Source organism: Slackia heliotrinireducens DSM 20476, assembly GCF_000023885.1.
Classification (GTDB): Bacteria; Actinomycetota; Coriobacteriia; order Coriobacteriales; family Eggerthellaceae; genus Slackia; species Slackia heliotrinireducens.
In genome coordinates, this window is record NC_013165.1 from 1,499,109 (window position 1) to 1,614,451 (window position 115,343).

Consider the following 115,343-nt stretch of genomic DNA (forward strand, 5'->3'; position numbering starts at 1 on the left):
ACCTGAGGAAGGTATTTTCAGAACGAATGAAAACCGCTCGTGGAGAGCGGTCTCTCTATAGCGTTGCGAAGGCAACGGGAATTTCTTATTCGGCACTGTGGCTGTACGAGAAAGGGGAGACCCTTCCGTCCACAATGTCCATACTGGCTGTGGCCGACGAGCTTGACGTAAGCGTCGACTGGCTGCTGGGCCGTTGTGAGAAGCGCAAGCGCCGTTAAGCGTGGAATCATCCTGCAAACAGAATAGGCGAATCAACCGAAACATCGCAGCAGTGCGGTCGGTCGGATACCGGTGTGCGCCGGAACACTTTAGATGAGCAGCAGCGAAACCGCCGGAATGGTGCCCATGGAGGCGACGGTGGTGATGAACGTGCCTTGCGTCATGGTTTTGAGGTCTCCACCGTAATCGATGCACATCATGGTGCCGCTGGAGGCGGCGGGCATCGCCACGCACATGGTGATGACGCCCAGCAGCAGCTGGTTGCTAATGAAGTGGCCGAGGCCGAAATACACCGCCACAGGAACCAGAATCAGGCGTACGGCCGAACCGATGTAGGGGCTCACGTTGGTCAGCATCTGCTTGACAGGAAGCTTCGCCAAAGACGAACCGATGACGAGCATAGCGCCCGGAGTGGTCATTTGGCCGATGAGCGATGTGGTGCTGCCGAAGAACCCGCTGTCGGTCACGTGCAGAAGCACCAGGGCCAATGCCACGTAGCAGCTGATCATGCAGGGGCAGATCAGAGCTTTCGCCATTTGCTTGAGCTGTGCTTTCAGCATGCTGTCGGAGCCGTCGCCGCCGTCGCGGGCGCACAGCATCATGACGCCTGCAGACCAGGTGAAGATGGTGGAGGGGATGTTCAGCACCGCGCCGTAGAGCACCCCTTGCGCGCCGAAGATGGCGTGCAGCACGGGAAACCCGATGAAGCCGACGTTGCCGAAGGTCATGAGGTACTCCAGCGTGCCGCGCCTGCGGGCGTCGGTGCGGATGAGGTGCCCCACGATAAGCGCAATGCCGATGATCATGAGGTATGCCACCGTGGACCAGCCCAGGATCTGCAGCAACGTATTTGTGGAGGGCAGGCTGTCGCTGGTAAGCACCGAGGCCACGATAAGGGCCGGCATGCAGATGTTGATGACCACTGCGGAGAGCTTCTTATCGAAACCGTCGTCCATCATCCCACGTTTGCGGGCGAAAAACCCCAGGCCGATGACTACAAACAGAATGGCCATCTGGTTGGCGGCGCTTACGAAAATGCTCACAGCTCATACTCCTTCGGTGCGTGTTCGGTACATTGGCAAGGTACGTCTGCGGCTGCGGAGGTTCAACGGACTTCACAAAACCCCGTGCAGCAACCTCTGAACGTTTGTCATAGGTTGTGCTAGGATGTATGAACGCTTTGCATACATCCTGATTGAGGCTCTATGAACTTGCAACATCTTGTGTATTTCCGCAAACTTGCCGAATACGAGCATTACTCGCAGGCAGCCGACGAGCTGTTCGTGCGCCAATCGACCATATCCCATGCCGTGAAGAGCTTGGAAGACGAGCTGGGCTGCAAACTGCTGGAGCACGAAGGCCGCAACGTGCGCCTGACCGAGGAAGGACGCATATTCCAGCAGGCGGTAGAGGAAGCCTTGGGTGCGCTGGAGCGTGCGAAGGCCGAGCTCAAGGGCCGGCAGGGGCATCTTTCGGGATTGGTGAAGGTGGGCTGCATCGACACGGCTCGGTCGTCGTTTCTGCCCGACGCCATGCTGCGTTTCCAGAAGCTGCACGGGCCGTATGTGGAATTCCAGGTCATGCAGGGATCCACCCGCGATCTGCTGGCTGGGCTTAAAGATCGTCGGTTCGACATCGCCATCTGCTCGAATGTCGATGATTCCTCCCTTGAAAGCGAGCATCTGTACTACGAGAAGCTGGTGGCCATCATGTCCAAGCGGCATGTGCTTGCTGGCCACGACTGCGTTACGCTATCGGACCTGATGGGGCGCCCGCTAGTCACTTACCGTGCGGGCACGCACCCTGGAAGCGCGGTGGATGCATGGCTTGAATCCGAGGCGCAGGCAGAAGGCATCACGGTTGGGGAGGCCTTAGAGCGCATGGACATGATTCGCAACTACGAGGACGAGGTCATGCTTGGCGCGCTGGTTCAGAAAGACGCCCTGGTGGGGCTTTCGCTTCTCACATCCAGCCTAGCTCCGTTTCCGGACATTGCGAAGGTGCCGCTGCGCGGGAACGTCGCCGAACGCGGCTTCGATGTGGCGGCCCACGCCCGCAAAGACGACCGCCTTGAGCCTGCAGCGCGGGCGTTCTTCGAGTTTCTGCGGGACGTGCCGGCCCCTCGGTCCGATTCTGATTAGATGCCCAAGAACTCCTTGAGCGCAGGCAGGTCGCGGTAGGCCTGCTTGTAGCCTTCCTGATAGTTCGCTTCCAGCTTCGCCATGTCCGAATCGCCGGATTCGCAGGCCTGGTTTTCCGCGTAGAACACGAACGCGGACCCTTCCGCTTCCAGCTGTTCAATCTGGTCGCAGAAAGCGTTGTAGCGCTCCTTACGGGTGTTCAGGGCCTCGCAAACCTTGGGGTATTTGTGCAGTGCGGCGTTGATCAGCTTGCCCGAGAACCCGGGGTCGGTTTTACGGTAGCTCTTCGGGCGGCTGCGCACGATGACGAACCGTTTGAAGCCGTCGTCGATGGCGCGCGGCAGAATGAATCCTGCACCGATGCCAAGGCCGCCGTCGTAATACCAGTTGCCGTCGATTTGGGGAGAAGGCATGGCCACAGGCAACGTGGATGATGCCCGCACGCGCACCATGATGTCGTTCAGGCTGCGCATGTCGTCTTTGGTCCAATACACGGTTTCTCCGGTATCGCGGTTGAACGACTGGATGGTGGCATGTGCCGGATTGTCGAGAAACGCCTGCAGGTTGAAGGGGAGTGGGCCGTCCGATTTGCCCATGCATTGGTAGATGTTGTAGGCGTCGAAGTAGCCCTTGCCGGTAAGGAAGCTTCCGAACCCGCAGAAACCGGGAAACGAAGCGATGTCGACAAACGATGCCTTCACGCGGTTCTTATCACGGGTAAGGTAGTTCACGGTGTTGCTGGCGCCGGCGGACAGACCGTACACGTCGTTGATGTAGATTTCGTTTTCGAGCAGCATGTTCACGAAGCCGGCCGAGTAGCTGCAACGCATGCCGCCGCCTTCGAAAACAAGCGCAGTGTCGAAGATGTTGCTTTCCATAGGGCTCCTTGTATGGTTTGACTTTTTTATTGTAGCGGTTGATAGTCCAGTTCGGGCGCGCGAACTGGGTGTCAACGAAACGTTGCCTTCGGACGACGGGGGGAGCGGAGGATGGTTTGCGTGTATTCGTGAAGAAAAAGAAAAGCCCGATCCGCTTGAACGACCGGGCAATGCAATCATGGTGCCCCTGGGGGGAATCGAACCCACAACCATCAGATTAGAAGTCTGGTGCTCTATCCATTGAGCTACAGGGGCAGTGCGTCGGATATTATACCAGCAAGCTTGAGCTGTGCAGAGAATTCGCACGTAATGCGCAGGAGGTGCTTTGCGAAGGTGCAGGGATGCATCATGCTAAAGTCGTGTGCATCATTTGGATTTGGAAAAAATTCTGCGGCACCCCTTGCGAAGTAGGTGAAACATCCGTATAGTAACGCTTCGCGTCAAACGGTGGGTGTGGCCTAGTTGGCTAAGGCGCCAGATTGTGGCTCTGGAGATCGGGGGTTCGAGTCCCCTCACCCACCCCAGACTTTTTTTGAAAAAAGTTCTTGCTTTTTGGCCGACAGGGTATATAATAGCTGAGCGCTTTTCGAAAGACGCACTTTGACATATCTTTGAACGGATCGTTAGCTTAGTTGGTAGAGCAGGGGACTCTTAATCCCAAGGTCCGGGGTTCGAGTCCCCGACGATCCACCATCGAACTTCCGCCCCTTTCTCAAGGGGCTTTTTGTTATATCCGGACATAATTGAAACGGACATCAGATGAAACGCATAATCGGGCCTGTTCTGGCAGGAATCCTGTTGCTCGTATCGGTTGCGTGCGTTGCGGATCGAACCTCCAACGTGCAAACCGAGCCTTCTGCGGCTGTCAACGAGCGCTGGCTGTACGGCATTACCGTGGATGACAGCTGGTATGACGACGTCAGTACGGATGACATCGTTGCCGCAATAGAAGACATGCCAGTGAAGCCCACTGTGCGACTGGTCATGTCTACAGAGCTATCCGCTGAGGATTATGAACCGCTCTTCGCACAGATTCACGAAGTCGCCTACATCATGGCCTGTCCGGTCGATTCTTCGGAAATGAATTCCTACAAAGACGAGCAGGCGTATCTGGAACGGTTCCAAGAAGCGTACGAGGTGCTTGGGCCGTATGTCGATCTGTGGGAAATCGGCAACGAGATAAACGGTGTTGAGTGGATCGGGCAGGAGCCGGCGTTGATCGTATCCAAGGTCGAAGTCGTTAACGACTGGCTTCGTTCCCGTGATGCGAAAACGGCGTTGACCATGTACTACGCGCGTCCTGACGACCAGGATATGTTCGAATGGATGGAGGAGAACCTTCCTGAAGCGCTCTGTGAAAACGTGGATTATGCGCTGATCAGCTACTACGAGGACGACAACGAGGGATACATCCCTGATTGGAGTGGGGTATTCAACTCCTTTGAGGATGCGTTCCCTGATGCATCGGTAGGGTTCGGCGAGTGCGGAAACGTAGCCGAGGATGCCACTGAGGAGAGCAAGCTTCGCATGGCAGGCTTCTATTACGGCCTAAAGGCTCCGTCGCAACGCTATATCGGCGGATGCTTTTGGTGGAACTGGGTGCAGGACTGCATTCCGCATGAGGACAACGCCGTGTATGACGGCATCAATCAGTTGATGGAAACGCACGCGGCTTGATGACCCGTTGGTGTTATCGGATGTTTGCTACATGGCCGGCAACGTGACCGAGAAGGTGGTGCCTTCGGCCTCGGAGCTTGTGGCCTCTATGGTGCCGCCGTGCTCCTCGGCGATCGAGCGGGCGATGGCCAGACCCAATCCGAAGCTGCTGTCCTCGTGGGTGCGTGCCTTGTCGGCACGGTAGAACCGGTCGAAGATATGTGCCAGGTCTTCAGGGTGGATGGGGTTTCCGGTGTTATGGACGTCGAGCCTGATCTGATGGGACGTGCGGAACAGCTTCACGTCGATGGAGCCGCCTGTGCCTGCGTACTTGCAGGCGTTCTCGATAAGCGTGGCCACCAGCTTGTCCAGCATCTTCACGTTGCCGTTCACATGGATGCCCTCTTCCACCTGGGTGTCCAGATACACCCCGTTCTCGTAGGCGACCGAGTCGAACTGCATCGATATGCCGTCGACCAGCGTGCTGAAATCCACGTCGGAATGCTCGGGCCGGGATGCGGATTCCACCTGCGCAAGCGTGAGCATGTCGCTTACCAGATCCTGCATGCGTTCAGCCTCCACCTGGGTGGATTCTATCCATTGGCTTTCTTGCGCGATGGAACGCTCCGGGTGCTTCAGCAGGATGGATGCGTTCGCCAGAATCACCGTCAGCGGCGTTTTGAGCTCGTGCGACGCGTCGGCCACGAACTGCTTCTGAGCGGTCCAGGCTTCCTCCACGGGACGCAGCGCCCAGCGGGAGAGGAAGATGCTCAGCACGAAGAACAGCGCCAGAACGCCGACGCCCGCGAAGACCAGCGCCAAGGCCAGTGACTTCCAGTTGCTGACGGAGCTTTCGTCGGCAAAAGCGACGTAAATGCACGAATCGGTGGTGCGCTTCAGGTAGTACAGCCCGGCGTCGCTCAGGTATCCTTTGCCGTCGGCGGCGTCCAAGATGTCTGGGCTCACGGATGCGAGGACCTCGTCGGAAATCAGCGCCGTGGCAAGGCCCGGTTGGGAACTCAGGGAGCCGTCTTCTGCCTGCAGGTACACGGCAACGGGAATGAGCTGTTCGCGTCCTGCACCGCCGCCGATCTGCGGTCCTGCCATCTGGCCGTCCGGTACTTCGTCCATGTTCCCATCGGCAAAAGGCGCCTGCGTGTCGTCCGACCGCGGGCCTGCCATGCCGTCTTTTCCACCCACGGCGCGGTCATCGGAAACCGCGTGTTCAAGCGCCATGTCCAAGCTGTTCATCTCGTTCTGGTAACTGTATGCGGCGATTCCAGCGAACGTGACGATGACCACGGCGGAAACCATGGCCATGGTGTAGGCGACGAATTTCGTGCGGAGATTCTTAAGCATTTGACGCTCCATCGACGTTGAGCTTGTAACCTACGCGGCGCACGGTGTCGATGGACACGGAAGAACCCAAAAACTTCAGCTTCTTGCGCAAAAATGAAATGTACGCCTCGACGTTGTTGTCGTCGGCGGTGGACTCCACGCCCCAGACCTTGGAGATGAGCTGCTCTTTCGAGATGATCTGGCCTGCGTTGGACATGAGGATGTTCGCGATCTCGTACTCCTTGAAGCTGAGGTTGATGGTCTTCTGACCGCTGGAAAGGTCGTGGCTCTCAAGGTTGAGCGACAGGTCGCCAGCTTCCAGCTTCTCGAAAACGACCTGGCCCTGCCTGCGGGTGAGCGCGCGAAGGTGCGCCAGCAGCTCCGCGGGGGAGAAGGGCTTGGTCATGTAGTCGTCGGCTCCGGAATCCAGTCCGGTTATCTTGTCGGGAATGGCATCGCGCGCCGTCAGCAGCAGCACGGGCGTATCCAAGTTCGCGCGACGTAGGGACGCCACTACCTCGAAGCCGTTCATCTTCGGCAGCATGACATCTAAAATGACCACGTCGTAAATGCCTGCCACGGCGTAGTCGTAGCCGGACTGGCCGTTGTGGACCATGTCGACCAGGTAGCCGTTGTCTTCCAGAATATGCTTCAGAGCCGACGCCAGCCGCACATCGTCCTCAACTATCAAGACCTGCATCCGTCCATACCTTTCTCGCGTTGTGCATGGTCCCATTGTACCCGCAAGACTTAAATGAACCTGAAAGAAGTCGTGCTTCGTTTGCGGCGTCCGCCGTTGAGAATCGGCAACGGTGTCGTTTTGGGCCGAGGCGTCTGCTGTTCGGGTCGGCAACAACATCGCTTCGGGCTTTAAGGTTTGTTTAAGGAACGGGACCTAGCATGTTGACTGTCATAAACGACGGCCGCAGGGGCGGTCGGGAAGGGGGAATCACCCATGAGCAAAGACGTTTTCCAACGAAAAGAAGTCAAATACCTGCTTACACTCGAGCAATACGAAACCATACGTCAGGGTTTGGTCGGGCACATGCAGCCGGACATGTACGGGCGATCGCTCATCCAGAGCGTGTATCTGGACACGCCGGACCGCTCCATCGCCGTGCGGTACGACGGCAAGCAGGTCTATAAAGAGAAGCTGCGCGTGCGCCGTTACGTCCCGGCCAACAGCAACGTGGTGCCGGCTGCGGATTGCGACGCCGTGTTCGTGGAACTCAAGAAGAAATTCAAGGGCATCACCTACAAGCGCAGGGTCCATGTGAACGAAGGCGTCGCCGGCGCGCTCATGCTGGCCGACAAGAGTTACCTGGATGCCCTGGATGCCTTCATGCCTGCGCGTTCCGTTTTGGGCGAACCTGCCCGCACGGCCAAGTCGGTCCAGATAGCTTCGGAGCTTGTCGCCACTCGCGACCGCTACGAAGGACTATGCCCGTCCATGTTGATCAACGCCGTTCGCGTGGCTTGGGAGCCGGTCGGGGCGTCTGATGCGAATATTCATTCCGAAGAAACGGCGGGCATCGGAGACGTGCGCATCACGTTCGACGAATCGATCGAATACGCCGACCTGCAGCACATCTCCCGCGAAGCGGCCGCGCAGGACTTCGGCTCCTGCTTCGAGGCGCCTTCCCATAGGCTGCTTGAGGACGGCCTGGTCCTGATGGAGGTCAAGGTGCTCGGAGCCTACCCCATGTGGCTGAGCGAGCTTTTGAGCTCTGCCAAGGCCGTCAAATCCTCGTATACGAAGTACGGAAACGCCGTGAGGGCGCACCTCAGCGGCACCGAGGCTGCAGCATAACCCAAGGAGATCCACCATGCTTGACTATGTATTCACTTCGATTCTCGGTTCCACCGAGTCCGCAGCCGCTGGCGTGACGTCCGGCGACTACTTCCTGTGCACCATCGCGTCCATCCTGCTGGGCCTGATCGTCGCCGTGGTCTACATGTACCGCAACAGCTACTCGAAGAGCTTCGTCGTGACCATCGCGCTTCTGCCGGTCATCGTGCAGATGGTGATCATGCTGGTCAACGGCAACATCGGCGCGGGCGTGGCGGTCATGGGCGTGTTCAATCTGGTACGTTTCCGTTCCATCCCCGGCAGCGCCAAGGACATCGCCAGCGTGTTTCTGTCCATGGCAATAGGCCTGGCGACGGGCATGGGTTTCCTAAGCCTGGCCATCGTGTTCACCATCATCGTGTCGATACTGAACATCGTGTTCTCCCGCACGTCCTTCGGCAAGAAACCGATGCCGCCCAAGGTGCTCTCCATCACGGTTCCTGAGGACCTGGAATTCGAAGGCATGTTCGACGAGGTGTTCACGCGCTACACCGAGGAGAACGAGCTTACCAGCGTGCAGACCTCCAACATGGGCGCGCTCTACCAGCTGAAATACAACATCCAGATGAAGGAAGGCGAAAGCGAGAAGGCCATGATCGACGAGCTGCGCTGCCTGAACGGCAACCTGAAGATCTCCTGCGGCCTGGCACCCATCGCCAAGGAGGTGCTGTAAAGCATGAGTGCGCCGGAGCGTTTCAGCGGAAGCACTTTGGCGAAGCACCTGAGCCTGGAGGTTGCGAAGGTCGGCTGCGTGCTTGTGGCGGTGCTTACGGCCATGGTGTTCAATTGATGCGGTTCTGATCGTAGGCGTGCAGGTCCGGTTCGATGCGGAGGGGCAAAGGCCCCGATGGATCGGCCGGACTTGTTGCATTCCTGTAGCTTTCGAGACGAATGCAAATATTCGTGCGAAGTGCAAAACCGCGGGTATAATACCGAAACTATGACATTGGAAGAGGTAAAAGAAGCATTCAAGGCGGCGTGGCCCATCATGGTGGGCTATATCGTGTTGGGCCTGCCCTGCGGCATACTGTGCGCCGCAGCGGGCATGGACGTCTGGATGGTTGCGCTCATGGGTGCACTGTTCTATTCCGGCGCAGGTCAATATATGATTCCGAACATGTGGATGGCCGGCAACCCGATAAGCGCCATCGTGCTTTCGGTCACGTTGGTGAACACGCGTCAGATGCTGTACGGCGCATCGCTGTCGCAGTTCTGCGGGACGGCCGGCAAATTCCTCACCTTCAATTTCGGGGCGTCGGTCACCGACGAGAGCTTCGGCGTGAACCTGGCCCGTTTCATGAACGGCAACTGGACGGTGCGCAAGGCTCTGCTGGTCAACATCATGTCGCAGTCCATGTGGTTCTCTTCAAATGTGGTCGGGTGCATCGTCGGCACGGCGATCTCCGTTCCTGCGGCTTTGGCCTCGTTCGCCATGACGTCTCTGTTCATCTGTCTGCTGTGCATGCAGAAGCTGAGCGTGGAAAACGGCGTGGCTGTCGTCGGATCCATCTTGGGCGTGATCGTGTGCAAGCTCGCAGGGCTTTCGGGTCCGGCCATTCTGATCGGCGCGCTTGTGGGCGTGTTCTCGGCGCTGGCGTTTTCGCTGCGTCGCACGGCAAAAGGAAAACCAAGCGGCGCCACCGACATCAAGGTGGTGAGCTGACATGTCTGTGCAGGCCTTCTTCCTCATTTTCGGGCTATGTTCCATCACCATGCTCATCAGCCGCGTGGCGCCTATGTTCTTGCTGAAAGGCAAGGAGCTTCCCGACACCTTCGTCACGGCGCTCGGCTTCATTCCGCCTGCAGCATTTGCGGCTCTTGTCACGAACGACCTCTTTAAACCCGAGCTGTTCAGCCAAGACGTGTCAACGTGGCTCTTCCCGATGATCGCTGCGGCCATCGTCGTGGTGGTGGGTGTCAAGACCAAATCCATGGCCTGGTGTATCGTCGCGGGCGTCGGCACGTTCGCCGCGCTCATCTACGTGCCGGGTTTGGTGTTCTAAATACGGTACAGGTACGTTGGTGTTGCACGGCTTTCCGTGTTCGTGCTGTGTCCTTTGGCGGATTTCGCCTGCATGCAATACATGAGAACCGTATAATCTCTGACTGCATATATGCTTGCCATTATGCACGTTGACACTCGGTATATGCATGAACTATCCATCCTTTAAACCGGTACGGGAGACCGGAAAGGAGCAGCCATGGCAAACCAGGCACTAGCGAATCAATCATCGAGTCAGGTCATGCGGCAAGAGCGCGAATCGCTCTCGCGCGCGATGCTTGCCGCCACCACCAGGGGGAATGCGGCTCCCGCCGCACTGGTGCTGGAAGACGGAACGGCTTTCGTCGGCACCTCTTGCGGAGCAGCTGGCGAAGCCACCGGTGAGATCTGCTTCAACACTTCTCTCGAGGGCTATCTCGAAGTCATTACCGACCCGTCCTATGCGGGCCAAATCGTCACGATGACGTATCCCCAGATCGGCAATTATGGCGTCAACCTTGACGACACGCAGTCGGCCAAGCCCGCCCTTCGCGGCCTAGTGGTCAACAACATGTGCCGCACGCCTTCCAACTGGCGTTCGGCCCAGTCGCTGCCGGACTTTTTGGTGGAGCACAATATCGTGGCCATCGAAGGCATCGACACCCGCGCGTTGGTACGCCACATTCGCGACCACGGCGCCCAGAAGGCCATCATCAGCGCCACAGGCACGGTGGACTTGGACGATCTTGCCGCCAAGGTGGCCGCATCGCCTTCCATCGTGGGCATCAACCTGGCTGAAACGGTGAGCTGCGATGCTCCGTACGCCTTCAACGAGCTGCCAGAAAGCCATGCCTTCGCAGTGGCTGCGCCCCTTAAGCCCCGTCATCGCATCGTCGCCTACGACTGCGGCGTCAAGCGTTCCATCCTGCAGGGCCTGGTCCGCGCAGGCTGCGACGTGCAGGTGGTTCCTTGGAACACGTCTGCCGAAGAGGTGCTGGCCCAGAACCCCGACGGGGTGTTTTTGAGCAACGGTCCTGGTGACCCCGATGCGGTGGAGGAGACCTTCACCCAGGTGGAGAAGCTGCTGGGCAAGGTGCCTGTGTTCGGCATCTGCCTTGGCCATCAGATGATCAGCCTGGCATGCGGCGCTCAGATCGAGAAGCTGAAGTTCGGCCATCGCGGCGGCAACCAGCCGGTCATGAATCTGATCAGCGGCCGCGTGGAGATCACCGCTCAGAACCACGGATTCGGCCTGGTATATCCCAGCTTGGGCGAGCTGATTCCCGAGGAATCCGGCGGCTTCAGCGAGCCCGTTGACGACCTGCGATTCTGGGTGCGCAACGGCGTGGCCCCCGTGGTGCGCAACCCGCGCTTCGGACGCATTCGCCTGACCCATGTCAATCTCAACGACGGCACCTGCGAGGGCATCCAGCTTCTCGACGTGCCGGCGTTTTCCGTACAGTACCATCCCGAGGCAAGTCCTGGCCCCACCGACGCCCACTACCTGTTCACGGCGTTCGTGCGGCTGATGGATGGCGACCCTGATTATCTCGACATCGACGTGTCCAAGGACCGTCTGGCCGGATGGGTCTTCGGTGCAGAGAAGGAGGCCGCCAATGCCTAAGCGTACCGACATCAAGCGAATCCTCGTTATCGGGTCCGGCCCCATCGTCATCGGCCAGGCCTGCGAATTCGATTATTCCGGCACCCAGGCCTGCAAGGTGCTGCAGGAGGAAGGCTACGAGGTCGTCCTGGTCAATTCCAATCCGGCAACCATCATGACCGACCCGCAGCTGGCCGACCGCACATACGTCGAGCCCATTACGCCTGAGTTCGTGGAGAAGATCATCGCCAAGGAACGCCCCGACGCGCTGCTGCCCACCATCGGCGGCCAGACTGGCCTGAACACCGCAGTTGAGCTGGCCAAATCCGGCGTGCTTGACAAGTACGGCGTGGAGATGATCGGCTGCGACCTGGATGCCATCGAGCGCGGCGAGGACCGCAAGCTCTTCGCCGAGGCCATGGAGGAGATAGGTCTGGAATGTGCCCGCAGCGGATACGCCTACAGCGTGGAAGACGCCGTGGAGCTTTCGAAGTCCATCGGGTTCCCGTTGGTCTTGCGCCCTTCGTTCACGCTTGGCGGCGCAGGCGGCGGCATCGCCTACGACGAGAAGCAGCTGCGTGAAATCGTGGCGCAGGGCCTCGAGCTTTCGCCGGCCAACGAGGTGCTGGTGGAGGAGAGCATCATCGGTTGGAAAGAGTACGAGATGGAGGTCATGCGCGACCGTGCCGGCAACGGCATCATCGTATGCTCCATCGAGAATTTCGACGCCATGGGCGTGCATACCGGCGACTCCATCACGGTGGCCCCGGCGCAGACCCTTTCCGACGTTGAATACCAGCGCATGCGCGTGGCCTCGCTGGCCATTCTGGAGAAGGTGGGCGTCGAGACCGGCGGGTCCAACGTCCAGTTCGCGCTGAACCCCGACAACGGACGCTTGATCGTCATCGAGATGAACCCACGCGTGTCCCGCTCTTCGGCGCTGGCGTCGAAGGCGACCGGCTTCCCGATCGCCAAAGCCGCGGCGCGTCTGGCCGTGGGCTACACGCTCGACGAGATCATCAACGACATCACGCTGGCAACCCCTGCATGCTTCGAGCCTTCCATCGACTACTGCGTAGTCAAGGTGCCGCGCTTCGCCTTCGAGAAGTTCAAGGGCACCGACACCACGCTGTCCACCCGCATGAAGGCCGTAGGCGAGATCATGGCCATCGGCCGCACCTTCGAGGAATCCTTCGGCAAGGCCATGCGTTCGCTTGAGAACGGACGCGCCGGCCTGGGCGCCGACGGCAAGGACTCCTTCGATGAGGAGCATTTCGACGAGTACGTAGCTCGTCCGACCGAGGACCGCATCTTCTACATGGCCGAGGCGCTGCGCCGTGGCTGGACCGTCGAGCAGCTGCATGAGGCAACCGGCATCGACGAGTGGTTCCTCTGGCGCATGAAAGACATCATCGCGGTCGAACAGGCCCTGAAGGGGCACAGGCTGGAGGAAATCGACGCCAAAGCCATGCGCGTGGCCAAGCAGTACGGCCTGTCCGACGCGCAGATCGGCTATCTGACCAGCAGCGAAGAGAAGGTCGTGCGCGCGTACCGCAAGGGCTTGGGCGTCATTCCCACGTTCAAGACCGTGGACACCTGCGCCGCAGAGTTCGCCAGCAAAACCGAATACCATTACAAGACCTACGAGGATCCGTACCGCGCCGCCGGCTCCGACGGCTGGTACGAGGCTCCCGCGGAAATCGCCCATACCGACAAGCCCAAGGCCATGATCTTGGGCGCGGGTCCCAACCGCATCGGCCAGGGCATCGAGTTCGACTACTGCTGCGTGCATGCTGCCTACGCGCTGCATGACGCCGGATTCGAGACCATTATGGTCAACTGCAACCCCGAAACCGTGTCCACCGACTACGACACCTCCGACCGTCTGTATTTCGAGCCTCTGACCTACGAAGACGTGATGGACATTGTGGACGTGGAGCGTCCTGACGGCGTGGTGGTCACCCTGGGCGGCCAGACTCCGCTTAAGCTGGCCCGTGCGCTTGCCGATTCCGGCGTGCCCATCATGGGTACCCAGCCCGAAGCCATCGACCTGGCGGAAGATCGCGAACGCTTCTCGGCGATCCTCGACGAGCTGAAGATCATCTACCCGGCCGCCGGCATGGCCACAAGTTACGAGGAGGCCCTCAAGGTGGCGAGCCGCATCGGCTTCCCGCTGCTGGTGCGCCCGAGCTATGTTTTGGGCGGTCGCGGCATGTTCATCTCCTACAACCCGCAGACGCTGGAGACCTATATGGCCGAGGCCATGCGTGTGTCGCCCGACCATCCGGTGTATCTGGACCATTACCTCGAAGGCGGCTACGAATGCGACGTGGACGCGCTGTGCGACGGCGAAGACGTCTACATCGGCGGCGTGCTCGAGCACATCGAGGAGGCCGGCATCCACTCCGGCGACTCGGCCACCTGCATCCCGCCGTTCAGCTTCTCGGATCGCATCGTCAACCAGCTGCGCTCCATCACGCGTCAGCTGGCGTTGCGTCTGGGGGTCAAGGGCCTGATCAACGTGCAGTACGCCATCAAGAACGACACCATCTACGTCATCGAGGCCAATCCGCGCGCCAGCCGTACGGTTCCGTTCATTTCGAAATCAACCGGCGTGCAGCTGGCCAAGTGCGCCTCGCTCATCATGGCGGGTGCGAAGATCGCCGACCTGCATCTGCCGGCCGACGACCGCGAACTGGACTATTTCTGCATCAAGGAAGCCGTCATGCCGTGGGGCCGTTTCCCCGGCGCCGACGTGGTGCTCGGGCCCGAGATGAAATCCACGGGCGAGGTCATGGGCATCGCTACGTCGTATCCGGAGGCGTACGCAAAATCGCAGCTGGCCATCAGCTACGAGCTGCCTAAGTCTGGCAAGGTGTTCATCTCGGTGTGCGACCGCGACAAGCGCCACATCCTGCCCATCGCGCGCGCCATCGACCACATGGGATTCGAGATCGTGTCGACCGAAGGCACGGCCAAGGCTCTGCGGGGCGGCAACGTGCACTGCACAACCGTGGCAAAAATCTCAGAACCGTCGCCCAACATCGGCGATCTGATCGCGAACAACGAGATCGTGCTCATGATCAACACGCCATACGGCTCCGAGACCCGCTCCGACGGCTACTACCTGCGCACGCAGGCCATCAAGCACGGCGTCACGTGCGTGACGGCACTGTCTGCAGCAGGTGCACTCCTGGCGGCTTTGGAGACCCTGGTCGACAGCAGCGAGAGTCTTGATGTGCGGGCGCTGCAGGATCTGAACCAGTTCGACATTCCGGTGCCGAAGCTGGGTTAGCGGCCGACGCGACCGACAAATTATGATTTGATAACCGCCCGCGTGCAGAGCGCGGGCGGTTTGGTGTATTGTGGGAGCAATGCATCCGCAGGTTAGGAGTCCATATGTCCAGAAACATCCTTTTCGCCGTATCGGGCGGCATTGCCGCATACAAGGCTTGCGACGCGGTGTCCAAGCTGCGTCAGGCGGGTTGCGAAGTCAGAGTGATCATGACCAAGCATGCCGCCGAGCTGGTGGCTCCTGCGACATTCGAGGCCCTGACCGGCAACAAAGTGTACACCGATACCTTCGACTTCAGCGACGATGCGTCCATCAAGCATATCGTGTTCGCTCAGCAGGCTGATGTGTTCGTGGCGGCTCCTGCAACGGCGAACCTGATTGCAAAGTTCGCGCACGGCATTGCGGACGACATGGTCACATCGACGTATTTGGCGGCAACCTGTCCGGCTGTGGTGTGCCCGTCCATGCACGCCAACATGTATGCCAACACGGCGACGCAGGAGAATCTGAAGACGCTTGAGCGTCGCGGCGTGATGCTTGTGGGACCTACTGAAGGTCGACTTGCATCGGGCGATATGGGACGTGGACCCCTGGCGCCAGTGAACGAGATTATAGACGCCGTGCTCAAACAGCTTGAAGCAGTCGAATAAATCGTGATTTGATACTGAATACGGATTGAGGCCTACACGCCGCGCCTTGGGCACAGGTCGTGGATGGGGCATGTCAGGCATTTGGGATTTCGGGCGCTGCAGAACTCCCGTCCGAAGTGCACCCATTGGTGGTTGATGTAAAGCCAGTCTGTCTGCGGGTAAACCTTGAGCAGCTTGGCTTCAACCTTGTCGGGCGTGTCGTCGTTTCGCGTGGCGAAGCCCAAACGGTGGGCGATGCGGAACACGTGGGTGTCCACGGCGATGCCTTGAGCGTTGCGGAACGCTTGGCACATGACCACGTTGGCTGTCTTTCGGCCAACGCCGGGAAGGCTCTGCAGGCCCTCCATGGATTCGGGGATTTCTCCGCCGTAGTCGGCGACGACCTTCTGGGCGCAGGCGATGAGGTTTTTCGCCTTAGAATGAAAGAACCCCAAAGGATGGATTATGTCTTCCACATCCTGGAGTTTTGCGGCGGCCAGGTCGGCCGGGGTGGGGTACTTCGCGAACAGCGCAGGCGTCACCTTGTTGACGGCAGCGTCGGTGCATTGGGCGCTTAAGATGACGGCAACGGTCAACGAGAAGGGGTCTGCGTGGTCAAGCGAGCACTCGCCTTCGCCGTAGATGGCGAACAGGCGCTCTTCGATGGCTGCCGCTCTGGCCCGCATGTTCGTCAGATTCTCTCGTGCCATCGTTCCCCCTAGGTGGTTCGGTTCGGAGTGTGTCAATAGGGACGTTTCATTCTGACACATTTTTGTGTCAACAGGGACGCATCGCAAAATAACGGGACAAAGGGGACTGTCCCCTTTGTCCCAAACGGTGCTAGATGCGGGCGTCGTGGGCCGCTTGCAGCGCCTCGTAGACCTCGGAGGCGGTGGACATGGCCATGACGCGGTCTGCCAGCTCTTTGGCGTCTTCCACAGTCCAGCCGAAGATCTCCTTGCGGGTTGCAAGGACGCTCGTGGCGGACACGGAGAATTCGCCCAGGCCGAAAGCGATCCACAGCGGGATGAGCAGAGGATCGGCCGCTGCCTCGCCGCACATGCCGACCATGATGCCTGCGGCGTTGCCGCATTCGATGATGTTGCGGATGCTGCGCAGCACGGCAGGGTTATAGGTGTTGTACAGGTACCGCACGCGGTCATTGCCGCGGTCGGCCGCCATGGTGTAGCCGGTCAGGTCGTTGGTGCCGATGCTGAAGAAGTCGGCCTCGGCGGCCAGAAGGTCTGCCACCAGGGCGGCTGCGGGGGTTTCCATCATCACACCCACTTGGATGTCGGGGTTGTACTCCACGCCTTCGCGGTCGAACTCTTCCATATAACGCTTGACCAGGGCTTTCACCTGACGGATTTCGTCGACGCAGGTGACCAGGGGAACCATGATGCGGATGTCGCCGAAAGCGCTTGCGCGCAAAAGCGCCCGCAGCTGGGTGCGGTAGACATCCTCGCGTGCCAGGCAGTAGCGGATGGCGCGGAAGCCCATGAACGGGTTGTCTTCCTTCTCCATCCCCAGGCACGGCACGTCCTTGTCGCCGCCGATGTCGAGCGTGCGGATGATGACCGGCTTGCCCTTCATGATGAGGGCGGTCTTCTTGTACGCGTCGAACTGCTGGTCTTCGGTGGGAACCGTAGGGGAGTCCATGAACAGGAATTCCGTACGGAACAGACCGATGCCCTCGGCGTCTTTGTCGTTGGCCTGGTTGGCGTCGTCCGGCTTGCCGATGTTGGCGAAAAGCTCCTTGTGCACGCCGTCGGCGGTCACCGTTGCGCAGCCGATGAACTTCTTGAGCTCGCCCTGCTGAACGATAAAGGCATGGCGGGCCTCTTCGGCCTGGGTCAGTGTGGCCTCGTCGGGTTCGGCGATGACGCTGCCCAGCGTGCCGTTCACGATGACCTGGGTGCCGTCGGCAAGCTTGCTGCAGACGCCAGGGATACTCAGGATGGCGGGAATCTCCATGGCGCGGGCCAGAATGGCGGAGTGGCTGGTCATGCCGCCGACCTCGGTGATGACGCCGGCGATGCCGCCCGGTTTGACGCCGGCGGTCATAGAGGGCGTCAGGTCGTGGGTGACCACCACGGTGTCGGCCGGAAGCTTCGACAGGTCGACTTCGCGCTTGTTCAGCAGCTTGGCAAGGATGCCCGTCTTGATGTCGCGTACGTCGGTGGCGCGCTGCATGAGCAGCTCGTCGCCGCTGCCTTCGAAGATGCTGGCGAACATGTCGCAGACCTGGGACAGGGCGTCCTCGGCGCAGGTGCCGCCGTCGATGGCTGCGGTCATCTGGCCGGTCATGCCGGGGTCGGAGATCATGAGGATGTGTCCGGTCAGGATCTCGGCTTCTTTCTCGCCGACGGTTTCCTTCATGGCCTCGGCTTCTGCCTGGGTCTTTTCGATATAGGCGTCGACGGCTGCCTGGAAGCGGGCCTTTTCAGCCTCGGTGTCGGTCACCGTGTGCGAGACGTATTCGAGGGTGGGTTCCTCGACGATCATGACGCGGCCGATGCCGATGCCGGCGGACGCGCCGACGCCGGTCAGTGTCTCCATGGCGTCATCTCCTTTCATGTGTGGCGATGCGGGGATGTGTCAGTAGGGACGTTTCCAACTGACACAAAAATGTGTCAAAAGGAAACGTCCCTACTGACACATCCCGTTACAAAAAGGAGCGCGCATCGAGGGACGCGCGCTCCAGGCTGATCGGTGGCTTACAGGTCGCCCAGGCCGGATTCGATCGCCTCGGCGGCGCAGGCCAGGGCCTCGGCCTCGTCGGGGCCGTCGGCGACGATGTCGATGGTGTCGCCGCACTTGATGCAGGCGGCCATGATGCCCATCAGGCTCTTGGCGTCGGTCTCAACGCCGTTCTTGACCAACTTGACGGAGCTTTCGAACTTGGCCAGGTTGCCGGCGAAGATGCCTGCGGGACGCATGTGGAATCCCTGGGGGTTGATCAGCGTTACCGTTTTAGAAACCATGTCAGTGTCCTTTCACTCTGTGAACGGTTTACCTATAGCAGCTTACGCATTGCGTACGGTTATGCGACCTTCTTCTTCAGGACGCGCAGCATGAGGGCGCCGACCACGGCGCCGATGGCCAGGGCCACCAGGTACATGGGCCAGTTGCCGACGACGGCGAATACGAAGATGCCGCCATGGGGAGCCATGAGCGTGCAGCCGAAGGCCATGGAGATGGCGCCTGCGACGGCGGAGCCTACGACGCATGCGGGGATGACGCGCAGCGGGTCGGCTGCGGCGTAGGGGATGGCGCCTTCGGTGATGAAGGAAAGGCCCATGATGTAGTTGACAGGAGCGCTCTTAAGCTCGGTCTCGGTCCAGCGATCCTTGAAGAAGGTGCAGGCCAGAGCGATAGCCAGCGGCGGAACCATGCCGCCGATCATGACGGCTGCCATCATGTCGTAGTTGCCGGATTCGATGGCTGCCAGGCCGAACAGGTAAGCCGCCTTGTTGATGGGGCCGCCCATGTCGATGGCCATCATGCCGCCCAGCAGGATGCCGAGCAGAATCTTGGCGCTGCCGAGGCTGGTCAGGAATGAGCTGATGCCGGCGTTGATGGCGATCATGATGGGGTTGACGGCGCACATGAAGATGCCGATGAAGGCGAGGCCGACCAGAGGATAGATGAGCATGGGCTTCATGCCGTCAAGCGCCTGCGGGATGTTCTCACACACCTTCTCGAACCAGAGCATGAAGTAGCCGCCCGCGAAGCCGGCGAGCAGGGCGCCCAAGAAGCCTGCGGAAACGGCCTGGCCGGCGGGGTCTGCGAAGGTGCAGCCCGCAGCTGCCATGGAGCCGCCGACGAAGCCGACCAGAAGGCCGGGGCGGTCGGCGATGGAGCGGCCGATGTAGCCTGCGAGGATGGGCAGCATGAAACCGAAGCTGACGCCGCCGATGCCCTTGAACCAGGCTGCGACCGGCGTGTTGCTGCCGAAGTTGCCGTCCTGAGGAGCGCCCAGCAGGGTGTCGATCAAAAACGCCAGGGCGATGAAGATACCGCCTGCGACGACGAAGGGCAGCATGTGGGAGACGCCCTCCATCAGGTGTTTGTAGATCTGGCGGCCGATGCTTTCGCCTTCGGCGGAATCGGCTGCGGAATCAACGGCACCGGTATGGTGGTACAGAGGAGCCGACCCGTCAAGGGCGCGGTTGATGAGCTCCTTAGGCTTGTTGATGCCGTCGGCAACCTTGGTGATCACGACTGGTTTGCCGTCGAAGCGGGCCATTTCGACGTTCTTGTCGGCAGCCACGATGATGCCTTCGGCAGCGGCGATCTCATCGGCCGTCAGGATGTTCTTCGCACCGCCGGAGCCGTTGGTCTCGACTTTGATGGGCACACCCATCTTTTCGGCCTCCTGTGCCAAGGCTTCGGCCGCCATGTAGGTATGCGCGATGCCGGTGGGGCAGGCGGTAACCGCCAGGACGCGGTAGCCTTCGGGCTCAGCAGTTGCAACGGCTGCAGCAGCAGGAGCGGTGGCTTCAGCTGCAGGCTCGGGCTCGCCGAACTTCTCGATTTCCTTGGCATCGATGATCTGCAGGAACTCGGCAGGCGTGGAGGCGCCCAGAAGCTTGCTGCGGAAGTCCATATCCATGAGCATGGTCATCAGGCGTGAGAGGACCTCCAAGTGAACGTCGCCATCGGAGGGGGCGGCGATCATGAACAGGAGGTTCGACGGCTTTCCGTCGGGCGCCTCGTAGTCGACGCCGTCGGGCACGGTCATCGCGGCAAGCGCAGGCTGCGCCACAGCATCGGTCTTGGCGTGGGGGATTGCCATGCCCTCGCCGATGGCGGTGGTACCGCCGGCCTCGCGTGCGAGGATTGCCTTGCGGTATTCCTCCACGTCGTTGAGGTTTCCTGCCTTTTCATGCAGGGCGATCAACTGCTCGATAGCATCAGGCTTATCGGCCGCGGTCGCGCCGATTTTAATGCTACCTTCTTTCAGCAGGTCGACAATTCTCATCCTAGTTCCTTTCTCCGAATGAGATGCAACTGATATTACCCACGGCCTTGGGGCCGTTAGTTCCTAAAGACGTGCAAGCAGTTCGTCTACCAGGTCCTTTTCGGCAAGTCCGGCGGAAAACGCCGTTGCCGATCCGCAGGCCTGGGCCAGCTTGAAAGCGTGCTCGTAGCGCTCGTAGCCGGAAAGCCCCGCCTCGACGGCCTGCTGGTAGCCGCCGACGAAACCTGCGACCATGGAGTCGCCTGCGCCGACGGAGTTCACGAGCTTGCCTTTGATGAGGGGCGCCTGGTGAAGGTTGCCGAACTCGTCCAACAGCACCGAGCCCTTCGATCCTAAGGAAACGATGACGTTGACAGCACCTTTTTCCTGAAGCATGCGGGCTCCTTCGACAATCTGGTCGAAGGTGGGGTCTTCCACATCCAGGATTTCGGCGATCTCCTCGTCGTTGGGCTTGACCAGGAAGGGGCCGGCAGAAAGCGCGCAGTCGAGCACGGGGCCGGTCACGTCAACCACGGTGCGAACACCCTTGGCAGCCTGAGCGGCGACGATGCTCGCGTATGCATCAACGGGGACGGACTTGTGGGCTGCGCCTGACAAAACGACGATGTCGCCTTCACGAGTCTGTTCCAGCGTTTCATTCAAGGCAGAAAGAGAGGCAGCGTCGATGTTGGGCCCCGATGCGTTGATAGCGGTTTCCTCACCAGCGGCATACACGTCATCGGCATCGGCGATTTCGACCATCTTCACATTGATGCGGGTCTGACCTTCGGGAAGCATGACGAAATCGTGGTCGACGCCCATGGATTCGATGCCCGTGAGCAGCGCCTGTCCAGTAGGGCCGGCGGCGAAACCGAGGGCTTTGTTCGGGATGCCGATGTTGTTCAGGACAACCGAAACGTTCACGCCCTTTCCGCCGTAGTAGATGTCCTGCTGAACGCAACGGTTGACGATGCCGTGCTTGACGTTGGAAACGCGCACGACGCAATCGAGCGCCGGATTGAACGTGACCGTATAAATCATACGAAACCAGGCTTCCTGATTGAAGTAACCAACGAGTTCATCATACCTGATAGTGTCTTTCTGATGTATGCGAATGGCAAAATTACGAATGTTGATGGGAAAATTACGGTCAATCGTGTTGTACTGCGGCGCGGCCCGGCCGGCGCGTACAATGGACTTCGGGCCAGGCCCTTATATATGTGTTATGCAGCACCGCGTATTCGTTCGGATATGCGGCGCTTGTTCATGTTCGGAAGGTGTTTCGCATGTTGATCGATGCGTTGTCCCGCGTGCTCGTCAAAAGTGACGCGTTGGAGGAAGTTTGGGCGAAACTGGGTGCCGGACAGGACGCAGCCCTGGGCGTTGCGGCATCTGCCAGGCCTTTCATAACGGCTGCGGTGTATGCGGCGAACCCTCGCACGATGTTCGTCGTCGTGCCGGGCTCCGAAGGTGCCGAAGCGTACGCGCGAACCCTGTCTGCCTACCTGGGCGAGGAGCGCGTAGCCCTGTTCCCGGCCCGCAAGGACTTTCCCTTCGCGCCGAAGAAGGCCGACCTGCGCGACATCGGCATGCGTGCGAAGGCGGCCTGGTCGCTGCAGGACGGTCGTCCCGTTGTTGTGGTGGCGAGCGCATCTGCCCTGGTGAGGATGCTTCCGCCCGCAGACGCGCGCACGTTCGCCCCGGTCGTGTGTCGCGCCCAGGCCGAGGCGGTCGATGCGGCCACGGGCGAGGTGCTCTCGTTCGAAGACATGCAGAATGCCTTAGTGGCCAGGGGATATGAGAACACGGGAGAGTTGGACGGGCCCGGCACCTTCTGCATCCGCGGCGGCATCATCGATGTGTTCCCGGGCACGGGGGTCTATCCTGTGCGGCTTGACTACTTCGGAGACGAGATCGACGAGATCCGCCGTGTGGTTCCGTCGACCGGGCAGAGCATCTCCTCGTTGGACAAGTTCGAGATCTTCCCCGTCCGTGAGTACGCCCTTTCGAAAACAACTTTGAACCGCGCCATGAAGCCGCTGGGCAAGCGCGCCGAAACCGACCCGGTGTGGCGCGACCTGTACGACAAAGCGTCGACCGGCAACGATTTCGAAGGCGCAGACGCATTGCTGCCCCTCCTGTACGACAAGACGCAAACGCTGGGGGCATACGTGCGCAAAGGCGCCTTAACGGTGCTCGACGAGCCCCGCAGCCTGATCGACGACGCGAACCACGCCTTCGAAGACGCCTCGCAGCGCTCGCAAGGCAGCCACATTTCCGTTGACGGCCTCTACGTTTCGGGCTCTGACCTGGATTTCGGCCGAAACGAACGGCTCACCCTGGCGTCCATCATGCGGGTGGGCGGCATGATGGACGCTGAGCTGCCCGTCAAGCGCACCGATGTGGCAGGCGATGCGGAACGCCTGGTGGGACGCCTGCGCGGCTTCGTCAACCAGGATTACACCACGGTGTTCAGCGTGCCCGATTTCAGGGCGCGACAGGACATGAAGCTTTTGCTGGTGGATGCCGGCATCCCGATTGTGGAGGTGCTGGACGTCACAGGCCAGACGCCCGAGAAGCTCAAACGGGGCGTGGTCAACATAGTGGATGTGGACGTGCCTTTGGGCATGGTGATCCCCAAGGCGAAGCTGGCCATCGTTTCCGTACATGACCTGCAGGGACGCGCTTCAAGCGTAAGCCGAAGACGCCACATCGACATAACCGAGATTACGTTCCCGTACAAGCCAGGCGACTATGTGGTGCATGCCGCCCACGGCATCGCCTACTTCAGGGGGCTCGTCAAGCAGGACTTGGGCGGCGTGACCCGCGATTACCTTCAGCTGGAATACGCCGAAGGCGACAAGCTCTTCGTTCCGGTGGAACAGCTTGACCGCGTGACGCGCTATGTGGGTCCGGAAGGAAACGACCCGCGTTTGACCAGGCTCAACACATCCGACTGGTCACGTGCGCTCACCAAGGCGCGCAAGGCCACCAAGAAACTTGCCTTCGACTTGGTGGACGTATACGCCCGCCGCGCCAGCGTGCAAGGATTCCGCTATTCGCCTGACACGCCCTGGCAGAAGGAGATGGAGGAATCCTTCCCGTACCAGGAGACGCCATCCAGCTGGCGGCCATCGCCGAGATCAAGGCCGACATGCAGTCGTCGAAGCCGATGGACCGCCTGATCTGCGGCGACGTGGGATTCGGCAAAACCGAGGTGGCCCTACGCGCGGCGTTCAAGGCGGTTCAGGACCATAAGCAGGTCATGGTGCTGTGCCCGACCACCATTCTGGCACAGCAGCACTACACCACGTTCAAGGACCGCTTCGACCCCTTCGGCGTGCGCGTCGACGTGCTGTCGCGCTTCCGTACCAACCAGCAGCAGAAGGCAACGCTTGAAGATTTCGAAAAAGGCGAGGTCAACGTGCTTGTCGGCACACACCGGCTTTTGTCGCGGGACGTGAACCCCCACGATCTGGGGCTGGTGATCATCGACGAGGAGCAGCGTTTCGGTGTGGGGCACAAGGAGCAGCTGAAGAACCTTCGCGAGCAGATCGACGTGCTCACCATGTCGGCTACGCCCATCCCGCGCACCATGCAGATGAGCCTTTCTGGCGTTCGCGACATGAGCCTGATCATGACGCCGCCGGACGAGCGACGCCCCGTCGAGGTGCACGTGGGCGAATGGGACGTGGACGTGGTGTCCGACGCCATCCGCCGCGAGCTGCAGCGCGGTGGCCAGGTGTATTACGTATCGAATCGTGTGCGGACCATCGATGACGCCGTCGAACGCGTCGGGGCGGCCGCTGCCGAAGCGCGCGTCGGCGTTGCCCACGGCAAGATGAGCAAAGACGAGCTCGAACGGGTTATGGAGGATTTCGCGGCGGGCGACATCGACGTGCTGGTGGCGACCACCATCATCGAAAGCGGCATCGACAACCCGCATACGAACACGCTGATCATCGAGGATTCGCAGAGGCTGGGCCTGGCGCAGATGTACCAGCTCAAAGGGCGTGTCGGCCGCAGCTCCGTGCAGGCCTACGCCTACTTTATGTTCCCGAGCACCATTCCGCTGACCGACGAGGCGCAGGCGCGTCTGGAAGCCATCAACGAACACCGCGACCTGGGAAGCGGCATGCAAGTTGCCCTGCGCGACCTGGAGATACGCGGCGCCGGAAGCCTTCTGGGCGCCGAGCAGCACGGCAACATGAGCGCCGTGGGCTTCGACCTGTTCGCTCAGATGCTGGCCACTGCAGTCGCGTCTGCACGCGAAGGGTCCGACGTGAAGGACGCGCTGCCGCCGGCTCTTTCGGACATCACCGTTAACCTGCCTGCCAGCACGTTCATTCCCGAAGACTACGTGCCTGACACCGACGAACGCGTGCTGGTGTACCGCCGTGCCGCCAGTGCCGATTCCATTTCGGCAGTGGACGACATTGAACGGGCCCTTGCAGAAAACCATGGGGAAGAGCCCGTGGAGTGCGTGAACTTCTTCGCGAAGGCGCGCCTGCGTGCGTGGGCAAACGAGCACAACGTGAAAACCATCAGCGTGGTGGGCGGCAAACTGACCATGGAACCCATCGGACTGACGGACGCCGACATGAAACCGCTGCGGCGTTACGGCGGACGTTATTCGAAAACGGCTCGCAAGCTGCAGCTTCCCATCAAATACTTCGACGCCTCGGGCAAAGGCGACCTGGTGGCATCCGTCTGGTCGTTCGTGCAGACGATGGGGAAGTAGGCACTCGGGCTGAAACGGAACTAACGAGAGGTGGTCGTCCGCAAGGACTGCTCTTCGGATTCGGCAAGGTCGATGAGCTCCTGACGGCTGTGCACGCCGCATTTTCCGTAGATGCGGCGCAGGTGTGTGTCCACCGTGCTTTTGGCCAGATAAAGCTCCTGGGCGATGCGCTCGTTGGTATGTCCGCGCAGCGCCAGGACGAATACTTCGGATTCGCGAGCGGAAAGCCCCGAGCGCTCGATGATGCGCCTGCGGGCCTCGTCGGCATAATCCAGGTCGTCCACGACTACGGCCATCTCGCCGAAGCTGCGGTCCGTGAACAGGAAGAGGTATGCGATCAGGGCGAACAGCCCCGCCGTCGCCATGGCCACATAGGGCGTGATGGCGGTGCCGTTTTGCGTGTTGAACATGTTGCCGATGACGATGCCCGCCAGCTCGCCGCCGAACACCGCCATGAAGCAGCGGGCGATAAGCACCGGGGCGTCGAGCCCCGATACGGTGGCGGTTGCTAGAAACAGCGCGACGAAGCAGGAGCAGAGCCCGAGGAAGCCGGCGAGCACCAGGGTGTCGCCCGGCACGCCGCTTTGGGTCATGACCGGTTGGAACAGGAAACCCGTCATGATGACGAGCAGCGCGATGCGGTACATGCCGCCGAAGGCGTCGCGTTCGGCGGGTTTGTCCGACCAGATGCTCTGGAGCACGGCCCAGCAGAACAGAAGCAGAATCACAGCCGTCGCAGCGAACAGGGGAGCCGCAGGTCCGTCAGGGTTCGCGCGGAAGGTTTCCATCAGGCCTGCGGACACGCCGTAGAAAAATATGCCCGCTCCGATGCGGGTGCTCATCGTGGCGCTGAAATCCTCACGCTCCTGCATGTCGGTGGGTACTGCAGCACTGCGAGCGGGAACCATCAACACGAAGCTGACCAGCGGCAATGCGATGGGGACAAAGCGGGCGACGCCTTCGGGCAGGCACAGCGTCCCAAAGCATAGGGCTGCAGCCACGCCTGTGGCCAGAAACACCTCGTCTGCCGCAAGGCGGGGCGATGCCGAAGCCAACCTGGACGCCCAGCCGGTCAATCCAACGGCCAGCCCAACGCCAATCACGGCATCGGTGGCAAGAAGCAACGGCGTATTGTTGGAAAAGAGGACGGTGGCCGCGTAGGCGACCGCCATGACGATGCCCGCAACCGCATTCGCCGTCACATCGGTCGAAACGGAACGAAGCTTTCGGTTCTCGACGAAGACGATAAGCGCCAGGCATGCCCCCAAAAGCATGGCAAGCATATCTGCACGTTCGATTCCGATAGTGCCCACAGGAAGGATGACGTTGCTGCCCATGTAGAAGACGTCGTACATGAACGCAAGCAGGCACGCGAACCCGACAGCATTGCGCCACGAAAGCTGGTCGGTATGGGTCTCGGTCTGCGGCATGGGTTCCTTCTCCTCGTGTATAACGCCGTACATGATACCAATATTAGATGCAGCGCTTGTGGGGAAATCCGTTGGAAGATAGGGCAGTGCCGACACCTTGAAAAAGAAACCGATCATGAAAAAAGGGAGACGGCACCGGTCCGTCTCCCTCGTCGTACATATATATGTTGGTTTACGCTTCGACCTTTTCGGTGGCTTCGGCAGTCTCTTCGGCAGCTTCTTCGGCCTGAGGAGCCTCGATCTTCTTGGCGGCCTTCTTCTTGCGAGGCTTTGCGGTTTTCTGTTCTTCCTCTTCCTTCGCGGCCTCTTCTTCGGCTTCCTTCATCTCAGAGTCCATACCCTGTCGAAGGTTGCGCACCGTCTTGCCGAGCGCTGCGCCCAGCTTCGGGAGCTGCTTCGGTCCGAAGATCAGAAGCGCCACAGCCAGGATGATGAGAAGTTCGGGAAGACCCAATCCGCCGATTTTCATGTTCGTACCCCCAATGGATGTCGATTTGTTTGCGGTCTTGCACTTGCGATGGGTGCATCCTACGGTTTTCGAGGCGTGGCGCATATCGTGCAAACCCATGAAATCGAGCCGAATCGGCCGAAATCTTCGTCATGCATATTGAGTATATGTATTACGAACTTGGGTTATGCGATTTGCCAACTTAAACCCCAAACCGCCGTCATCTTTTAGGAGCCGTGTCTCCAAGACGTTTTGAACCTTAGCGAAATCCAGAAACGATTGCAAAATTGATATTCAAATGAGTTCATAATCGGCAATTTGTAATCAAGATAATTAAATCCATATCAGCGAATTTAATTTGGCCGCTGTATTTCGACCGTTCACGATTAACTGGACCCCAAAAAGCTCGAAGTGACTATGCTTTAGGTGTCTTAAAACCAACAAGAAAGGATGTGGTTCCAATGGCATACTTCGATTTCTCCGGTAAGGTCGTTGCCGTCACTGGCGCTTCTTCGGGTCTGGGCAAGCAGATGGCCGAAGGCTATGCACAGCAGGGCGCAAACCTGGTTCTCCTCGCTCGCCGCGTCGAGCGCCTCGAGGCCAGCGCTGCTGAGTGGTCCGAGAAGTACGGCATCGAGGTTCTTCCTTGCGCATGCGACGTTACCGACGAGGCTTCCATCCAGGCTGCCATCGATGCTGCCGACGCCAAGTTCGGCCACATTGAGGTTCTCGTAAACTCCGCCGGCGGCGAGAAGGGCACTGGCACCAAGATCGTCGACTTCCAGCGCAGCGACTGGGACTTCACTATGAACCTGGACCTGACCTCCATCTTCAGCATGTGCAAGATGGTCGGTGGCTACATGCAGAAGAACATCGAGGCTGGCAAGCAGACCTATGGCCGCATCATCAACATCGCTTCCATCTATGGTCTGGTTGGCAACACTGCACTGCCCACATGCGCTTATCACGCATCCAAGGGCGCTGTCGTGAACTTCACCCGTGCTGCCGCCGCTGAGTTCGCTCCCACCGGCATCACCGTGAACGCCATCTGCCCCGGCTACTTCTACACCGAGCTGACCACCGAGACCCTGGACACCGAGTACTTCCAGAACTTCGCCAAGTCCACCGTTCCCATGCAGCGCTACGGCCAGGCCGGCGAGCTCTGCGCAGCCGCCCTGTTCCTGGGTGCCGAAGAGGCCTCCTACGTCACCGGCCAGATGCTCGCCGTTGACGGCGGCTACACCTGCGTGTAGTTCCTGCTTGCGCAGACTGAGGGTATCCTCAAGTCCTGCATTCTGACAGAGGTTGGAAACCTGCCGCCCCCGGCGTTCCGGGGGCGGTTTTTTGCGCAAACGTTATTCCGAATACAGGGGGAAGCGTGTAGGATGTTCTCGGATGAAGGTGCTGTACGGCAAGAGGTGCAATTATGGAATATACCATAGATGAACTGCGACAATACTATGCATCCATGCCTCAGGAGTTTGGGTTCGCCAGCATGTGCAAGATGACGCTTCCTCAAAATGTAGAAGGAATGCGAGTCATCGACATCGGATGCCGACGCGGCAAAGGCGTGCAGAAGTTCGCGTCGCGCATCGGTTCTGACGGTTTCGTACTGGGAGTCGAGCCGAACGACGCCTTCGTGCGCGAAGCTGTGGATCGCATCCGCGAAGCGGGGGCGGAATCCGACAAGCCGCTCGCGCCGACCGAAATCCGACAGGGCTTTTTCGAAATGCTCGGCCTGAGCCCGGGAGAAGAGCACACGTTCGATTTGGTCTATGCCAACAGCAGCTTGAACCTCTGCAAGAATATGCCCGAAGCCGTGCGTCAAATGGCGTTGGCTGCCAGGCCTGGCGCAACCTTGTTGTTAGAAACGGTGCTTGCGACGGGGGAGCGGGATGTTGCCGTTCTTGGTGCCGCACGAAAGATGGGAAATGCCGTGCAATCGGCCCCCTCGAAGGACGAGTTCTTGGGTTGGCTGTCCGACGCGGGGTTTATCGATGTGCAGCGCACTGTCGTGCAGAAGCTGACGCCCGACGCTGCCTACAAGCAGGACACGAAGGTTCCATGCGTCGACTCGGTCGAGTGCGTGGAATTCGAAGAGACGATCGTCACGGCAAGGGTTCCCCGCTGAGCCTGGCTGAGGCAAGTTCGGCGTCGACCGTGGCATATCTGCCGCGAGCGGTTGAATAATGTTACTGATTAGGTACCAATTGTTACCTAATTGCCGTTGACCGATGTAGTATCTCGTCCAATCGCATATACACCATGGGGTATACGTCTGTTTGGTACAGTGCAGCAGGCGATTATTATCGCCATTTTGTTTAGAAGGGGACCGAAAGAGAGCAAACATGCTGTTAACCGTAACGCTTATGCTCCTGCCGTGCATTGCCGCCCTGGTGATGCTGGCAGCACGGACGGATTCAGCCCGCGATGTGCTTTTACCATCGCATTCGCGGCGGCAATCGCCATTCTGTCCATCGTGTTTGCGGCCATGTTCATGGGCTCACAGCCCACTGTGTTCATGCTGCCGCCCGAGTACACGCCGTGGCTCAGCCGGATCAATCTGATCTTAGACCTGACGGTATCGGCGTTCATCGTGTGCTACGCGTTGAAGTACCGCCGCACGATCACGTTCGCGCTGATCGCCATCCAGATCGTGCTTACGACCTGGCTGGAGTTCACCATGCGTGGCGGCGAGCATTTCACAAGCCAGATGTACATCGATTCCTTCACGGTCATCATGGTGCTGATCATCGGCATCGTGGGTTCGGGCATCATCGTATACGCCCTGGGCTACATGAAGGATTGGCAGGCCCATCATGAGGACCAGAAGGATCGCCGTCCGTGGTTCTTCGCCATCATGTTCGCCTTCCTGTCCGCCATGTACAACATCGTGATCAGCGACGACTTCGGCTGGATCTACACCGCCTGGGAAATCACCACGCTGTGCTCGTTCCTGTTGATCGGCTTCGCCAAGACTGAAGAGGCCCTCAACAACGCGTTCCTGCAGATCAAGCTGAACATGATCGGCGGCATCGCCTTCCAGGTGGGCATCGCGTTCCTCAGCTTGAACGGCCTGCCTATGCTTTTCAGCGAGTTCATCGCCTACGGCTCCGCCGGCAACGCCATCGTCGCTTTCCCGGTCGCCTGCCTGGCGCTGGCCGGTATGACGAAGGCCGCGCAGATGCCCTTCCATTCGTGGCTGCTCGGAGCCATGGTGGCACCTACGCCTACCAGTGCGCTTCTGCACTCCTCCACGATGGTCAAGGCCGGCACGTTCCTGCTGCTGCGTCTGGCTCCGCTGTTCGTCGTGTGCCCCACTGCATCTTATATGACCATCTTCGTCGGCGGCTTCACATTCCTGATGGCATCGCTTATGGCCATCTCACAGACCAACGCCAAACGCGTCCTGGCTTACTCGACCATCGCCAACCTCGGCCTGATCACGGCTTGCGCCGGCGTCGGTACGCCTGAGGCCGTGTGGGCGGGCGTCTTCCTGGTCATCTTCCACGCTGTGGCCAAGTCGCTGCTGTTCCTCTGCGTCGGCACCGCCGAGCACCACATCGGCTCTCGCGACATCGAGGACATGGACGAGCTGTTCAACCGCATGCCGCGGCTGGCCCGCCTCATGATGCTCGGCATCATGGGCATGTTCGTGGCCCCCTTCGGCATGCTCATTTCCAAGTGGGCGACGCTGCAGTCCTTCGCATCTACCGGGCAGGTCGTGCTCATTGCGCTTCTGGCATTCGGTTCTGCTGCAACTTTCCTCTTCTGGGCCAAGTGGCTGGGTAAGCTCTCCGGCATCGCAGCGCATGCTGAGAACATCGAGCTCGACGTTCATAAGAGCGAATGGGCTGCTCAAGGCCTCATGGCCGCCTTGGTCGCCCTCTGCTGCGTCTGCATGCCGCTGCTTTCCACCTACCTTGTCGAGCCGTTCCTGGTCAACACCTACGGCACCTTCGGAAACACCATCGGCATGGACAACATGCTGCTGATGGGCCTGATCGTCGCCCTTTTGGTGGTCGTCCTTTTCGGCACGCTGGGCAAGAAGCCCGTCAAGCAGACGAGCATCTACCTGGCAGGCATCTCCGTCGACAACGAGGCTCGCACGTTCAAGGGTTCGCTTGGCAATGTCCGCACGGCAACGGGCCGCAATTGGTACCTTGCCGACATCTTCGGCGAGGCCAAGCTCGACTATCCTTCCGTCGTGCTTCCCATCGTCGCCATCGCCATCGGCATCTGCGCCTCGTTCCACTTCGCGATGACCAGCCCGACCACCGTGGTGTCGCTGGTCCTGTATGCAACCGTCGGAACGACTGGCAATACGCTGCTGCGCATTCTCATCGGCACCTTGGCGTTCGCAATCCTGGCTCCTGTTATCGGCTGCCTGCTTGCCGGCATCGACCGTAAGCTCACAGCGAAGATGCAGGGTCGTGTCGGTCCTCCGCTGCTGCAGCCTTATTATGACGTGCAGAAGCTGATTGCCAAGGACGACGTCCATGTGAACTCCGTCGAGGGAACCTACGTCACCGCAGCACTCATCTTCGCTGTGCTGGCAGGCGGCATCTTCTACGGCGGCGGAAACTTCCTGCTGTGCGTGTTCCTGGTCACCCTGTCCGGCCTTATGTTCATCCTGGCAGCCTACTCCACGCGTTCGCCCTACGCCGAAGTCGGCGCCGACCGCGAGGCTCTGCAGGTCATGTCCTATGAGCCCATGCTCATGTTCTTGGCCGTTGGTCTGTTCCTGACGCTGGGCACCTTCGACGCCTCCGGCGTGTTCCTCTACGATGCTCCGCCCATCGTGGCCCTGTGGCCCATCTTCATCGGCTTGATGTTCATTCTGACCATCAAGCTGCGCAAGTCGCCGTTCGACCTGTCCTATTCGCACCATGCGCATCAGGAGCTGGTCAAAGGCATCACCACCGAGATGAGCGGCAAGACCCTGGCGAAGATCGAGGTCATGCACTGGTGCGAGAGCGTCCTGTTCCTGGGCTGGGTCGGCATGTTCTTCGTGTGCCATAACCCGCTGTCGTTGGTACTGGCTGTCGTGGTCGCCTTCCTGGCGTTCTTCCTCGAGATCTTCATCGACAACAACTTCGCCCGTGTGAAGTGGCAGTCGATGCTCAAGTGGGCCTGGATCATCTCCGGCGTGCTGGGCATTGCCAATATCGCGGCACTGGTCATCTTCAACGTCCTTTAGGAGTCCGGCATGAGCAGCATTTCTAAATCACCCTGGGTCTTGCACTACGACGCCAGCAGCTGCAACGGCTGCGACATCGAGGTGCTGGCGGCCCTGTCGCCCGTCTACGACGCCGAGCGTTTCGGCGTGATCAATACGGGCAACCCCAAGCACGCTGACATTTTCGTCATCACGGGATCTGTCAACGAACGCAACATCGACGTCGTGAAGGAGCTCTACGAGCAGATGGTCGAACCCAAGGTCGTCGTGGCCTGCGGTTCATGCGCCTGCTCCGGCGGCATCTTCCACGACTGCTATAACGTCCTGGGCGGCGTGGACAACGCCATCCCCGTGGATGTGTACGTACCCGGCTGCGCTGTGCGCCCTGAATCCATTATCGATGGTGTCGTCGAAGCGATCGGCATCCTCGAGGAGAAGGCGGCGGCCTTGAAGAACAAGAAGGGGGAGTAGCCGTGGCATTGCAGACCACATTCGAAACCATCGCGATCGACGAGCTGCTCGATGTGGCCGCCCAGAAGAAGGCGGACGGCTACCGTTTCGTGCAGGTGCTCTGCCATTTCGTCGATCCCGGCATCGATGTCGTGTATTCGTTCATGAGCAGGGAAGGCGTCCTTGAGAACTACACCATCAAGGATTACGACCGAGAGACACAGACCATCCCGTCCATCACGGGCAAGTATCTGGCCGCGTTCCCCTTCGAGAACGAGGCCCACGACCTGTACGGCGTCAAGATCACCGACATTGCCATCGATTTTGCGGGCAAATTCTACGACGTCGCCATGGACACGCCTATGACGGTCATTACGCCCGAACAGAAGGCCGCCCGTGACAAGCGCCGCGCCGCTGCCGCAGCGAAGGCGGCCAAAGAAGCTGCGCCGGCCGAAAAGCCCAAGCAGCCCGCTGCCGAGGCCAAGCCTGAGGCGAAGCCCGCACCGGCGCCAGCCAAGGCACAGCCTGCAAAAGACGTTGAATTGGAAGCGAAGATCGCCGCCATGCCGCCTGAGAAGGCAGCGAAGTTCCGTGCCGCCATGGAAGCCAAGGCTGCACGCGACGCGGCTCAGAAGGGAGGTGAGTAGCCGTGGGTAAAGCGACTGTCATCCCGTTCGGCCCCCAGCACCCCGTGCTGCCCGAGCCTCTGCATCTCGACCTGGTTGTTCAGGACGAGAAAGTTATCGAAGTCATCCCGCAGATCGGATTCATCCATCGCGGACTCGAGAAGCTCGTTGAGAAGAAAGACATCCACCAGTTCATCTACGTTGCAGAACGCATCTGCGGCATCTGCAGCTTCGGCCACAGCCTCGGTTACGCCGAAACCGTAGAGAAGCTGATGGGGGTCGAGGTGCCGCGCCGCGCCGAGTATCTGCGTGTCATCCTGCACGAGCTGTCCCGTATCCATTCGCATCTGTTGTGGCTGGGCCTTGCCGCCGATGCCTTCGGGTTCGAGGCTTTGTTTATGCACTCCTGGCGAATCCGCGAACGTGTGCTGGACATCTTCGAAGCCACCACGGGCGGCCGCGTCATCCTGTCCGCCGTGCAGATCGGCGGTGTGATCCGCGACATCGACGATGAGGAGCTCAAGCAGATTTCCGCCACGCTGGACGGCATGAGGAGCGAATATGCCGAGCTCATGGCCACGTTCCTTAACGACACTTCGGTGCGCAGCCGTCTTGTCAACGTGGGTCGTCTGACCCAGACTCAGGCCGAAGACCTGTGCATGGTCGGCCCCTTCGCCCGCGCATCCAACGTGAAATTCGACTGCCGCATGCTGGGCAACGGTGCCTACGGCGAGCTTGAGAACTTCCAGCCCATTCTGGACGACGAAGGCGACTGCTACGCCCGCGTTCGCGTGCGCTGCAAGGAAGTTATCCAGTCCATCGATATCATCCAGGAGCTAATCGCTAAGATTCCGCACGACGGCATCGGCGAACGCAGCAAGCTGACGCCTCCCGACGGTGCTCAGGCCGCAAACGTGCTCGAGCAGCCCCGCGGCGAATGCTACTACTACGCCCGCGGCAACGGCTCCAAGAACCTGGAACGCATGCGCATGCGCACGCCCACCAGCCAGAACCTCGCCGGCCTCGTGGCCGCCTGTGAAGGTGCCGAGCTGGCCGACGTGCCGAACATTCTTCTGACCATCGACCCCTGCATCAGCTGCACGGAAAGGTAGGTTCTTGTGGGAAGTTTCAAACTCGGCAAGATGACCATGCGGTCGTTGTTCGGAACGCCGGAAACTGTTCTGTATCCTGTCGTTGAGCCTAAGCGCCATGCGAACACCCGCGGTCACATTGAAAACCATGCCCCGCAGGACTGCATCCTGTGCGGCATCTGCATGAAGAAATGCCCGGCGAACGCCATCGTCGTCAGCAAGCCTGAACGCACTTGGACTATCGACCCGTTCCGCTGCATCAGATGCAACGAATGCGCCATCGCATGTCCGAAGCAATGCTTGAGCATGCATATGGAAAAATCGGACGCTTCCAAGGAACATGCGGCAACTGTCGTGGAGATTCCCGAATCCGAGAAGGATCGTGAGAAGCGGCTGGCCGCCGAAGCGCGCAAGGCTGAGGCCGCCAAGGCTGCACCGGCCACTGCTCCTGCTGCATCTGCTGACGAAAGCGTTCAGCTGTCGCCCGAGATGGAGGCGAAGATTGCTGCAATGCCGCCTGAGAAGGCAGCCAAGTTCCGTGCAGCCTGCATCGCCAAAGCCAAAAAGGAACAGGCCGCCGCGGCGCCTGCTGCCGCATCGGACGAGGTCGAAGTGGTGTTCCCCGAGCATGTGGCCGCTAAGCTGGCCAACATGTCCCCTGAGAAGGTGGAGAAGTTCCGCGCAGCTTGGATCGCAAAGAAGATGGGTGGGGGAGCCGGTGCAGAGCCTGCCTCCAAGCCGGAACCTGCTGCGGACAAGCCGGCTGCAGCGCCTGTTCAGAAGGTTGCGGTGCCGGAGCTGCCAGCCGAACCGAAGGAGCTGCGCGTGCCGCGCGACCTTGAGGAGAAGCTGAAGCTCCTCGATCCGGAGAAAGCGGAGAAGTTCCGCTCGGCCTGGTTGGCGAAAGCAAAGAGGGACGCCGGTTTGTAATAGGAATGTATATTCTTTCAATACGGTAATATTCTAAAGCCGTGGGTGTGGCAAACGGAAAACTTGCTAGAATGGTTTAACGCAAGTGATGTTTTGGCCCCCCACGGCTTTTCAATAGAAAGTAATGTATGTCGGCAGCAGCTAAATCAGAAGTAACAACGAAGATATTCACGATACCGAACCTTATATCGTTCGCCCGGCTATGTCTGGTGCCCGTTTTCGCCGTGCTCTTGCTCGACGGCCACAACGGGTTGGCTTGCCTTGTGTTCGCCATCGCCGCATCCAGCGACTTCATCGATGGCTATCTGGCCCGCTCCACCGGCAACGTTTCCAAGCTCGGGCAGTTTCTTGATCCGCTTGTTGACAGGGCGCTGCTCATCACGGGTGTCGTCTGCCTGCTTGTCGTAGGAAGGCTTCCCTTATGGGTCATCCTCGTCGTGATTGCCCGCGATATCTATCTGGTTGCTTCCGCTGCGCACCTCATGTACCACTACAACGAACGTATCGCCGTCATACTGCCAGGTAAAGTCGCAACAACATTGCTCTATATCGGCTTCGCGGGACTGTTGCTCAACATGCCTCAGGGTACGTGGCTCCACGTGACGGACTTCTCCTGGCTGCCTGGATTCAACGGCGTCGCCTGCTCTTGGGGCATTTGGTTCGTCTATGCGGGTCTGATTCTCTCGCTTATCGTGACCATCATCTATATCCGCAAAGGCTGGGCTGCCCGTTGCCGTCATTATGACGAAAACGGTGTTCGCATCGACGAGCGCACCTACACGTTGCGCGACGCCCTCAAGGGAGCGGTCGATGAGCCTGCCAACGACGTCGGCGCAGAAGCCTAAGCGCATACGTCTGCCGATTGCATGACTGAGCCGCCGGTTTCGGCGGCTCTTTTCTTTGCGGGTCTGCAAAAAGTTCAAGGTAATGTGACGCACATCTGATTGTATCTGCACGTTGCATGGTATGTGCGAAAATACGCGTTATGATATCGGCATACTTTGTGCAATCGCAGATTAACCGAGGAAGGAACCCTGACATGTACTATCAGGAAGACATCGAGTGCATGCCTCGTGAGGAGCTTGAGAAGCTGCAGTTGGAACGGCTCAAGCAATCCCTCGTGCATGCCTATGAGAAGATTCCGTTCTACAAGGAGCGTTTCGACGCCGCAGGAGCCGACCCCTATGCTGTCAAGTCACTGACCGATCTTGCCAAATTCCCCTTCACGGTAAAGCAGGACATCCGTGACAACTATCCGTTCGGCATGTTCGCAGCTGATAAAAAGGACCTCAAGCGCATCCACGCATCTTCCGGCACCACCGGCATGGCTACCGTCATTGGCAGCACCGAGCAGGACCTGAAGAACTGGGGCGACTGTTTCGCCCGTGGCATCGCCATGGTGGGCGGCAGCGAAGAGTCCACCATCCAGATTTCCTACGGTTACGGTCTGTTCTCCGGCGGACTGGGCGCCCATCTGGGCGGCGAGGCCATGGGCTGCGCCATCGTACCTGCATCCACCGGCAACACCAAGCGCCAGGTCCAGCTCATGAAGGATTTCGAAGTCGACATTCTGGCCTGCACGCCTTCCTACGCGCTGCGCATCGCTGACGAAGCGATAGCCGAAGGACTCGACCCGCGTACCGATTTGAAGGTGTCCGGTGCAATCCTGGGTGCCGAGCCTGTGTCGCCCGGCATGCGCGAGGAAATCCAGGAGAAGCTCGGCGTGAAATACTGCGACGTGTACGGCTTGTCCGAGGTCATGGGTCCAGGTGTTGCCATGGAATGCGGCCACGGCCACGGCATGCATATCGCCGAGGACCACTTCTTGGTTGAAATCGTCGACCCCGAAACCATGGAGCCGCTGCCGGTGGGCGAATGGGGCGAGCTCGTCATCACAACGCTCACCCGCGAATGCTGCCCCATGATTCGCTACCGCACCCGCGACCTGACGCGGCTCATTCCCGAGCCCTGCACCTGCGGACGCACCCATCATAAACTCGACCGTCTGAAGGGCCGCACCGACGACATGCTCATCATCCGCGGCGTGAACGTGTTCCCGTCCCAGATCGAGCAGGTTATCACGCAGTTCCCCGACGTGGCTACGCACTACCAGATCGTGCTCACCACCAAAGACGGCTTGGACAACTGCGAGGTCCAGATCGAGACTGTGGACGATTTCCCGTTCGATGAGATCCGCAAACTCGAGAAGCTCCGCAACGACCTGATGGCCGAGTTCAAGAGCAACCTGCAGATTAAGGTGAACGTACGCATCGTGGAGCCGAACACCATCGCACGCAGCGAAGGCAAGGCCAAACGAATCATCGACAAACGAGAGGGGTTGGCATAATGATCGAGCAGCTTTCCGTTTTCCTGGTAAACGACAAGGGTCGGCTGGCCCATCTGACCCGCCGCCTTGCGAAGAACAACATCAACCTGCATGCGCTGTTCATCGCGGATACGTCCGAATTCGGAGTGGTCCGCATCTTCTGCGATACCCCCCGCAAGGCAGCCGACGTGCTGAATGCGGCTGGATACCGGGCCCGCGTGAACTCCGTCGTAGCCGTCAAGGTGCCGGACGAGCCCGGCGGATTGGCGAAACTTCTGGAATTCTTGGATGCCAACGATTTCAACATCGAATACGGGTATTGTGTATCACATAGCCAAGGAAGCGCCATGGACGTGCTGAAAATCGACGACGATTCCGTCGAGGACAAGCTCGTCGAGGCGGGGTTCGAAGTCTACGAGGCAAAGGACGTGTACACGCTCGATGACTGATCGCACGAACGCGACATACTCCAACTCTGAATCCTTCGCGCTGCTCGCACCCTCTGTGCGGGCAGCCGTTGTGTTAGCTGCGGCATGCGCTGCTGCGATTTTCGCATGCCTGTTCGCATCGTCTTCGCCTGCCTACGCGTCGGTCGAAGATGATGACATCATCATGGGCCAGACCGTTGAGGCCAGGGGGGTTTCTGCAAAGTACTGCCCGGACATCTCCTCGGAATGCGCCATCGTGGTGGGGGACGACGGAACGGTGTATTACGAGCGCAACGCTGACCAGCAGCATCAGATTGCTTCCATCACCAAGATCATGACGGCTATCGTGGCCCTTGAGAATGCAGACCTGAATACCGAAGTCACCGTCAGCAAGGCATCGGCCACGGTGGGCGAGTCTTCCGCAAACCTTAAAGAGGGCGATACCATGGATCTCAGGACCGCGCTCATGTGCCTGCTCATCCCATCGGGAAACGACGCCGGCATCGCAATCGCGGAAACCGTGGGGACCATCATGGACCCGTCGGCATCCGACCCGCAGGCGGTGTTCGTAAGCGCCATGAACGCGAAGGCCGAAGAACTCGGCTGCACGAACACGCACTTCACGAACCCTCACGGCCTGGACGCCGACAAGTGGGGCTCTGACATGCATTCTTCGGCCCGAGACGTGGTCACCATGGCGCGCTACGCCATGTCCTACGACACCTTCGCCGAGATTGTGCAGATGGGCGATACCACGGTTACCGTTACTGGCAAGGATAACAAGGCGCGGGACAACTGGCTTGATGCCACCGACGATCTGTTGGAGGAATACGAAGGCATGAGGGGCGTGAAGACGGGCTCCAGCGTGCTGGCGGACTTCTGCTTCTCGGGCTGCGTCACCCGGGGCGACGAGACCTTCTACACCGTGGTTCTGGGAAACGCCACGAGCGACGAGCGCTTCGGCGATACGATCACCCTTATGGACTGGGCGTTCGGCAGCACGGTCCATACCGACTTCATCAATTCCGACTTCGTAATCTCCGAAGAGGATCCACGTCCGTACGTAGCGGACGTCACGCTGCTTGACTGGCCAAACCGCACCGTGAAGGCCACCGTCGACGACGAGGGCGAAGTGTTCGATCTGTTCTTGCCGGAAGGCGACATCGAGCAGGTCGTGTCCTACGTGCGCATCATGGGCGATGTGGAAAAGGGCGACATCGTGGGCCGTTTGGAGTTCCATCGCAACGGCCAGACGCTCAAGGTGGTGCAATTGATTGCCGCAGAGGATGTTGCCGCACCAACCTTCACGGAATCACAGTACAATAACTTCGATCGATTCAGGCGCATGATGGAAGGTGCTGAAACCCCTGCTCCGTCCGCATGCTATAACAAGGCCATTCCCGCCTAGCGACAACGCTCGGCGTTTTGTAGAGAGGAACGACATGACTGAGAAATGCCCTGTTTGCAACACCGTTCTGGACCCTGGTGCGACCGCTTGCCCCATCTGCGGGTTCAAGCTGCTGGGACGCACCCAGGCCTTCACTCCCATCGCCATGCAGCCCAACGACGTCACGGCCAATGCCGGCCTGCTCAACGAGGCTACGCTGCGCATCGTCAAGGGTGCCCAGGTGGGCAGCATCTTCCATCTGTCCGCAGACACCATCACCATGGGCCGCAACCCGCATTGCGACATCTTCCTGAACGATATGACCGTGTCCCGCAACCATGCCGTGTTCGAGCGTCGCGGTTCGGGCTACGCAATTATCGACCAGGGTTCGTTCAACGGCCTGTGGATCAACCATGAGAACGTGCACGAGGCCGTGCTGCGCGACGGCGACCTAATCGAGGTCGGCGCCTTCATCCTGCTCTATCAGACCAATCCGGGTCATTAACAAGCATCCTACACAAGGGGGACTTATATGGAACTGCTATCGGGCAACGAGGCCATAGCGCGTGGTGCGTGGGAAGCCGGCGCCACCATCGGCGTGGCGTACCCCGGCACCCCCTCCACCGAAACGATGGAGAACTTCGGCAAGTACGAGGACGTATACGCCGAATGGTGCACTAATGAGAAAGTGGCCGTCGAAGTGGGCATGGGTGCATCCATGGCCGGGCGTCGCGTGCTGTCGACCATGAAGCACGTTGGCGTGAACGTGGCGGCAGACCCGCTGTTCACGGCGGCTTACACGGGCATCGGCGGCGGCTTCGTCATTCTGGCGGCCGACGACCCGGGCATGCATTCGTCCCAGAACGAGCAGGATTCCCGCTACTACGCCATGGCGGCCCATATCCCCATGCTCGACCCTGCGGATTCCTCCGAGGCCCTGAAGTTCACCCGCGACGCCTACGAGCTGTCCGAGCGCTTCGACACGCCGGTCATGATCCGATCCAACGTGCGCGTGTCCCACACAAGGTGCCTGGTAGAAGTGGGGGAGAAGGTTCCCTTCGAGCCCAAGCCCTATAAGAAGGACGCCTCCAAGTACGTCATGATGCCGCTGTACGCCAAGGTGCGCCGCGTCGTGCTGGAACAGCGCGTTGCAGACATGAAGGCTTTTGTCGAGGAATGCGAATACAACAAGGTTGTCGAAGGCGCCGACAACGAGATCGGCGTCATCTGCGCCGGCTCCACCTACCAACATGTGATCGAGGCGCTGCCTGAAGCCAACGTGCTCAAGATCGGGGTAAGCTGGCCGCTGCCCGAGAAGAAGATCCGCGATTTCGCGGCATCCGTGAAGGACGTTTACGTGATCGAGGAGGGCTCCGAGTACCTGTCCAATCAGGTGAAGGCCCTGGGCGTCACGCTGTCCGAAACCGTGCGTCCGCTCAAGCCTGAAGGAGAGTTGACACCTGGCCTGATCAGCTACGCCTTCGGCAAGGATATCCCGAGCCACATCGAGTCCCCGGAAGACCTGCCGCCCCGGCCGCCTGCGCTGTGCCCTGGTTGCCCGCATCGCCCGGTGTTTCGCGAACTGCATCGCATCCACGCCATCGTGACCGGCGACATCGGATGCTATACGCTGGGCGCCTTGGCTCCGCTTGAGGGCATCGACAGCGTGCTTGACATGGGCGCTTCCGTGTCCATGGCGCATGGCGTCGAACTGGCGCTTCAGGACAAGGCCCATAACCCCGTAGTCGCGGTCATCGGCGACTCCACCTTCGCCCATTCCGGCGCATCGTCGCTGCTGAACACCGTATACAACTGCGGCACGGGCACGGTGTGCATTCTGGACAACCGCACGACCGCCATGACCGGCCGCCAGGGCAATCCCGTCAACGGCGTTACGCTGCAGGGCCGCCCCAGCCGCGAACTGGACCTGCCCGCATTCGTGCGTTCCATGGGCGTGGACGATGTACGCGTCGTTGACCCGCAGGACTTGGAAGCCGTCAAGCGCGAGCTGGGCGACGCCACCAAGAACGACCACCTGACGGTCATCATCTTCAAATCGCCCTGCGTCCTTCTGGAGCGCAAGCAGCGTGAGAAGTACTGGATCAACGCCAACTGCCGCGGCTGCGGCATCTGCACCACGCTGGGCTGCCCGGCCATTTCCCGTGACTCAGAGTCGCGCCTGGCCAGCATCGACCCATCGCTGTGCTGCGGCTGCTCGCAGTGCAGCCAGCTGTGCCCGTTCGACGCCATCGTGCATGAAGGGAAGTAACCATGGCCGATACGAAAACCATTCTCATCTGCGGTGTCGGCGGCCAGGGCGCCCTGCTTGCAGCCGACCTGCTCGCTCGTGCCACCGCAGCATCCGGACAGCAGGTCAAGGTGTCCGAAATCCACGGCATGGCTCAACGAGGCGGATCCGTGACCACTGTGGTCCGCATCGGCGACGAGGTCAAATCCATGGTGGCCGACACGGGAGCCGTGGACTACCTGATCTCCTTCGAAACCATCGAGGCTTTGCGCAACATCTCCTTCCTGCGCGAAGGCGGCACGCTCATCGTGGCTGATGAGACCATCAAATCGCTTCCTGTGGCAATCGGCAAGGCCAAGATGCCCGCACGCGTCCACGAGCAGCTCAACGACGCCGGCGCCCTGCTGGTGGATGCTGAAGAGCTTGCCTTCAAGGCGGGAAGCACCAAGGCTGTCAACGTGGTGCTGCTGGGCGTGCTTTCGTACTTCCTACCGTATGAGGTCGACACCTGGAACGAGGTCATCGCAAAACGCGTGCCCCCGAAGTTCAAGGACATCAACTTGGCGGCCTTCGCTGCTGGTCGCGCCTTCGCCGAAGAGCATGTAAAGGCATAGCACCGTGCCCGTCGAAACGCATACCGCTTTAGAAAACGCCCCTGTGAAGGGGCGTTTCGCTCCGTCGCCTACGGGTCGCATGCACGCCGGCAACATCTACGCTGCCCTGTGCGCCTGGCTGGTCGCGAAATCGCAAGGCGGATCCATCGTGCTGCGCATCGAGGATCTGGACAGGGAACGCTCCAAGCATGAATACATCGATGCGGTGCAGCGCGATTTTGAATTCCTAGGGCTGACCTGGGACGAAGGGCCGTATTTCCAGAGCGGGCGCGACGAGGCGTACCAGCAGGCCTTCGACACGCTTGTTGAGAAAGGCCTGGTCTACCCATGCTACTGCACCAGGGCCGATTTGCATGCCGCATCGGCTCCGCACAGGGGAGAGAAGCTGATCTATGCCGGCACCTGCCGAAACCTGACGGCCGCACAGCGTGCGCAACGGGAGCTTTCCCGAAAACCTGCCCAGCGCCTCATCGTGCCCGACGAGGTGTACGCATTGGACGATCTGGTCCAAGGGCATTACGAACAGAACCTGGCGCACGACTGCGGAGACTTCCTCATCCGCAGGTCGGACGGCGCCTTCGCCTATCAGCTGGCCGTTGTGGTCGACGACGCCGCCCAAGGCGTGAACTCCGTGGTTCGTGGGATGGACCTGCTGTGCTCGACGCCCCAGCAGATCTACCTGCAGCGGATTCTGGGGCTTTCTGAGGCCCAGTATGCCCATGTGCCGCTCCTTGTAGCAGAAAGGAACCGTCGCCTGTCCAAGCGTGACCATGACGCGTCAATCGACTGCTTGCTCGAGCGTTTCAAGAGTCCGGAAGCTATCGTTGGGCATATCGCGGGCATTACAGGGCTTGCGCCCAACTGCGATCCCGCCACGCCGGAACAGCTTCTGGAGACGTTCACGATCGGCCGGCTCTCAACCTGCTTCGACGATCTTGTCCAAATCCAGTGGCGCTAGAGGTTCGCTCTAATACCCCAATGTGCGGTCGACCAGGCGGGCGAGCGGCCTGCCAGAAGCGTAGTTCTTCAGGTCCTCGCAGAACAGGCGCACGCACTCGTCACGGGTCCATGCCATGGTCATGTTGCCTGAAACATGGGGCGTGATCAGGATGTTCTTAGCGTCCCACAGCGGATGGTCTGCCGGCAGGGGCTCAGGCGACATCACGTCCAGCGCAGCGCCTGCCAGATGCCCACTTTCGAGGGCCTCGATGAGCGCCGGCTGGTCTACGGCCGTTCCGCGGCCCACGTTGATCACAAGCGCGCCTTCGGGAAGCAGCGCGATGCGGTCCTTCGTCAGGACGCCCTGCGTTTCCGGGGTGCCCGGCAGCGCCATGACCAGGACGTCTAGGCGGGGGAGCACTTCGTCCAGCTGGGCGATAGGGAAGACCTGGTCGAAGGGTTCGCGGGGCGCACCTGTTCGGCTGATGCCGATGACGGGCCTGGCGCCCAGGCTCAAGACCTTGCGGGCGTATTCCGAACCGATGTTGCCGGCTCCCAGAACGCCTATCTGGACTTCACGAATCGACCTGATAGGAAGCTGGTTTTCCCAACGGCGTTCAGCGGTGATCCGAGCGTATTCGGGCATGCGGCGCAGCAGCATGAGGGTGGTCATGACCAAGTGTTCGCCGATGGTTTCGTCATAGGCTCCAGAGGAGCAGCTGAGCAGGCATTCCTGCGTAGGGAACCACTCGGGGTGCGCGCAGTAGGGATCAACACCCGCAAACGAGCAGCAATACCATTTCAGGCGATCCGTTGCGGCCTGCAGCGCCTCGGGCGAGTGCGCGAAGAGGATCTCCGCCTCGGCTATGCGGGATTTCGCACCTTCTACCTGGTCGTTCACGTAGAATCGGGCGTCGAATCCGAGCTTGGACGCGACTTCTTGGATCTGACGCTTCTGTTGGTCGTTCAGCCATTCGATGCACACGCAGATGATACGTTCCATGCTCTCCACCTTCCTTTAGAGGACGAAGTTGACGGCGCAGGGGAGCGCCAGCATTAGGGCGTAGTACACGTTCAAAGTGATGTTCACGCTGAGAATCTGCGGCATGGCGCCGTCGCGGGATGCGGGAACCATGGGATTGCGCCACAGTGCCCGCAGCTGCGGGTATGCAGTAAGCAGCATAAACGGTACCAGGATGAGGGATGCGGCCAGATCGCCCGGAACCTCAAAACCGTTGTACAAGGCCGCGCGCAACACGGATAGAAGGCAGATTGCGGCGATCCAGATGACGATGAGTGCGTGGTACATCTTAAGCGCGCGGTCGTGCCCTAAAAGCACAGGCAGCGTCTTGCGGCCGGCTTCGATGTCCTTGTCGATGTCGCAGGTGTTGTTGGTCATCATGATGAGGCCGATGCCGATGATGAGCGGCAAAGCGTACAGCAACACCATCCAATCGAAGCTTTTCGTTAAGGAATAGTAGCTGGCCAGACAGATAAGGGCGCCCATGACAAAGCCGCTGACGAGCTCGCCGATAGGAAGATAGGAGATGGGCGTTTTTCCGCCGGAGTACAGAAACACGATGGCGGCTCCGATAAGGGCGATGCCCAGCGGGATGAACCCTGCGTGGTAGATGACATAGATGCCCAGCAGAAACGCCGTGACCAGCAAGCCTACAGCGAAGGCCAGCACGCTTTTCAGATTCAGGTTGTTATACACAAGCACCGCATCGGTCACGTCGTCGGATGAGTTCTCGACCGTATCGACCCCTTTGACATAGTCGAAGTAATCGTTCAGAACGTTCACACAGGATTGCATGAGCACGCTGATCGCTAACAGCACCAGTGTCATGCTAAGGGAAACGGGAACCGTGCCGGAATAGCAAACGCCAACGCCACATGCCACATAATTAGGGCCTGAACAGGCAAGACACACTGCCGCTAAGACAGGGAGGATGGATGCGGGCCAGGTATGCGGAGCTACTTCCTGCCACATCAGCTTTGGTGTGAATGCGTCGTACGCCTGTTCGCTATCCATCAAATCACGATTTGACATCTGCATGCTCCTAGAATCGAACGTTTCGGTTTTTAGATTGTACCACAGACATGCATCAACATGACCACTTCACATATGCGTGGCACAATTGCATACTGCTGCGGATGAACCGTGGCAAGAAGGGAAGTGTACGTATGGGATTGAATGTGCTGGCGGTCGCTATCGGCGGCGGCATCGGTGCTACGTTGCGATATTTGGTCAGCTATTGGTTCGGTATTGCAGGCATCACAAGCAATTTTCCATGGTCGACATTCGTGGTGAACGCGGTGGGATGCTTTGCTATAGGGTTCATGTCGGTCGTGTTCGATGGGCCTATGGGAAAGAACCTGGGCACCTGGAGGATTTTCGCCATCACCGGGATGACGGGCGGATTCACAACGCTTTCCACGTTCGGGCTCGAAACCATCAATCTGTTCGAGCGCGGTGCCTTCGGGTACGCCGTCATCAACTTCGTCGCTAACATCGGCATCTGTTTCGTCGGCATCCTCATCGGCCGAGCCGTGGGCCGCATGGTGTTCCATGCGGTTTAATGCAACCGAGCCTCTTTTGATCGACCAGTTTCGATCTTGTGGCTTTTGTAGGGGATATTCCGCCTCTGTCTGCCTTCGGATGAGAACAATGCAACTTTACATAAGATATATTATCAGCTTCATGTGTAAAATATAGGGGGAGCAGCCGATTGATGTATCCCGAAGTCTTTTGTCAACTTCTGTTCCCGGCCAGTTACAACCGGATCTGAAGCCGCCGGTTTACACCGCTATGGAGTTACGTTCGTTAGGATTGCTCGTCGCTTGCCGCTTGCGTTTTATTTCGTTTAAGCCGCTCTTCTGGTCGGTTCGCTGGAAACCGACCTCCAAATGATTCGTCTTTGGTTTTCGAGTAGCTTAGTCATCAATTGATGCTCCGGCAATCGTTTTCAGGCTTCCATTATAGTATCCTAAGCTGCCTATAAGCCTCTGACCTGCGCTTTTATATAGCGACGCTCTGAGAGCCGTTATAAGGCCCCGTTTTAGTTTCAGACGACTAAGTACTCGTGGAAAATGAGGTTTTTACCTTCGGAATTATCGCTAGCCGTCGAGATTGCAAGATTCAAAGGGTTCGGATGCATTTGTCGGAACCGAACCGCAGACGTTGGCCAATATTTGGATGCATGCATCTGGAAAACAGCTTTCAAGTCGCCATGAATCTCGACTCAGCAAAATTAGAAGCGACCGAAACTGCCGAACGGCCTATAGCAAGTTGCCTTGGTCGTCCGGCAGGCGTTCGATTCTAAATGTCTGAAAGCGTGCAAGCCCTGATTCTTGTTTTCTTTAACACAAAGAGCTGGCAGGATTTGTTCGATGCTGTATGCTAGCTTCAAAATGCAAATACGAACAAATATACGACCGTATTTAACTAGTGGACAAATGTTCGTATTCAGTACAAAAACACGAACATAAGCCTAGCAGCAACGCACGCCGTTCGGTACGGGCTTTTCGGGCATGGCTAGGACCGGCATGATGCCGTCCTCGTATCCGATGTCGTACAGCAGCCCCTCGGAATATTCGCCTGCCATCTTCTTTTTGGCCAGGTTCACGACGAACAGCGCTTGGCAGCCTTCGATTTCTTGCGGGTTCTCGCGTTCTTCACGCATGCCGCTTAGAATCTGCCGTTTGAAGTCGCCGAAGTCTACGGTCAGCTTGACCAACTTGTCGGACTTCGCAACGTTCTCGACCTTTTCGATCAACCCCACGCGGATATCGATCTTATCAAGGTCCTCAAAGCTGATGGTTTCCTTCACAGGTGCGCTCATGCGGCTCTCCTCTCTCGCTTGCTCTAACGATAGTTCGAGTATAGCAGCATCTTTCATTTATAACTGATAGCTGCTATGATAAATGCGAACATATTTTCGTACGAAAGATTATAATTGGATACACACGAACAAATATCCGTATTCGGTTTTGAAGGTGAATGGAACGGCCCTGCCATCCTTCTGGTTGACCTGGACGCCTTTTTCGCATCGGTCGAACAGTTGGACCATCCTGCATGGCGTGGCAAACCGGTCATCGTCGGAGGCAATGCGGACAAGCACGGCGTGGTGTCCACGGCCAGTTACGAGGCCCGCGTGTACGGTGTGCACAGCGCCATGCCCGCATCGCAGGCGCGCAGCCTGTGCCCTCATGCCATCTGGACGCCCGGACATTTCGACCGTTATCGTGAAATGTCCCGTAAGGTTATGGCGATCATCCACGACGAGAGCCCTCACGTGCAGCAAGTCAGTATCGACGAGGCTTTTGTGGACGTGTCGCCGACGCGCGTAAACCGTGAAAGCCCGGTAAGCATCGCGCAACGCATCCAGTCTCGGGTGGCGAAGCTCGGCATCACGTGCTCAATCGGCGTCGGGACCAGCAAGACCATTGCCAAAATCGCCTCAGACATGGACAAGCCGCGGGGGCTTACGGTGGTATTCCCCGGTCGTGAGCTCGACTTCCTCTCCCCTCTTCCCGTTCGCGCCATGTCTGGCGTGGGATCGCGGGCCGAAGAGTTGCTGAAGGCCCACGGCGTGGAGACCTTGGGGCAGATGGCAAAAGCCCCTGAATCGCTGCTGCATTCAATCTACGGCAAGAATGCGGACATGATGCGCAACCGATGCCTGGGGCTTGACGCAACCGCGGTTGCACAGGACGACACCGTGAAATCCGTGTCCAGCGAAACCACCATGGCTGACGACCTTGTCACCTTCGACGACATTTCAGCAGTGGCGGGTTCGATGGCGGCCAAGACCTGCCGGCGCCTGCGTGCCAAGGGGCTGAAGGGCACAACGTTGGCTCTGAAAATCCGCTTTTCGGACCGATCCACCCGAAGCGTGCAGCAGCAGCTGGAAGAGCCCTCAGACAATGAGCATGAGCTTATCCCGCTGCTCGACGCCATGATCGGGCACCTATGGAAGCCTGGCATGAAAGTTCGTCTTATCGGGGTCGCGGTCACCGGTTTCGACGCCGATGACCTGGTGCAGGATTCCTTGTTCGACGCATCCGAGTACGACGATGCGCCTCCGGAGCCACCTTCGCGCCATGTCATGTCCAAGGAGCAAGGCGAGCACCTCGCGTCGGCGACCGACCTGGTCAAGAACCGGTTCGGTGAAGGCGCCCTGGTGTTCGGCCGCGATTTGAAGATGCGTTCCAATACCACCGGCACAGCAGCTAAGAACCCCGAGGATTACCGGTAGCCGCACTCTAGAAGATGTCGATGCAGCTCGTGTCGTCGAACACGCACGGGCTCAACTGCGTCATGCCGCCACGGCATTGCTGGCGCACGAACTCCATGATGTGCGGCATGGCGTTGTCGAAAAGGTCTATGCCTTCCTGAATGGTGTTTCGGATAATATCGCGGTTCCTGAAGACCGTCTTCGTCCAAGTCAACTCTCCAGTGCGCATGACGGGCATAATGTCGGCGAAATCACCTTCGCACTCGGGAACGAAGTCGTTTGGCTGGAACAGGAAATGGCGGATAGAGTCGTGGATAAAGCCGATGTCGGGAAGCATGAATGCAGGGCTGACCAGCACGTCTACGGTGTGCTTTTGCAAGTGCAGGCTTACCGCAAGGCATCCGTAGTCGCGGCGGACGTACAGGATGGCAGAAGAGCGCCCCGTAGGAATCCATTCGGTGTCGGGCATGTCCCAGGCGAAATCTTCGCTGGCTTCAATAACAGCTTTGTCGACGATCATGGCGGTTCCTTTCAGCTAGTAGAGGCGGTCGTCCCACGGGTCGCACCCGCAGGCGACCGCTGCGATTGTGGCGACGGTGGTCGAGGCTTCGACGATGAGCGCTTTGCAGAAGTCGTCGAAGTGTCCCAGGTTATCCGAGGTGAATTCCTCCAGGTAGACGGGACGCGAGCTCACGAAATACACCGTGTCGTCGATAAGCTTGTATTCCCCGAGGATCTTCATCTGGTTGGTGTGGCGAAGGAATTTTTCCGCGTTTTCTCGGGCGAACCCGCAGGGCACCGTGAAGTGCGTGTTCACATAGAATTCGAGCGCATTGTCCCAGCCGCTGTAGGACATGGTCAGCCGGGTGTTGATCATGCAATCCGGTCCTTCGCCGACGGCGATCGCTCCCAGATGCGTGCCCGAGGTGGAGAACCTGTTCCAATCAGTCATCGTCCATGTCAGCTCGATGGAATCTTCGAACAGATGCATCACTTCCGGAGGCACGTTGCGGGCTACGACGGTTTCCACATCGTCATCGTCGAACGGATCCGGCAGGTATTCGCGCCCGTTCCGGGTTGGCGTACCGGCTTTTACGGACGCGTGTTCCAGGTCCGCCCGATCTTTCTCATCAGGTTCCCTCTCGGGTGTTCCCGGCTTAGGTCCAGCCTGGTCAGGTTCGTTTTCCTGCATCAGGTGATCCGGTGCGACAATCGTGGGCCTGACGTCTTCGGTCTTGTTGAACAACGACATAATCCTTCCTTTCCGCCGCAGGACACGTGGCCCTGCGGCTGTCGATTACCTCCCGCTTACGAGCTCAATCAGCTCTTCATGGTTCGGCATGCTTGCTGCGCCTGCCGAAATGACGCTTTCGCCCAGGTCGTGCTTCTTGTGCTGCAAGCCCAGGATGCGGTCCTCGATGGTGTTTTCCGCAATGATCTGGTAGACGAACACGCTGCTGTCCTGACCCAGGCGCCAGAGGCGCGAATAGGCTTGGGTCTGCGCGGCTTCATGCCAGAACGGGTCAGCGATGATCGCCGTCGAGGCTCCGGTCATGTTCAATCCCACGCCGCCTGCGCGCATGGATACCAGCAGCACCGGCGTCTCATCCTTGTTGAAAGCGTCCACGATGCCCACGCGGTCCGAAGCCGGCGTGTCGCCGATGATCCAGTCGTGTGCGATGCCGTTCCGGTTGAGGCGTTTCGAGATAGATTCCAGAAACGACACCCATTGGGAGAATATGACGGTCTTGCTGCCCACTTCGCGGGCCTGTTCGACAAGGTTGACGATGGCATCCAGTTTGCCTGACCCGCCGTCGTAATCTTCGTACACCAATCCGGGGTCGCAGCATACCTGGCGTAGGCGCGTGATTTCTGCAAGCAGCTGGATGTCCTCCATGTCGCGTTCGGCCAGTTTGCTCTGCAGGCGCTGCTCGCGCGCGTGGTACAGGCGGCTCTGCTCGACAGTCATGGGCGCGTAGTGCACCGATTCGACCAGCTCGGGCAAATCCGTTAGCACCTCGCGGGTCAAACGGCGCAGGATGAATGGCTCCACCAGGGCTTTCAGCTTGGAGGTCGCTTCTTCGTTCCCGCGGACGATCGGCGTCTCGTAGCGGCTGCGGAACTGCTCGTAGTTGCGGGCCAGCATGCCTGGGATGCAGAAATCCATGATGGAGTAGAGCTCGCTTAACCGGTTCTCAACGGGCGTGCCGGTGATGGCGATGCGCCCCTCCCCTTTTAGACGTTTGCATGCGCGGGCGGACTTGGTTGCCGGGTTCTTGATACGGTTCGCTTCATCAAGCGCGATGATGTCGAATTCGGACCTATCGTAGAGCTCGATATCACGCCACAGTGCATCGTAGCTGGTCACAAGCACGTCGTGCTCGACAGCGTGAGCGATGTCGAGGGCGCGTTTAGCGCGGGGGCCCACGGCCGCCACCACGTCCATGTCTGGCGCGAAGCGTTCGAACTCTGCCAACCAGTTCTGCACCAACGAGCTCGGGCACACCACCATGCAGGGACGGCTGCGGTTCTTCGTGTTTCGGCGATACACCATGACGACGATGGTCTGGGCGGTCTTGCCGAGGCCCATCTGGTCGGCCAGAATCGCGCCACCGAACCCGTTCTCCATTCGTGAGTTGAGCCAGGCGAAACCTTCCTGCTGATATGGGCGCAGCGTGCCGGTAAACGCGATCGGCACCTGGTATTCCGCCTCCTGAACATCCGTTATGCGCGCGAGGTATTCGCCTACGCTGTCGTCGACCTGGGTAGCATATCCCCGGTCGTGTTCGCCGGGTTTCGGCAGAAGCAGAGCCTTGTATCCGGGGAGCTTGGCTTGGCCATCCATCAGGTCATTGTCATCAAGGCCCAGGTCATCGGCTATTTCGTAGACCTGTTGCAACGATTCATCGTCTAGCCTCACGATGCGGCCGTTGGACAGGCGATGGAACTTCTTCTTCAAGCGGTAGGCGTGCAGGATGCGGTTGATGTCCTCGTCAGGCACCTCGTCGCCCGTGATACGCACATTGAGCAGGCCGGATTCGACCGAAACGCCCACCTGCAGTTGCATAGGCGTTGGCTGGCTGATGCGTTTGAACAGATCGGTCACGAACACTTCCCCGAGCCTGGAAAAGTCCTTCACGCCTTCGGTCACGAATTCCATGAGTTGATCGAGCTCCGTGCATTGCTTCAGGAAGAACTCCTCGCCGTCGCAGTGCTCGAAGTCGTGATGGTTAAGAAGCGCATAGGCCTGTTCTTCATGGTCGCGATCCGGACCTGCAGAAACGGCATCGAGCAGTCCGCGTTTCCTTCCGCCTGAAAGCACGCGGGCGTCGCACCAGATTCTACCGCTGCGGTTAGCGTCGAAGTAGAATTGCATGACATGCCCCGGATTTCCATCCATGTGCTCAAGCGCCCAAGCGGCGGATGGCGACGGCAGATGGCGCACGTCCCGTACCCAGTCCATGGACTGGAACGATTGCCCCTCTTCGGGAACGGTGACGGACAGCGTGCTGTTCCCGAACGGCGATTTGCTGTCGGGGATGCTGATGCGTACCGGTTTAAGCAGGGGGATGCCGTGTGCCCTGTTTGAGATGAGCATCTCGACCATATGAGGCAACGTGTGCGACAAGGTGTTGTTGTGCCCCTCGAACTCTTCAGGCTTCGCAACGAACCGCAACGCCAGCGCAACGCCGTAGCTCGACACGTTCTCGGATTTGAATTGGACGTTGTTCACTACCTGAAGCTCTTGCAGAAGGTCGCCCGTCACGGTGTTGAACTTGACCGCGACAAACGACGGCGTCGCCGCGCTGGCGTTAGGTGCCGTCGCGACAGTGGCCGCGATTACGGTGCACAGCCCCTTGTATCCGCAGGACAAGTTTGTAAACAGGGTGAACTTCGTCCTTGAGAGTGCCGACGCTTCGGCGTAGGTCAGCTTGGAAACCTGTTTGCGGATGCGCGACTCGTCAAGCATGATGGATCCTTTCGTGAACGCCCCGAGGGGCTTCTCTTGCGGAACCATCATCCGCTACGCGCAATTCACGAATTGCGCAATGCGCCGCCATTCTGCACGACGAAAATTTCAAGGTTCTGACTTGGGCTGTTAGGCGTACATCAGATTCAGTTCGAAACAAGGTAAGGTTTTGGCCCTGTTTGGAAGCAAGTTTTACATACGATTCGGCAAGGTTTGACGTGTACGCTGGCACCATGTGTATCTTTATTGGACAGACCGCTATGGATTACTACCGAGCTCATCGCTACGGCGGACTCGGTCAGCCCCTTTTTGCCCGCGATGCTAGGCAAGCCGTCGCGTCGAGCAACGCCCATTCCAACATCCTGGATGTCCTAAGTGTAGACCTGCGCAAATATGACATTCTTTGGCCACCTGAGGTTCCGACGGTGCTCGTAACAGACCCGAAGGCAACCCGCAATACCAGCAAGGTGAGCTATCGGCTGTACTCAGAAGCGATTACTGCCGGGATGATCATCGAACTGGAACGCAATGTGTACATTCCATCTGTGGAATTCCATTTCCTACTATCTGCTAGATACCTGCCACTATGCCAACTGGTCGAGCTGGGCTATGAGCTTTGCGGCTGCTACTCTTTGGGTCCGTACGAGAATCCGTTTGCAGACAGGCCCGATCCGCTCACTACACCCTTAAAGTTGCAACATTTTATAGAAAACCATAAGGGCGTAAAAGGTTCTAGAACAGCCATGCAGGCGGTAAGTAGAATCGCTAGCGGAAGCTGGTCGCCAATGGAATCGAAGCTTGCGACTTGCATGGCAATGTCCTCCAGGCAAGGTGGATATGAATACGGGTTGCCTAGGTGTAATCATGAAATTCAGCTTTCATCTGCGGAGACTCCTTTGGATGGCAGACATTCTTTCTATATCGACCTCTTGTTTGTGCATAGGGACAGCCATCAAAAGCTCCATCGGGGTGCACTTGAATACGATGGTAGCCAACATCGATCTGAGCAGGCCAGAGGCAGGGATCGCGCAAAAACCCATGTGCTGGAAGCGCGAGGAATCGACATCATGCATCTTGCGTTTGAGGATATCAATACGTTCAACAAGTTCGACCATCAGATGAAGACGTTTGGAAGAATGATAAAAGTTAAGCGAAACCTGCCCTCGCTGGATGTAATCCAAGCGCGACAGAGAGTTTACAACACTCTGTTCTCGAAGGCAGGCATGGCAAATCCAGGCGGCTACCAAATTGCTGAGGTCGATGAGGAAGGATAAGCGCCTTTTTTGCATCTACTGACCCTCTGAAAGCATTTTGGAGTTGATTATTGACCCTTGAAGGGCCCAAAGCACAACAGTTCAACCCAAAACGACCTTCCAAAGGCGCCTCGGATGCAAAAAAGGCGCTTATCCTACCTCAAGCATGATTTAGATTTGGTAATGAGTCGTTCGAGCCTAGTCCAAACCATGGTCGCGGAGCCAGGCTTTGGCGATGCCGAAGCCGATGCGGCCCGAGGCCTCGTCGTCGCGGGCGGATTCCCGGATCCATTCAATGCCTTTGGCCTGGTTGCGGTCAACGCCGTCACCCTCGTACAGCATGACGCCGAATGCGTTCTGAGCCAGGATATTGCCCTGTTTAGCCGCTTGGCTGAACAACACGGCAACCCTTTGCGGGTCGCGAGGCAGGCCGCCCAACCCGTCACGAATGCAAAGCCCCAGGTAATACATTGCCGACGTGTTGCGCTTTGCCTCCTGCTGCATGAATATGGGCACAGCCTTGTCATACATGCCGCAGTTAAAATAATCCAGCGCATCGATGAACTCGTGGTCTTCCTCGGTGTCGAACTGTGGGTAAGCAACAGTTTCGGCATCAGTGTCGCTGCGGACGTAGCTCAACAATGCGTCTGTGAAGAGCCTGTACTCATAATCATCCTTGTTGAGCGGCAGCATCGATTCGAGCGCATCAGGCAACACCCGTACTTTGGGGTCTACGGCAAGCCCGGCATCCACAGCACGCGAGATGCGTGCGTCCATGGATACGAGAGAATCGGACACTGCGGCCTGCAAATCGGAATCCGATGCAACCTCGCCGAAAGATTCGAGAAGTTCCTGACGTACCTTGCCATATAGGCGTGAAACGAAATCCTCGTCGTGGTACAGGCTGCCAAGCGGTGAGTAATCGTCAGCATAACCTGGGCATATGCCATTAGCGAGCATGGCGTAGAGCGTGGCGCACATGCTGTAGGTATCTGCTTTCAGGCCGCTTGAGGGCATCTGCGTATCGACATCGGCGAACATCTGCTCCGGGGCCGCAAAACCGAAAGTGCCCACCGACTCGGAGTTGACGCGCTCATCCTTGCACAGCCCGAAGTCCAGCAGACGCGCCTGCCCGTCGGCGTTGATGACGATGTTGTCGGGCTTGATGTCGCGATGCGGTATTTGCGTACGGGAGTTGCAGGCGTTCGAGCCGAACCTGACGATCGGTTTGATGTAGGCTAGCGCCTGCTCGCAGGTCAGTGCAGAGCATGCATCTGGATCGCTCAGAAGCGCACCCAGATTGGTTCCCTCGATGAGCTCCATGACCACCGCAGAGTGGAGGTCCAGGTCAACAGCCTTATGAAGGGCCAGACCATAGGCGTAGGGACGTGGAACCGTCAGGTCGTTCTCGTGCAGGCGGAGCGCCTGCCACTCGGTTTCGGCATCGTCCTTATTGGCGTACATCTTGAGAGCGTACCTGCGCCCGTCCAGACTGACGGACAGCACCTGCGCCTGGCCGCCCTTGCCCAGCTCGGCATCGAGAACGAATCCAAGCCGGCCGTCGAGCAGGGAAAACTCGTCGCCCGACATTCTATCGACGAAGAACACGATATCAGGTTCACTGGTGGGTGATTTCGGCTGCGGTGTTTGGGTCGGACGCATGTCAGTCCTCTATTTCGCCGCGTCGATCAAAGCGCTTACGTGGCGCTTGTCCTGCTCGCGGATGACAGTCTCAGCATCCAGGCAATATGCGAAACGTAGCAGGGCGCTTTCAGAATACGGTCCGAATTCGGCGCCCAGATAGCCGCAAACAATCTCGTCGCCGGGTTCCAGGCGCTCGACTGGCGACGCCTGTACATATGCGTCGTCGCCCCTGATGAACGTACCGTTGCTGGAATCCAAATCGTAGACGTACCAACGGCCGCCGTCGCACAGCACCATGGCGTGGATACCGGAAGCTCCGCCGTTCGCATCAGAAAGCTGGAGCACCTTGGTACGTCGATTCTCGGTCAGGTGGCTGAATTTGAGCTTCTTGACCTTCGCCTTGTAGTCGTCGGCCTTTCCGTTTCGCCCGATGAATACCACATCGGCATCGGAGAAGGTTCCCATGACGCCGTGCAACCCAGGGGCCCCGTCGAACATCTGGATCAAGGCAATGCTCTTGGCGTCGGCAGGCAGGACGTCGCTTTCCGAAGAGCCGATAACATTTGCATCGGTGACCTGGTAGTTCGGCGGCAGCGCGGCTTTAGACGACGGGCCGTAGATGACAGCTGAAACCATCCGCTCGATAAGCACGTCGAATACGCTTCCCAAAGAAGGCTTTCCGCCACGCACGGGCGACGGTATCTCTACCATATTGTTTGCGTCCATGTCGCGCAGCAACGCCTCGATGCCGTTGGCAAAGGCGTCGATTTCGAATTCTCGGTACCGCTCGGCGCGGAAGCCCAGCCGCATGGCAGGCAGGATTTCGTCTTCCAACGTTTCCTTCAGGTTGTAGATCCCCTCGAGCGAATCCTTCAGGTACATGAAGCGACAGGCCAGATCGTCCTGGTCCGCGTCCAGGCTCTCTACTGCGATGCCTGCGAGGCGCGCCACAGTCGCATGTGGGTCGCGCAGCATGACAGACGCATTGCGCAGGGCGGTCGCGGACTTCCCCACCCCGCCGGCGCCCAGCCAGCATTCCTCAAAGGCTTTGGGCTTGTCGGCAGCCTTCCAGATGTTGGAAAGTCGCGATTTGGATTCGAAACGGTCAGTGTTGTTGAATATGGCTGTGGCCAGCAGTTTTGCTGACAGCTTATAGTCGTGGTACGGGTTGTATTCCTCATAGTCGCCGCTGCTCGACATGCCCGAAAGGCCGGCGAAGCGTCCGTAGCCGGTAGAGATCTTGCCCAGAGTTTCGCAGAAGGCCTGCAGGCCTGAGTAACATATTTCGATTTCAGGGTTCATGCTTTTAACGGACATCGTGCGCCTCCCTTTCGTTTTCTGAAATTGTATCAGACGGCGCACGTGAAACCTGGCTCGACGGCTAGGCGACATGTGCTCCAATCAACACCTGAAACGCCTGGTTTGCACGAATGAAGCGCTTGCGGGGGTCGGGGTCTATGCAGCATGCAAGCCAACGGCCCAGTCGGGTGTCGGGAAGCAAGTTGGGGCTCAGACGGCGTCCGTATCGCGCGGCTACCAGCCCCAGTGCCAGCATGTACAGGTCGGCCTGCTCCAGGCTCAGCGCGGCGTTGGGGCTGTAGCCGTTGCGGAGCAGCCCCGGGTTGTACGGACCGCCCGTGGTACAGCTGATACCCAGATCGATTATCTTCAAACCTGTTGGCGTGAGCATGATGTTTCCGGGATGCAGGTCGCGATGGGCCAGCCCGCATCCGTGGAGCACCGACAGCGCGAGGGTGGCGTGCTTGGCGTATTCCAGGGTCTTGCGCTCGCCCAGATGGCGGGTGGATTCGATGACGCTCTTGAGGGAATGGCCCTCAAGCAGCTCCATAGCCATGCAGAGGTTACCGTTGAGCTGCGGATACTTCTCGGAGAATATGCGCTTGCAGGAATAGACCTCGGGAAAGTACGCGCTGCCGGAAACGGTCTGCAGGGCTCGGTACTCGTGCATGAGTCCGCGCTCGTCCGAACCGCTCGAACCGCCGTCCACCTTGAGGGCGACGGTCCGGCGCAGCTCGGAGTCGTAGGCGCGGTAGAGCCTGGCGTATCCGCCGACGGCGAAGGGGGTCGGGCTTTCCAGGGTCAGCATGGCCGTCTCCTAATACGAGGTGACGATTTCCATCAGGAAGTTCGCCGCCATGCCCGCGAGGTCCAGAACCAAGCCGCCGATCAGGGCGAAGAACTCCCCTGCGTAGCTTAGGAACGAGGGTTCGACGGCGTACACGACGAACAGGAAGAACAGTGCGGCGAAGACGCCTGCCTTGGCCAGGTCCTTGGAGAACATGGTGAACAGGTACAGCGCCAATACGCCGACGATGACGGCTTCCATAATCAACACCTCCAGGTCGGTTTCCAACAGAACTGCTACATCGTTCCAGTTCAGGGCGAAATGCAAGGCCACCGAAGCGAGCATGACCGCGATGACCATCTTGACCGCCAGGGATATGCTATGCGAAGCGGGCTCCATGCATTTCGCAATCTGCGTCCGCACGCCCTCGCGCATGCCGTCGATCGCCTTGCGGGCATCGCGCCTGGTTCGCTGCAGCGCCTGGGAGCGCTTCTCACGGGCGGCCTTGCGTTCCTGGTCAAGCTTGAGCCTTGCGGCTTCGCGCTGCTCGCTACGCTCCTGAATCCGTTCCTCCACGGTGTGCCACTTGGTGCGGATGGCTTCGGCGAACTGCCCGGTGGCATCAGTCAAGCGTTCGCCGTCCAAAGGGTTTGCGATGGCCTTGCCTTTGCGGCTGCGCTTCGACCCGCAGTTCGGACAGGCCGCAAGCATGTTCGAGTGCTCGAATCCGCAGTTCGAGCAGCACGTGAACTTGGCGTTCAACAGCTCGTTGAGAGCATCGCGCAGCTCGGTCGGCGAAGGCATGGGCCCGCTCCGCGCGAATGCGCGCTCGAAACATTCGGCCAGGTGCGGCCCGTATGTGTTGACCGGAAGCGCACCCGGGATGCGTTTGTAGGCGAAGTCGCGGTTCAGGGTGTGTTCGATGCGGGCGTCTACGGGATCCACGTCGGACTCGCGACACTCGAAAGGATGCTCGCCCAAAAACAGCAGCTGGAACACGGCCACTGCAAGCAAAAACCAGTCGCTCTGGGGCGTGAGCACCACGGCCCCTTCGCTTCGTCCGAGCATCTCAGGCGACTTCTCACGGGATTCGGTGGCTGGGTAGACCACGTGGGCAATTCGGTCCTTGACCTGGAAGGAGTCTGCGTCGAGCATCCACATCTGACGCTCTTCCGGATCGAAGACCACGTTTGCCAGCGACAGGTCGCCCACCACAAGATCGGCGTCGTGAGCCGCAATGACGCTCTCGCACAGCATGCGTGCGAGCATGACGCGGAAGCTGGGCGAGACCTGGTCGGAGTGGCTCAGTCGGTTCAGGGACACGCCTTTCACACGCCGCATCAAGTAGCCTGCCCATGCGCCTTGAGAATCGTAGACGTTGCCCTTCGGCAACACCAACATGGAGACGTGCCCGTCGGCCAAGAAACTGTGGTCGATAAGCCACTGGACCTTGCGGCGGCGGCCTTCGCTCCGAAACATCGGGTCGACGATCTTGCAGACGCAGGACGGCTGGCCGTCGACTTCGAACACGAAGCCGCGACCACCGTTGTCCATGCAGGTCAGAGCCAGGTTCTTACCGTCTTCTGAGAAGTAGGCGGGCATGATGCGCTCCTTGCGGGTCGGTTAGATTGACTGAAACAGATTGCGGATACGGGTCAGCGGGCTTTTACGATTGCGGCAGATGCGGCGCGCCACGGCAGGGTTCACCTTGGCGTAGACGGCCTGCTCGTAGAAAGGCCACTCGTTGCGGACATCCACCGAGTCGCTCCAGACCAGAACCACCGTACGGTCGTCGTCCACTAGGTCGAAGAGCCCCGGCAGCGGATCGGGCCCGGGTTCGGGCATGGACGGTTCAGCTCCTTCGATGGGTATGGAACGAGCTTTGCTGCGGGCCGCATACGTTTCGGTGTAGCGTTTCGCGTAGGGACGGTTCGCCGCATGGGTTTCGCCCGGAGCTGCCGGTAGTTGCATGGACCCAGCCTGGAGTTTCGCCGGGTCGTACGCCTGCAGTGCGACAGGATCCGAAGGCTTCACCAGGGCCGGCGCCTTGAAAATGTCGTCCATGCGCGCGTCCACCTGTGATTGGGTCCACCCCACCGGGTAGGACAGCAGGTTCTCCCCTTCGAAGCTCACTTCCTGGGTGCCGTGCTCCTGGTTGTACGAGGCTATGCAGTCGCCGATGCCGTCGGTTGCCACGTAAAACGACTGCACAAGTTCGATGTGCCCGAAACGCCAATGATCGCAGTCGAGCACCATGAAGGTCTGGTTGGCGTTATCGCCTTTCTGCGGCTGTTCAACCATGAAACACTCTCCCGCCTGGTTGACGGCGAATCCCCCGTCGCCAACGTAGCCGTAGAACAAATCGCCCGTCTTGACGTTGTAGGCGGCCACCATGAGCGTGGTACCCAAATCGCCCAGGTTCCAGCCGTGGTCCAGCTTCGCCTTCTGCAACGCGTTGAACGCGGCTCCGAAGCCAGCTTGAACGGCGGGCATCGCAGTGTAGAGAAACGCCTCCCTGTCGCATACGATGGTCGAGCATGCCGCAGCGTACGCGGCGCTGCAGGCAATCTCGGCCGCCTGCTCGCCCAGGGCCTCGCCGCCCATGCCGTCAGCCACCGCCAGGACCACTACATCGTTCGAGCAAACCATCTTGACGCGGTCCTGGTTCGGAAGGCCCTCGGCCCTATGGGAAAGGCCGGTTTCGGACATCTTGTAATACAGCATGAACGTGCCTTTCTCTAATGGGGCTAGGCGATGATCTGCCATACGCTCTGATCCACGCCAAGGGCGCCGATTTCGGCGAGGGCGGCCTCGTTGCCCTTGTACTCGACGTTGGGGTTGGAACCCACGTTGCTGGAACGCTTGGCGATCAGGTCGGAAATAAAGCGCCAGCAATCCACGTCGTCATAGGTCTCGCCCACGTGCTTGATGGCGTGCATGACCTCGTAGGATTTTCCGTTCGCCTTGCTCACCTTGGTGGTCTTGGGACCAAGCGCCCGCAGCAGGTCGTCGTCCACGTTGCCGAAGCCGATGACGAACATGTTGGTCTTAGACGTTCCGACGCGGTGCAGGATCTCCTGCTTCAAACTTTCGGACAGGTCTTCCTGATAGCCTTGTGCGTCGGTGTTCTGGGCATCCGTTGCGATGATCTCCAGGCTGGAGGCGCGCATGAGGTGCTTCGCGTCCTGATCGGCCTTCAGGCGGTCGATGGCGGCGAAATCGCTACGGACCACGCCTTCAAGGTCGGTGCAGCCGCTGGTGTCGATGTGGCCGAAGCCGGCGGCCTTGATGCGTTTAGCCTCTTCCAGATCGCAGAAGGGGATGATCTCGCGCTGTCCTCCGTTGAACAGGACCACGCGGATGTTGTAATGGTACCCCTTGTCAAGCGACGCCTTGGTCAGCTCCTGGAAGATGGCGTCCAGGCCCTTGTCGGCGAAATAACGCACGCCTTCGGGCGGGACCGATGCGCTCATGTCGATGGCGATGTTGACGTTGACCTCCTTGGCAACGCGGGTGTTGCCGGCCGCATAGCGGCGATACGGCTGCTCGTAGCAGGTGGCAGACGCTTGGATTGCAGTGTTCGGAACAGCCAGGTTCGCAAGCACCTGCGTGTTGCCGCTCACGTTGTCCCAACCGGCGTTTCCACCAGCCAGAAGCTCGGTAGGACCACCTGCGGGCACCATGCCGTAGGATTGGTCGTCGCCGCCGAGTCGGTGCCAGATTTTGTTTCCGAAAATGCCCATTGTTCCTCCGATCGCTTGTCGACCCCTTCGGGCCGTTTCTGACAGCCCGAATTGTGCCGTGCGGGGCATATGCGGATTGCGCAATGCCGATTGAGACGTTTTCGGCAGGCGCTTTTGGAGAAGGCGCCCTCTGCATCAACGGTTCGGAAAACGATGCTGCTCAGCGCTGTGGCGCGGCCGTGAGTCGAAGGGTATTGTGTAAAATATGGTGCATTGCATCCGCCGACGTTAGGACCGCGCCATGATGGATAAATCGCTCTTCTCGCTGCCCGGCATCATGCCGGTTATGGGAATGCTCGTGGTGTTTGCGCTGGTGCTTTCCGCAAGCATCATCGGCGAGGCGGTTTCGCTATCCGCAGCCATAACCACCATGTGGCAAGGCGGCTCTCTCGCACATGCGCTGCCGCATATCGCGTTGTTCTTCGGGTGTTTCGCGCTGCAGGCGCTCGTGCATCACCTGCAAGACGGCATGCTCGACAGGTTCGCCAACAAACAGGTTGAGTGCCTGCGCGGTGAGCTTCTGGCAGGCCTGTTCCGCACGCGCGGGCAGATGGTGCGTGATAACGGGACGGCTGCTGTGACTTGGTCGGTGCTTGAAGGCGCCTCGCAGACGGAAAACTACCTGCGCATCATACTGCCCAAGCTCGTTGGCGTGGTAGTAATTCCCTTTGTGCTTCTGATCTGCTCGTTCGTGCTTGACCTTACGTCGGGCATCATCCTTCTGGTCATGTACCCGGTCATCATCTTCTATATGGTCATGCTGGGCAAAGTCGCGAAGGCCAGGGCCGAAAACCAGTACGCTAAATACACGCGCATGTCGAACCATTTCGTGGACACGCTGCGCGGCATGGACACCCTTCGGGCTTTCGGACGCGGTCGCCAAAACGGCGAGCAGATCTATCAGACCAGCGAGGATTTCAGGGTAGCGACCATCGACACATTGAAGGTGGCCACGCTTTCAAGCGCCGTGCTTGACCTGATAGCAACGCTTGGTGTGGCAGGGGTTGCCATCATGCTGGCATTTCACCTGGTAGACGGTTCCATCGGACTGTTCGCAGCGCTTGCAGTGCTGGTGCTTTCTCCCGAATACTTCAAACCCATCCGCCAGTTCGGCAGCGACTACCATGCGTCTTTGGACGGTAAGAACGCTTTGGCTGCCATCGTGGGGATGATCGATGCGGCAAAGGAAACAGTGCCGGCCCGCGAACATGCTGTAGCGCCATGGTCGCCGTATAGCATGCTGGAGCTTGACGAGGTCTCCTACACCTACCCAGGTGCTGATACACCTGCTTTAAAGGATGTGTACCTGTCTATCGAAGGTTGCCAGAAGGTGGGCGTCGTCGGCGTAAGCGGCTCCGGAAAGTCCACTCTGGCAAGTCTGCTTGCGGGTTTTGCATCGCCCGACGGAGGAACAATCACCATCGACGGCGCCACGTTCGACGCCGACGAGGGCGGACTCGGGTTTTCCGATTGGCAGAATCAAGTGGCCTACATTCCCCAAGACCCATACGTGTTCGGCGTGAGCCTGCGCGACAACATCAGGTTTTACGCGCCGGAATCCACCGATGAGCAGGTCATGCGAGCCGTTGAACTTGTCGGCCTGGATGAGCTTCTCGCGCAGCTTCCCGAAGGGCTGGACACGGTGATCGGTGAAGGCGGTCGCGCCTTGTCGGGCGGCCAGGCGCAGCGCATCGCATTGGCCCGCGTGCTTCTGGACGACTCACGGCGCATCCTCATATTCGACGAGCCCACGGCACATCTGGACATCGAAACGGAGCTGGAGCTTAAATCCCGCATGCTGCCGCTGATGGAAGGCAGGTTGGTGATATTCGCCACGCACCGACTGCACTGGCTGGCAGACATGGATTGGATCATCGTCATGGAAGATGGCGATGTGGCAGAGCAGGGCGATTATCGCGAGCTCCTGGCCGAGCGGGGCGCGCTTTGGCGCTTGGTCGAGAACATGAACGGGGGTGCACGATGAGCCGTAGCGAAGACAGGTGGGTTCGCCCCTACTTCAGCAAGTATCGCAAGCCGTTGGTAGCAGCGCTGTTCCTGGGTGTTGTTACGTATGTGGCCGCGACCATGCTCATGTTCGAATCGGGGTACGCCATTAGCGCCACCGGCGAGCGGCCCGAAGGCGGCGTGCTGACCGTATTCATCCCTATCGTCATCGTACAGGTGTGCGCGTTAGGCAAACCCGTCACGCATTATTTCGAGCGGCTCTTCAGCCACGATTGGGTATTCCGCATGACAAGCGACATGCGCCGGCGCCTGTACGATGTGATCGAGCGGAACGCCGTCCGCATGCGCGGCACGCACCGCACCGGTGATTACCTGGGATACATCGCCGAAGACATCGGGCACGTGCAGAACCTGTACCTGCGCACCATCTTCCCCACGGTTATCGCGTGGCTGGTGTATGCGCTGTTGATTGCCGCGCTGGGGCTTTTCGATATTCGGTTCGCGCTTGCCATGGCGTTGATACTTGCAGCCACCTGCGTGCTTCTGCCTTTAGCATCGATGCTGGTCAACCGGGCCCGCATAGAGCGCCGCAAGAGTTTGCGCAGCAGCCTGTATGGGGATCTGGCAGACAACGTGCTGGGCGCAACCGACTGGGTGTTCTCGGGCCGGTCCGGAGAATGCCAAGGGCGCACGCAGGCGGCTGCAGCTCAGGAACGCGCCGTGCAAGCGTCGCTCAACCGGTACGAGCGAGGCAACAACCTGGTGCTTTCGATTGTGTTCGCCATCGGCGTATGTGTGGTGCTGGTGTGGGCAGGCGGAGGCCTGGGCTACGACCCAGGCATCGAAGCGAACTACATCGCGGCGTTCGCGCTGGGGTTCTTCCCGCTCATCGACGCCTTCACTCCCCTCTCTCCCGCGTTGACTCAGGTCAACATCTACCGCGACACGATCGACAGGCTGAACGCGCTGCCGCCAGAGGAGCTTAGGCGGGACTGCGGCAAGACACCCGCTTCGGCAGATATGCACGTCGACGGCGTGGGTTTTTCCTACCCTGGTACCGAGCGTCTTGTCCTAAATCAGGTGAGCCTACATATACCCGCAGGTCAGAAGGTGGCAATCCTCGGTCGAAGCGGTTCGGGCAAATCCACGCTGGCATCGCTCATACGTGGAGAATATGCTCCCGATACGGGAAGCGTTTGCATCGGCGGCGTTCCCACGTTCGAATTAAGCGATGCTCTGACACAATACATCGGCGTGATCCAGCAGAATCCTTATCTGTTCAATAAAACGTTGCGCGACAACCTTAAGCTGGGTAACCCCGAAGCCACCGATGAGCAGGTGCTTGACGCATTGGAACGCGTACACCTAGGCGGGCTGGTGGCTGGACTGCCTGACGGCCTGGATACCATGGTTGACGAAGCCGGCAAACGATTCTCAGGAGGTGAGCGGCATCGTATCGCCATCGCGCGAATCCTTCTGGCAAACACGCCCGTCGTGCTGCTGGATGAGCCGACAGTGGGCCTTGACCCCATAACCGAGCAAGCCTTGCTGGAGACGCTGTTCGAGACCTGTGCGGACCGCACGCTCATCATGATCACGCACCATCTGCAAGGCGCCGACATGTTCGACCGCATCGTGTTCATCGAGGATGGTGCCTTGGCGATGGACGGCTCCCCCGCCCACCTTGCCGCCACCGAGGAACGCTATCGCAACCTCCTCGCTTTCGACCGCGGCCTCTAAGGCGATGTGTCAGTAGGGACGTATTGTTTTGACACATTTTTGTGTCAGTGGGGACAGTTTGGGGCGACGAGGGGCTGTCCACTATTGCCCATGTATCAGCGTGCCAGTCTGTACGTTTCAAATTGAGGCATTCCTGCATCATTGCGGACGGATCTGCTACTGGATAAATGGCTACGCCCGCTGCCCCCTGTCTCAATCTGTCCCTTCTGACACAAAAATGCAAAAATGTGTCAGAAGGAAACGTCCCTAGTGACACACACGCCCCCGACTCATTGGGTTAGTGGCGGATGGCATCGAGGATACGGCGTTTGGCGTCGGCGTAGGCATAGGTCAGCTCGAACTCGTCGAGGGGCAGGTCGCCGCGGTCGATGGTTATTTCGTCGGCGATGCGTGACGGGGTCCCATGGGAAGGGCTTCCTGAAAGCACGTACACGCGGCTTGAAAGGCATACGGCCTCATCCACATCGTGGGTGATGATTAAAGCCGAAAGACCCAAGTCCTTCACTATCCCTAAGAACCATTCGCGCATGTCCATACGCGTCATGGCGTCAAGCGCGCTGAACGGTTCGTCCAAAAGGATGCAGTCGTTGCCCATAAGATGGGTTCGCAGAAGCGCCGCCCTCTGCCGCATGCCGCCCGAAAGCTGATGAGGCCACTTCATCTGGGTTCCCGCCAGCCCGAACCGCTCGAACAACGGCTCGGCAGCAGCCCGCGCCTCTCGTTTCGAAACCCCTTTAAGAACCAAAGGCAAGGCGACGTTGTCTATGACGCGCCGCTGTTCAAGCAGAAGGTCTTTTTGCAGCATGTAGCTCACGCGCCCCGGCTTTCCCGTGACGTCACAGCCATGCACCAGCACCCGTCCCGAAACAGGCTTCGTCAAGCCCGCCAAAGCATGCAGAATGGTTGTTTTTCCGCAGCCGGACTTGCCGACAAGGCAGCACACCTCCCCTGGAAGCACGTGCAGTGAAACTTCCTCAGTCACCACGACGTCCTCCCAGGCAAGGGTGAGTCTATCCGCCGTCAAAACGGATTCAGGCTGAATCAAGGTTTTGTCCAGATTCCGATCAGGCATGGTCCAGACAACCGCTATGCAAGGTAGTCGTTGGTGTAGCCGGCGTCTACTGCGAGCTCGGTTGCAACCAGCTTCTCGTCGTTGAGCCACTGGTAGTAGGCAGCCCAGCGATCCGCATCGAATTCGCCCCAACGCTCGGCATCGCTGATATACTGCCCTGCCAAATACTCCTGGCTTTCGGCAACAAGCTCAGGATCGAGCTCGGGCACGGCCTCGACAAGAATGTCGGCAGCAGCCTGCGGGTCGCTGACCGCGAACTCGTAGCCTTTGGCCGTGGCGCGCAGGAATGCCTTCACCACATCGGGGTTCGCAGCCATGAACTCGTCGTTGACAGCGATGACCGGCGTGTAGAAGTCCAGCGCGGAGTCGAATTCGATAAACGGGAAGTAGTTGTATTCGAAGTCCTGGATCTTGGCATTCTGGACGGCCCAACCCTCGTACACCCACACGGTGTCGAAAGCTTTGGTGCGCAGGCCGGCAACGTCGTCGTCAACGGCGTAGGGAACCATTTCGACCTTGCTGAAATCGCCGCCGTCAGCTTCCACCACGTCGCGGATGGTGGCCTGCTCAACATCCAGGTTCCAGGTGGCGTAGGTATGGCCTTCCATCTTCTTGGGGCTGGTGATGTTGTCTTCGGCGCGGGACATAATGCCGCTGGTGTTGTGCTGCACCACGGCAGCCACAGCCGTGTAGGGCATCGGCGTTTCGCTGGCAAGGTAGTTCGCCATGGTGTCTTGGTAGGTTACGCCGAACTGCGCGCCACCCGATCCGATAAGCGCATCGGCGCCGTCCTCGGGCGGCATGACGATGGTCACGGCCAAGCCTTCCTCCTCGTAGTAACCGTTGGCAATGGCCACGTACACGCCGGTATGGTTGGTATTGGGGGTGTAGTCGAGCACGAAGGAAATTTCCGTAAGGCCGTCCGTGTTTGCGGGGGCGCCATCTCCACCCTGCTGGGCGCATCCGACTGAAAGCCCTGCTGCGGCGATAACCGATGCAGCACCTGCAACCTTCATGAACGATCGACGGGACAAGCCAGCAAGAGATGCGGGATTGATAGACATGTTTATTTCCTTTCCTGAGGCTTCCAAGGCATGCAAACCTTTTGAAGCAGGTCGATGAGCTTCATAAGAACCAGCGACAGCGCGCTGATCACGATGATGACCGCGAACATGCGGTCATAGGAGAACGATTTGCGGACGCGCGTCATATAGACGCCCAAGCCCGCGTTTCCGCCGAGCCATTCGGCGATGACTGCGCCGACGATGGCATAGGTGGCGCTGATTTTCAGGCCCGCGAAGAACTGGTCGCTGGCAGCTGGGATCTTCGCATACAGGAAGATCTGCCAGCGCGAAGCGTTCATCGTGCGCATCAGGTCCACCACGTCGGGATCCACCGATTTGAATCCCGACACCAGCGAAACGGTGATCGGGAAGAAAGTGGTCACGATGATGAGCACGATCTTCGGAAGCAAACCGTAGCCGAGCCACAAAACCAGCAGAGGTGCGATCGCGATGGTCGGCACCGTTTGGGAGATGGTTACGACGGGCTCAAGCGCCAGGTACAGCGTTTCGAAACGGTCCATGGCCACGGCAACGATGAATCCCAGAAGCACGCCGAGAGCCAAGCCCACAGCGGCCTCCAACAGCGTGGTCGCCGCATGGTGCGCCAGCAGTTGCCAGTCGTTTGCGAGGGACGCCACAACCTGCGTAGGCGTAGGCAGAAGGAAATTCGGGATGAACCCGAAATCCACAGACCCTTGCCACACCAACAGGATGAGCGCAAGCGTAGCCAATGGAACGGCAATTCGCTTCATGCCGCTTCGGCCTTGCCTGTTCTGTATGTTCTTCAGCCCGGCCACGTTATGCGATGTTGCGAACTGAGAATTCGGAATCCGTCGGATGGTACTTGCCTATCTTGTCATCCGTAGACATGACACGTCCGCCCGGGCGCCAGCTGATCTTCACATAGCTCGCGCTCTCTTTGCACCCAGCGGCGGCACCCGCTTCCAAACAAGTCTTCAGCAGCGCCATGCAGCTGTCGAAGTCGCCCTCCACGGTGGTTTCGAACGGGCCGACGTAATAGTCAAGTCCGCTGGCGTCGATGGCGGCTATCACCTCGTCAACCACTCGACAGGTTTCGGCATCGCTCGTCGAATCCATAGGCAGATATTGGAGGGCAATGGCACATTCCATGGTGCACCCCTTTCTGGCCTTTCGGCCGTCCACGGGGCCCGATGAAAAAGGCCCCGCGCCAAAGCAGGGCCTTGATTGCGAAAACGCACTCCCTACGCTGGCATTATCCAGACAGGTTCAGCGGGTCGAAGGCCGTCGCGCCTTCCTCTCAGCCGAGCGATCGTCTCAGCTCCCCGTTAAGGTGATGCAACTATAGCACAGCACGCCTTGATGCGCATCGTTACGAGAGGCAGTAAACGGGCAGTATTGTCCCGTGTGCGGCAAATCGTATGGAGGCAGGAAGGATGCGTTGCTGTACGGTTACGCGCGGGACAATGGGGACGGAGCCTTTTGTCCAGTTACATTTCCCCGCGTGCGGCAATTCGCGTAAGAGTCGGAATATGAGTTGCTGTACGGTTGCGCGGATACCGTCAAGGGGGCGTTGCATAAATACCAGCCCATGCCGATTCAGAAAGAAAGCAAGCGGAGATCGGCAAATGCCTATTTATAAGATTGTGGGAAACGTTAGTTTCAGTTATTCTTATGCATGTTTAATCATGTTCGAGGAGCAAGCAACGTCCGCCGCATTCTGGATTCCGGCGCAGCTTGCTTAAGGGGGCCGACGTCATGTTCATTCCGGAAAACCGCATCGACTATCTGATCGCCGAAGACGTGCCGTATCTTGACCTGACCAGCGAAGTTCTGGGCGTGGCAGACCAGCCGGGCACCATGGAGTATTTCACGCGCGAAGCATGCGTGCTTGCTGGCGTCGATGTGGTCAGGTGCATGGCGCATGCCCTGAACTGCCAGGTGACGGACTCGCGTTGCAACGGCGAGCAGTTAGCCGAAGGCGACACCATCATGACGGTCGAGGGCACAGCGGCAGATTTGCATCAACTGTGGAAGGTGGGGCTGAACATGTTCGATCACCTGTCCGCTGTTGCCACGAAAACACGAACGATGGTCGATGCCGCACACGGAGAAAACCCTGGATGCGAAATCCTGGTCACCCGCAAAAGCATGCCCGGCGTCAAGGACCTGTTGCTGGATGCTGTCCGCATCGGCGGCGCCTTCCCCCACCGGCTCGGCCTTTCCGAAACCGTGCTGGTGTTCGAACACCACCTCACGTTCATGGGCGGATTCGATGCATTCCTTGAGAAGCTTCCGGAAATCCGCAGCCGTTGCATCGAGAAGAAGCTCTTCGTGGAGGCGGATGCGGAGCATGCGCGAATTCTGGCCAAGGCGGGCGTTGACGGCGTGCAGCTGGACAAGCTCCCTGCGGCGGAAATGGCCGAATTGGTGAAGGAGCTTCGCTCGATAGACCCGCATCTCACAATAATCGCCGCCGGCGGCATCAACCCGTCGAACGCTGCGGAGTATGCAGCTACAGGCGTCGACGGCTTGGCCACCACAGCCCCGTTCACGGCGAAGCCCATCGATATGAGCATCCGTATGAGCCAGCGGTAGCGCATAGCACCCGCACCCTCAATCAACACGACAAAGAAGGCTTCGCAGTTTTGTAACAACGTATAATCTGATACCATGCAATTTGACGTTGCAACCAGCCCTGCCACGGATCTTTCGGTCTCCCGAAACGAACAGGAGCAGCCATGTATTACACGGTATCCGATTTCTCAAACGCATTCGAAAGCAACCTGACACTCATCGCCGGCAGCGGCGGCATGGCCCGAACCGTACGGGAGGTTGGCATTCTTGATTACGAGCTCATGCCGGGCATAAAGACCACCTATCAGCGAGTGAATTTCTACGAGAACCAGCTGGTTCTGACAACGTTCCTGTACGCGAAGGACAACCCGTACCTCATTCTGGACGCAATAAAATACCTGGTGGCGCAGGGTACAAGCGGATTGGTCATCAAGAACGTGCTGCATCTTGCAATTCCTGAAGCCGCCATTCGGTACGCTAACGCCCGCAACTTTCCGGTGTTCACGACCCACGGCGAGCTCATGTTCGACAACGTGATAATGGATGTCGGCAATGCTGTAAAGCGCATGGGAACGACGGCTTTCGTGCAGCAGCAGATCGATGCGCTGCTGCAAGCGCAAGAAGAATCCGAGCAGAAGCATCTGACGTTGCAGCTCAACCCGTCGTTGCGTGGCGAAGTGGCAGCGTTGTACTCCCCTGCCGAAGACGAACTTATCGCCGATCAGTTCGCACGCTACCAGTCACGTTTCGAGCGTAGCAAGCTTTTCGGTCCAGGATCTTCGCTCCTGTGCTACCGCAACGGCCTGCTTCTGATTGTGTCCCGCGACGAAGAAGGGCCTCTGGACATCGACCGCTCACATGCCATGCTGCGGGCCGACATCCTGAACCTTGAAGAAAGCACGATCGTCGGCATAAGCTCGATTCACTTCGGCCCTGCCGAAACAGCCGCTGCCATCACAGAAGCGCTGCAGTGCGCCTGCATCGCGCGGTTGCGAGAGGTGCCGGAAGTGCGTTATGACTCGCTGGGACCCTTGCAGGCACTGTTGCCCCACGCTCAATCGCCGCAGATGAATCGCTATGCCGAACGGATTCTCAATCCTATCCGCGAGTTCGATGCGGAAAACAACGGCCAGATCATGGTAACCTTGCAGTCTTATTGCGATCACGGGCAGAACATCGCCCAGGCAGCCGAGGCGCTCGGGCAGCACCCCAACACCATTCGCTACCGTCTGGAGAAGGTATATGCAGAAACGGGGCTCTCGTACAAGAACCCTGCTGACATGCAACAGCTCGCCTTGGCGTGCAATATCGAATTCTGTAGGCGTGTCGGCCAAGAGGTCGGCTAACCTGAACGTCGTCATTAGAGCGCCACGACCGAGCCCAAGCCAAGTTCGACTGCGTGATCGTACACCAGTTTGCACGAAGCCAGGTCTTGAACGGCAATGCCGCTCGTATCGAACAGAGTGATTTGGTCGTCTGCGGTCCTGCCAGGCACCTGGCCGACGATGACCTGCCCGAGTTCGCCCGCTATGTCGTCAGGACTGATTGCGCCTTCTTTCACGGGGATTTCCAGCTCGCCGGAGGCCATCGACTGCTCACGGTCGTCCACGAACAGCTTCGCCGCCGCCTGCAAGGCGCTTTCGGTCTCCTGCTTACCTTCCATGTCGGCGCCGACCGTGGAAATGTGCGTGCCCGGCTTCACCCATTCGGCCTTAAGGAACGGGTTATAGGAGGGAGTCGCTGTAATGATGGCGTCTGCTTCGGCGCAGGCAGATTCGCCATCGGCGACGGCCACGATGTCGAAGTCGCGATCAATCCCCGCGTCGGTCAGAACCGCATGCACCGTTTCTTCCGCTAGCGTCAAGCGGGCAACAGGAGCTTCCGATTTCGAAGGGTTCCAGAGCAGCACCCGGCTCACGCTGGGGCACGCAGCCAACGTTGCTGCGACGCAGTACGCGCTCATGTGTCCCGTACCTGCCATGAGCAGGCTTTTCGGATTCTTGCGCGCAAGATGCTTGATGCCCAGGGCAGCTGCGGCCCCCGTCCGAAGCGCGGTAATGGCGCTTGCGTTCAGCAGAGCAAGTGGCTCGCCCGTAATGTCGCTGCAGATTAAGGTGGTACCGAAGATCTCAGGCAGGCCGTTGGAGGGGTTCTTGCTGAACCATGCCGTGAGTTTCAGTCCGAACAGCCCGCTTCCTGCCAGTTCGCCGCTGCGGATGTCCATATCGGCGACACCGGGCTCGAACTGGGCATACACCATCGGCCATGCCTTGCCGGTGCCGTTCGCCTTTTGTGCGTAAGCGTCCTCGACGGCCTTCAGCGCGTCGGTAACGGTGAAGACCTTTGCGATGTCCTCTGCAGAAAGAATGCGGATCTCAGACATTGTTTTTCCTCTCTCGTCTCCTCTATGGGGAAGTCATCTGACGTTTTAAAGGTACCCTCTAAAACAAATCATTTCGAGCAGAGGTCCTTGAACGCAATTACAAATACGTGCTGCGCAGATAATATAGAACTCCAACGCGGTTACGAATGGCTATTCCAAGCGGCTACCATGTAAAATCCCACGGCTTCGTACGTTGCCCTTTTTTCCGAAGGTTACTGATAACCATGATTCCACAACAAAGAAGCCGCCCCGAAGGACGGCTCTCGAATTCAGATGGCGGGATGTACGAGACTTGAACTCGCGACCTCCGACGTGACAGGCCGGCGCTCTAACCAACTGAGCTAACACCCCGTGTTTTGCAGCCCGTTTAGAATACCAGTTCTCGACAAGTCAGGCAAGAAGAAATTCGGTTCCTCTAAATCTTGACAAGTCCCGGACTACTCTGCAGGTAGCGCCTCTGCCCCAAGCGATTGAAGCTTGGTCCGCACTTCTTTAAGTTCATCCAAACGCCGACGCATGTCATCCACCGTATAGGCGTAATCGCACGACCAAATGATATGACTCCTGAGCTTGGCATCATCGGTGTCCGAGGCAAGACTCTGCCCCTGAACATCAGCATCGATGGCCTGGGTGCGCGCCAGGTGATTCCCAACCTCATCAATACCCCAATCGATGTAATCGACAATGGTCTGCATTTCCAAATGCCCCATCAGCATAAGCTTCATGAAGTAGGTGTTGATGGCGCTGTGCGTCCATTCAAGTTTGAAGCGCTCTGTGAGCCACTCGTTGAGGGTCTTAAGCCCGCTTTCGGTGATCGTGTAGCACTTCATGCTGGGCTTGTTCTCCTGAGGTATCAGCTCGCTGACCAGGTATCCCTTCTCCTTCAAACGTTTAAGCGTAGGGTAAATCTGGCTGTTGTGAACCGTGAAGATGAAACCGACGGAGTTGTTCACCACTGTTTTGAGGCGATATCCTGATACATGCGGATTCATACGTATAAGTCCAAGCATAACGTAGTCAAGCTGCATATCATCCGCCCCTCGAGCCAGTTGGCAATCTCAGTGTATGTACCGATGTTTATCTCTTTTAGTATACACCACTGTATATCCCGTCGTTTATATTCCGCATCATATCCGCATGGCATCACGCTGAATCGCATCGCCTACTCAGGCGTTCAACCATGCTGATGTCAGCTCGTGTTTCTCAGGAAATTCTCAGCAAAACAATGCATTCTGTATTTGTTCGAAACCACCTCTACGAGAAAGGACATGTCATGACAGGAAATGCGAAGCGCGTTGCGTGCATGGTGGCAATCGTCTCTGCTGTGCTTGCCCTAGGAATCGGCGGCGTATCGTACGCACTTGATTCCCCTGCTGCAAAGCAGGCACCTCCGAAAGAGGCACACGGACCTTTGGTAATCACCGTTGGGGAACTGGCATATGCCGAATACCAGGATGCACTGCAAGAAGCGGAAGAGGACCGTATCGAAGCTGACTTGGCAATGCGAATGAACGCACCGGACAAGTATGAAGAAGCTGCAGAGGCTGAGCAATCGGCCCGCGAAGCCGAAGCTGCTCGCCAGTTCTATGAGAAGTACAAGGACGATAAGACGCCCGTAACCGTCTATCGCGACAACGACGATGGCGATGCCGATGACGTTTGGGACTACGACATGGAAGGCCCATGGGACGATGTGTTCGACATCGATGACCAATCCGTTGGCACCGCAAATGCACCGTCCGCATATTCCCAGAACAACGGGGGTGCCACATGGTACGATAACGATGGTTGGGACGACGACGATTGGGACGATGACGACGATTATGACGACCTGGACGACGACGATGACGACGACTGGGATGATGAGTACGACGACTAACTAGGTCGGATTAATGGTTGGGACGCCGGCTGATGGCCGGCGTCCGCGTTATGGAGAGGCGTCAGCCATGCGAGTATTGATTGTTGAAGACGATCCGAACATCGCCGAATACCTACGCAAAAGCCTGGAGTCGGAAGGCTTTACGACCGATGTGGCGTATGACGGTCCGACCGGCTTCGACATGGCACTCGCAAACCCCTACGACGCCATAACACTCGACATTATCCTTCCTGGTAAAAACGGGTATACGGTGTGCAAAGAGCTTCGCGATTCCGGTGTCACCACCCCGATCCTCATGCTAACGGCCAAAGACGGTGAATACGACGAGGCCGATGCCTTCGATACGGGTGCAGACGACTTCCTTCGCAAACCGTTTTCCCTGGTCGTATTGCTTGCACGGCTGCGGGCGCTGGTCCGTCGCGGCGGCGTAGCCAAAGGATCGGTTCTTAAGGCTTCCGACTTAATGCTAGATACACGCACGAAACGCGTCACCAGAGCAGGAAGGGAAATCGAGCTTACGCCACGCGAATTCGCTTTGCTTGAGCTGCTTTTGATGAACGCCGGCAACGCCCTACCCAAACAACTGCTGCTCGAACGCGTATGGGGCTACGCCATACTTGCAGATGAGAACGTAGTCGAGGTATACATCAGCTACCTCCGCAGGAAGGTGGACGCGCCCTTCGACAAGAAGCTCATCCGAACCGTGCGCGGCGTAGGCTATTGCATAGACAAGGACCCGGAATGAATACACCGACACCTAAGAGCATACGCGGCAAGATGACGCTGTTTTCAGCCGTCGCGACCTTTGTCGCCATGGTGCTTGTTGTGGCGTTCATGGGTGTGGCCATGCGCCTGATTCTTGAAGACGCGCTGTCCGACGCACTGCATCAGCGTATGGATCAGGCCGCTGTCTTCGTCGAACAAGGCAACTACACGCAGGCCGTGGATTCGTTCGGTGTAGAGATCGTCCAGTTGCTGGATGCCGACGGACGCGTGGTCGCCGAATCCGACAACGCCCGGGGCATGCGCCCGATCGGCGACTCATATTCCTTCGACGCAGATGGCGAAACGAGGGTTTCGCAACTGCACTTGCAGCTTGGCGAAGCCATCGAGGACAACGCCGACGACATTGATGACGACGAGGATGACGAAGACACCGCATCCAAGTCTGCGGCCTCGAACGGAACGTTGCAATCGGAACCGGATGATGACGCCGACGAAGATTCGGTTGAAACATACAGTTACGACGACAGCAGCTCGGATGCTGATGACGATGCGTACTCGAAAAGCGCCTCGTACGAAGATGACTCGGCCGATTACGACGTCGATTACGACACGGACGACGATCAGGACTACGATACAGACTACGACGAGGACAGCGGCATCGACAGCTCCAGAGCAACGTTTTTCGATCGCCTGCTCAAGCAGGCCAATCGCGTCAACGTGCTTCCCATCGGCATCGCGTGGGCCGACACGCCGAGCCAGAGCGAAACCCAACAGTCAGGACACACGATCGAGGCTTCGAGTGTGCTGGGCGACAACGGGCCGTACCTTATCGTACGCGAGGCGGTCAGCGGACCCGACGGCCCCATGACGCTCATAGCGGTCACCTCCCTCGCATCCGCCTTCGAATTGGCCAAGCGCATGACCGTCATCCTTACCCTGGTCATGTTCGCGCTGCTCGTATCTGTCGTAGGAATCGCGTGGGCCATCACGGGCTGGACCCTTCGACCTGTCGAACACATGAGGTCCGAGGCTGCAACCATTACGGCCGAAAGCCTGGACAGGCGCATCGACGCGCCTGACGGCGACAAGGACCTGTCGAGGCTTGCCGAGACGCTCAACCACATGCTCGCGCGAATCCAGCGATCGGTTGACGAGCAGAAACGCTTCGTGTCGGACGCATCCCATGAGCTCAAGAGTCCTATTGCGGCAACATCTATCATCCTGGATTCCATGTCGACGCACCCGGAAAACGTCGATGTACCCAAGGCGATTGCGGATCTGAAGAACGAAAACGTACGCATGTCTTCCATCGTTGGCGACATGCTCACGCTTACACGACATGACGAAGGCAGGCTTGCCTGCCGCCCGGAGCCGGTTGATTTGATGGACATGCTGATAGAAGAGGTCATGGCCAGCAAATCGCACACTTCCGTCAACTTCGACATCAGCGGTATCCAGCCGGTCGTTTGCAAGGTCGACCCCGATTTGCTTTCCCATGCGGTACGGAATCTTCTCGAAAACGCAGTCCGCTATGCAGAATCGACGGTGAAGGTCTCCTGCTCGCAAGATGGCGAAGGCGCCGTTTCGATCAGGGTCAGCGACGACGGATGCGGCATCCCCCCTGAAGACAGGGAACGCGTTTTCGGAAGGTTCGTATGCCTGGGCGAAAACCGTGCAGATTCGAAGGGCGGAACAGGGCTGGGCCTGGCTGTGGTGAAGAGCATAGTCGAATCACATGGGGGCACGGTTGCGTTCGTCGAGCCCGAGCTTTCGGGCGCCACAGCCGAGATTCGACTCCCGCTTGGTGCATAAAGACCCATTCCTCCGCTTGGGTTTAGTCGTTATCGACGGTTTCGCATTGCTATAATGGCACGATGCTCGATCGGCTGGTGACATTCCTGAGAAACGAAGCGGTGCTCTGCATCGCCTTTATATGCGCATGTATTTCCATGGCGCTCACAGGAGACGTCGAGGCCGCCCCTTCCTATATAGACTGGCGGGTCATTATTCTGCTGTTCTGCCTGATGGCGGCTGTGGCCGGCCTACGTGAAAGCGGCGTTTTAGCAAGAATCGCACAGACGCTCGTCTCGGGCAGACGGACGAAGCGGGTCGTGTGCTTGGCCTTGGTCATGCTCCCCTTCGTCACGTCTATGCTCATCACCAACGATGTTGCATTGCTCACGTTCGTGCCCATTGCGATTCTCGCCCTTGAGACCGCCGGTTGGCAAGACGGCTTGGTGCGCGTGATCGTCCTGCAGGCAATCGCAGCTAACCTTGGCGGCATGGTCACGCCTGTGGGAAACCCTCAGAACCTGTTCATCTTCACGACATACGATCTTACGCTGGCTGACTTCTTCATGACGCTTGCTCCCTTCGGAGCCTTGGCCTTCGTTCTGATAGCAGCCGCATGCCTGGCATTCGGCCCTACGAAGGCCGATGTCGAACTCGCCGTCGACAAACACTCCGTCCAATACCGCAGATTCGCGCTGCATGCGTGCCTGTTCGCGATAAGCCTGCTGGCGGTTTTCCACGTGTTCGACCATTTGGTCCTACTGACTGCGGTCGTAGCGGCGCTCTTTCTGTTCGACAGGAGAATATTCCTCGAGGTCGACTACGCGTTGCTCGTCACGTTCGTGTGCTTCTTCGTGTTCTCGGGCAACATGGCGCACATGCCTGCCATGCAGGAGTTCCTGGGCGGGCTTATGGGAAACCACCCCATGCTGACCAGCCTGTTCGCGAGCCAAATCATCAGCAACGTCCCATCAGCCGTACTGCTGGCAGGGTTCACCCAGAACTGGCACTCGCTTCTGATAGGCGTCGACCTGGGCGGACTGGGCACCCCGATAGCATCTCTCGCGAGCCTCATCGCCTTCCGCTGCTACACGCACACTCGCGATGCGGACATTCTCCGGTTCATGCGCGAATTCAGCATCGCAAACGTATTCGTTCTGGCGTGCATGGTGCTGCTCTACACGGTCTTGTTTGTGACTTTCTAAAATCGACCACACATACACGACCGGCCGGAACCTTTGAACCTGCTTCCATATCGTGTCTTAAACGCGAAAACGGCAGGTATGCGCTTAGTCGAGAATCGCACGCTACCCGATGATCAGACCTTCGCGGCCCTTAGATGGAACCCGATTGAGCTGCCAATCGGTGTAGTCATTCAGTCCCTCTTGCAGCTCCTGCAGCAAAGTGTCCTTGTCCTGGGGAAGCATGCCGTCGACCCCCACCGGGTTCGAAATATGCAGCCCGAAGAACCGACAGTCCTCAACATCAAGCCTTTTCAGGAACTCCATCTCCTCGGTGACGTAATCCCGCAGAGTGCACTCTTTGAACTGGCCCTTTTCAATCATCTCTTCGAGCTCGGTATGAGGATCGACATGGAGCGGCGATACGAACACGAGCGTAGGCTTGGCTTCGTTGACGATTTCCGCGTTAGCAATGGCCTGATCGACACAGCGGTCGGGTCCTGCAGCTGCCAGGATGATGTTCAGATTGAAAGGCATCCCCGCTTCATTCAGCCAAGCGAATGCCTGGCGAGCCTGCGCCAACGTATAGCCTTTGTTCATGAACGCCAAGGTCTCGTCGCTTCCCGATTCCAACCCAACGTTGAAGTCCGCGTATCCCAAATCCTTCAGTTTCCGCAGCTCATCAACGCTTTTCGTGAGTATGTTGTTGACGGAAGCATATCCGCCGATTGTTTCCACCCTCGGCAGGTACTTGTGGATGAGCTCGGCGATCTTCACCAACTGCTCGAAGGGCAGGCAGAATGCATCGCCGTTCACCAAGAACACCCTCGTGTATAACCTCGGACGTGCCGCAACCTCTGCCAGGTCGGCCTCGATTTCCTCGATGGGAGAAACCTCGAACGGCACGTCGCGGTACATGCTGCAGAACGTGCAGCGGTTATGCGAACAGCCCGTGGTCACCTGCAGCAGCAAGGAATACGCCTCGTACGGAGGCCTGAACGTCGTACCTGTGTAATGCATGGCAACTCCCCTTCGATTGCTTCTGGTATACCCGTCCATCATAGCAGCACGCATCGACGCATCCTGTCGCAAGCCGCAACACGACTCGCGCAAACCATAAGGCATGCACCGAATGCGCCAATATAAGAAAGGGCGCCACTAGGCGCCCTTCCGTGATTGCGGCCGGCAAGCGGAGGGTGCGCCGGCATTCAGCAATCGCTGCGGTTACAAGCTGGCGAGATATTCTCCAGCGTTCTTCATGGCCAGACGGCCGGAGTTGATGGCCCAGGATGCCTGGCTGCCAGGTGCGGTGGCCACGTCATAGGAGTCGCCGTAGAGGCTGCCGGTGTCGCATCCGCCGACGTAGAGACCCTTGATGGGCATATGCTCGTTGTCGATGGCTTCCAGCTTCTCGTTGATCTCCAGGCCGCCCACGGTGGTGTAGTAGCCGTCGGCAACTTCAAGAATCCAGAACGGGCCCTCGTCAATCGGGGTCAGATACTCGGCTGCCTTGCCGAAGATCGGGTCCTCACCCGCTTCGCAGAAGCCGTTGTACTCGTCAACGGTGGCCTTCAGGGCAGCGGGATCCAGACCGACGGATTCGGCCAGTTCCTCAACGGTGTCGGCAACATGCACCGAGCCGAGGGATTCAAGCTGGCTGCGAGCCTCGTCCATGGGAACGCCCGGGGTGCCGAAGGTGAAGACGGTACCGTACGGTCCGTTGGCCTCCCAAGCGGCCAGGTCCTGCTCACGGAAGATGACGTAGGTCAGCTCCTGGTCACGGCAGGCGATGCCGCCCGCGGCGAAGTTGCCGATCCACAGATCCTCGGCGATGAAACGCTTGGCGTTCTGGTTGACCCACAGGGTGGGCTGGACGGATGCGGAATAGGCATCGGTGGCCCACTGAGCGCCGATGGCGGCAGGTCCGCACCACATGACGGTGCCGTAGCCCTCGGACAGGGCGACGCCTGCGTCAACGCCCATCTTGATGCCGTCGCCGTCGCGGCCGGGAGCGCCCAGGGACACCAGGTTCTTGTTCACCGTGTACGGCGAAACGGCATGCAGGAACTCCATGTTGCTGGAATAGCCGCCGGAAGCAAGCATGACGACCGGGGCGTTGACCTGGATGACCTTGCCGTCGGAGTCGGCAGCGATAACGCCGGTCACAGCGCCGTTGTCCACCAGGATCTTCTTAGCGCCGGTGTTCAGCAGAATATTGGCGTTGGTGGCTTCGGTGGCAACACGCAGGCTATCCGTGAAGTATGCGCCGGGGCTGGAGGCGTTCTCGTCATAGTAGTAGACATGCCAAGCCAAGTTTCCACCGTAATCGACGACTGCGCGGAACGTGCAGTCGTGCTCTTCCAGCCAGTCGATGGTCTCGGCGGTCTGGTTGAAGAAGTTGTAGTACAGCTCCGTCGAGGGGATGTAGTGGTGATAGTTCACGCAACGGCGGACGGCCTCGCCCACGGTGCCGTGTTCGCCGGCTTCTTCCTGCCAGTGAGAACCGACGCCGAACATGCCTTCTGTAGCGGAGAATGCGCCGCCCAGAGCTCCTGCCTTCTCAAGCAGGACAACATTGAGGCCCTGCTCGGTGGCCTGGATGGTTGCGGCCATGCCGGTGCCGCCTCCGCCGATGACGCAGACGTCGCAATCGATGGTCTCGGTGGGCTCGCCCACCACTTCGAGCGCCCAGACGGAATCGTCGACGGCCGTGGGGTTCGTCGCAGTGCTTCCCTCAGCAGCAGCGGTTTCTTCGCTGGCGGCCGGCGTACCGGACGAGCAGCCGAGCATCGAGACGGCGGCGGCACCTGCTGCGGCCACGCTCGCACCGGTAAGGAAGTTACGACGGGTGATTCCAGATTTGATCATGATTGACCCTCCCATTCTGGTTTTCAGCGGGCCCTCCTGCCCGCCTGCCGCCATTGTGGCAACCGAAATGAAGTTAGACAAGGTGTACTTCTTCAACAATGAGTTCCAGCTTTCATCCAATAGTTGATGGAATTGTGGAGAGAAATTGTATAGGATATATTGATGGGCCATGACAGTTCTAAGCATTCGGAAACGTGAAGGCAATTCAGTTCAATCCGTCATTGAGCAGGAGGGGCAAAATGAACGGCGAACAATTGCGCTACTTTGCATTGGCGTATCGGTTGGAGAGCTTTTCGGCCGCCGCGAAACGTATCCCCATGTCACCCCAGGGGTTGACGAAGGCCGTTCGATCTTTGGAGACGGAGCTCGGCGTTCCTTTGTTCCTAACGGCCGCAAGCGGCAAGCTTGAGCCCACTCCTTACGCCGCAGAGCTCATGGATTTCGTGAACGACTACCGTATACGGTTCGCGCAGCTCACCAATTCCTTTGAAGCCATCCGCAAGCACGAAAGCCACGAAGTGAACGTAGGCATAGGCTTGGGGATCTTAGGCTATCTTGGGCCCGGGTTCATCAAGCGGTTCAACGAGCAACACCCGGAAATCACCCTGCGGTATGAAGAGCTGAACGACAAGGCTTGCGACGAGGGTTTGAAACGGGGCAAATACGACCTGGCGCTGTGCGTGACCCCTTTCGACCCGGATTTCCTCTGCGAGCAGCTCTACTGCACGAACATGTGCTTCTGGGTCAGCAAGAGCAATCCGCTTTCGGAAAGAGACGTTCTGACCATCAAGGATTTCGACGGCGAAGGCGTAGCGTTGCCCGGTCAGGACTTCAAATGCTTCGAGTACCTGCAATCCCGCGCCGTCGATGCCGGCGTCGAGTTCTCTGAGGTGTTCGCATCTGCAGAGATCTTCCGGCTGTTCGAGTATGCCCGCATGGGCAAGGGGCTGGGCTTCAGCGCACAGCACCTCGTGGATATGCCTCTGTTCAAGGAAGACGAGAGCGTCGTCGGCATTCCGCTTGAAGGAGCCACCTGGGGGTTCGGCATTGCGTGCCAGCCTACGAACAGCTTAAACGACGATGCGCAGGCATTTTTCGATTACTGCGTCGAGAACGTTCCCAAACGCGGCCAGGAGTAGGCCTGATCTAGCAATACCGAACCGCTGCGTCCGGCTTGCAGGGCAGCGTTCGCGCTAGACGGTTCTTCAAAACGTCGGTACCGACAGGATGAATCGAATCGGTGCTGACGACTGCGGAGGCCACTTCGCACCCCTCGAATACCAGTGCAAAGCCGTACAGGTCGCCGCCTATTTCGAGCTCGAGGTCCGCTTCGCCTGACTGGTAGTCCGCGAAAACCCATGCTGGATCGCGCAGTTCCTGGGCCCGCGAATGAATCGATTCGGTCATGGCCGCTTGTTCCGCATTGGCATGCGAACTGCACACGAAGGCCTCGAGAACCCGCTCTGTGGTCAGTCCGGGAGCCGCCTGCGCAAGGTTGGAAACCCGTGAGCGGACAGACCGAATGCCGTGTTTGGCAAGCTTCATGGGCGAAGGGCGGAGAGCCTGCTCGAGCACTGCCAAATCGACATCTACCATGATTGTGCCGTGTTGGATGAGCCGGCCGTCGAAACGTTCCGCAAGGCCACCAACCTTCACGCCCCCGACCACGATATCGTTTCTCCCGCTTATCGACGCGAACACGCCAAGCGTCGCCAAGGAATCGATTGCCCACCCGGCAGCGCCGTCGGCTTTCGGTTCGTCGCAAACGACCGAGTAGTTCAGATTCCCTCCGTCCTGATACACGGCTCCGCCGCCGCTCAAACGCCGCGCCAAAGCGATGCCTTGCGATTCGAGAAACACAAGGTCGACTTCCTGATACGGGTTCTGGTTGCGGCCGATCACGACGCACGGGTCGTTCACCCAAAGGAATGCCGATTCCCCGTCGAGCCGTAATAGGGATTCCTCGAACGCAAGGTTCTCGAAGATGTCGTGGCTTTCGGAAACGAACAGACGCATGCTACTCGTGCAGCGCCCCGAAAGTCAGGTCGCACGCCGCCTCGTAGATGGCCTCCGACGTGGTCGGATGTGCGAATACTGCTTCGCGAACCTGCTCGCCGGAAAGACCTGCCGATATTGCAAGCCCGATGTATCCGATGAGGGCGGATGCATGTCCTCCGACGATAGTGGCGCCTTTCAAGACGTCGTCCGCGTCGCTCACCAACGCCACATAGCCCTGACCTGAGTTTTCGGCGAGCGCCTTGCCGTTGTGCGCGAATGAGAACGTCCCAACCCTGTAGCGGGATGGGTCTTTCCTGGCATCGTCGGCAGAAAGCCCTACGGCAGCTACTTCGGGGTCGGTGTAGGCAACGCTGGGTATGATTTCAGGGCGGAACGAGACCGAATTGCCCAGGATGTCATCAACCGCGATGCGTCCTTGGTATGACGCGGCGTGAGCAAGCATAGCAAGCCCGTTCACATCGCCGATGGCATACACATGAGCGACGTTCGTCCTCATGCGCCCATCCACCAGGATGGCACCGGTCGAAGCGTCCAGCTCCACATCGGTGTTCTGGATTCGCATGTCATCGGTGTTGGGCACCCGCCCGCCAGCCAAAAGCACGTAGCCGTTGTCCACAAAGTGCAATTCGCCGTCGACCTCGTACACGGTGCGGACGCTTCCGTTCTGCATCATGCTGAAGCACTTCACATCGGCATTCGGTATGATGCGGATCCCTCGGTTTTCTGCGGCGCGTGTTATTTCTGCCGAAGCTTCCTGATCGAACATGTGCAGAATGCGGGGGCGTCGTGCCAGGACGGTCACATCCACCCCAAGGTTCGCGTACAGGAAGGCAAACTCCATACCGGTTACCCCGCCACCCACTATGACAACAGATTCGGGAAGCTCTTTACAGTCCAGAGCCTCGTCGGTGGTATGGACCTTGGGCAAGTCGGTGCCTGGCAGCGAAACCGGGCGAATGCACGAACCCGTAGCGACGATGCAGTCGTCAAAAGTGAGTTTCAGCACGTCGCAGCCGCATTCGACGGAAACTTCGCCGTTGCCTTCGAACCGCGCTGTGCCGTTGATCACGCGAATGCGGTTTTCGTCCATGAGGTACTCGATGCCGCCTACCAGCTCATCCACAACGCTGCTCTTGCGGTCGATGATGGCTTCCATGTTGGGCCGCACATGCCCCGAAACTTCGATGCCCCATTCGTCCGCACGAAGGACCCTGCTGTACAGGTCCGCAGATGATATAAGCGTCTTCGTGGGAATGCATCCCCTGTTCAGGCAGGTTCCGCCAAGCTTGTCCTGCTCGACAAGCGTCACGTGCTTCCCCATTTTCGAAGCATACAGGGCCGCAACGTATCCGCCGGTGCCGCCGCCGATGATCAGCAGCTCAGCATGGTCGTCGTCCGCTTCTTTCCGATGTTCTTCCGGCGCCGTTTCAGAAGAGGGCGCCAGCGTCTGGGCAACGGACTCGGCTTCATCAAGATGTGCCAACACATCTCCTGCGGCAACTTCATCACCTTCGCACACCAGCACCCGCGAAACCACGCCATCGGCGGGAGCCTTTATAGGCACGGCTCGCTTGCTCGTCTCAACGTTGAAGAGCTCCTGCCCTTCTGCAACGGCGTCTCCCGTTTTCACCAGGACGCTCGCAACGATGTTAGGTTTGTTCCCTGGCAACGCCGGCATGGTAATGGCGATCATGAAATACCTCGATCCGCATAGCACGAAGCAGCAAACTGCATTGGTTTCGCGACTGCCTATAGATAAAGCCGCATGGCGTAAGGGAAATGCCATGCGGCCCTGCAACTATGATTCAGAATGAGTGGTTAAGCCACCGTGTTGGAATAGGTGACCTTGACGCCCTCGGCAAAGGTGCAGCACAGCGGGCAGGTCTCCTCCATGAACTTGGTGAACTCGTCGCACTTTTCCTGGGGCTCGGAGGTCTTGTAGTTCACGTTGAAGCGAATGGCCTGGAAGCCCTTAGGCACGTCGGCGATGCCCATGAAGCCGTCGGGGTCCACGTCGCCTTCGAGGTCGATGCTGAAGGATTCGTAGGTGAAGCCCTTGGCCTGGGCGAAGGATGCGGCGACAATTCCGAGGCAGGCGCCGGTTGCGCACAGGGCGCCTTCCAGCGGATTCATGCCTTCATTCATACCGCCGGCTTCCTGGGGCTCGTCAAGAATGAATTTGAAGCCGCGAGACTCGCACTGCATCTGGACGCCTTTGCCGGTGGGCTGTACGTTCGCCTTCATGGTAGTAAGCATGTGATCCTCCAGTCGTTGAGGGGTTGAATTGCCGGCCGCATGCCGCACGACACGACGATGCCGTACTGAATCCAAAGCCGGCCCTATGAATTCCAGTATACAGAACTGCAGGCTTAAACTGAACGCGATTAGTTAAATATTGACTCTGAGTTGGATTTTCTTCTGTACCGAATACGGGTCATGCATTAGCAATCATAATGTGCATTGTATTTCCTGATAGATAAGCTATTCTTCAGGATCGAACATCTCAACTTCCAAGTCATCCATACGCTTGTATTCAGCATGCAGCATGCCCGCCAAAAACGCCGAACGCTTCTTGGCGGTCTTCGTGCCGGAACCCGCATCGATAAGCGTCACCGGGATGTTTCGACTTTTGCAGAAGTCACCGAATTCACGGATCTGCCAGTTCTCGCGGCCGGTGGAATTGCGGTTGTACCGCCCGTCGGAAAGAAGGTAGACGGAAAGGTCCTCATCACGCATGCGCTCCAGCAGGTTGCCCGCTATGCCGAGGGCGTCCACCATCGGCGTGGACCCGCCGCCCTTAAGCTCGTCGATGCGCTCCGCAGCCAGCTCCGCCGACGTGGTGAACGGAAGCACGAGCCTGGCCTTGCCGCCGCCGTAACTGATGATGGCGACGCGCACGCGTTTCGAATACGCGCTTTCCAGAAGCGAGATGACGCACCCCTTCACCTTCGCGAACCTGTCATCCGCAACCATAGATCCGCTGCTGTCGATAATGAAGAGAATGTTTCGACGTCCGCGACCCGCAATCTTTTGGTACCGCAGGTTGCTTTCCTCGATGCCGTTTCCCAGCCCTTCGCCCTGTGAAAGCTGCGCCAGGATGCTGCCGGGCAGGTGTACACGACCCGAGGCCGGGTTTGTGGTCGGCCCTATCACATGGCCTTTGGCCACACCCTTCATGCGAAGCCCCTTCCGGGCTTCTTGGGCACGCCTCACTCGGCTTTGTGTTGTCTCCAGCGGCTTCGCCTGAAACGGCATCGTCGGGACGTCATACTGCGGCAGCTCCACAGCGGGTGCTGCCCCTACCCTTTTTTTGCGACGTCCGCTCCCCCATCGTCGGCAGGTTCGTCGGCCTCGACCACAAGGGCCACGGGGCCTGCAACGGCAACCTGCTCAGGCTCGGGCTCCTTGTGCAACGCGGTGGCGGCCTTTTCGAGCATCTTGTCGGTCATGCCCATGTCCTCGAAGGGAAGCTTCTTCAGACGATGCGGCAGAACGAACCTAGCAGCCAGAAGCACGTCTTCTTCGGTCACCTCGGTTCGGCCTTCAAGGGCCGCCGCTGCACGCGCGGTGCGCATCATCGTGATATCGCCGCGGTAGCCGTCCACTTCGAACTCGACGCACAGGCCCGTCGCGAACTCGATGATGTCGTCGGGGACAAACACATCGGCATACAGCTTCGCGGCTTTCTGGATGCGCTGTGCCAGCAGGTTCTCCTGCTCCTGCCATTCACGCACGAAAGCTTCCGGGTCGTTCTCAAAGGCGGTATGGCGACGAATAAGGGTGAGGCGTTCCTCCTTGTTCAGGCTGCCGCTTACCTTGACGGACAGCCCGAATCGGTCAAGCAGCTGCGGACGCAGGGTGCCTTCCTCAGGGTTCATGGTGCCGATGAGCACGAATTTTGCCGGATAGCGCAGCGACATGCCTTCGCGCTCAACTCGGCACACGCCGGTTGCGGCGGCGTCCAGCAGCAAGTCGACGATCGAATCTTCCAGCAGGTTGATCTCGTCCACATACAGAATGTGCCCGTTCGCTTCGGCCATAAGACCTGGCACAAATTCGCGCTCGCCGCTCTTCATAAGGGTACCCAACTGAAGCGTACCTACCACGCGGTCCTCCGAAGCGTTCAATGGAAGCTCGATCACGCGGGTCTCGCCCCCGAGCAACGCAGGCAAGGCGCGCACGGCAGTTGTTTTGGCCGTGCCGCGTTCTCCGTAGATGAGCACGCCGCCGATGGCCGGCTGTACCGAAATAAGGCTGAGGGCAAGCTTCATGTCCTCTTGTCCAACGATGGCGCTGAACGGGTAGTTCCTCTGCGTACTTGCTGGCATGGCATGTCCCCCATACGTATGAGTCAACGAATGTTTCGTAGATTATAAATGCAAACCCGCGATCCGCGAAACACCCTTTGCAGTTTCAGTCTGCGTGCGGCTTCAAGGTATCGAAAATCGATACCTAGCGATCATAAAGAACAACATAGGCGTATGACCAGGCATTTCTCAGTATCGAAAGTATTCGAAACCGCCATCTTCCCGCCTGTTCCAACCGGTTTTATAGTGCGAGCCAACGAAGAAGGGATCGCGTAAGCCCCGCAAGCGACCGGCCCTGCGGGGCGAAAGGGAGGTTCACCATGAGTAAGCACATGAGCAGACGTGACATGTTCAAGCTGGGCGGCATCGCCGGCCTTTCCGCAATGGCGGCTGCAAGTCTTGCAGGTTGCGGCGGACAGCCCCGGGTTGCGGGCGAAGGCGGCGGCCAGGCTGTCGCATCCGACGTTTCCGACATCACCTGGGATGAAGAGGCGGACGTCGTGGTCATCGGCAGCGGTACGGGTTCGTACACCGCCATGCGCTGCGCCAACGACGGGCTCGATGTAATCGTGCTCGAAAAGAACGCGCAGGCTGGCGGCTCGACCATCTTCTCCTCCAGCGTCGTGTGGGCGCCTTGCAACGACCTGTCTGTTGCCGAAGGCATCGAAGACAGCCGCGAAGAGGCCCTGACCTATATCGAAGCGCTGTCGGGCGACACCTTCATGCCGGATGAGGCCGCAGCCTACATCGACAACGTGAACGCTGCCGTGCGCAACTCCACCGAGATCGCCGGTGTGGAATGGGCCATCTGGCCTGCCGGCATCGACTACAGCGTCTTTTTGCCTGGCGGCAAGGAGCGAGGCCGCGCCATCCTGCCGAAGGTTCCCGAAGGCGAAACCAGCATCGGCAAGTTCAACGGCCCCATCATCGAGGCTGCTCAGAACCTGGGCGCGCGCTACATGACCAGCACGCCCGCCAAGAGCTTCATCAGCCGCACCAACGAGGACGGCACCATCGAGGTGCTGGGCGTGGCCGCCGAAAGCAACGGCAAGCGCATCAACGTGCGCGCCCGTAAGGCCGTGGTGCTGGCCAGCGGCGGGTTCGACTGGAACATGTCCATGATGGAGAATTACCTGCGCACGCCCGCCCGATACAGCTGGGGCATCGCCACCGACGAAGGAGACGGCCAGAAGATGGCTATGCGCCTGGGCGCCGACCTTCGTTTCATGGCCGAAGCGTTCCTCTCCCCTGGCTACAAGAAGGAATTCGAAGATGCGCACGAACAGGGCATGTCGCAGCTTTCCACCCTCATCCGCGACGATGCCAAGCGCGGCATCATCTTCGTGAACAAGCACGGCAAGCGCTTCACCAACGAGTGCGCCAGCTATGACTGCGTGGGCCGCAGCTTCGGCGGTTTCGAGAACAACGGCGAGAACCGCGGCTGGGCGAACCTGCCTGCCTGGGCCATCATCGACCAGGAGGCGGCCGACAACCACACGTTCAACAGCGGCGAGCTGGGAACGCCGGGCAACAGCTACACCAAGTACGACACGCTGGAGGAACTGGCCGACGCCTGCGGCATCGACAAGGAAGGCCTGCTTGAGGAAATCGCCCGCTTCAACGAGAACGCCGAGCAGGGCCTGGACCCCGACTTCGGCCGCGGCCAGGACTATTACGGCCAGAACTCCATCTACACCTCCACCGACTACGAGGGCGCGTTCCGCACGCTGCAGCCCATCGCGACCCCGCCGTTCTATGCTGCCGAGATCGTGCCGGTGGTGCTGGGCACAATGGGCGGCGCGAAGACGAATGCAAACGCAGAAGTCGTCGATACAGACGGCAATGTGATCTCCCGCCTGTATGCCCAGGGCAACGTGTCCGGCATCGGTGCCGGCGGTGCTTGCTACGTCGGCGGCGGCGGGACGATCGGCCCCGGCATCGCTTATGGCGAAATCGCTGCCAATCAGATTCAGAATCTGACCGACTGGCAGTAGCCCTCATTCGTAAATCAGGGCATAAACCCTGCATATTGCCCTGATCGAAATGCCCGCTAACATGAGCGGGCATTTCGCATTGCTATTCGCAACCCGCTTCCAGCGCGCAGGCAACGATCAAACCCGCTATCATCTGGGATGATACAATAGCCGAGAAGAATACCATTCGCTTGTAAGGGGCGCGCAGTGAAACAATCCGTTCAGTTGCTAGATACGCCGCAGTTCAAAGAGCTCGTTCGCGCTGCATGGCTGGCCCCCGTCCGACGCTCTGACATCGTGCCGGAATATGTTCCAGGCGGTTTTTCTGCAGACCAGGTATGGGATGCCCTCACTGCGATCCGATACGCCCAATCCTACAGAAGCCCGGTTTCGCTCGCCGGCGCCAGTCACTCTTCGGGCAATTGGCACAACTTCACCGTGCGGCTCCAGGACACCTGCAGGCAGATTGCAGATCTTACGTACAAGGGGTCCGACCTGGACATCATCGCCCGAGACAGGGCGGGTACCGCATTCATCACGCAGCAATACATCGAGGAGATGGTGACAAACCTCGACTTCGACGGCTTCACGGCGAATTACGAAGACGTCCGAGCCGTATTGGTCGGCGACCGCCCGCCGGTCGATGCCGCGGAAACGATTGCGGCCAATTACCACTCGCTCATGGTTGAGCTTGGTGACATGGTTGATAGCCCGTTCGATGAGCAAACGCTGGGCGACATGTACGCCCGTCTTGCGCATGGCATCGAAGACGAGGTTCGCCGCATCGAACAAGCCGACATCTCAACGGGCTGCAAGGTGCCCCGATCTCCGCTCCAGGACCACTACCGCGCAGCAGGCTCCGCACCCGAATCGTCGATCGCGCTGCCCATCGACATCGCCAACGGACGCGCCGAAGCACCCAGACGCCACCCGATTATGGAATCGATGCTCGTCAACTGCCAGTTTTGGCGCACGAACCTGTATCCGGCGCTCAACAACCTCATGGGCTGCATTGCAAGCAGGTTCTATCTGGTACGTGAAGGCTACCCCGTCATGCGCTACGTGCCGAAGATTCGCATTCTCGAAAAATGGCGCTACGGGGCGTATGACGGCATTGCATCGTTTTCGTTCGACGAAGCCATGGCAATCGCGCACGAAAACGGCGACTGGACGGCATACTACGATGCAGTCATGTCGCTTCTGCTGCTTGAGATACAGGACATGAAGCGATCGCTGCTGCACCGCGCCGCCATCGACGAGCGTGCGATGTCCGGCATCGGCAACATTCCGTATCTGACCCACCGCCAGCGGGATGTGTTGAAGCAAGCTGTTCTTGCTCCCGAAACCGAATTCGCCATAGCCGCGCATCAGAAGACGTACGGCATCGCCTATTCGACAGCCCGAGCCGACCTGGAGAAACTTGCAGATGCGGGATATCTCACGCGTTTCATGTCCGGTAGTGCATACCACTACCGCGCTGCTGCAAATCTGCGTACGACGCTGGCAGCGAAATGCCCGGCGTAAGCGCCTAGCAAATGCACCTACGAATTGCCGCTTAAAGCTCGCAGGGCTTGCGCCAGCTCTTGATCGGTCAACAATCCGTTCTGATGAAGCCTATTGAGCTCAAGCACATCAGCGGCCGTTGTATCAGATCCTGCAGATTGAACAGAGGCGATTCCTCCAACAGGCGCACTATGCGACGATGCCGCACCCTCTCCAGGAATAGCGGTGAGCCACTTTGCAGAAAGGCACAGGAGCAGGGTCACGAAAAGCGAGTTCAGCATATTCGGCAGACCCACGCACAGGAAGTTCATCGCGCCCATTGCCGCATCGGTGCCGGAAGCAACCATAGAAACAAAAGTAGAGAGAGCGTATGCCACCTGCACCAAGCATGCGAGGACTGCGAAAACCATGACGAACCCACGAAGAACGCCATGCGAAGAACGGACTCCTATGAAGGACAGGACGACAATACCGATGAAAGCGAAAGCGGCGATTATATTGCCAACAGCGCCGAAGTAAACATACACAGGAACCCACGTCATGCTGGTTAAGCTGATCAGCTGAAACACCGACAGAGCTAAGATTACCGCACAAACGCCTGCGCCGACAGCAACAACGGGGCGATTGCACATGAAAGAACCGACTATCAAAACCAGCATGCCGATGGTCAAGATGATGTTGTAGGGGTTTACTACAATCGGGGCCACCTCAGAGGCCCAGCCATACAAATATCCCAGCAAAACCTGGCCAAGGATTCCTAATGCGCTGCATGCGAGGGCAAGTATTCCCATGACGCCGGCGATTCGGGCCGCACTGCGAATACGCGGGTCGATCGTTTGGTTCTGCGTGGGGGTTGCGATTACGGTCACGACATGCCTCCTAATAGTAAGAGTTCATAATGATGAGCGGCAGCACGGCCGAAAGGATGCCGAGAAGCACCGATAGCACGACAGACACGATGACGCCGATAAGCGCACCTTTGCCTGCAGCTTTCGCCGTTATCGGGCGGTCGTCCTTCCATACCAGGTACAGAATCAGACCCACCATCGGGAAGAAGAATCCGAGGGCCGCCCATCCGAATCCGCCCGTATCGGGAGCAGCTGCAGCCTGCTGAACCGCAGCGGACGCATTGGCCTGCTGCCGCGCGTTTGCGAAGGTTGCGAGCGCCTGCGCCTTGCTCGATTCGTACGTCTCCTGCGTTATCGAACCGCTTTCCAACAGGTCGCTCAACCGCTGAAGCTCGATGCTCAACGCGGTTACTTCCGGACTTGTGTTTTGCGCAGCCTGCTGTTCAGAAGCCGGCGCGACGATAGGCTCCGGCGTTTCTGCAACGGTCGTGAAACCGGTGCCGCAACCCGTGCAGAAACGAGCTTCGGCAGGCAGTTCGCGACCGCACTCGGGGCAGTATTTTGTGGCGCTTGTCATGCTGTCGTTCTCCTTCGCTAATGGCATGTCGCTTGTCTATACGCAGTATAGATTACAGAGTCGTGCGCTTCGTTGCACAACTTTCCAATATGCATGTCTCGGACGGTTTCCAGTGCGCACCATTACCGAACCATTGGAATGTCCGAGAAGTGCTGCTATGGTGGTATCTATGAGGTGCAACGGCGAGCTATCTCTCAGAGATGCCGACATCGCCGATACTTTCGCGTGCATCTAGGACCGCTCGAAAGGACAGGCTATGGGTAGAAAGAACAGATCTCGCGTCCCTGTATATCTGAATTCCGAAGATGCAAACATTACTCCAGAAGAGTTGGCGATTATTCTTCACGGTGCCGGCACCGTCGTTCACAGGGGCGGCCGATCCCTGCTCGTCAAACTACTAAAGGGATCACGGGACAAGAAACTCCTTGAACTGGGGCTGGACGCCGACGAATCATACGGTGCGCTCTCACACCTCACCCTCGACGCCATTTCGCGTAAGGTCGACTGGACCATCGAGGAGGGGTTTCTAAGCTACTACTACGACTGGAGAAATCCCCTGCTCATGTATACCGAACTCGGTTGGGAGCTCGAAAGGCCGCAGGCCGCATACAGCAAGTTCAAGAAGTTCTGCAACGATATCGAAACCGGCGAGTTTCGCATGGCGGAACGTATGGCCAACATGGAGAATGAGCTTCAGTTCGACGTTATCGACCTTATTGCGCAGCGTTGCGATGAACGTTGTTTCGACCACCTTGAGGTATGGTCGAAGTCAGCCACGAAGCGCATCCGCAAAAAGATCGCCTGGGCCCAAAGGACGATTTCATCACGCAAATCGGACGGCATGTCCGACGGAGCATAATTCGGAAAGAAGCATCATCGGCAGAAGCAGAATGCCGCATCGAAAAGATTGTTCATGGCCTAAAACATGTTGATGCTTCTGCTTGTGAACGAGGCCGTGTCTGGTCACCTGCCTTCTCGCTCTGCAACTTTTCCCGAAATTTTCTTGGGTATATTCGCAACAACTGAGGAGTGGCGCTCGGGCGGCTCCCAAGTCGTACACTACGGGAAATTCTTGGCGCAGAAGGGGGTTTTGGCCGAAAGAAGTGGGCAGACCGCGGCCACAGATACAGCAAAAAGCCAGGGAACATTCCCTGGCTTGATTTCAGATGGCGGGATGTACGAGACTTGAACTCGCGACCTCCGACGTAACAGTTGGTTGAGCGGGTGGGAACGGATGGTTTCAAATAGTGTGCAATGTGCGCTTGAACAGGGTAAACTGTGAACAGATGGTTTCAAACGGAATCGAAAAGATTCGCGCGTTGGCTTAGCATTGGCTTAGGATTGGCTGAATTGAAAAGGTGGTCACGAATTCTGACCCGATTGGCTTAGCCGAAAAGGTAGTCACGAATGAATGACGACCGCTTACGCGAGAATTAATCGATTTCCCTGTCGAAAGAGAGCGTTGATATGTGCATGAATGCAGACTGGAATCACCTACGGGAAGAGCACGAGATAGCTTATCTGCGAGCCGATATTTGCCTGGGCTCTCCTCAGTCTTATAGCCTGGAAGAAAAGCGTCAAATCTACGAAGACATGGATGCCAGCACGAAGGCCATTGATGCTGCAATGCGTGCAGACTTCTGGTCCATGCCGGCTGAAGTAAGAAGCCGCCTCCTCGACATGCTTGGTTCTTCAGGTTGCGAGACAAGGCAGTGGTGGGAAGATTTACTGGGCGCCCATCCGAGCGATTTGTCGCAAGAGAATCGAATGACGTTCCAGTAGCGTTGGCTCAAAGCATGCAAACAAGGCGGTTAAGCAACCGACTGCCTATGGAAATTGAGGGCGGAGATCATTCTCTCCGCCCTTCATTTACTGACTATTTCTTTGCGCTGGTCAACTAGGCTCAATCAATAATTTCCGTAACTCTCCAACCCCAACGATTCTTCTTTCGATCCCATGATTTCTCCGCGACAAAATCGATAGTCTTGTAATCAGTCAGGTGATGCAGTTCGATGAGTTTGGCTGGCACATAGTACTCATCGCCCGTATTCTCGTCTTCTACAAAGCCAAAGTCTTTCTTGGCATATCGGCTTCTTGCAAATTGGAACCTGCCAGTTCCTTTGAGCTTATAGCTGTCTTCCTCTGCTTCAGCTCCAAGTTCAAGAGTTGTCGCTTCCCACTCCCATGTCCCTTTGACCAAAGCTGACTTCGGTGGCTTGTAGGTCTTGCGACATGATCCGCTAGCTTGCTGGAACTGCTTTGCCTGCTTACCATCGAGCAGTGCGGGCGAAACCCAAACCCGCATTTGCCTTGAATTGACAAATCCGAAGTTTTGAACGAGATCGATTTGACCTGAGTACGTGGACGTAAATTGCTTGGCCATCGTGGCCTCAGGAAAAGGCTCAATCGCGCCAATTATTGATTTATGCTCTGAACCGAAGCGACCACGATAGCATAAGCCATTGGAAACGCATGATGCTATGTCTTCCCGCTTTACAGCGATGCGGAAATAGCAATCGCGCGAAGGGTCATCCACGACGATATGTGCAAGGTTTTGGTCCGCTATTACCTTGTCGACATAGAACTGGGTCCAGGGCAATTCCTCAGCAACTAGCTCAGTTGCTCCCTGGGAAAGCTGGGAATATAGCAATTCGTTGCTATCTACTGATTCAGTATTAGCGAACCAATCCTCTTGCTTCAAAATGCCTGCGCCCTCAGAGGTGCGCCATCCGTTTGCTTCACATAGCTTATCCAATAGAAGAACCTCGGCTTTCGCCTCTGGGTATCTACCGGTACGAGCAAACAAAACCGCTGCATCTTCGTGGAGGCTGCGCGAGAATTGGTCGTTATTCGAAATGGATAACCCCATGAAAAGGCATTTCTCGTAATTATCTGGAGCTTCCGTTTCCCATGTTTTTGCATATGCTCGCCAAGCCCATGGCTCTGTCTGACTCTTGGCCACGATTGGGGCAAGCCTTTCACGAGCCTCAGAATACCTGCCCACTTCGCAGAGAAGCTTTCCGAGCTTATACGGTTCCCATATCCAATCGGAACACCTCGGGTCGTCGAGTAAAGGTATCACCCGCTCGCACCCAGCGTTTTTAATCTCGATAGTGGCGATTGGATTTCCAGAAGCGTCGTTAGACATCAGGGCGTCAAGATATGCTTTGACCAAGTCCTGCGCATGGGAAGGCATTTGCTTGCCCTCGTACTCCCTCGGCTGGAATGCGTCGCGATCGAGAGCATCAAGACCGTACCATTCTACGAGCTGCAACACATCAACGGGTCTTTCCTGCAGGCTGACGAAGAACATGGTCAGCACTTCTTGACGATGCAAGGCTGTACCTCGCCCCCAGTGAACAGCTTCGTTGAGCATTTCTTCGATTTGGCCAAGGCTCTTTCTCTCTCGGAGCTTCCATCCTATGCCCGCAAACTTTCCCGCTGCATATGCAGCGGCCTCGTGCGTATCGAACACGTCCGGGATAATCGCTCGGATGGCTGAAAGGGTGTAGATGAAACCGCGAAGGTTCATGCCATTCCCTTGCTCGTTGCCAGCGTATGACTTCAGGTCATCGTAGAAAGCCCACGCAAGTGCGTTGCCTGCGATTTCGCTTGGCACTCGCACCTGGGTCTGGCCGGAAACGATAGCGGACCATGGAGCGTCTGCAATTCCCAGCCATCTCACAACAGCAGATGATTGATCGTATGGTTTTAGGCAAACAATCAGCATCCTAGCAATGTCCTCCGTGTAAAGTGGAGACCTCGGTCGCCAGAGGCATATTTCGCTGCAAAGGATTTGCAGGTCGTTGATCTTGTTGTTCTTCCTGAGCGCCCATCCCACTTTGAGAACGTGCTTTTCGAGGTTTTCAACGAACATCTCATCTCGAGACGGATTTGTTGGAAACTTCCGAATTTGCGCGAGGACACTGCAATATGCCCGAATATCACCACAGAACTTTGTATTGGTCTCGTAGTATCGCTTCAAGCAGTCGTACAGAACCCACGTGTACGCTTGCATGAACGTCTCTTCTCTATTACCTCGTGAGTAATAGCTTTTCGCAAGGTTATATGCGTCTTTGAGCTGACCGCCTTTTCGCAGATCGGTGATCCTGCTAGCCTCTTCACTCGGCTCGTATCTTCTGCTTCCGTAAGCCATCGCTCCGCCTTAGTGTCGTTTTGGGCTAGTCGAGTGCGTAATACGTCTTTATCGCAGAGACGATGTGTTCGTACAGGGTCATGCTTCCAGACAGGTATTTGAAATTGCTCACCGTCTGGTCTTTTCTATAGTTTGCGCGGATGATGACGCTCTCGCTGTCTTGGCATGCCTTCAGGATGTCCAGATAGTTTGATGACTCCTCGATTTCGAGCACCGAATCAGCAAGTGCGCCTTCATTCAGGTGGTCATACAACCATTTCATCGGGGTGGTACTAGCTTGGCTTTGGTCGTCCTGGCCGTTTCCGAATGCAGCCCTGAAATCGGCGAACAATTCCTTGTCGCCCGTGGACAGAGTCAGTCTTGTGACCTCACCTTTCTTGTTGTAGTAGAAGATAACTTTAGCTGTAGTCGTGTCTTTTTCGATTTCGCAAATCACCTGGTATTGTGCCAGCTTGCTCGAAGACACCTTGAACCCATCCGGTTCAAGGGTTCCCACGGCCGCAAGTATCTCCGAGGCAATATCGTCTCCGGTTGCTCGGAAGATCACATCGTTGCACGCCGAAGGAGCACCTTGGCCGCTCGTGCCAAATTCCGTCTTCTCAAACGGCGACACGGGCTCCCAACGGACAAGGTTGACATGTTCCTCGGCACGACTGATTCCGGTGTAAAGGAAGCGGAAATAGTTTTCGTTGCGCCTTCCTCCATCTATCCTGGTTGAGAAGGTCACGGTGTTCCATTTGTACGACATAGCCTTATGGACGGTCATGCACCATCCGTATTTGACTTGCGCCGCATTGGACCACAGATAGTATTCCGTTCCCCGTGTCAGGCTCTTCTTCTGAACCTCTCGGCGGTGCTTCTCCTCATACGAGGTTCGCCTCCTCTTGTCTTTCGGGTCCCGGTAGACGCCCTCTTTGGTTTCGACGAAGTCGCCATTATCGATCATCTCTTTGTAGTAGCTGCTCTTTTCGAAAGGATTCCTCGCCAAAGCCTCTCTGAAGAGCTTTTCTACATGTATTCGCAGGGCAATGTCCTCCATCGTGCTCAGCTTTGAGTCTTCCGATTCGAGGAGTTCCTTGATGAAGCGTATCTCGAGCGTTTCGTCGAAGCCGTCAACGTTTAACCGTACATCAGCCTCGACCAGCGTAAGCCTAATCGGAGCATCGCTACCATTGATGTCCACATCAATTGATGTCTCGTTTCCAAGTCCGACGATGGTTCCAAATGTGCCGTTGGGAATTCTCGTTGGTTCAGGCGATCCGAATTGGAAGACAGACCCTTCCTCGGAAGAGGCGCTCGACGACGAAGGGTAAGCTAGAACCTCGTTCTCGAAGATGATTATGTCTCCAATTGAACAGCGAGGGCCGTTTTGCCTGATTCGCCTCTTGATGTATCCATTAAGACCGCATGACTGGCTGTTGGTGTACGAGAGAACCTTGTGTGAGCGCCAGTCGCTCTCAGCTTCCCTCAAGAGCTTAGCTTCGTCGTTCTGTCCGCAAATGGCGAGCTGATCATTGGCGGTTAACACGAGATGGGAAAGGCGTCCGATCCTGATTGCGTTTGCTATATCAAGGCAGACTTGCTGGATTCCCGTTGGAGTTTGAGTGTCCGGCAATTCTATCGATGTCATGCTGATTCGGCCACGATAGTACTCAGGGTTGAGACACGATTCGCTCCATGAGCCAAAACCGAGCTGGAACTTGTCGCCGACGAACACGACTTTGTTGCCTGCGAGCTTGTCCTCGCCGATTCCAAGATGTTCGAGAAGGTCGCTGAGAAGCTTCCCGGATCCAAATTGAATGGCTTCGCCCACGCGCATTGAGTCTGTAACCATCTGGCTCTCGTAGATGATGAAGGCTGTCTTCGCAGGCTTATCGTCAGCGGGCATTGCGCCATCCAAGTCGTCAAAAGCCCTTGGTTCTTCGAGTTCTGCAAGGGGAATGAACTTGCTACCATCCTCGGCGACTTTCGTCGACGAGAAATCGAATATCGCCGAATAAAGGCTCTCGACCTCATCGATGCTTCCGAGCAGGTTGTGTTTGACCCTATTCGACAGGGCGAATACTCTCGCCGACGAAAAACCGGCGTCTAATGCCGCCTCTCTAATCTCGGAAGAAATGGCCGCCTTCCCAGATCCGACGGTTCCAGTAATTGCAAGGACGGGGATGTCGCTCACGAAGAACTCAGCCACCCTGTCTTTGATTGTTTCGTCGATGGACGATTTTCCTTCAGGGACAATCGGCTTAGGTAGCACCCCGAGCGATTCGGGAGTAATCGTCAGGTCGTATTCTTCAGACTTGAAAACCCGATCATTGAAGTAATCGAGGAATTTGCTGCCGAGCAGGCCAGCGGGTTCGTCGCCAACTGAAACGATGTCGTATAGCTTTTCGAGGTAATTACCTCTGTCGGCTATAAAGAAGCATGGCCTATATTGCCCTGGTATCACGCCGAATACATCCATCTCCCCCTGGAAACACACCATGGTGGTAATGTGCCGGGGATTGAACTTGCTCAGATTACGACAGAAGGTTTCAAGGATTCTTGCCAGGCGTTCTCTTTGCAAGCCCGTTTGATAGAAGGGATTAGGGCTGCTTCCGCCCTTTACCTGGATTCCCGCCGACGTCTCCCATCGACCTCTTCTGAAATCTTGCTCATCGGGAAGGGTTAGTTCGCCAGAGTAGTCCTTGAAATCGATGATTATCATCTTGCTGTCTGTGATAAGAAGCGCATCAATTTGAAGGTCTTGGTTTACAAGGCATTTTGGCATGCCGATCAGAAGAGCGTCGATACCCTTCTTTTCAAAGAAAGCCTTAACCGCTCTCGCGAAGTAGCGGAAGAACTCGTTTTCGTGAGATTTGTCTGCAATGCCGCAGCGTACGTTAACTATATCCTCGGACATCTCGCAACCCAACCATTCAAATGCCATCCACGTCAAATGATGGTTTCAATTATAAATGATTGCGAGGTCAAGTTGGTTTCTGCTTGAGATGGATGCTTTTACAGAGAGGTTATATATCCTGGCGTCCCAGCCGCGTCAATGCGCATGTACGTATAGCTAGTATTCGAGCTAGACCACACCGTCCCGTTGCCGCCAACAAGCGACGTGGAACATGCATAGAAGCACTGTGACCCGCTGATGCCGCTCAAAGGCAGCGCCCACGTGGAGTCGGCGTAGATAGTGGCAAGCGAGGAGCAGCTGGAGAACGCGTAGTACAGGTCCGTCAGCGTCGACGGGTCGAAGCCCCGGAAGTCCAGCGTGGTAACCGCGCACGAGGCAAACATGAACCGCATCGAGCGTACTCCAGAGAGGTTGCTCAGTCCCGATACGCTCGCTAGGTTCGTGCAGCTGTAGAACAGGTACTGGAAGTTCAGGTACGTGAATCCCGCCATGTCCGCCGCGAACGTCGCGCTCGTGAGTTGCTGCCGGTGCGTCGGCCCGGTGACGCCGTCCCAGGGCGTGAAGCCGAGCCCCACGTACTTCGCTTCCGCGCAGATGCGCCCAGATGCGACTAGCGTGCGGTTACTGTCTGGAGTGGCCGATGCCGTGAGTACGCCCTCGCCGTCGTCGTAGTAGTGAGCGTAGAACCAGTGCCGCCCGTCGTTGTTCGGGTCGGTAAGCACGCCGCCGCTTCCGAGCTTGCACACGCTCGCACCGCTCGTGCTGGACGGCACAAAGCCGTCGGTGCCGCCGACCAGGCGATTGCACCCGTTGAACATGAGCGACCCGGAAAGCCCCACGTTGCTGAACGACGTGGCGAAGATCGTCTCCAGCGCAGGGCAGCTCGTGAACATCTGGACCGCGCTCGTGATGCCGGAGAGGTTCTCGAAGCCCGAGACCTCGGTCATGCTCTGGAACGAGTTGAACAGGTAGCTCGCGTTGGTCATGCCCACCTGCGTCCAGGAGGAGTGGATCACGACCTTCTTCACCTGCAGCTTGATTGAGTCGTAGGGCCTCGCAGACGCCGAGGAGTAGCCAGCGGGGTTGATCTCCCATGCGTCCACCGGCACGCCGCCCGAGTAGCAGTGCCGTCCGTCCACGTAGTTGAACTCCAACGTGCCAAGCGAGGTCAGCACCGCGCGGGGCTTCAGGCCCACGTCCCAGTTCAACGCCAGTATCGCTGCCGCCATGTCTCCTGGCCGGTACTGAGTTGATAGCCCGTTCTGCCCGCGTATCGCATCAGCGATATCCTCAAATACCGAATCGGAGAGCACGCCGCTCTGAAGTTGCTTATACTGCTGCGCCTGGTAGTTGCCAGCGTTCGTCCCGTCGAGGGCGGTGATGGCAGCCGCCATCTGCCCGGGCTTGTACAGCGTGGCAACGCCAGCCTGGAAGCGTATCGCGTTGGCGATGTCGGTGAGTATCGATGTCGCTATCGTTCCAACGGCCATGATCAGAAGCTTTCGTTCGAGAGGTCGTCAAGTGCGGCAATGGCGTCGTCCACGTACTTCTTCGTGGCGAAGTTCGCATCAGCGGTCGGTGTGATACCCGAAACGGCCCCAGTGAATGTGGCACCCGTAAGCGCGGCATAACCGGAGAGGTCAATCGAGAGCACGCCGTTGGAGAGCGAAAGCGGCGACGATGCCGTGAATGCAGCAGCCACGTCGTATATGTTGCAAAGCCCCGTCACGGTAAGAGAGGTCGCGGCGATTCTGCTGGCGGGAGCCGCTTCGGCGGTGTTAATCATCAAGTTGCCTGTCGTGGTGTTCAGGAAGACGCAGTCGGCGGGCACCGAGTAGAAGTCACCGGCAGGAATCGTCACCGCCTCCGTATCGCCCGGGTCTACGTCGAAGTCGGTGGTCGTCTCGAACTTGCGCATCAAACCGAACTCGGCCACGCGCTGCAGGATCGCGCTCGCGTACCCGCTGTTCTTCGACACCATCGTTATCACGTCGAGCTCGCGATATTGCCCGTTGAAGATCATGTCGTATGAGCGGTATCCCTGACTCGTGTCCTGCCCGAGCGAGACCCAGTAGCGGCCCTCGCTGTCCGGGTGGCGCGGATAAGTCCACTTCTGCCAGAACGTCGGCGCTAAATGCTGGGTATCCGTGTTTGCAGATAAATCGACGGATAGTTCGCCGTTCGAAAGCGAAAGCGGGTTCTGCGGAGTGAATGTCGTGCCGTCAGCGCCAGCGGGACCCGTAGCTCCTGTAGCGCCGGTTGGCCCCTGCGGCCCAACAAGGTCGGCGGAGCTCGTGCCCGATGCGCTCGTGACGGAAAGCACGGTTCCATTCCACGAATGCGTGCAGCTCACGCCGTCGCTGCCGGCTGCTCCAGTCGCACCGGTTTCGCCCTTGGGACCTGTTTCACCCTGGATGCCCTGCGGCCCCTGTGCGCCCGTATCACCCTTTGGCCCCTTTGGTCCTGTAGCACCAGTTGCGCCCGTTTCTCCGGTTTCGCCTTTAGGTCCCTGAGCACCGGTAGCCCCTGTATCGCCCTTATCTCCCTTGGGTCCGGTCTCACCCTGAATTCCCTGAGGTCCACGATCTCCGGTGTCACCCTTGTCGCCTTTCGGACCCTGCTCGCCGGTATCGCCCTTGTCTCCCTTTGCGCCTTTAGAGACATCGGCCGTCGTAGTGCCGTTCTTGTCGGTGATGGTAATGGTCACGCCATCGGCGGTCTGCGTCACAGTGGCAGTCGGGCTGAACCCGTCAGCGCCATCGGCTCCATCGAAATCCCCGCGCTGGGCGGCATCCTGCAAGTCGCTAACGGCTTGGTTTGCCGCCTCTGCCGCCTCATTGGCTGCCTCAGCGGCTTCCGTGCTGATGTCCGCTGCATTCTCGTATGCTGCAATGGCCTGCACAAACAGCGTGAACCCATCCTCGGGTTCCAAACCATCAATCAAAACCTTCTCGACTCGGATGTTGAAGTTGCGCGTGGAAAAGTAGCGGTCATCGCCCAGCGACAACATGATGCTCGCATCCACGACACCAGCAGCCTCGCACATCGCTGCCGGGTAGAACACCTTGAACGTGCCGACAGAAGCATCGACCGCATCGAACTCGGTAGTCCCACGTTTGCCGTTCTGCCTATGCGTCCAGACGAGATATGCCGTAGCGCCGGTCAGGTTCGCCGCAGCTCCGGCTTAACGGACGGAGAGCGCGATCCCGCGCCCCTCGGCGTCCATAGGCGAGGCAACCAGTATGTCGCTGATTGTCTGGTCGGCCACATTCCAGACGAGTTCGTGCAATCCGTAGTTATCAAGCATCAGAAATCAACTCCGCTCAAATCGTCCAGCTCGTCGATGGCCTCGGTCACCGTTTCCTGCACGTAGACCGTGCTCGTCGCAACGCTCAGGTTGCCGTCGATGCCAGCAACGTCGTTCTGAAGCGCAGCCACATCTGCGGCCAGGGAGGCGGTCTTCGCATAGTCGACGGGCTGCACCGTGCCGATGGTCACACGGGCAAGCACGCCATCCCCGAACGTGCGCATCCGCCTAACCACCCGCGCCTTCAGCCGCCATTCGGGAGTGCGGGAGGAATCGATAACAGCAACCTCATCACCGAGCTCGCAGTCCCCGCCATCCAGCGCAGCGACGTCGATCTCGTAGCTCACCTTGGGCTGCACAGCTTCGCGGAGCGCCTTCCTCGTAAGCGCCAGCAGCTTCGCAGGGTCCTCGCAATCCGAGAACGTCACCTGCCCAAACGAATGGACCTTGGCCGTCCTATCTGCATTCCAGCGTCCCCAGGCCAGTAGCGCATCCTCGTCGCCGACCCAATTGACGCCGCCGTTCACGGATCCGAAGGTCAGCTTCTTGCGATAACCGCCCGTGTAGCGCCCGTCCTCGTCAGTGAGCGGCAGTCCGGCACCGAAGCCGTAAAGAGCCGTGTACACGTCCTGCTCGAGCACCGTGCGCGTGCATCCTGCAATGTTCTTGCCATACGTGAAGCGAAGGCCATGCCATGATCCTCGCTGCGCATCGAGCCGTACCGAACGCGAAGTAACACGCCCGCCCGAAACCGAAATGACCGGTGTCACCTCGCCGCCCCATACCTCCGCAACGCGCCGCAGCGCCCAAAGCGCGTTCACGTGGTACAGCACGCATCCTGCTGTGCCGGTCACGTTGCAACTCGCGACCGCCCACCTCGTGGGAGCCAATGCGTAGCCCAGCGCCTGAACGGCCGTCCGCGATACAAGGTGTTCCTCCTCGATGAAATCGTCCAGCAGCTCGCAGAGCGACGATTCCGCATACACCGAGCACAGCTCCTCTAGCGGCTCGTCAGTGCGCACCACGACGTGCTCGTGCCAAGTCGCTCCGTCTTGCCATAGCAGCCGATCGCCTTTGCGGGAACTTCGTACGTCTGGAACTCCAAGATATCCTCGCCGTTGAGCTCCTCGGTATGTACCAGCTCGCCGATAACGGGCAGGATGCCGATGCGGTCATCGAACCGGTCGAACCAGAAGAGTGTGGGAATCGCGCCGGCCATCACAGCCACCTCTCCCGAAACGTCACCTCGAAGCTCGTGCAACCTGTGACCAATAGGTCACAAAACCCAGGCGACAAAGCGAAGAAATCGCTCGAGAGCGTCACGTCCGCACGTGCGTCAACCCCGTTGATAGCAACGGACTCCCTCTCGCAATCGATGGCAATAACCTCGCCTCCGAGAAACGCATGCTCGATGCGGAGAAGCTTGCCGCCATAACAAACCTGCACGGCAGCTCCCGCAGACGCCGAAAGCTCGAACACCGGCCACGTCGGCCAGCTTCCGCCGACCCCAAAACTCGCCGAGTGCTCGTTACGCTCCATTCCATAAGCGACAGGGTCGTACAGCGTGAACGCAACTCCGCCGTGCCCGTCCTCAAACAGCGAAGACCATGCTCCCGCATCGGTGCACACGGCATCGTGATAGAAGAGCTCCGGCTCGTCAGGCAACACCAACGTGCCGCCGTCGGGATGGCAGAGCGCGGCGTACAACTTGTGCCGGGCATCCGCCAGGCCATTCACATCGGGTTTGAACCCGGCATCCAAGAACAATCGAACGCGAACCATCCTCGGCGGCACGTGCCCCGAAACAATCATCGCACCAGCGCGGCCAGGAACCGCAAGCGCGTCAGACACGACTGGCTGCGCAACCTTCTCGACGACTTCAGCCGAGCAGATGCTGGAAAGATCAACCCCGTTGTAGACGATCGACCTCATACGTTGCCCCTCGCACGTCCGTAAGCGATGGCCCTTCTCTGGGAAGCCAGGGAATAGGCGTCGACAGCTACTATGGCGGTTCTGGCATCCTTGCCGACGATGCGCGTATTGTCCTTGCGCTCATCCTTCTCCTTGCCGTCCTTATCGCTCATAGCGCCCTCACCACCGTGCAAGCCGCTTCGAACGCCCAGACAAAACGCCCAGAACCGTCGCGCTCCTTGAATGCCGGTGCAGTCGTATCGATGCCCACGATGCGCCATGGCCAGGCTTCAGCGAAGGGCTCCCATTCCGCCCCATGCACAGTCTTCTCGCAAGAGACAGCCATCGCTTCGGCATCGGCTGCGACATCGCGCACAACCAACACTGTCACGGGCAGCGTTCCGCGTTCCTCTTCAGGCAGCCGCGCCTCACGCGAAAATTCGCCCTGGGACACGACGATGGGCTCGGCGCATTCCAAGGCGCTGGGAATTGTTGAGAATACGTTTGAGAATCCGCTGCTCAGAAGCATATTCTTTATTTGGTCGGCTACGTTCATCTCACCACCAGCTCCCAATGGTGCACCTTGCCGCCAAAGCCTTCGCACCGCTTGCATTCGGCAACCAGATACGAATGCCCTCTAATCTCGACTCGCGACCCAGCGGGAACCTCAAACGCTCCCGTGCTGTTCACCGCATCCAGGTACACCTTCCCGGTACCCGCATCGGCCGAACGATGCCCGTCATCACAAACAGACTGCTTCCGCACGAAACGCACGTGCGATATCTCCACGGCATCGTCTAAGTCGCCAAACGAATCGGGCGTGCGAACCAGCATGGAATCCGGCAAGAACCGCCTCGGTATGGCCGACAGTGCGCCCATTACCTCACCCCGCAGAAAGCCATGCCCGTATCCGCCAGTTCGCGCAGAGCGGCTCTCGTCGCCATGTCCTCGCCAGTAGCCGCATCGTCGACGGCATAGCGTCTGACCTCGAAGTCGCCGAGCTTGAACCCGTTGGTCTCGCCGCTTCCGAATTCCGTAAACGCATCGCATGCGGCACAAACTGCCCGTTTGTAGGCGGCGCAGTAATTTCGTACGCGTTTTCCCGAGCACAGCCATCTCACGTGCGATTCGGCAAGTCCGATTGAATCGCCGAAGGCGGCCTCAGAAAGACCGCCCCCGTATACTTCAGAGTAAAACTGGTATGTGACCGAAGCCGCCATTAGGACGTGCTCGCGCTCACGTAAATGCCGTCGAGCTTGTTGTCGAAAAGCTCCACGATGCCGTATTTGCGGTACTTCATCATGTAAGAGTCGAGCGACTCCAGCTCGTCGGGCGAGAACACTCGCGAGGCTACGTGCTTGTCGAACTTGATGACCGCCGATTTTTCCACGACCATGAAGTTGATGTCGCAGCCAGGCGTAGTCGTCATTTCGTAGTAGGTGCCGAGATTCGCTTTCGTAGGACTCGCGACTTCGGTGTACACGTATGGGCTCGCGGAAGTGCCGCTGCCAGAACGCGTGTAGTACGTCTTGGAGGAGTCGACCTCAGTGTCCTCGGTGAGCTCGTAGACCGCTGCACGCTTCTGGTAGCCGAAGCCGTCGTCCCCGCCGGATAGCAAATCGATCGCCGTATAGAAGCGCACCTGCGGCACCTCAACGACACGGCTGAAGCGTTCCAGTACGCGGTTGGAGCGGTTCGGGTTTGCAAGCGAGAAGTCGTCGAGCATGCCCTTAAGAGTCGGTGTGATGAACAGGATACGGCTTCCCATGGATACCTGGTCCTCGTCCATGTCGCTTGTCACCTCGCGGAGCCGCTCAAGAAGCGTCTCAGCTGTTGCGGATGCGTAGCTCTCGCTTTCGCTTGTGACACCAGCGTGCCCTGCGATTTTCGCGAAGGTGAAGGCGTCGGCCTCCGGTGCCACCTGGGTGCGTTGCAGCTCCGCTCCAGCCTCGACGAACCAGTCCAAAACGCCGGCCTCCTCTACGTCCATGACATCGGCCATCAAGCGGATTCCACGGTCGTAGTTGAAGGTCTTCGTCTCGAAGGCGTAGTTAATGCTGCCCGTCTTGTAGCCGACGTTGCGGGTGTAATCGCCCAGCCCTGAGACCTCGATTTTCGGAATCATGATCTCCTTGGCATTGCGGCCGGCTCGAACCATGCGCCGCCCGCTGGTCAGTACGCCCGATACGGATGCACGTTGGTAAACGGCGTCAAGGATCGAGGTGTAGTTCTGAGTGTATGCAATAGAGTTGGACATTCGTCAGCCCTCCTATTCGTCGCCGGAATCATCCAAGCCGGCGAGCTTCCGCCAGCGTTTCACGGTCTTGCCCTCGTCGGCACTCGTGCCTGCATTGGGAAGCCCCGTCTTGCCGCTCTGCTTATGTGTCGCATCGGCGAACAGCCATGGCTCCGCTTCCTTGAGCGCAGCAACGTCACCATCGTGTTCATCGAGGATGGCGCGTGCAGCCTTCACGTTGCGCACGCCTGCAAGCCGCAGCTCGAATTCGATGCGGTCGGATTCGCCCTGAGCTTTCAGTTCCTCAATTTGGGATTTCAGCGCCTCGGTCGCCTCCGCAGTCTTCGCAGCCTCTGCGACTTGCGCCTCAAGCTCCTTGATGCGCCCGTCACGTTCGACGATCTGCGCCTCATAAGCAGATGCGTCCACGCCGGATGCTACCGGCTGCGCTTGCGGTTCTTGCGTCCCGTCTTCCCGCTGCGCACCCTGCGTCTCTTCCGAGTCATGGTCTTTCTCTTTCATGAGTGTTTTGCCTTTCAACTTGCAGACTGCACAAGTCCATCTGCCCAGTTAGTTACAAGGCAAGAGTACTGTCATGTCGCAAAGTGGAATGAGGTCAGCTAGTCCGCCGTGCCGTTCTTGATGTGGTAATCGATACCATGACTAGCGCAGAACTCGATTACCTTTCGCGCCGATTCGTTGTAGAACGCCTTGGCGTCTGCGTATTCGTTCGCACGCTTGTCGTAATGCACGCGGCCAAAAACAATTCGGTCAACGAAGGAGACCCTTTCGAGGATGATGTCGAGATCTTGTTCGCATATGTTGGGCGTTGGATATGGCTCCATGCTTATCCAGGTCTTGCAACCGGCTTCGCCAAGCGCCTTCAACGATTCAAGCCTATCTTCGATGCACGCTGCTCCTGGTTCCATATCTTTACGGAATATCTCAGACAGCGAAACGAGAGTGATGCCGTACTGATTAATCTTTGGCAGCTCAGTAAGTGATTTGGGAAGCACGCCTTTGGTAAGCACGACGCAAGGTATGCCATAGCTATTGATAAGCTTGATTGCCTCGACGCTCATTTGCTCAACATCTGGGTATCCCATCATGAACGGATCGGTGGTGAAGCAGAGCTGAACCTGTTTGATCTCGTCCTTGTGTTTCGGTAATTCCTTCTTGAGCAAATCGATAGTATTGTCGACAATTGAAGGGCGTAGCCAGTCTTCGTAAGTCTTCACGCGCCCGAAACGCCGCGCCATCATGAATGCATAACACGGATATAGGCAGCCGTGAGTGCATCCCTGTACGTGGTTCATTGCCCAATCGCCGTACTCAACCTTTGTTTGGTAGAGCATGGTTTTACGCGTGATATGTCCTAGTCCTTGATCCATCCAGCCTATATCAGTTTCGTCGTTGTTGCTTGTCAATTATAAATACAGCTCGCAAAGTGCCTTTCCCTAAGGTAAGAGGAACGCATACGTTGTTGTGCTGTACGCATTTCGTCTGACCTTGGTCTCTTTGACCAGCTTTCCTTCGTCTATTAGAGGCTGCAGTACATGCCTGTTGAAGTGCGCTTTGCGCAGCATCGTACGCTCAAGAAGGAAAGCCGATATCGTATCGTATTTAACATGCTCTTGTCCCTGGAACTCTTCAAAGAGCAATTCTTGCGCGTCAGGCGCGTAGAGGTCAGCTCGTACATCTTCGAACTCATCGAAATCGAAAAGCGATTGTTGTACTCGGAGCTTCCCTTTGTTGCGATGGTTCTCCGCGCCTTTGAAGACATCCCAGAGCGCATCTTTGAGCTTCTCAAGCCCTTTATCGCTTGGCGTCAGGAAAATAATCTGGTAGAGCTCCACGTTGGATACGATGCGGAACGGATAGCTGAACACGTAGCGAATGTCGCCGACCCTCAGAGCATCAGCAACAGCCTTTGTTGCATTGCCACCTTCGGGTACTACCAAGCCATCAAAGCAGTCATAAATTGCTTGATCGTTCTTGTTCCTGTTAAGGTCACTCGAGAACCAATTGAAAAGCACCTCACAATAATGCGCCTTGATGAATTGCACCATTGCATCGAGATGAACGGTTCTCGCGTTGTAGGGATCGACGAATAAGAGAACCGCGTTCCCATAACCTCGCGGTATCTTTCCGGAAGTCGCTGCATCCTCAAGGAAGTCGTTTACGTCCATGCTTGCGTAGATGAGGTGGACGTTCGGGCAATCGTCAGTTGCTAGATAATCGCATACATCAAGGCATGCCTTAACGCGTGCTTCATCGCAATCGTTTATGAACAGGCAAAATTTGATATCGCGATGTTGCTTGGCGAATTCGATGAACAGTTTACAAACTTCCGTGGCGGTACCCAGCTCACCGTCAAGATAGATTCCGGCATTGGTCATTGCGTCAATGAAGGTGATGGTCTTGATGTCGGGATTGTTCACCCATACGTAAAGCCACTTTTCAACATAGCTGCGGACGTATTCGATTTTCTTTGTGGTGTGTTCCTTCTTGTCATCGAGAATGCGTGGATCGATCCCGAGCTCTTGGATAAGGCTTGGTTCTCCATTCATGCTACCGGTGTTTTCGTTGTTGACTCGATTCATGCATCTTCCAATTGGTCGTATTTCTTGATGTCAGGTGCAAAGTGATTACTTATCAGCTTCTTCCATCTCGTCGATGGGCGGCAGGGTGCTTAGTGTCTCAAGCGTCTCCATCGACACCCTTACAACCTTTTTCAAGAGATCGATGATGTACATAGGGTCATCTGAGTAATCGTTCGGATTGTTCTCGATTCCCGATTTGCCTTTCACATCGCTTTGTACGGCGTATTCTTTAACAATCCACTCAATCGCACTTCTGCCCTTAATGCGGTATTCGTATGCCTTAAGAGGTATGTCGCTTATTACGACCTTGTCATTCACTACGATGCGCGTCATGTCTTTCTCGCCAGCGCGCTTTCCAAATTTCATTTGGCGCACTTCGCTGTTCCCGGAGACAATAGGAACGTTCGTTTTCAGCGGGTATGGTTCAATTTTTTCGTAGCCAGTGTGAAGCTCTACAAGCTTTCGTCCAGCCGAAGAGAAAGCTTTGAAATGCTTTGATAGCGGTATTCTCGGTATTTGTTTTTTAAGATCATTGCCAAATCGTTCTTTGTATTCTGGTGAGTTTAGAATTCCATATACGTAGTAGAAGATGTCATCCTTGCTTATCGTAATGTCGCCGTAGGCGGCCCTAAACTTCTCGAGAGCCCAATCAGTTATTCCGTCGTGCTCAATAATTCCACCTTCATCATTACCAAAAAGCCCACCTAAAGGTTCTTGTTTCTCAAACCATTTAAGCGGAACCCACTGGCTTCCTTCGCTGCCGCCAAAAGAGGAATTCGCGACTCTGTCAACAATGAATGCGAAGCTTTCTGTTGAGCCAGGAGAATTGAATCCGATTGCAAGGTTCCGTTTTCTCGTCATTCCGAAATATGTGTCTTGTTGCCCGGGCACTTCGTTTAAGTCTCGTGAATAGTAAAGCCATCTTTTTGAAAAGGGTCGATACTCTGATGACACAATGTGTTTCTTGTTGAAGCGTAGTCTGTTACCGCGTTTTGCTTTGCCCAGCAATCCACGAGTCCACTTGATATGGGCGGGATCGCTATCGACAAATGAGCGAATATCACTCGGAGCTCCGGCCTTGTGATATCTATCCGTTTCATCGTTGTAAGCCTCTATGAGCCTAGCCATATTGGCTGCGACTTTTTCTTTGGAATAGTTGTATGCCCAGGCGTCGCGATTCGTAACCACCCCATTCGTAATACGGCTAAACAAACCTCGTCCGTCATCCGAATATATTGGAATGAAGCTTGCATAAGAAATGTCGCGTTGATTAATCCAATCGCCAAGCTCATTGGGCTTGATGACAGTCCAAAATCCTTCGTCGTCTGGATTAAACGTTGCGATAGAAAGCTCTTCGAGCTTTTCCTCTGCACTCATACCGTCAGCCACTTCGTGGTATTTGATGACAGCAGGTCCTTTATGGTCAGGGTTTTTGACGAGCATTGTAATAGCAATTCCAGCTTGAGAGCCGCTGCCGAATACTTTCCCGCCTTCAGCTTTCCAGTTAACGCTCTTCTGATTCCCGCGCAAATTGTAGATATAAACAGTTGAGTATTCGGCCTCCATCGCTTTTCTGAATCCATCCATGCTACGCGTATCGAGCCATCCTGAGTTGGTCACAAAGCAGATTATGCCTCTGTCGCCTATACGATCACCCGACCATCTGAACGCCCTGATATATGGGTCGTAAAGACTCTTGACCAGTCCTGCTTCGGACTGTTTCGCGTAAGTGTCAGATATCCTTCCGTCAAGCGTTTTGTACTTCATGTTTTGGTTGTTGTCGTTAGCGTTCTTCTGCCCGATTGAATAAGGCGGATTGCCGATTATGACTCGAACCGGCAGTCTGTTTTGCTCTACAACGCGTTTAGAATTCTGGGTAAAAACCTCGAGATCGAGAGGGTCTCCCTCTTCGGTCATTTGGAAGGTGTCGGTCAACACTGCTCCAGGGAAGGGAATGTAATCTCCCTCGATACGTGAATGGTAGGCGTGCTCGATGTTGATCGTCGCAATGTAATAAGCCAAGAGCATAATCTCATTGCAGTGCAGTTCGTTAGCGTATTTGTATTCAATCTTGTCGCTCGGCATGAGGGCGTCGTCGTTAAGCAGATTTACAATAAACGTTCCCGTTCCGGTAAACGGGTCGAGAATATGCACGCCTTCGTCAGCGAATGTTTGACCGAACTCGTGATGGAGAAGCGCATTCGTTGATCGCAATATGAAATCGACGATTTGGTTGGGAGTGTAGACGATTCCCATCTTTTCGCTCGTCTTGGTGAATGCCTGGCTGAAGAACTTTTCGTACAATTCTTTGATGATCCTCTGTCTGCCTGAGTCGGTGTGGATTGATTCTGCTCTGATTTCCACGCTGCGGTATAGTTCGGCAAGTTCTCTTTTCTCGTCTTCCGTCTCGAGCGTGTATTCACGCAGGGCGTCGATCATCTTTTCCATTGCGATTGATACCGGATTGCTGTCCGCAAACTGTGCGCCTCGGAATAATGCTTCGAATACAGGAAGCGTGATGATATGCTGCGCGAGCATGTCGACGGCTTCCGGTTCGGTAATGCCGTCATTTAGCGAATCACGAAGCCCTTTCAAGAATCTTTCAAACGGCTCTCGCGCAATACCGCCAATGCTCACAAGTTCCTCAATGCGCGAAATGTGACGTTTCGCAATCTGGGCGATATCCTTTGCCCATTCTTCCCAATAGACTTTCGTCCCGCATTTGCGGACGATCATTGCGTTCACGGCTTCCTGAAGTTCTTGTTCGCTGAAGTAAATCTTCAGCTGCTCGTGTTTCGCTTTTGCCTCTTCTTCGGCAATCTGTTGTGCCAGGTCGATGATATCGACAACGTCTTTGCCAGTACCGTCCTTGTCGTAAGGCAGGGCATTGATAGTTGCATCCAGACGTTCATCGTGGCTTCGCAGCGCCTTCAGGACCTGCCATACAACAGCATATGGCTCGCTTTCATCGAGTGCCTCGACGGCAGTCATGCCCGCTGGAACAACTATGGGCAGAATGATATAGCCGTATTCCTTGCCCTCGAACTTGCGCATAACGCGACCAACGGCTTGGATGATGTCGATTTGGCTTTTCTTCGGCTGGAGGAATAATACGGCATCAAGATTCGGGACATCGATACCTTCAGCTAGGCATCGAGCGTTAGATAGAATTCGACACCGTTCTTCGTCGACATCCGCCAACCAAGCTAGCTTGTCTTTGCGGTCCTTCGCATTCATGGACCCGTCAACATGCTGGATGTCGCAATAGAATTCAGGAAGATCTACGCCTTTCTCTTCCCGTTCATAATTTATGTATGAGGCGACTGTCCGCGTAAAGAATTTCTCGATTCGTTGGCTTTCGCGAATAGTCGAACAGAATGCAACCGCATTCTTCAGGCGAGTTCCTCCTTCTTTTCTACCCTGGTCTAGCAGTCCTTTCCAGCACCCTATAATCTTGGCTGCATCTGGAATCTCAAAGCCAGTGTCACCAGCCATTGCCATTTGATATACGGCGTCGACCATGCTCTCGCTGACGGTGAGCGCGATAACTTTGTAATCAGTGAGCAATTGCTCATCAACGGCTTGGCCAAACGTCAACCTATGGAACTCAGGGCCGTATACCGTTTCGTCATCCATTGATGCAACAACATAATCATCTGCTTTGGCGACTTTCTTGATGTTGTCGCCATAGATTCGTGGCGTAGCCGTCATATACAAACGCTTCTTCGCAATGATGATGCTGTTGTCGTGCACTTTTACATACTGACTAATATCTTCTTTAGCAGCTGAGGCTTCTTTGGCTCCCGTTGTTCTGTGCGCTTCGTCGCAAATGACGAGATCGAATTCTGGCAATCCCATTGCTTGCGCATCCGATACAACCTGTATCGACTGATAGGTGCTAAAGACAACCGTCAATCCATCGGACGCAATCTTCCTGTTCATCTGCGCAAAGAGCAAATCAGGGTTCGTCGTAGCTGGATATGGTAAATCCTTGAGGGATGTATCCCAAGTATCGCCCTCCACAGATGACGCCTTCTCGTCTGAGCAGACAACGGCAACCCTCATGGGCAATTTCGATTGATTAATCCATGCACGCATCGATTGCCCGACAAGTGAAATGGAAGGCGCTAGGAACAATATGAATCCACCTTTGCCGACGAGCTTTTCAGTTAGCCTAAGGCTCGTCAACGTCTTGCCCGTTCCACAGGCCATAATGAGTTTGCCACGGTCGCTAATACTGAATCCTCGGATGCAGTCTTCGATGGCGCGCTCTTGATGCGGTAGTGGGTCGTAAACACTGCGTTCGGCAATTTCCTTGCCCTCGATGAACGGCTGCCAGTCAATCTCGGCCTGGTCCATCTCGCTAGGGAATAGCCGCACGGTGCTCCAGTCGGTCAGAACCTTGTCGAGGTTCGGCGTCAGGTTCTCCGTCGTCGAGATCAGCATGTTGTGCGCGTACGTGTCGTTGTTGCCCTGCGCTCCGAAGAACGTGGAGACCGTCTTGTAGTCGAGCGTCGACTCCTCGTCGTAGCACTTGCACTGGATGGCCCAGTAGCTGCCGTCCTCGGCGTCCTGGGCGACCAAATCGATGCCGATGTCGTGGCCGTTGTTCGTGGGAGCGTCCTTCCACATCCAGACGTCGGTGAAACGCGCCGAATACAGCGGGTCGTTCTTCAGGTAGTAGCGGCTCGCGCGTTCGAACTTCGTTCCCTTGTCCGATTCCGATTCCGCCGTGTCGCGAATCCAGTCGATGACGTAGTAGATCGTCTGGCTCGGCTCCTTGCTCCAGTTAACGCGCTGAGCCTTGTGCTTTTCGAAACCGAGGATGTCGGTCTGGATCTGGTCGAGAACATCCTCATCGAGGTCCAGCACGTCTATCGTCCACGACTTGTTCAAGCGCGGGTTGTAGAAGCCGAGCTTTCGAATCGGCTTGAACTCTTCCTTCGAGCTGCGAAGCGAGAGCAGGTAGTACACGGCGAGCTGAAGCGTGTCAGCCGGGCTCGGCTTGTCCTTGGAAGTCTTCAGGTCCCAGAGAGTGTCCTCCGTCAGCAGGTCGGCGTCCCCGGAGTCGAGCACGTCGCCGTAGCCGCCCTCGAACGTAATCCCGGCATCGACGACAGGGCCGTTCTCCTCGAAGAAGGAAACGGTACGCCTCACGAGCGTGCGGATGTCCGAAACCGTCTTCTCGTCGACCTCTGCGCCCTCGTTCGGGTTGTGCGACTTGGCACCTGCCCGATAGGCTGCGTCGTATCGTGCGAGCCTCACGGCGTTCCGGATGTCGTTATCGGTAAGCTCTCCGGAGTCGATGGCGTCCTGAAGCTGGTTCGCAAGGTCGTTGGCGTAGCCGGTCTCCTTGGCTCCAATGATGTGAGCGCCCATGATGGCAATCTCGAAAGCCTTCTTCACGGAGAAGCCGAGAAGCGCACGCGAAAGGTAATCCACGGTCGTACCCAGCGTGCCCGGAACGATGCTGTACTCCCCGTGGAAGGGAAGCCCGTCCTCGAAGGCGTGCTCGTCGAATCTCTCGAGGTTGATGTAACCGCCACGCGGCTGATGCGCCCTGCTCGTGATATGCGTTACGGAAGCCATGTGAACTCCTACCAAATCGCCTAACAACGCGGAAAACCGCGCTCGTCAAATTATATCCCGCCGAGCTGCCATTGCGATGACTCCACGGTGAACATCTCGATAGAATGCCCCGATGATATGGTTGCAGAAAAGTCCTCAGCATGTGTCCCATCCCCCGTACTCCTAGCCACCTTCCGTCAGCTACCATGCAGGTATCAGGTTCACGAAGGGAAGGAATCGCCATGAGCAATGACTTCTTCAACAACCATCCATTCCTTGGCGGAATGTTCGACTTAGATCGCGACGGTTCGCTCGACCTCGGTGAAGCTGCATTCATGGGAGGCATGGGCGCGATGTTCGCTAGTGAAATGGAACGCTCCACTCGTGAAGCTGAACGCGAAAGCTACCCATGGGACGACGATGACGACGAATACGATGAATTCGGAAATCGGAAGCGGAAGAAACGCCGCAGCGACGATCCCTGGGATGACGATTATGACTCGGAAGACGATGACTGGTAGCTCGAATCCGTAATGCCGCGTTCGCGGAAGATGCATAGGGTCGACGCTCGCATCTTTGAAACCGTGCTCGGTAAGAGGTCTTTTGCTCCTCGGGTGCAACGGAAATACAGCCAGGCCGCTCGATGCCAGCTCCATCGCCCTAGTTTTCATCTGCACCGCCCATAACATACTCGATGAAACGGCATTTCGGGACATACCAGCGAGCCTTGCCGACCTGCACGGCAGGCAGGTCTCCGTTGCGGCACATCTTGCGAATGTAATGGGCCGTCATCCCGGTGATCTCTGAGAGGTGATTCGGTGTCAGGAGGTCCGGGTATTCCTCGAACATCCCGGAAGATGCCATGCGAGAAACGTTGCTCATTACG

100 protein-coding genes, 4 tRNA genes, 1 pseudogene and 1 riboswitch (1 of these 106 only partly in view) are annotated in these 115,343 nt (G+C 57.9%); of the genes and pseudogenes, 46 read left to right on the top strand and 59 right to left on the bottom strand.

Translation table 11 applies throughout. The features are described from left to right. Nucleotides 1-26: 26 nt before the first annotated feature. Nucleotides 27-218, top strand: coding sequence for a helix-turn-helix domain-containing protein (locus SHEL_RS14855; RefSeq protein ID WP_169304509.1), 192 nt, complete (start codon nucleotides 27-29; stop codon nucleotides 216-218). Nucleotides 219-308: 90 nt separating this feature from the next. On the opposite strand, the gene SHEL_RS06415 is transcribed toward SHEL_RS14855, so the two are convergent. After that, nucleotides 309-1,262 (bottom strand): AEC family transporter, encoded by a 954-nt coding sequence (locus SHEL_RS06415; RefSeq protein ID WP_012798437.1) that lies wholly within the window; start codon nucleotides 1,260-1,262, stop codon nucleotides 309-311. Nucleotides 1,263-1,424: 162 nt separating this feature from the next. Between SHEL_RS06415 and SHEL_RS06420 the strand changes: the two genes are divergently transcribed. Next, nucleotides 1,425-2,360, top strand: a complete 936-nt coding sequence (locus tag SHEL_RS06420; RefSeq protein ID WP_012798438.1) for a LysR family transcriptional regulator — start codon at nucleotides 1,425-1,427, stop codon at nucleotides 2,358-2,360. Here the strand turns inward: SHEL_RS06420 and SHEL_RS06425 are convergent. Together SHEL_RS06425 and SHEL_RS06430 are read right to left on the bottom strand one after the other, a co-directional pair. After that, on the bottom strand, nucleotides 2,357-3,238 hold the full coding sequence (locus SHEL_RS06425; RefSeq protein ID WP_012798439.1) for a patatin-like phospholipase family protein: 882 nt from the start codon (nucleotides 3,236-3,238) through the stop codon (nucleotides 2,357-2,359). The genes SHEL_RS06420 and SHEL_RS06425 overlap by 4 nt on opposite strands. Nucleotides 3,239-3,417: 179 nt before the next feature. Beyond that, nucleotides 3,418-3,493: transfer RNA gene (locus SHEL_RS06430), tRNA-Arg, on the bottom strand. Between the two features lie 192 nt (nucleotides 3,494-3,685). On the opposite strand from SHEL_RS06430, the gene SHEL_RS06435 reads away from it, so the two are divergent. The 3 genes from SHEL_RS06435 (at nucleotide 3,686) to SHEL_RS06445 (ending at nucleotide 4,915) form a co-directional block, all read left to right on the top strand. After that, nucleotides 3,686-3,762, top strand: a tRNA-His gene (locus tag SHEL_RS06435). A gap of 93 nt (nucleotides 3,763-3,855) precedes the next feature. Then, nucleotides 3,856-3,931 (top strand) — tRNA-Lys (locus SHEL_RS06440). A 66-nt stretch (nucleotides 3,932-3,997) separates the two neighbouring features. After that, entirely contained in the window at nucleotides 3,998-4,915 is a 918-nt protein-coding gene (locus SHEL_RS06445; RefSeq protein ID WP_012798440.1) for a glycoside hydrolase family protein, read from the top strand. Nucleotides 4,916-4,942: 27 nt separating this feature from the next. Here SHEL_RS06445 and SHEL_RS06450 read toward each other — a convergent pair whose 3' ends face one another. Next, nucleotides 4,943-6,253, bottom strand: a complete 1,311-nt coding sequence (locus SHEL_RS06450) for a sensor histidine kinase (protein WP_012798441.1) — start codon at nucleotides 6,251-6,253, stop codon at nucleotides 4,943-4,945. Beyond that, the gene (locus SHEL_RS06455) at nucleotides 6,246-6,932 is read right to left on the bottom strand and encodes a response regulator transcription factor (protein ID WP_012798442.1); all 687 of its coding nucleotides are present in this window, start codon (nucleotides 6,930-6,932) and stop codon (nucleotides 6,246-6,248) included. Before SHEL_RS06455 ends, SHEL_RS06450 begins: the two co-directional genes overlap by 8 nt. A gap of 255 nt (nucleotides 6,933-7,187) precedes the next feature. Between SHEL_RS06455 and SHEL_RS06460 the strand changes: the two genes are divergently transcribed. The 7 genes from SHEL_RS06460 (at nucleotide 7,188) to SHEL_RS06490 (ending at nucleotide 15,610) form a co-directional block, all read left to right on the top strand. After that, complete coding sequence (locus SHEL_RS06460) at nucleotides 7,188-8,042, top strand: polyphosphate polymerase domain-containing protein (protein ID WP_012798443.1); 855 nt, start codon at nucleotides 7,188-7,190, stop codon at nucleotides 8,040-8,042. Nucleotides 8,043-8,058: 16 nt separating this feature from the next. Next, the gene (locus SHEL_RS06465; RefSeq protein ID WP_012798444.1) at nucleotides 8,059-8,754 is read left to right on the top strand and encodes a DUF4956 domain-containing protein; all 696 of its coding nucleotides are present in this window, start codon (nucleotides 8,059-8,061) and stop codon (nucleotides 8,752-8,754) included. 267 nt (nucleotides 8,755-9,021) lie between these two features. Beyond that, on the top strand, nucleotides 9,022-9,744 hold the full coding sequence (locus SHEL_RS06470; RefSeq protein ID WP_041422507.1) for an AzlC family ABC transporter permease: 723 nt from the start codon (nucleotides 9,022-9,024) through the stop codon (nucleotides 9,742-9,744). Nucleotide 9,745: 1 nt separating this feature from the next. Next, nucleotides 9,746-10,084, top strand: a complete 339-nt coding sequence (locus tag SHEL_RS06475) for an AzlD domain-containing protein (RefSeq protein ID WP_012798447.1) — start codon at nucleotides 9,746-9,748, stop codon at nucleotides 10,082-10,084. A gap of 198 nt (nucleotides 10,085-10,282) precedes the next feature. After that, the gene (carA, locus tag SHEL_RS06480) at nucleotides 10,283-11,686 is read left to right on the top strand and encodes a glutamine-hydrolyzing carbamoyl-phosphate synthase small subunit (protein ID WP_012798448.1); all 1,404 of its coding nucleotides are present in this window, start codon (nucleotides 10,283-10,285) and stop codon (nucleotides 11,684-11,686) included. Continuing rightward, a complete protein-coding gene (gene carB, locus SHEL_RS06485; protein WP_012798449.1) occupies nucleotides 11,679-14,960 on the top strand; it encodes a carbamoyl-phosphate synthase large subunit in 3,282 nt (1,093 codons plus the stop codon). Before carA ends, carB begins: the two co-directional genes overlap by 8 nt. Nucleotides 14,961-15,064: 104 nt before the next feature. After that, nucleotides 15,065-15,610, top strand: a complete 546-nt coding sequence (locus SHEL_RS06490; protein ID WP_012798450.1) for a flavoprotein — start codon at nucleotides 15,065-15,067, stop codon at nucleotides 15,608-15,610. A 32-nt stretch (nucleotides 15,611-15,642) separates the two neighbouring features. Here the strand turns inward: SHEL_RS06490 and nth are convergent, their stop codons facing one another. The 5 genes from nth to SHEL_RS06515 form a co-directional block, all read right to left on the bottom strand. Next, nucleotides 15,643-16,299, bottom strand: coding sequence for an endonuclease III (gene nth, locus SHEL_RS06495; protein WP_041422509.1), 657 nt, complete (start codon nucleotides 16,297-16,299; stop codon nucleotides 15,643-15,645). Nucleotides 16,300-16,429: 130 nt separating this feature from the next. After that, nucleotides 16,430-18,148, bottom strand: coding sequence for a phosphoenolpyruvate--protein phosphotransferase (gene ptsP / locus SHEL_RS06500; RefSeq protein WP_012798452.1), 1,719 nt, complete (start codon nucleotides 18,146-18,148; stop codon nucleotides 16,430-16,432). Between the two features lie 158 nt (nucleotides 18,149-18,306). After that, the gene (locus SHEL_RS06505; protein ID WP_012798453.1) at nucleotides 18,307-18,573 is read right to left on the bottom strand and encodes an HPr family phosphocarrier protein; all 267 of its coding nucleotides are present in this window, start codon (nucleotides 18,571-18,573) and stop codon (nucleotides 18,307-18,309) included. Nucleotides 18,574-18,632: 59 nt separating this feature from the next. Further along, nucleotides 18,633-20,573 carry a PTS fructose transporter subunit IIABC gene (locus SHEL_RS06510; protein WP_012798454.1) on the bottom strand — a complete coding sequence of 647 codons (1,941 nt, stop codon included), beginning with the start codon at nucleotides 20,571-20,573 and terminating at the stop codon, nucleotides 18,633-18,635. A gap of 63 nt (nucleotides 20,574-20,636) precedes the next feature. Beyond that, nucleotides 20,637-21,593 (bottom strand): 1-phosphofructokinase family hexose kinase, encoded by a 957-nt coding sequence (locus SHEL_RS06515; protein WP_012798455.1) that lies wholly within the window; start codon nucleotides 21,591-21,593, stop codon nucleotides 20,637-20,639. 245 nt (nucleotides 21,594-21,838) lie between these two features. On the opposite strand from SHEL_RS06515, the gene SHEL_RS15615 reads away from it, so the two are divergent. Together SHEL_RS15615 and SHEL_RS15620 are read left to right on the top strand one after the other, a co-directional pair. Further along, nucleotides 21,839-23,737: a CarD family transcriptional regulator gene (locus SHEL_RS15615; protein WP_232001638.1), complete on the top strand. Its 1,899-nt coding sequence runs from the start codon at nucleotides 21,839-21,841 to the stop codon at nucleotides 23,735-23,737. Beyond that, nucleotides 23,707-25,293 carry a DEAD/DEAH box helicase gene (locus SHEL_RS15620; RefSeq protein ID WP_232001639.1) on the top strand — a complete coding sequence of 529 codons (1,587 nt, stop codon included), beginning with the start codon at nucleotides 23,707-23,709 and terminating at the stop codon, nucleotides 25,291-25,293. Before SHEL_RS15615 ends, SHEL_RS15620 begins: the two co-directional genes overlap by 31 nt. A gap of 20 nt (nucleotides 25,294-25,313) precedes the next feature. Here SHEL_RS15620 and SHEL_RS06525 read toward each other — a convergent pair whose 3' ends face one another. Together SHEL_RS06525 and tatA are read right to left on the bottom strand one after the other, a co-directional pair. After that, a complete protein-coding gene (locus tag SHEL_RS06525) occupies nucleotides 25,314-26,723 on the bottom strand; it encodes a helix-turn-helix transcriptional regulator (RefSeq protein ID WP_012798456.1) in 1,410 nt (469 codons plus the stop codon). Nucleotides 26,724-26,895: 172 nt separating this feature from the next. Further along, entirely contained in the window at nucleotides 26,896-27,192 is a 297-nt protein-coding gene (gene tatA / locus SHEL_RS06530) for a twin-arginine translocase TatA/TatE family subunit (RefSeq protein WP_012798457.1), read from the bottom strand. Nucleotides 27,193-27,632: 440 nt separating this feature from the next. Between tatA and SHEL_RS06535 the strand changes: the two genes are divergently transcribed. The 15 genes from SHEL_RS06535 (at nucleotide 27,633) to gluQRS (ending at nucleotide 43,408) form a co-directional block, all read left to right on the top strand. After that, nucleotides 27,633-28,424, top strand: coding sequence for an SDR family NAD(P)-dependent oxidoreductase (locus SHEL_RS06535; RefSeq protein ID WP_012798458.1), 792 nt, complete (start codon nucleotides 27,633-27,635; stop codon nucleotides 28,422-28,424). A gap of 173 nt (nucleotides 28,425-28,597) precedes the next feature. Next, the gene (locus tag SHEL_RS14325; protein WP_012798459.1) at nucleotides 28,598-29,302 is read left to right on the top strand and encodes a class I SAM-dependent methyltransferase; all 705 of its coding nucleotides are present in this window, start codon (nucleotides 28,598-28,600) and stop codon (nucleotides 29,300-29,302) included. Nucleotides 29,303-29,551: 249 nt separating this feature from the next. After that, the gene (locus tag SHEL_RS06545) at nucleotides 29,552-32,371 is read left to right on the top strand and encodes a proton-conducting transporter transmembrane domain-containing protein (RefSeq protein ID WP_012798460.1); all 2,820 of its coding nucleotides are present in this window, start codon (nucleotides 29,552-29,554) and stop codon (nucleotides 32,369-32,371) included. Nucleotides 32,372-32,380: 9 nt separating this feature from the next. Further along, nucleotides 32,381-32,821: an NADH-quinone oxidoreductase subunit B family protein gene (locus SHEL_RS06550; protein ID WP_012798461.1), complete on the top strand. Its 441-nt coding sequence runs from the start codon at nucleotides 32,381-32,383 to the stop codon at nucleotides 32,819-32,821. 2 nt (nucleotides 32,822-32,823) lie between these two features. Next, nucleotides 32,824-33,447 (top strand): NADH-quinone oxidoreductase subunit C, encoded by a 624-nt coding sequence (locus SHEL_RS06555; RefSeq protein ID WP_012798462.1) that lies wholly within the window; start codon nucleotides 32,824-32,826, stop codon nucleotides 33,445-33,447. Nucleotides 33,448-33,449: 2 nt separating this feature from the next. Continuing rightward, on the top strand, nucleotides 33,450-34,538 hold the full coding sequence (locus tag SHEL_RS06560) for a hydrogenase large subunit (RefSeq protein ID WP_012798463.1): 1,089 nt from the start codon (nucleotides 33,450-33,452) through the stop codon (nucleotides 34,536-34,538). 6 nt (nucleotides 34,539-34,544) lie between these two features. Then, nucleotides 34,545-35,447, top strand: a complete 903-nt coding sequence (locus SHEL_RS14860; RefSeq protein ID WP_012798464.1) for a 4Fe-4S binding protein — start codon at nucleotides 34,545-34,547, stop codon at nucleotides 35,445-35,447. Nucleotides 35,448-35,575: 128 nt separating this feature from the next. After that, entirely contained in the window at nucleotides 35,576-36,292 is a 717-nt protein-coding gene (locus SHEL_RS06570; protein WP_012798465.1) for a CDP-alcohol phosphatidyltransferase family protein, read from the top strand. A 194-nt stretch (nucleotides 36,293-36,486) separates the two neighbouring features. After that, the gene (locus SHEL_RS06575; protein ID WP_012798466.1) at nucleotides 36,487-37,794 is read left to right on the top strand and encodes a phenylacetate--CoA ligase family protein; all 1,308 of its coding nucleotides are present in this window, start codon (nucleotides 36,487-36,489) and stop codon (nucleotides 37,792-37,794) included. Then, the gene (locus SHEL_RS06580) at nucleotides 37,794-38,222 is read left to right on the top strand and encodes an amino acid-binding protein (RefSeq protein WP_012798467.1); all 429 of its coding nucleotides are present in this window, start codon (nucleotides 37,794-37,796) and stop codon (nucleotides 38,220-38,222) included. The genes SHEL_RS06575 and SHEL_RS06580 overlap by 1 nt, the downstream gene beginning before the upstream one ends. Further along, entirely contained in the window at nucleotides 38,215-39,609 is a 1,395-nt protein-coding gene (locus tag SHEL_RS06585) for a D-alanyl-D-alanine carboxypeptidase family protein (RefSeq protein ID WP_012798468.1), read from the top strand. Before SHEL_RS06580 ends, SHEL_RS06585 begins: the two co-directional genes overlap by 8 nt. A 34-nt stretch (nucleotides 39,610-39,643) precedes the next feature. After that, the gene (locus tag SHEL_RS06590; protein WP_012798469.1) at nucleotides 39,644-40,093 is read left to right on the top strand and encodes an FHA domain-containing protein; all 450 of its coding nucleotides are present in this window, start codon (nucleotides 39,644-39,646) and stop codon (nucleotides 40,091-40,093) included. Nucleotides 40,094-40,120: 27 nt separating this feature from the next. Then, nucleotides 40,121-41,857, top strand: a complete 1,737-nt coding sequence (locus tag SHEL_RS06595; RefSeq protein WP_012798470.1) for a thiamine pyrophosphate-dependent enzyme — start codon at nucleotides 40,121-40,123, stop codon at nucleotides 41,855-41,857. A gap of 2 nt (nucleotides 41,858-41,859) precedes the next feature. Then, entirely contained in the window at nucleotides 41,860-42,450 is a 591-nt protein-coding gene (locus SHEL_RS06600; protein WP_012798471.1) for an indolepyruvate oxidoreductase subunit beta, read from the top strand. Nucleotides 42,451-42,454: 4 nt separating this feature from the next. Beyond that, nucleotides 42,455-43,408 (top strand): tRNA glutamyl-Q(34) synthetase GluQRS, encoded by a 954-nt coding sequence (gluQRS, locus tag SHEL_RS06605; protein ID WP_012798472.1) that lies wholly within the window; start codon nucleotides 42,455-42,457, stop codon nucleotides 43,406-43,408. 9 nt (nucleotides 43,409-43,417) lie between these two features. Here the strand turns inward: gluQRS and SHEL_RS06610 are convergent, their stop codons facing one another. Both SHEL_RS06610 and SHEL_RS06615 read right to left on the bottom strand, forming a co-directional pair. Continuing rightward, nucleotides 43,418-44,392, bottom strand: coding sequence for a D-2-hydroxyacid dehydrogenase (locus SHEL_RS06610; protein ID WP_012798473.1), 975 nt, complete (start codon nucleotides 44,390-44,392; stop codon nucleotides 43,418-43,420). Between the two features lie 15 nt (nucleotides 44,393-44,407). Then, nucleotides 44,408-45,442, bottom strand: a complete 1,035-nt coding sequence (locus tag SHEL_RS06615; RefSeq protein ID WP_012798474.1) for a prenyltransferase — start codon at nucleotides 45,440-45,442, stop codon at nucleotides 44,408-44,410. Between the two features lie 134 nt (nucleotides 45,443-45,576). Here SHEL_RS06615 and crcB point away from each other — a divergent pair, with 134 nt between their 5' ends. After that, nucleotides 45,577-45,972: a fluoride efflux transporter CrcB gene (crcB, locus tag SHEL_RS06620; RefSeq protein ID WP_012798475.1), complete on the top strand. Its 396-nt coding sequence runs from the start codon at nucleotides 45,577-45,579 to the stop codon at nucleotides 45,970-45,972. 911 nt (nucleotides 45,973-46,883) lie between these two features. On the opposite strand, the gene SHEL_RS06625 is transcribed toward crcB, so the two are convergent. Beyond that, on the bottom strand, nucleotides 46,884-47,234 hold the full coding sequence (locus tag SHEL_RS06625) for a tRNA-binding protein (protein WP_012798476.1): 351 nt from the start codon (nucleotides 47,232-47,234) through the stop codon (nucleotides 46,884-46,886). 114 nt (nucleotides 47,235-47,348) lie between these two features. On the opposite strand from SHEL_RS06625, the gene dinB reads away from it, so the two are divergent. After that, entirely contained in the window at nucleotides 47,349-48,650 is a 1,302-nt protein-coding gene (gene dinB / locus SHEL_RS06630; protein WP_012798477.1) for a DNA polymerase IV, read from the top strand. 7 nt (nucleotides 48,651-48,657) lie between these two features. Here the strand turns inward: dinB and SHEL_RS06635 are convergent, their stop codons facing one another. From SHEL_RS06635 to SHEL_RS06645, 3 genes are read right to left on the bottom strand one after another with little or no spacing between them, the layout of a single operon-like run. Continuing rightward, on the bottom strand, nucleotides 48,658-49,149 hold the full coding sequence (locus SHEL_RS06635; RefSeq protein WP_012798478.1) for a hypothetical protein: 492 nt from the start codon (nucleotides 49,147-49,149) through the stop codon (nucleotides 48,658-48,660). A 15-nt stretch (nucleotides 49,150-49,164) separates the two neighbouring features. Continuing rightward, a complete protein-coding gene (locus tag SHEL_RS06640) occupies nucleotides 49,165-49,881 on the bottom strand; it encodes a hypothetical protein (protein ID WP_012798479.1) in 717 nt (238 codons plus the stop codon). Nucleotides 49,882-49,926: 45 nt separating this feature from the next. Next, nucleotides 49,927-52,599, bottom strand: coding sequence for a DEAD/DEAH box helicase (locus tag SHEL_RS06645; RefSeq protein ID WP_169304510.1), 2,673 nt, complete (start codon nucleotides 52,597-52,599; stop codon nucleotides 49,927-49,929). Nucleotides 52,600-52,859: 260 nt separating this feature from the next. Between SHEL_RS06645 and SHEL_RS14335 the strand changes: the two genes are divergently transcribed. Then, nucleotides 52,860-53,873, top strand: coding sequence for a DUF2726 domain-containing protein (locus tag SHEL_RS14335; RefSeq protein ID WP_169304511.1), 1,014 nt, complete (start codon nucleotides 52,860-52,862; stop codon nucleotides 53,871-53,873). 177 nt (nucleotides 53,874-54,050) lie between these two features. Here the strand turns inward: SHEL_RS14335 and SHEL_RS06655 are convergent, their stop codons facing one another. The 6 genes from SHEL_RS06655 to SHEL_RS06680 form a co-directional block, all read right to left on the bottom strand. Further along, the gene (locus tag SHEL_RS06655) at nucleotides 54,051-55,514 is read right to left on the bottom strand and encodes a Sel1-like repeat-containing protein kinase family protein (RefSeq protein WP_012798482.1); all 1,464 of its coding nucleotides are present in this window, start codon (nucleotides 55,512-55,514) and stop codon (nucleotides 54,051-54,053) included. A 9-nt stretch (nucleotides 55,515-55,523) separates the two neighbouring features. Further along, nucleotides 55,524-56,813, bottom strand: coding sequence for an FHA domain-containing protein (locus SHEL_RS06660; RefSeq protein ID WP_012798483.1), 1,290 nt, complete (start codon nucleotides 56,811-56,813; stop codon nucleotides 55,524-55,526). A gap of 64 nt (nucleotides 56,814-56,877) precedes the next feature. Then, nucleotides 56,878-57,603: a serine/threonine protein kinase gene (locus SHEL_RS06665; protein WP_012798484.1), complete on the bottom strand. Its 726-nt coding sequence runs from the start codon at nucleotides 57,601-57,603 to the stop codon at nucleotides 56,878-56,880. A gap of 9 nt (nucleotides 57,604-57,612) precedes the next feature. Then, nucleotides 57,613-59,184 carry a hypothetical protein gene (locus SHEL_RS06670; protein WP_012798485.1) on the bottom strand — a complete coding sequence of 524 codons (1,572 nt, stop codon included), beginning with the start codon at nucleotides 59,182-59,184 and terminating at the stop codon, nucleotides 57,613-57,615. Between the two features lie 21 nt (nucleotides 59,185-59,205). Next, nucleotides 59,206-60,306, bottom strand: a complete 1,101-nt coding sequence (locus SHEL_RS06675) for a protein phosphatase 2C domain-containing protein (protein ID WP_012798486.1) — start codon at nucleotides 60,304-60,306, stop codon at nucleotides 59,206-59,208. Between the two features lie 23 nt (nucleotides 60,307-60,329). Beyond that, nucleotides 60,330-61,325: a vWA domain-containing protein gene (locus SHEL_RS06680; RefSeq protein WP_012798487.1), complete on the bottom strand. Its 996-nt coding sequence runs from the start codon at nucleotides 61,323-61,325 to the stop codon at nucleotides 60,330-60,332. 241 nt (nucleotides 61,326-61,566) lie between these two features. Between SHEL_RS06680 and cydD the strand changes: the two genes are divergently transcribed. Together cydD and cydC are read left to right on the top strand one after the other, a co-directional pair. After that, a complete protein-coding gene (cydD, locus tag SHEL_RS06685; protein WP_012798488.1) occupies nucleotides 61,567-63,309 on the top strand; it encodes a thiol reductant ABC exporter subunit CydD in 1,743 nt (580 codons plus the stop codon). Continuing rightward, nucleotides 63,306-65,030, top strand: coding sequence for a thiol reductant ABC exporter subunit CydC (gene cydC / locus SHEL_RS06690; protein WP_012798489.1), 1,725 nt, complete (start codon nucleotides 63,306-63,308; stop codon nucleotides 65,028-65,030). The genes cydD and cydC overlap by 4 nt, the downstream gene beginning before the upstream one ends. A 277-nt stretch (nucleotides 65,031-65,307) precedes the next feature. Here the strand turns inward: cydC and SHEL_RS06695 are convergent, their stop codons facing one another. The 4 genes from SHEL_RS06695 to SHEL_RS06710 are packed head-to-tail and all read right to left on the bottom strand — an operon-like array spanning nucleotide 65,308 to nucleotide 68,297. Beyond that, on the bottom strand, nucleotides 65,308-66,102 hold the full coding sequence (locus SHEL_RS06695) for an ABC transporter ATP-binding protein (protein WP_050749542.1): 795 nt from the start codon (nucleotides 66,100-66,102) through the stop codon (nucleotides 65,308-65,310). Between the two features lie 14 nt (nucleotides 66,103-66,116). Next, the gene (locus SHEL_RS06700) at nucleotides 66,117-67,166 is read right to left on the bottom strand and encodes an ABC transporter substrate-binding protein (RefSeq protein ID WP_012798491.1); all 1,050 of its coding nucleotides are present in this window, start codon (nucleotides 67,164-67,166) and stop codon (nucleotides 66,117-66,119) included. A 2-nt stretch (nucleotides 67,167-67,168) separates the two neighbouring features. Further along, complete coding sequence (locus tag SHEL_RS06705; protein WP_012798492.1) at nucleotides 67,169-67,918, bottom strand: ABC transporter permease; 750 nt, start codon at nucleotides 67,916-67,918, stop codon at nucleotides 67,169-67,171. 46 nt (nucleotides 67,919-67,964) lie between these two features. Further along, the gene (locus SHEL_RS06710) at nucleotides 67,965-68,297 is read right to left on the bottom strand and encodes a thiamine-binding protein (RefSeq protein ID WP_012798493.1); all 333 of its coding nucleotides are present in this window, start codon (nucleotides 68,295-68,297) and stop codon (nucleotides 67,965-67,967) included. Nucleotides 68,298-68,369: 72 nt separating this feature from the next. Next, nucleotides 68,370-68,483: riboswitch (TPP riboswitch) on the bottom strand. Between the two features lie 420 nt (nucleotides 68,484-68,903). On the opposite strand from SHEL_RS06710, the gene modD reads away from it, so the two are divergent. Further along, nucleotides 68,904-69,743, top strand: a complete 840-nt coding sequence (gene modD / locus SHEL_RS06715; RefSeq protein ID WP_012798494.1) for a ModD protein — start codon at nucleotides 68,904-68,906, stop codon at nucleotides 69,741-69,743. A 143-nt stretch (nucleotides 69,744-69,886) separates the two neighbouring features. Then, nucleotides 69,887-71,068, top strand: a complete 1,182-nt coding sequence (locus SHEL_RS06720; RefSeq protein ID WP_012798495.1) for a PucR family transcriptional regulator — start codon at nucleotides 69,887-69,889, stop codon at nucleotides 71,066-71,068. Nucleotides 71,069-71,082: 14 nt separating this feature from the next. Here SHEL_RS06720 and SHEL_RS06725 read toward each other — a convergent pair whose 3' ends face one another. The 3 genes from SHEL_RS06725 to SHEL_RS06735 all read right to left on the bottom strand — a co-directional run bounded on the left by SHEL_RS06725 (nucleotide 71,083) and on the right by SHEL_RS06735 (nucleotide 73,133). Next, nucleotides 71,083-72,105 (bottom strand): ornithine cyclodeaminase family protein, encoded by a 1,023-nt coding sequence (locus SHEL_RS06725; RefSeq protein ID WP_012798496.1) that lies wholly within the window; start codon nucleotides 72,103-72,105, stop codon nucleotides 71,083-71,085. Between the two features lie 274 nt (nucleotides 72,106-72,379). Next, a tRNA-Asp gene (locus SHEL_RS06730) sits at nucleotides 72,380-72,456 on the bottom strand. An 86-nt stretch (nucleotides 72,457-72,542) separates the two neighbouring features. After that, nucleotides 72,543-73,133, bottom strand: coding sequence for a PadR family transcriptional regulator (locus tag SHEL_RS06735; protein WP_012798497.1), 591 nt, complete (start codon nucleotides 73,131-73,133; stop codon nucleotides 72,543-72,545). 245 nt (nucleotides 73,134-73,378) lie between these two features. On the opposite strand from SHEL_RS06735, the gene SHEL_RS14340 reads away from it, so the two are divergent. The 4 genes from SHEL_RS14340 to SHEL_RS06755 all read left to right on the top strand — a co-directional run bounded on the left by SHEL_RS14340 (nucleotide 73,379) and on the right by SHEL_RS06755 (nucleotide 77,706). Next, entirely contained in the window at nucleotides 73,379-73,984 is a 606-nt protein-coding gene (locus tag SHEL_RS14340; protein ID WP_012798498.1) for a hypothetical protein, read from the top strand. Nucleotides 73,985-74,051: 67 nt separating this feature from the next. Then, nucleotides 74,052-74,729, top strand: coding sequence for a response regulator transcription factor (locus tag SHEL_RS06745; RefSeq protein WP_012798499.1), 678 nt, complete (start codon nucleotides 74,052-74,054; stop codon nucleotides 74,727-74,729). Further along, nucleotides 74,726-76,522 (top strand): sensor histidine kinase, encoded by a 1,797-nt coding sequence (locus SHEL_RS06750; protein ID WP_083762265.1) that lies wholly within the window; start codon nucleotides 74,726-74,728, stop codon nucleotides 76,520-76,522. Before SHEL_RS06745 ends, SHEL_RS06750 begins: the two co-directional genes overlap by 4 nt. Nucleotides 76,523-76,584: 62 nt before the next feature. After that, nucleotides 76,585-77,706: an SLC13 family permease gene (locus SHEL_RS06755; RefSeq protein ID WP_041422511.1), complete on the top strand. Its 1,122-nt coding sequence runs from the start codon at nucleotides 76,585-76,587 to the stop codon at nucleotides 77,704-77,706. A 102-nt stretch (nucleotides 77,707-77,808) separates the two neighbouring features. Here SHEL_RS06755 and SHEL_RS06760 read toward each other — a convergent pair whose 3' ends face one another. Further along, nucleotides 77,809-78,702, bottom strand: coding sequence for a radical SAM protein (locus SHEL_RS06760; protein WP_012798502.1), 894 nt, complete (start codon nucleotides 78,700-78,702; stop codon nucleotides 77,809-77,811). Between the two features lie 204 nt (nucleotides 78,703-78,906). Next, complete coding sequence (locus tag SHEL_RS06765) at nucleotides 78,907-80,550, bottom strand: FAD-dependent oxidoreductase (protein ID WP_012798503.1); 1,644 nt, start codon at nucleotides 80,548-80,550, stop codon at nucleotides 78,907-78,909. A 239-nt stretch (nucleotides 80,551-80,789) separates the two neighbouring features. Here SHEL_RS06765 and SHEL_RS06770 point away from each other — a divergent pair, with 239 nt between their 5' ends. Further along, complete coding sequence (locus SHEL_RS06770) at nucleotides 80,790-81,689, top strand: LysR family transcriptional regulator (RefSeq protein WP_012798504.1); 900 nt, start codon at nucleotides 80,790-80,792, stop codon at nucleotides 81,687-81,689. A gap of 7 nt (nucleotides 81,690-81,696) precedes the next feature. Here the strand turns inward: SHEL_RS06770 and SHEL_RS06775 are convergent, their stop codons facing one another. The 5 genes from SHEL_RS06775 to SHEL_RS06795 all read right to left on the bottom strand — a co-directional run bounded on the left by SHEL_RS06775 (nucleotide 81,697) and on the right by SHEL_RS06795 (nucleotide 86,897). Continuing rightward, the gene (locus SHEL_RS06775) at nucleotides 81,697-82,566 is read right to left on the bottom strand and encodes a lipoate--protein ligase family protein (protein ID WP_012798505.1); all 870 of its coding nucleotides are present in this window, start codon (nucleotides 82,564-82,566) and stop codon (nucleotides 81,697-81,699) included. Between the two features lies 1 nt (nucleotide 82,567). Continuing rightward, nucleotides 82,568-84,262 carry a dihydrolipoyl dehydrogenase gene (gene lpdA, locus SHEL_RS06780; RefSeq protein WP_012798506.1) on the bottom strand — a complete coding sequence of 565 codons (1,695 nt, stop codon included), beginning with the start codon at nucleotides 84,260-84,262 and terminating at the stop codon, nucleotides 82,568-82,570. Between the two features lie 125 nt (nucleotides 84,263-84,387). Further along, complete coding sequence (locus SHEL_RS06785) at nucleotides 84,388-84,825, bottom strand: OsmC family protein (RefSeq protein ID WP_012798507.1); 438 nt, start codon at nucleotides 84,823-84,825, stop codon at nucleotides 84,388-84,390. 225 nt (nucleotides 84,826-85,050) lie between these two features. After that, on the bottom strand, nucleotides 85,051-85,746 hold the full coding sequence (locus SHEL_RS06790; protein WP_050749543.1) for a vWA domain-containing protein: 696 nt from the start codon (nucleotides 85,744-85,746) through the stop codon (nucleotides 85,051-85,053). Nucleotides 85,747-85,868: 122 nt separating this feature from the next. Continuing rightward, a complete protein-coding gene (locus tag SHEL_RS06795) occupies nucleotides 85,869-86,897 on the bottom strand; it encodes a magnesium chelatase ATPase subunit I (protein ID WP_050749544.1) in 1,029 nt (342 codons plus the stop codon). 299 nt (nucleotides 86,898-87,196) lie between these two features. Here SHEL_RS06795 and SHEL_RS06800 point away from each other — a divergent pair, with 299 nt between their 5' ends. Both SHEL_RS06800 and SHEL_RS06805 read left to right on the top strand, forming a co-directional pair. Further along, on the top strand, nucleotides 87,197-88,870 hold the full coding sequence (locus tag SHEL_RS06800; RefSeq protein ID WP_012798510.1) for an FAD-dependent oxidoreductase: 1,674 nt from the start codon (nucleotides 87,197-87,199) through the stop codon (nucleotides 88,868-88,870). A gap of 186 nt (nucleotides 88,871-89,056) precedes the next feature. Next, nucleotides 89,057-90,373, top strand: coding sequence for a Fic family protein (locus tag SHEL_RS06805; protein ID WP_012798511.1), 1,317 nt, complete (start codon nucleotides 89,057-89,059; stop codon nucleotides 90,371-90,373). Nucleotides 90,374-90,390: 17 nt separating this feature from the next. On the opposite strand, the gene SHEL_RS06810 is transcribed toward SHEL_RS06805, so the two are convergent. Then, a complete protein-coding gene (locus SHEL_RS06810; protein WP_012798512.1) occupies nucleotides 90,391-91,221 on the bottom strand; it encodes a hypothetical protein in 831 nt (276 codons plus the stop codon). A gap of 10 nt (nucleotides 91,222-91,231) precedes the next feature. Continuing rightward, on the bottom strand, nucleotides 91,232-91,777 hold the full coding sequence (locus tag SHEL_RS14345; RefSeq protein ID WP_012798513.1) for a zinc ribbon domain-containing protein: 546 nt from the start codon (nucleotides 91,775-91,777) through the stop codon (nucleotides 91,232-91,234). Between the two features lie 256 nt (nucleotides 91,778-92,033). Here SHEL_RS14345 and SHEL_RS14350 point away from each other — a divergent pair, with 256 nt between their 5' ends. Together SHEL_RS14350 and SHEL_RS06830 are read left to right on the top strand one after the other, a co-directional pair. Beyond that, on the top strand, nucleotides 92,034-92,636 hold the full coding sequence (locus SHEL_RS14350; protein WP_012798514.1) for an RQC-minor-1 family DNA-binding protein: 603 nt from the start codon (nucleotides 92,034-92,036) through the stop codon (nucleotides 92,634-92,636). A 608-nt stretch (nucleotides 92,637-93,244) separates the two neighbouring features. Next, nucleotides 93,245-93,559: a hypothetical protein gene (locus tag SHEL_RS06830; RefSeq protein WP_012798516.1), complete on the top strand. Its 315-nt coding sequence runs from the start codon at nucleotides 93,245-93,247 to the stop codon at nucleotides 93,557-93,559. Nucleotides 93,560-93,680: 121 nt separating this feature from the next. Here the strand turns inward: SHEL_RS06830 and SHEL_RS06835 are convergent, their stop codons facing one another. From SHEL_RS06835 to SHEL_RS06900, 16 genes are all read right to left on the bottom strand, one after another. Beyond that, complete coding sequence (locus SHEL_RS06835; protein WP_041422512.1) at nucleotides 93,681-95,933, bottom strand: DUF7017 domain-containing protein; 2,253 nt, start codon at nucleotides 95,931-95,933, stop codon at nucleotides 93,681-93,683. Nucleotides 95,934-95,958: 25 nt separating this feature from the next. Further along, nucleotides 95,959-98,832 (bottom strand): NERD domain-containing protein, encoded by a 2,874-nt coding sequence (locus SHEL_RS06840; RefSeq protein WP_012798518.1) that lies wholly within the window; start codon nucleotides 98,830-98,832, stop codon nucleotides 95,959-95,961. A 98-nt stretch (nucleotides 98,833-98,930) separates the two neighbouring features. Continuing rightward, nucleotides 98,931-100,322 (bottom strand): leucine-rich repeat protein, encoded by a 1,392-nt coding sequence (locus SHEL_RS06845; RefSeq protein ID WP_012798519.1) that lies wholly within the window; start codon nucleotides 100,320-100,322, stop codon nucleotides 98,931-98,933. A 2-nt stretch (nucleotides 100,323-100,324) separates the two neighbouring features. Then, nucleotides 100,325-101,998: a BppU family phage baseplate upper protein gene (locus SHEL_RS15625; RefSeq protein WP_232001648.1), complete on the bottom strand. Its 1,674-nt coding sequence runs from the start codon at nucleotides 101,996-101,998 to the stop codon at nucleotides 100,325-100,327. Between the two features lie 140 nt (nucleotides 101,999-102,138). Then, nucleotides 102,139-103,164, bottom strand: a complete 1,026-nt coding sequence (locus tag SHEL_RS06855; protein ID WP_012798522.1) for a phage tail spike protein — start codon at nucleotides 103,162-103,164, stop codon at nucleotides 102,139-102,141. Then, complete coding sequence (locus SHEL_RS15455) at nucleotides 103,140-103,358, bottom strand: hypothetical protein (protein WP_012798523.1); 219 nt, start codon at nucleotides 103,356-103,358, stop codon at nucleotides 103,140-103,142. Before SHEL_RS15455 ends, SHEL_RS06855 begins: the two co-directional genes overlap by 25 nt. Beyond that, nucleotides 103,358-104,071 carry a distal tail protein Dit gene (locus tag SHEL_RS06860; RefSeq protein WP_012798524.1) on the bottom strand — a complete coding sequence of 238 codons (714 nt, stop codon included), beginning with the start codon at nucleotides 104,069-104,071 and terminating at the stop codon, nucleotides 103,358-103,360. The genes SHEL_RS15455 and SHEL_RS06860 overlap by 1 nt, the downstream gene beginning before the upstream one ends. Continuing rightward, complete coding sequence (locus SHEL_RS15255) at nucleotides 104,068-104,223, bottom strand: hypothetical protein (RefSeq protein WP_012798525.1); 156 nt, start codon at nucleotides 104,221-104,223, stop codon at nucleotides 104,068-104,070. Before SHEL_RS15255 ends, SHEL_RS06860 begins: the two co-directional genes overlap by 4 nt. After that, nucleotides 104,220-104,624, bottom strand: a complete 405-nt coding sequence (locus tag SHEL_RS06865; RefSeq protein WP_126513768.1) for a hypothetical protein — start codon at nucleotides 104,622-104,624, stop codon at nucleotides 104,220-104,222. The genes SHEL_RS15255 and SHEL_RS06865 overlap by 4 nt, the downstream gene beginning before the upstream one ends. After that, nucleotides 104,603-104,929: a putative minor capsid protein gene (locus SHEL_RS06870; protein WP_012798527.1), complete on the bottom strand. Its 327-nt coding sequence runs from the start codon at nucleotides 104,927-104,929 to the stop codon at nucleotides 104,603-104,605. The genes SHEL_RS06865 and SHEL_RS06870 overlap by 22 nt, the downstream gene beginning before the upstream one ends. Continuing rightward, nucleotides 104,929-105,270: a head-tail connector protein gene (locus tag SHEL_RS06875; protein WP_012798528.1), complete on the bottom strand. Its 342-nt coding sequence runs from the start codon at nucleotides 105,268-105,270 to the stop codon at nucleotides 104,929-104,931. The genes SHEL_RS06870 and SHEL_RS06875 overlap by 1 nt, the downstream gene beginning before the upstream one ends. Further along, nucleotides 105,270-106,307, bottom strand: coding sequence for a hypothetical protein (locus tag SHEL_RS06880; RefSeq protein ID WP_012798529.1), 1,038 nt, complete (start codon nucleotides 106,305-106,307; stop codon nucleotides 105,270-105,272). Before SHEL_RS06880 ends, SHEL_RS06875 begins: the two co-directional genes overlap by 1 nt. A 12-nt stretch (nucleotides 106,308-106,319) precedes the next feature. Continuing rightward, nucleotides 106,320-106,808 carry a hypothetical protein gene (locus SHEL_RS06885; protein ID WP_012798530.1) on the bottom strand — a complete coding sequence of 163 codons (489 nt, stop codon included), beginning with the start codon at nucleotides 106,806-106,808 and terminating at the stop codon, nucleotides 106,320-106,322. 98 nt (nucleotides 106,809-106,906) lie between these two features. Further along, a complete protein-coding gene (locus SHEL_RS06890) occupies nucleotides 106,907-107,713 on the bottom strand; it encodes a radical SAM protein (protein ID WP_197720376.1) in 807 nt (268 codons plus the stop codon). A gap of 30 nt (nucleotides 107,714-107,743) precedes the next feature. Continuing rightward, nucleotides 107,744-108,889, bottom strand: a complete 1,146-nt coding sequence (tcmP, locus tag SHEL_RS06895; protein ID WP_012798532.1) for a three-Cys-motif partner protein TcmP — start codon at nucleotides 108,887-108,889, stop codon at nucleotides 107,744-107,746. Between the two features lie 45 nt (nucleotides 108,890-108,934). Next, on the bottom strand, nucleotides 108,935-114,478 hold the full coding sequence (locus SHEL_RS06900) for a DEAD/DEAH box helicase (RefSeq protein ID WP_012798533.1): 5,544 nt from the start codon (nucleotides 114,476-114,478) through the stop codon (nucleotides 108,935-108,937). A gap of 221 nt (nucleotides 114,479-114,699) precedes the next feature. Here SHEL_RS06900 and SHEL_RS15630 point away from each other — a divergent pair, with 221 nt between their 5' ends. Beyond that, entirely contained in the window at nucleotides 114,700-114,978 is a 279-nt protein-coding gene (locus tag SHEL_RS15630; protein ID WP_012798534.1) for a hypothetical protein, read from the top strand. Between the two features lie 39 nt (nucleotides 114,979-115,017). Here SHEL_RS15630 and SHEL_RS15840 read toward each other — a convergent pair. The 3 genes and pseudogenes from SHEL_RS15840 to SHEL_RS06915 all read right to left on the bottom strand — a co-directional run. Continuing rightward, nucleotides 115,018-115,173: pseudogene (locus SHEL_RS15840) on the bottom strand (bifunctional DNA primase/polymerase); the annotation flags it as partial. After that, nucleotides 115,118-115,339 (bottom strand): helix-turn-helix domain-containing protein, encoded by a 222-nt coding sequence (locus SHEL_RS06910; protein WP_012798535.1) that lies wholly within the window; start codon nucleotides 115,337-115,339, stop codon nucleotides 115,118-115,120. The gene SHEL_RS06910 and the pseudogene SHEL_RS15840, both read right to left, overlap by 56 nt. Next, a protein-coding gene (locus SHEL_RS06915) for a helix-turn-helix domain-containing protein (protein ID WP_012798536.1) crosses the window boundary here: on the bottom strand, nucleotides 115,339-115,343 show its end. The gene runs 223 nt beyond the window's last position; the window shows 5 of its 228 coding nt (coding positions 224-228); its start codon lies off the right edge, out of view; it ends in the stop codon at nucleotides 115,339-115,341. Before SHEL_RS06915 ends, SHEL_RS06910 begins: the two co-directional genes overlap by 1 nt.

Bases quoted from the DNA above. Each gene is read 5' to 3' on its own strand.
- SHEL_RS14855 (WP_169304509.1), top strand. From the start codon at position 27: ATGAAAACCGCTCGTGGAGAGCGGTCTCTCTATAGCGTTGCGAAGGCA.
- SHEL_RS06420 (WP_012798438.1), top strand. From the start codon at position 1,425: ATGAACTTGCAACATCTTGTGTATTTCCGCAAACTTGCCGAATACGAG.
- SHEL_RS06425 (WP_012798439.1), bottom strand. From the start codon at position 3,238: ATGGAAAGCAACATCTTCGACACTGCGCTTGTTTTCGAAGGCGGCGGC.
- SHEL_RS06445 (WP_012798440.1), top strand. From the start codon at position 3,998: ATGAAACGCATAATCGGGCCTGTTCTGGCAGGAATCCTGTTGCTCGTA.
- SHEL_RS06450 (WP_012798441.1), bottom strand. From the start codon at position 6,253: ATGCTTAAGAATCTCCGCACGAAATTCGTCGCCTACACCATGGCCATG.
- SHEL_RS06455 (WP_012798442.1), bottom strand. From the start codon at position 6,932: ATGCAGGTCTTGATAGTTGAGGACGATGTGCGGCTGGCGTCGGCTCTG.
- SHEL_RS06460 (WP_012798443.1), top strand. From the start codon at position 7,188: ATGAGCAAAGACGTTTTCCAACGAAAAGAAGTCAAATACCTGCTTACA.
- SHEL_RS06465 (WP_012798444.1), top strand. From the start codon at position 8,059: ATGCTTGACTATGTATTCACTTCGATTCTCGGTTCCACCGAGTCCGCA.
- SHEL_RS06470 (WP_041422507.1), top strand. From the start codon at position 9,022: ATGACATTGGAAGAGGTAAAAGAAGCATTCAAGGCGGCGTGGCCCATC.
- SHEL_RS06475 (WP_012798447.1), top strand. From the start codon at position 9,746: ATGTCTGTGCAGGCCTTCTTCCTCATTTTCGGGCTATGTTCCATCACC.
- carA (WP_012798448.1), top strand. From the start codon at position 10,283: ATGGCAAACCAGGCACTAGCGAATCAATCATCGAGTCAGGTCATGCGG.
- carB (WP_012798449.1), top strand. From the start codon at position 11,679: ATGCCTAAGCGTACCGACATCAAGCGAATCCTCGTTATCGGGTCCGGC.
- SHEL_RS06490 (WP_012798450.1), top strand. From the start codon at position 15,065: ATGTCCAGAAACATCCTTTTCGCCGTATCGGGCGGCATTGCCGCATAC.
- nth (WP_041422509.1), bottom strand. From the start codon at position 16,299: ATGGCACGAGAGAATCTGACGAACATGCGGGCCAGAGCGGCAGCCATC.
- ptsP (WP_012798452.1), bottom strand. From the start codon at position 18,148: ATGGAGACACTGACCGGCGTCGGCGCGTCCGCCGGCATCGGCATCGGC.
- SHEL_RS06505 (WP_012798453.1), bottom strand. From the start codon at position 18,573: ATGGTTTCTAAAACGGTAACGCTGATCAACCCCCAGGGATTCCACATG.
- SHEL_RS06510 (WP_012798454.1), bottom strand. From the start codon at position 20,573: ATGAGAATTGTCGACCTGCTGAAAGAAGGTAGCATTAAAATCGGCGCG.
- SHEL_RS06515 (WP_012798455.1), bottom strand. From the start codon at position 21,593: ATGATTTATACGGTCACGTTCAATCCGGCGCTCGATTGCGTCGTGCGC.
- SHEL_RS15615 (WP_232001638.1), top strand. From the start codon at position 21,839: ATGTTGATCGATGCGTTGTCCCGCGTGCTCGTCAAAAGTGACGCGTTG.
- SHEL_RS15620 (WP_232001639.1), top strand. From the start codon at position 23,707: ATGCAGTCGTCGAAGCCGATGGACCGCCTGATCTGCGGCGACGTGGGA.
- SHEL_RS06525 (WP_012798456.1), bottom strand. From the start codon at position 26,723: ATGCCGCAGACCGAGACCCATACCGACCAGCTTTCGTGGCGCAATGCT.
- tatA (WP_012798457.1), bottom strand. From the start codon at position 27,192: ATGAAAATCGGCGGATTGGGTCTTCCCGAACTTCTCATCATCCTGGCT.
- SHEL_RS06535 (WP_012798458.1), top strand. From the start codon at position 27,633: ATGGCATACTTCGATTTCTCCGGTAAGGTCGTTGCCGTCACTGGCGCT.
- SHEL_RS14325 (WP_012798459.1), top strand. From the start codon at position 28,598: ATGGAATATACCATAGATGAACTGCGACAATACTATGCATCCATGCCT.
- SHEL_RS06550 (WP_012798461.1), top strand. From the start codon at position 32,381: ATGAGCAGCATTTCTAAATCACCCTGGGTCTTGCACTACGACGCCAGC.
- SHEL_RS06570 (WP_012798465.1), top strand. From the start codon at position 35,576: ATGTCGGCAGCAGCTAAATCAGAAGTAACAACGAAGATATTCACGATA.
- SHEL_RS06575 (WP_012798466.1), top strand. From the start codon at position 36,487: ATGTACTATCAGGAAGACATCGAGTGCATGCCTCGTGAGGAGCTTGAG.
- SHEL_RS06580 (WP_012798467.1), top strand. From the start codon at position 37,794: ATGATCGAGCAGCTTTCCGTTTTCCTGGTAAACGACAAGGGTCGGCTG.
- SHEL_RS06585 (WP_012798468.1), top strand. From the start codon at position 38,215: ATGACTGATCGCACGAACGCGACATACTCCAACTCTGAATCCTTCGCG.
- SHEL_RS06590 (WP_012798469.1), top strand. From the start codon at position 39,644: ATGACTGAGAAATGCCCTGTTTGCAACACCGTTCTGGACCCTGGTGCG.
- SHEL_RS06595 (WP_012798470.1), top strand. From the start codon at position 40,121: ATGGAACTGCTATCGGGCAACGAGGCCATAGCGCGTGGTGCGTGGGAA.
- SHEL_RS06600 (WP_012798471.1), top strand. From the start codon at position 41,860: ATGGCCGATACGAAAACCATTCTCATCTGCGGTGTCGGCGGCCAGGGC.
- SHEL_RS06610 (WP_012798473.1), bottom strand. From the start codon at position 44,392: ATGGAACGTATCATCTGCGTGTGCATCGAATGGCTGAACGACCAACAG.
- SHEL_RS06615 (WP_012798474.1), bottom strand. From the start codon at position 45,442: ATGTCAAATCGTGATTTGATGGATAGCGAACAGGCGTACGACGCATTC.
- crcB (WP_012798475.1), top strand. From the start codon at position 45,577: ATGGGATTGAATGTGCTGGCGGTCGCTATCGGCGGCGGCATCGGTGCT.
- SHEL_RS06625 (WP_012798476.1), bottom strand. From the start codon at position 47,234: ATGAGCGCACCTGTGAAGGAAACCATCAGCTTTGAGGACCTTGATAAG.
- SHEL_RS06635 (WP_012798478.1), bottom strand. From the start codon at position 49,149: ATGATCGTCGACAAAGCTGTTATTGAAGCCAGCGAAGATTTCGCCTGG.
- SHEL_RS06640 (WP_012798479.1), bottom strand. From the start codon at position 49,881: ATGTCGTTGTTCAACAAGACCGAAGACGTCAGGCCCACGATTGTCGCA.
- SHEL_RS06645 (WP_169304510.1), bottom strand. From the start codon at position 52,599: ATGCTTGACGAGTCGCGCATCCGCAAACAGGTTTCCAAGCTGACCTAC.
- SHEL_RS14335 (WP_169304511.1), top strand. From the start codon at position 52,860: ATGGATTACTACCGAGCTCATCGCTACGGCGGACTCGGTCAGCCCCTT.
- SHEL_RS06655 (WP_012798482.1), bottom strand. From the start codon at position 55,514: ATGCGTCCGACCCAAACACCGCAGCCGAAATCACCCACCAGTGAACCT.
- SHEL_RS06660 (WP_012798483.1), bottom strand. From the start codon at position 56,813: ATGTCCGTTAAAAGCATGAACCCTGAAATCGAAATATGTTACTCAGGC.
- SHEL_RS06665 (WP_012798484.1), bottom strand. From the start codon at position 57,603: ATGCTGACCCTGGAAAGCCCGACCCCCTTCGCCGTCGGCGGATACGCC.
- SHEL_RS06670 (WP_012798485.1), bottom strand. From the start codon at position 59,184: ATGCCCGCCTACTTCTCAGAAGACGGTAAGAACCTGGCTCTGACCTGC.
- SHEL_RS06675 (WP_012798486.1), bottom strand. From the start codon at position 60,306: ATGCTGTATTACAAGATGTCCGAAACCGGCCTTTCCCATAGGGCCGAG.
- SHEL_RS06680 (WP_012798487.1), bottom strand. From the start codon at position 61,325: ATGGGCATTTTCGGAAACAAAATCTGGCACCGACTCGGCGGCGACGAC.
- cydD (WP_012798488.1), top strand. From the start codon at position 61,567: ATGATGGATAAATCGCTCTTCTCGCTGCCCGGCATCATGCCGGTTATG.
- cydC (WP_012798489.1), top strand. From the start codon at position 63,306: ATGAGCCGTAGCGAAGACAGGTGGGTTCGCCCCTACTTCAGCAAGTAT.
- SHEL_RS06695 (WP_050749542.1), bottom strand. From the start codon at position 66,102: ATGCCTGATCGGAATCTGGACAAAACCTTGATTCAGCCTGAATCCGTT.
- SHEL_RS06700 (WP_012798491.1), bottom strand. From the start codon at position 67,166: ATGTCTATCAATCCCGCATCTCTTGCTGGCTTGTCCCGTCGATCGTTC.
- SHEL_RS06705 (WP_012798492.1), bottom strand. From the start codon at position 67,918: ATGAAGCGAATTGCCGTTCCATTGGCTACGCTTGCGCTCATCCTGTTG.
- SHEL_RS06710 (WP_012798493.1), bottom strand. From the start codon at position 68,297: ATGGAATGTGCCATTGCCCTCCAATATCTGCCTATGGATTCGACGAGC.
- modD (WP_012798494.1), top strand. From the start codon at position 68,904: ATGTTCATTCCGGAAAACCGCATCGACTATCTGATCGCCGAAGACGTG.
- SHEL_RS06720 (WP_012798495.1), top strand. From the start codon at position 69,887: ATGTATTACACGGTATCCGATTTCTCAAACGCATTCGAAAGCAACCTG.
- SHEL_RS06725 (WP_012798496.1), bottom strand. From the start codon at position 72,105: ATGTCTGAGATCCGCATTCTTTCTGCAGAGGACATCGCAAAGGTCTTC.
- SHEL_RS06735 (WP_012798497.1), bottom strand. From the start codon at position 73,133: ATGCAGCTTGACTACGTTATGCTTGGACTTATACGTATGAATCCGCAT.
- SHEL_RS14340 (WP_012798498.1), top strand. From the start codon at position 73,379: ATGACAGGAAATGCGAAGCGCGTTGCGTGCATGGTGGCAATCGTCTCT.
- SHEL_RS06745 (WP_012798499.1), top strand. From the start codon at position 74,052: ATGCGAGTATTGATTGTTGAAGACGATCCGAACATCGCCGAATACCTA.
- SHEL_RS06750 (WP_083762265.1), top strand. From the start codon at position 74,726: ATGAATACACCGACACCTAAGAGCATACGCGGCAAGATGACGCTGTTT.
- SHEL_RS06755 (WP_041422511.1), top strand. From the start codon at position 76,585: ATGCTCGATCGGCTGGTGACATTCCTGAGAAACGAAGCGGTGCTCTGC.
- SHEL_RS06760 (WP_012798502.1), bottom strand. From the start codon at position 78,702: ATGCATTACACAGGTACGACGTTCAGGCCTCCGTACGAGGCGTATTCC.
- SHEL_RS06765 (WP_012798503.1), bottom strand. From the start codon at position 80,550: ATGATCAAATCTGGAATCACCCGTCGTAACTTCCTTACCGGTGCGAGC.
- SHEL_RS06770 (WP_012798504.1), top strand. From the start codon at position 80,790: ATGAACGGCGAACAATTGCGCTACTTTGCATTGGCGTATCGGTTGGAG.
- SHEL_RS06775 (WP_012798505.1), bottom strand. From the start codon at position 82,566: ATGCGTCTGTTCGTTTCCGAAAGCCACGACATCTTCGAGAACCTTGCG.
- lpdA (WP_012798506.1), bottom strand. From the start codon at position 84,262: ATGATCGCCATTACCATGCCGGCGTTGCCAGGGAACAAACCTAACATC.
- SHEL_RS06785 (WP_012798507.1), bottom strand. From the start codon at position 84,825: ATGCTTACTACCATGAAGGCGAACGTACAGCCCACCGGCAAAGGCGTC.
- SHEL_RS06790 (WP_050749543.1), bottom strand. From the start codon at position 85,746: ATGAAGGGTGTGGCCAAAGGCCATGTGATAGGGCCGACCACAAACCCG.
- SHEL_RS06795 (WP_050749544.1), bottom strand. From the start codon at position 86,897: ATGCCAGCAAGTACGCAGAGGAACTACCCGTTCAGCGCCATCGTTGGA.
- SHEL_RS06800 (WP_012798510.1), top strand. From the start codon at position 87,197: ATGAGTAAGCACATGAGCAGACGTGACATGTTCAAGCTGGGCGGCATC.
- SHEL_RS14345 (WP_012798513.1), bottom strand. From the start codon at position 91,777: ATGACAAGCGCCACAAAATACTGCCCCGAGTGCGGTCGCGAACTGCCT.
- SHEL_RS14350 (WP_012798514.1), top strand. From the start codon at position 92,034: ATGGGTAGAAAGAACAGATCTCGCGTCCCTGTATATCTGAATTCCGAA.
- SHEL_RS06830 (WP_012798516.1), top strand. From the start codon at position 93,245: ATGTGCATGAATGCAGACTGGAATCACCTACGGGAAGAGCACGAGATA.
- SHEL_RS06835 (WP_041422512.1), bottom strand. From the start codon at position 95,933: ATGGCTTACGGAAGCAGAAGATACGAGCCGAGTGAAGAGGCTAGCAGG.
- SHEL_RS06840 (WP_012798518.1), bottom strand. From the start codon at position 98,832: ATGTCCGAGGATATAGTTAACGTACGCTGCGGCATTGCAGACAAATCT.
- SHEL_RS06845 (WP_012798519.1), bottom strand. From the start codon at position 100,322: ATGGCCGTTGGAACGATAGCGACATCGATACTCACCGACATCGCCAAC.
- SHEL_RS15455 (WP_012798523.1), bottom strand. From the start codon at position 103,358: ATGGCCGGCGCGATTCCCACACTCTTCTGGTTCGACCGGTTCGATGAC.
- SHEL_RS06860 (WP_012798524.1), bottom strand. From the start codon at position 104,071: ATGAGGTCGATCGTCTACAACGGGGTTGATCTTTCCAGCATCTGCTCG.
- SHEL_RS15255 (WP_012798525.1), bottom strand. From the start codon at position 104,223: ATGAGCGATAAGGACGGCAAGGAGAAGGATGAGCGCAAGGACAATACG.
- SHEL_RS06870 (WP_012798527.1), bottom strand. From the start codon at position 104,929: ATGGGCGCACTGTCGGCCATACCGAGGCGGTTCTTGCCGGATTCCATG.
- SHEL_RS06875 (WP_012798528.1), bottom strand. From the start codon at position 105,270: ATGGCGGCTTCGGTCACATACCAGTTTTACTCTGAAGTATACGGGGGC.
- SHEL_RS06880 (WP_012798529.1), bottom strand. From the start codon at position 106,307: ATGTCCAACTCTATTGCATACACTCAGAACTACACCTCGATCCTTGAC.
- SHEL_RS06885 (WP_012798530.1), bottom strand. From the start codon at position 106,808: ATGAAAGAGAAAGACCATGACTCGGAAGAGACGCAGGGTGCGCAGCGG.
- tcmP (WP_012798532.1), bottom strand. From the start codon at position 108,889: ATGAATCGAGTCAACAACGAAAACACCGGTAGCATGAATGGAGAACCA.
- SHEL_RS06900 (WP_012798533.1), bottom strand. From the start codon at position 114,478: ATGGCTTCCGTAACGCATATCACGAGCAGGGCGCATCAGCCGCGTGGC.
- SHEL_RS15630 (WP_012798534.1), top strand. From the start codon at position 114,700: ATGAGCAATGACTTCTTCAACAACCATCCATTCCTTGGCGGAATGTTC.
- SHEL_RS06910 (WP_012798535.1), bottom strand. From the start codon at position 115,339: ATGAGCAACGTTTCTCGCATGGCATCTTCCGGGATGTTCGAGGAATAC.